This window comes from Embleya hyalina (assembly GCF_003967355.1).
Lineage (GTDB): Bacteria > Actinomycetota > Actinomycetes > Streptomycetales > Streptomycetaceae > Embleya > Embleya hyalina.
The window spans coordinates 230,687-338,491 of sequence record NZ_BIFH01000022.1 but is presented as its reverse complement, the minus strand read 5'-3'; the positions used below and the strand labels follow the sequence as shown (position 1 = coordinate 338,491).

General features: G+C 70.0%; 88 protein-coding genes and 3 pseudogenes (1 of these 91 running past the window's edge). 43 read left to right on the top strand and 48 right to left on the bottom strand.

Annotated elements, in window-relative coordinates; all coding sequences use genetic code 11:
* From EMA17_RS23580 to EMA17_RS23540, 9 genes are all read right to left on the bottom strand, one after another.
* The coding region (locus EMA17_RS23580; protein WP_371863031.1) for a site-specific integrase at positions 1-922 on the bottom strand (922 nt) is incomplete at its 3' end.
* 428 nt (positions 923-1,350) lie between these two features.
* Positions 1,351-1,647 (bottom strand): helix-turn-helix domain-containing protein, encoded by a 297-nt coding sequence (locus EMA17_RS23575; protein WP_246126843.1) that lies wholly within the window; start codon positions 1,645-1,647, stop codon positions 1,351-1,353.
* A 94-nt stretch (positions 1,648-1,741) separates the two neighbouring features.
* A complete protein-coding gene (locus EMA17_RS23570; protein WP_126639102.1) occupies positions 1,742-2,803 on the bottom strand; it encodes a tyrosine-type recombinase/integrase in 1,062 nt (353 codons plus the stop codon).
* Between the two features lie 105 nt (positions 2,804-2,908).
* Complete coding sequence (locus EMA17_RS23565; RefSeq protein ID WP_246126842.1) at positions 2,909-3,403, bottom strand: AAA family ATPase; 495 nt, start codon at positions 3,401-3,403, stop codon at positions 2,909-2,911.
* Positions 3,400-4,980: a Mu transposase C-terminal domain-containing protein gene (locus EMA17_RS23560; RefSeq protein ID WP_246126841.1), complete on the bottom strand. Its 1,581-nt coding sequence runs from the start codon at positions 4,978-4,980 to the stop codon at positions 3,400-3,402. Before EMA17_RS23560 ends, EMA17_RS23565 begins: the two co-directional genes overlap by 4 nt.
* A 439-nt stretch (positions 4,981-5,419) precedes the next feature.
* A complete protein-coding gene (locus EMA17_RS23555; RefSeq protein WP_126639101.1) occupies positions 5,420-6,577 on the bottom strand; it encodes a hypothetical protein in 1,158 nt (385 codons plus the stop codon).
* Between the two features lie 1,041 nt (positions 6,578-7,618).
* Entirely contained in the window at positions 7,619-8,302 is a 684-nt protein-coding gene (locus EMA17_RS51930; RefSeq protein ID WP_160161529.1) for a hypothetical protein, read from the bottom strand.
* 345 nt (positions 8,303-8,647) lie between these two features.
* On the bottom strand, positions 8,648-9,019 hold the full coding sequence (locus EMA17_RS23545) for a toxin Doc (protein ID WP_126639099.1): 372 nt from the start codon (positions 9,017-9,019) through the stop codon (positions 8,648-8,650).
* 4 nt (positions 9,020-9,023) lie between these two features.
* On the bottom strand, positions 9,024-9,269 hold the full coding sequence (locus EMA17_RS23540; protein ID WP_126639098.1) for a hypothetical protein: 246 nt from the start codon (positions 9,267-9,269) through the stop codon (positions 9,024-9,026).
* Between the two features lie 1,492 nt (positions 9,270-10,761).
* Here EMA17_RS23540 and EMA17_RS23535 point away from each other — a divergent pair.
* Positions 10,762-11,811: a terpene synthase family protein gene (locus EMA17_RS23535; RefSeq protein ID WP_126639097.1), complete on the top strand. Its 1,050-nt coding sequence runs from the start codon at positions 10,762-10,764 to the stop codon at positions 11,809-11,811.
* Between the two features lie 1,088 nt (positions 11,812-12,899).
* Here EMA17_RS23535 and EMA17_RS23530 read toward each other — a convergent pair.
* From EMA17_RS23530 to EMA17_RS23520, 3 genes are all read right to left on the bottom strand, one after another.
* Positions 12,900-13,415: a hypothetical protein gene (locus EMA17_RS23530; RefSeq protein ID WP_126639096.1), complete on the bottom strand. Its 516-nt coding sequence runs from the start codon at positions 13,413-13,415 to the stop codon at positions 12,900-12,902.
* A gap of 288 nt (positions 13,416-13,703) precedes the next feature.
* Complete coding sequence (locus EMA17_RS23525) at positions 13,704-13,970, bottom strand: hypothetical protein (protein WP_126639095.1); 267 nt, start codon at positions 13,968-13,970, stop codon at positions 13,704-13,706.
* Positions 13,971-14,080: 110 nt separating this feature from the next.
* Entirely contained in the window at positions 14,081-14,707 is a 627-nt protein-coding gene (locus EMA17_RS23520; protein WP_126639094.1) for a hypothetical protein, read from the bottom strand.
* Between EMA17_RS23520 and EMA17_RS56040 the strand changes: the two are divergent.
* Together EMA17_RS56040 and EMA17_RS54245 are read left to right on the top strand one after the other, a co-directional pair.
* Positions 14,643-14,876, top strand: a pseudogene (locus EMA17_RS56040) (transposase family protein); the annotation flags it as partial. The gene EMA17_RS23520 and the pseudogene EMA17_RS56040 sit on opposite strands and share 65 nt — an antisense overlap.
* 112 nt (positions 14,877-14,988) lie before the next feature.
* The gene (locus tag EMA17_RS54245; protein WP_371863035.1) at positions 14,989-16,263 is read left to right on the top strand and encodes an ISL3 family transposase; all 1,275 of its coding nucleotides are present in this window, start codon (positions 14,989-14,991) and stop codon (positions 16,261-16,263) included.
* Between the two features lie 455 nt (positions 16,264-16,718).
* Here EMA17_RS54245 and EMA17_RS23505 read toward each other — a convergent pair whose 3' ends face one another.
* The 3 genes from EMA17_RS23505 to EMA17_RS23495 form a co-directional block, all read right to left on the bottom strand.
* A complete protein-coding gene (locus EMA17_RS23505; RefSeq protein ID WP_126639092.1) occupies positions 16,719-17,336 on the bottom strand; it encodes a hypothetical protein in 618 nt (205 codons plus the stop codon).
* Between the two features lie 520 nt (positions 17,337-17,856).
* Positions 17,857-18,426, bottom strand: coding sequence for a hypothetical protein (locus tag EMA17_RS23500; protein ID WP_126639091.1), 570 nt, complete (start codon positions 18,424-18,426; stop codon positions 17,857-17,859).
* Between the two features lie 308 nt (positions 18,427-18,734).
* Complete coding sequence (locus tag EMA17_RS23495) at positions 18,735-19,382, bottom strand: TMEM175 family protein (protein WP_126639090.1); 648 nt, start codon at positions 19,380-19,382, stop codon at positions 18,735-18,737.
* Positions 19,383-20,237: 855 nt separating this feature from the next.
* Here EMA17_RS23495 and EMA17_RS23490 point away from each other — a divergent pair.
* Positions 20,238-20,450, top strand: a complete 213-nt coding sequence (locus EMA17_RS23490) for a type II toxin-antitoxin system CcdA family antitoxin (RefSeq protein WP_126639089.1) — start codon at positions 20,238-20,240, stop codon at positions 20,448-20,450.
* The gene (locus EMA17_RS23485; RefSeq protein ID WP_126639088.1) at positions 20,447-20,767 is read left to right on the top strand and encodes a type II toxin-antitoxin system PemK/MazF family toxin; all 321 of its coding nucleotides are present in this window, start codon (positions 20,447-20,449) and stop codon (positions 20,765-20,767) included. Before EMA17_RS23490 ends, EMA17_RS23485 begins: the two co-directional genes overlap by 4 nt.
* An 889-nt stretch (positions 20,768-21,656) precedes the next feature.
* Here the strand turns inward: EMA17_RS23485 and EMA17_RS23480 are convergent.
* Together EMA17_RS23480 and EMA17_RS23470 are read right to left on the bottom strand one after the other, a co-directional pair.
* Positions 21,657-22,631 carry a hypothetical protein gene (locus tag EMA17_RS23480; RefSeq protein ID WP_126639087.1) on the bottom strand — a complete coding sequence of 325 codons (975 nt, stop codon included), beginning with the start codon at positions 22,629-22,631 and terminating at the stop codon, positions 21,657-21,659.
* Positions 22,632-24,050: 1,419 nt separating this feature from the next.
* Positions 24,051-24,800 carry a helix-turn-helix transcriptional regulator gene (locus EMA17_RS23470; protein WP_126639086.1) on the bottom strand — a complete coding sequence of 250 codons (750 nt, stop codon included), beginning with the start codon at positions 24,798-24,800 and terminating at the stop codon, positions 24,051-24,053.
* 62 nt (positions 24,801-24,862) lie between these two features.
* Here EMA17_RS23470 and EMA17_RS23465 point away from each other — a divergent pair, with 62 nt between their 5' ends.
* Positions 24,863-26,197, top strand: coding sequence for an MFS transporter (locus EMA17_RS23465; RefSeq protein WP_218042995.1), 1,335 nt, complete (start codon positions 24,863-24,865; stop codon positions 26,195-26,197).
* A 239-nt stretch (positions 26,198-26,436) separates the two neighbouring features.
* Here the strand turns inward: EMA17_RS23465 and EMA17_RS54240 are convergent, their stop codons facing one another.
* The 4 genes and pseudogenes from EMA17_RS54240 to EMA17_RS56035 form a co-directional block, all read right to left on the bottom strand.
* On the bottom strand, positions 26,437-26,775 hold the full coding sequence (locus EMA17_RS54240; protein ID WP_246126840.1) for a transposase: 339 nt from the start codon (positions 26,773-26,775) through the stop codon (positions 26,437-26,439).
* The gene (locus EMA17_RS54235; protein WP_246126848.1) at positions 26,768-27,427 is read right to left on the bottom strand and encodes a hypothetical protein; all 660 of its coding nucleotides are present in this window, start codon (positions 27,425-27,427) and stop codon (positions 26,768-26,770) included. Before EMA17_RS54235 ends, EMA17_RS54240 begins: the two co-directional genes overlap by 8 nt.
* Positions 27,428-27,750: 323 nt before the next feature.
* Positions 27,751-28,023: pseudogene (locus EMA17_RS54230) on the bottom strand (transposase family protein); the annotation flags it as partial.
* A 109-nt stretch (positions 28,024-28,132) separates the two neighbouring features.
* Positions 28,133-28,258 (bottom strand): IS3 family transposase, encoded by a 126-nt coding sequence (locus EMA17_RS56035; RefSeq protein ID WP_160161528.1) that lies wholly within the window; start codon positions 28,256-28,258, stop codon positions 28,133-28,135.
* Positions 28,259-28,803: 545 nt separating this feature from the next.
* Here EMA17_RS56035 and EMA17_RS23450 point away from each other — a divergent pair.
* From EMA17_RS23450 to lanM, 6 genes are all read left to right on the top strand, one after another.
* Positions 28,804-29,607: an AfsR/SARP family transcriptional regulator gene (locus EMA17_RS23450; protein ID WP_126639084.1), complete on the top strand. Its 804-nt coding sequence runs from the start codon at positions 28,804-28,806 to the stop codon at positions 29,605-29,607.
* 163 nt (positions 29,608-29,770) lie between these two features.
* Positions 29,771-29,962 (top strand): plantaricin C family lantibiotic, encoded by a 192-nt coding sequence (locus tag EMA17_RS23445; protein ID WP_126639118.1) that lies wholly within the window; start codon positions 29,771-29,773, stop codon positions 29,960-29,962.
* Positions 29,963-29,990: 28 nt separating this feature from the next.
* Positions 29,991-30,158 carry a class II lanthipeptide, LchA2/BrtA2 family gene (locus tag EMA17_RS52585; RefSeq protein ID WP_170222218.1) on the top strand — a complete coding sequence of 56 codons (168 nt, stop codon included), beginning with the start codon at positions 29,991-29,993 and terminating at the stop codon, positions 30,156-30,158.
* 114 nt (positions 30,159-30,272) lie between these two features.
* Positions 30,273-33,305, top strand: a complete 3,033-nt coding sequence (locus EMA17_RS23440) for a type 2 lanthipeptide synthetase LanM family protein (RefSeq protein ID WP_126639083.1) — start codon at positions 30,273-30,275, stop codon at positions 33,303-33,305.
* Position 33,306: 1 nt separating this feature from the next.
* Entirely contained in the window at positions 33,307-35,499 is a 2,193-nt protein-coding gene (locus tag EMA17_RS23435) for a peptidase domain-containing ABC transporter (RefSeq protein WP_126639082.1), read from the top strand.
* The gene (gene lanM, locus EMA17_RS23430) at positions 35,496-38,312 is read left to right on the top strand and encodes a type 2 lanthipeptide synthetase LanM (RefSeq protein WP_126639081.1); all 2,817 of its coding nucleotides are present in this window, start codon (positions 35,496-35,498) and stop codon (positions 38,310-38,312) included. The genes EMA17_RS23435 and lanM overlap by 4 nt, the downstream gene beginning before the upstream one ends.
* Before the next feature lie 274 nt (positions 38,313-38,586).
* Here lanM and EMA17_RS23425 read toward each other — a convergent pair whose 3' ends face one another.
* Both EMA17_RS23425 and EMA17_RS51920 read right to left on the bottom strand, forming a co-directional pair.
* The gene (locus EMA17_RS23425) at positions 38,587-39,117 is read right to left on the bottom strand and encodes a hypothetical protein (RefSeq protein WP_126639080.1); all 531 of its coding nucleotides are present in this window, start codon (positions 39,115-39,117) and stop codon (positions 38,587-38,589) included.
* Positions 39,118-39,164: 47 nt separating this feature from the next.
* Positions 39,165-39,323, bottom strand: a complete 159-nt coding sequence (locus EMA17_RS51920) for a hypothetical protein (RefSeq protein ID WP_160161527.1) — start codon at positions 39,321-39,323, stop codon at positions 39,165-39,167.
* 896 nt (positions 39,324-40,219) lie between these two features.
* On the opposite strand from EMA17_RS51920, the gene EMA17_RS23420 reads away from it, so the two are divergent.
* Together EMA17_RS23420 and EMA17_RS23415 are read left to right on the top strand one after the other, a co-directional pair.
* Entirely contained in the window at positions 40,220-40,570 is a 351-nt protein-coding gene (locus EMA17_RS23420) for a hypothetical protein (RefSeq protein ID WP_126639079.1), read from the top strand.
* The gene (locus EMA17_RS23415; RefSeq protein WP_126639078.1) at positions 40,567-40,827 is read left to right on the top strand and encodes a hypothetical protein; all 261 of its coding nucleotides are present in this window, start codon (positions 40,567-40,569) and stop codon (positions 40,825-40,827) included. The genes EMA17_RS23420 and EMA17_RS23415 overlap by 4 nt, the downstream gene beginning before the upstream one ends.
* 5 nt (positions 40,828-40,832) lie before the next feature.
* Here EMA17_RS23415 and EMA17_RS23410 read toward each other — a convergent pair whose 3' ends face one another.
* The 3 genes and pseudogenes from EMA17_RS23410 to EMA17_RS23400 all read right to left on the bottom strand — a co-directional run bounded on the left by EMA17_RS23410 (position 40,833) and on the right by EMA17_RS23400 (position 42,202).
* Complete coding sequence (locus EMA17_RS23410) at positions 40,833-41,084, bottom strand: hypothetical protein (RefSeq protein WP_126639077.1); 252 nt, start codon at positions 41,082-41,084, stop codon at positions 40,833-40,835.
* A 278-nt stretch (positions 41,085-41,362) separates the two neighbouring features.
* Positions 41,363-41,593, bottom strand: a pseudogene (locus EMA17_RS55405) (LysR family transcriptional regulator substrate-binding protein); the annotation flags it as partial.
* Between the two features lie 135 nt (positions 41,594-41,728).
* Entirely contained in the window at positions 41,729-42,202 is a 474-nt protein-coding gene (locus EMA17_RS23400) for a hypothetical protein (RefSeq protein ID WP_126639076.1), read from the bottom strand.
* 541 nt (positions 42,203-42,743) lie between these two features.
* On the opposite strand from EMA17_RS23400, the gene EMA17_RS23395 reads away from it, so the two are divergent.
* Complete coding sequence (locus EMA17_RS23395; RefSeq protein ID WP_126639117.1) at positions 42,744-43,196, top strand: cupin domain-containing protein; 453 nt, start codon at positions 42,744-42,746, stop codon at positions 43,194-43,196.
* A 580-nt stretch (positions 43,197-43,776) separates the two neighbouring features.
* Here EMA17_RS23395 and EMA17_RS53365 read toward each other — a convergent pair.
* A complete protein-coding gene (locus tag EMA17_RS53365) occupies positions 43,777-44,124 on the bottom strand; it encodes a hypothetical protein (protein WP_126639075.1) in 348 nt (115 codons plus the stop codon).
* Positions 44,125-44,442: 318 nt separating this feature from the next.
* Here EMA17_RS53365 and EMA17_RS23385 point away from each other — a divergent pair, with 318 nt between their 5' ends.
* Entirely contained in the window at positions 44,443-44,814 is a 372-nt protein-coding gene (locus tag EMA17_RS23385; protein ID WP_126639074.1) for a hypothetical protein, read from the top strand.
* A 494-nt stretch (positions 44,815-45,308) separates the two neighbouring features.
* On the opposite strand, the gene EMA17_RS23380 is transcribed toward EMA17_RS23385, so the two are convergent.
* Positions 45,309-46,592, bottom strand: a complete 1,284-nt coding sequence (locus EMA17_RS23380) for a WD40 repeat domain-containing protein (protein ID WP_126639073.1) — start codon at positions 46,590-46,592, stop codon at positions 45,309-45,311.
* A gap of 213 nt (positions 46,593-46,805) precedes the next feature.
* Here EMA17_RS23380 and EMA17_RS51915 point away from each other — a divergent pair, with 213 nt between their 5' ends.
* The 3 genes from EMA17_RS51915 to argJ all read left to right on the top strand — a co-directional run bounded on the left by EMA17_RS51915 (position 46,806) and on the right by argJ (position 49,633).
* Positions 46,806-46,964 carry a hypothetical protein gene (locus EMA17_RS51915; protein WP_160161526.1) on the top strand — a complete coding sequence of 53 codons (159 nt, stop codon included), beginning with the start codon at positions 46,806-46,808 and terminating at the stop codon, positions 46,962-46,964.
* Between the two features lie 1,128 nt (positions 46,965-48,092).
* Positions 48,093-48,440 (top strand): hypothetical protein, encoded by a 348-nt coding sequence (locus EMA17_RS52975; RefSeq protein ID WP_174861420.1) that lies wholly within the window; start codon positions 48,093-48,095, stop codon positions 48,438-48,440.
* Positions 48,437-49,633, top strand: coding sequence for a bifunctional glutamate N-acetyltransferase/amino-acid acetyltransferase ArgJ (gene argJ / locus EMA17_RS23370; RefSeq protein WP_126639072.1), 1,197 nt, complete (start codon positions 48,437-48,439; stop codon positions 49,631-49,633). The genes EMA17_RS52975 and argJ overlap by 4 nt, the downstream gene beginning before the upstream one ends.
* On the opposite strand, the gene EMA17_RS23365 is transcribed toward argJ, so the two are convergent.
* The 6 genes from EMA17_RS23365 to EMA17_RS23340 form a co-directional block, all read right to left on the bottom strand.
* Entirely contained in the window at positions 49,611-50,570 is a 960-nt protein-coding gene (locus tag EMA17_RS23365) for a HEAT repeat domain-containing protein (RefSeq protein ID WP_126639071.1), read from the bottom strand. The genes argJ and EMA17_RS23365 overlap by 23 nt on opposite strands.
* A 213-nt stretch (positions 50,571-50,783) precedes the next feature.
* Positions 50,784-51,575 (bottom strand): hypothetical protein, encoded by a 792-nt coding sequence (locus EMA17_RS23360; protein WP_126639070.1) that lies wholly within the window; start codon positions 51,573-51,575, stop codon positions 50,784-50,786.
* A 126-nt stretch (positions 51,576-51,701) separates the two neighbouring features.
* Positions 51,702-52,157, bottom strand: coding sequence for a hypothetical protein (locus EMA17_RS23355; RefSeq protein WP_126639069.1), 456 nt, complete (start codon positions 52,155-52,157; stop codon positions 51,702-51,704).
* Between the two features lie 473 nt (positions 52,158-52,630).
* Complete coding sequence (locus EMA17_RS23350) at positions 52,631-52,900, bottom strand: SEL1-like repeat protein (protein ID WP_126639068.1); 270 nt, start codon at positions 52,898-52,900, stop codon at positions 52,631-52,633.
* A 349-nt stretch (positions 52,901-53,249) separates the two neighbouring features.
* Positions 53,250-54,830 carry a pre-peptidase C-terminal domain-containing protein gene (locus EMA17_RS23345; protein ID WP_160161525.1) on the bottom strand — a complete coding sequence of 527 codons (1,581 nt, stop codon included), beginning with the start codon at positions 54,828-54,830 and terminating at the stop codon, positions 53,250-53,252.
* 639 nt (positions 54,831-55,469) lie between these two features.
* On the bottom strand, positions 55,470-55,697 hold the full coding sequence (locus EMA17_RS23340) for a hypothetical protein (protein ID WP_126639066.1): 228 nt from the start codon (positions 55,695-55,697) through the stop codon (positions 55,470-55,472).
* A gap of 4 nt (positions 55,698-55,701) precedes the next feature.
* On the opposite strand from EMA17_RS23340, the gene EMA17_RS23335 reads away from it, so the two are divergent.
* Positions 55,702-55,968: a hypothetical protein gene (locus tag EMA17_RS23335; protein WP_126639065.1), complete on the top strand. Its 267-nt coding sequence runs from the start codon at positions 55,702-55,704 to the stop codon at positions 55,966-55,968.
* A 2-nt stretch (positions 55,969-55,970) separates the two neighbouring features.
* Here the strand turns inward: EMA17_RS23335 and EMA17_RS23330 are convergent, their stop codons facing one another.
* Positions 55,971-58,844: an ATP-binding protein gene (locus tag EMA17_RS23330; protein ID WP_126639064.1), complete on the bottom strand. Its 2,874-nt coding sequence runs from the start codon at positions 58,842-58,844 to the stop codon at positions 55,971-55,973.
* Positions 58,845-59,098: 254 nt separating this feature from the next.
* On the opposite strand from EMA17_RS23330, the gene EMA17_RS23325 reads away from it, so the two are divergent.
* Both EMA17_RS23325 and EMA17_RS23320 read left to right on the top strand, forming a co-directional pair.
* Positions 59,099-60,670: a S8 family peptidase gene (locus tag EMA17_RS23325; RefSeq protein WP_126639063.1), complete on the top strand. Its 1,572-nt coding sequence runs from the start codon at positions 59,099-59,101 to the stop codon at positions 60,668-60,670.
* Positions 60,671-60,867: 197 nt separating this feature from the next.
* Positions 60,868-62,334, top strand: a complete 1,467-nt coding sequence (locus tag EMA17_RS23320) for a trypsin-like serine protease (RefSeq protein ID WP_126639062.1) — start codon at positions 60,868-60,870, stop codon at positions 62,332-62,334.
* Positions 62,335-62,555: 221 nt separating this feature from the next.
* Here the strand turns inward: EMA17_RS23320 and EMA17_RS23315 are convergent, their stop codons facing one another.
* The 3 genes from EMA17_RS23315 to EMA17_RS23305 form a co-directional block, all read right to left on the bottom strand.
* A complete protein-coding gene (locus EMA17_RS23315; RefSeq protein WP_126639061.1) occupies positions 62,556-63,692 on the bottom strand; it encodes a S1 RNA-binding domain-containing protein in 1,137 nt (378 codons plus the stop codon).
* 1,006 nt (positions 63,693-64,698) lie between these two features.
* Positions 64,699-65,184 carry a carboxymuconolactone decarboxylase family protein gene (locus EMA17_RS23310; RefSeq protein ID WP_126639060.1) on the bottom strand — a complete coding sequence of 162 codons (486 nt, stop codon included), beginning with the start codon at positions 65,182-65,184 and terminating at the stop codon, positions 64,699-64,701.
* Between the two features lie 82 nt (positions 65,185-65,266).
* Positions 65,267-65,749 (bottom strand): carboxymuconolactone decarboxylase family protein, encoded by a 483-nt coding sequence (locus EMA17_RS23305; protein WP_126639059.1) that lies wholly within the window; start codon positions 65,747-65,749, stop codon positions 65,267-65,269.
* A gap of 169 nt (positions 65,750-65,918) precedes the next feature.
* On the opposite strand from EMA17_RS23305, the gene EMA17_RS23300 reads away from it, so the two are divergent.
* A complete protein-coding gene (locus tag EMA17_RS23300) occupies positions 65,919-66,857 on the top strand; it encodes an RNA polymerase sigma-70 factor (protein WP_126639058.1) in 939 nt (312 codons plus the stop codon).
* Between the two features lie 249 nt (positions 66,858-67,106).
* On the opposite strand, the gene EMA17_RS23295 is transcribed toward EMA17_RS23300, so the two are convergent.
* The 3 genes from EMA17_RS23295 to EMA17_RS23285 all read right to left on the bottom strand — a co-directional run bounded on the left by EMA17_RS23295 (position 67,107) and on the right by EMA17_RS23285 (position 70,187).
* Positions 67,107-67,613, bottom strand: coding sequence for a hypothetical protein (locus EMA17_RS23295; protein WP_126639057.1), 507 nt, complete (start codon positions 67,611-67,613; stop codon positions 67,107-67,109).
* Positions 67,614-68,268: 655 nt separating this feature from the next.
* Entirely contained in the window at positions 68,269-68,916 is a 648-nt protein-coding gene (locus EMA17_RS23290; protein ID WP_126639056.1) for a response regulator transcription factor, read from the bottom strand.
* Positions 68,904-70,187 (bottom strand): sensor histidine kinase, encoded by a 1,284-nt coding sequence (locus EMA17_RS23285; RefSeq protein WP_126639055.1) that lies wholly within the window; start codon positions 70,185-70,187, stop codon positions 68,904-68,906. Before EMA17_RS23285 ends, EMA17_RS23290 begins: the two co-directional genes overlap by 13 nt.
* Before the next feature lie 163 nt (positions 70,188-70,350).
* Between EMA17_RS23285 and EMA17_RS23280 the strand changes: the two genes are divergently transcribed.
* Complete coding sequence (locus EMA17_RS23280; protein WP_246126837.1) at positions 70,351-71,118, top strand: ABC transporter ATP-binding protein; 768 nt, start codon at positions 70,351-70,353, stop codon at positions 71,116-71,118.
* Positions 71,115-73,637: an ABC transporter permease gene (locus tag EMA17_RS23275; protein ID WP_126639053.1), complete on the top strand. Its 2,523-nt coding sequence runs from the start codon at positions 71,115-71,117 to the stop codon at positions 73,635-73,637. Before EMA17_RS23280 ends, EMA17_RS23275 begins: the two co-directional genes overlap by 4 nt.
* A 168-nt stretch (positions 73,638-73,805) precedes the next feature.
* Here the strand turns inward: EMA17_RS23275 and EMA17_RS23270 are convergent, their stop codons facing one another.
* On the bottom strand, positions 73,806-75,842 hold the full coding sequence (locus EMA17_RS23270) for a serine/threonine-protein kinase (protein ID WP_126639052.1): 2,037 nt from the start codon (positions 75,840-75,842) through the stop codon (positions 73,806-73,808).
* Positions 75,843-76,252: 410 nt separating this feature from the next.
* Between EMA17_RS23270 and EMA17_RS23265 the strand changes: the two genes are divergently transcribed.
* Entirely contained in the window at positions 76,253-76,570 is a 318-nt protein-coding gene (locus EMA17_RS23265) for a hypothetical protein (RefSeq protein WP_126639051.1), read from the top strand.
* A 390-nt stretch (positions 76,571-76,960) separates the two neighbouring features.
* Here EMA17_RS23265 and EMA17_RS23260 read toward each other — a convergent pair whose 3' ends face one another.
* Positions 76,961-78,910, bottom strand: coding sequence for an outer membrane protein assembly factor BamB family protein (locus tag EMA17_RS23260; protein ID WP_126639050.1), 1,950 nt, complete (start codon positions 78,908-78,910; stop codon positions 76,961-76,963).
* Between the two features lie 252 nt (positions 78,911-79,162).
* A complete protein-coding gene (locus EMA17_RS23255) occupies positions 79,163-79,864 on the bottom strand; it encodes an NADH-quinone oxidoreductase subunit E (RefSeq protein ID WP_126639049.1) in 702 nt (233 codons plus the stop codon).
* A gap of 94 nt (positions 79,865-79,958) precedes the next feature.
* On the opposite strand from EMA17_RS23255, the gene EMA17_RS23250 reads away from it, so the two are divergent.
* Positions 79,959-81,065 (top strand): WD40 repeat domain-containing protein, encoded by a 1,107-nt coding sequence (locus EMA17_RS23250; protein WP_126639048.1) that lies wholly within the window; start codon positions 79,959-79,961, stop codon positions 81,063-81,065.
* A 27-nt stretch (positions 81,066-81,092) separates the two neighbouring features.
* Here the strand turns inward: EMA17_RS23250 and EMA17_RS23245 are convergent, their stop codons facing one another.
* On the bottom strand, positions 81,093-82,823 hold the full coding sequence (locus EMA17_RS23245) for an ADP-ribosylation family protein (RefSeq protein ID WP_126639047.1): 1,731 nt from the start codon (positions 82,821-82,823) through the stop codon (positions 81,093-81,095).
* A gap of 254 nt (positions 82,824-83,077) precedes the next feature.
* Here EMA17_RS23245 and EMA17_RS23240 point away from each other — a divergent pair, with 254 nt between their 5' ends.
* The 3 genes from EMA17_RS23240 to wrbA all read left to right on the top strand — a co-directional run bounded on the left by EMA17_RS23240 (position 83,078) and on the right by wrbA (position 86,038).
* Entirely contained in the window at positions 83,078-83,884 is an 807-nt protein-coding gene (locus EMA17_RS23240; protein ID WP_126639046.1) for a hypothetical protein, read from the top strand.
* A 734-nt stretch (positions 83,885-84,618) separates the two neighbouring features.
* Positions 84,619-85,320, top strand: coding sequence for a DsbA family oxidoreductase (locus EMA17_RS23235; protein WP_126639045.1), 702 nt, complete (start codon positions 84,619-84,621; stop codon positions 85,318-85,320).
* 109 nt (positions 85,321-85,429) lie between these two features.
* Complete coding sequence (gene wrbA, locus EMA17_RS23230; protein WP_126639044.1) at positions 85,430-86,038, top strand: NAD(P)H:quinone oxidoreductase; 609 nt, start codon at positions 85,430-85,432, stop codon at positions 86,036-86,038.
* Positions 86,039-86,129: 91 nt separating this feature from the next.
* Here the strand turns inward: wrbA and EMA17_RS23225 are convergent, their stop codons facing one another.
* Positions 86,130-87,533, bottom strand: coding sequence for an FAD-binding oxidoreductase (locus EMA17_RS23225; protein ID WP_246126836.1), 1,404 nt, complete (start codon positions 87,531-87,533; stop codon positions 86,130-86,132).
* 359 nt (positions 87,534-87,892) lie between these two features.
* Between EMA17_RS23225 and EMA17_RS23220 the strand changes: the two genes are divergently transcribed.
* The 3 genes from EMA17_RS23220 (at position 87,893) to EMA17_RS23210 (ending at position 89,774) form a co-directional block, all read left to right on the top strand.
* Positions 87,893-88,474, top strand: a complete 582-nt coding sequence (locus EMA17_RS23220) for a TetR/AcrR family transcriptional regulator (protein ID WP_126639043.1) — start codon at positions 87,893-87,895, stop codon at positions 88,472-88,474.
* A 344-nt stretch (positions 88,475-88,818) separates the two neighbouring features.
* Entirely contained in the window at positions 88,819-89,250 is a 432-nt protein-coding gene (locus tag EMA17_RS23215; protein WP_246126835.1) for a PadR family transcriptional regulator, read from the top strand.
* 20 nt (positions 89,251-89,270) lie between these two features.
* Positions 89,271-89,774, top strand: coding sequence for a hypothetical protein (locus tag EMA17_RS23210; RefSeq protein ID WP_126639041.1), 504 nt, complete (start codon positions 89,271-89,273; stop codon positions 89,772-89,774).
* A 45-nt stretch (positions 89,775-89,819) separates the two neighbouring features.
* Here the strand turns inward: EMA17_RS23210 and EMA17_RS23205 are convergent, their stop codons facing one another.
* Positions 89,820-91,223: a hypothetical protein gene (locus EMA17_RS23205; RefSeq protein ID WP_126639040.1), complete on the bottom strand. Its 1,404-nt coding sequence runs from the start codon at positions 91,221-91,223 to the stop codon at positions 89,820-89,822.
* A 199-nt stretch (positions 91,224-91,422) separates the two neighbouring features.
* Between EMA17_RS23205 and EMA17_RS23200 the strand changes: the two genes are divergently transcribed.
* The 5 genes from EMA17_RS23200 to EMA17_RS23180 all read left to right on the top strand — a co-directional run bounded on the left by EMA17_RS23200 (position 91,423) and on the right by EMA17_RS23180 (position 98,646).
* On the top strand, positions 91,423-92,136 hold the full coding sequence (locus tag EMA17_RS23200; RefSeq protein WP_126639039.1) for a GNAT family N-acetyltransferase: 714 nt from the start codon (positions 91,423-91,425) through the stop codon (positions 92,134-92,136).
* A 72-nt stretch (positions 92,137-92,208) separates the two neighbouring features.
* Positions 92,209-94,965, top strand: a complete 2,757-nt coding sequence (locus EMA17_RS23195) for a helix-turn-helix transcriptional regulator (RefSeq protein ID WP_126639038.1) — start codon at positions 92,209-92,211, stop codon at positions 94,963-94,965.
* Between the two features lie 398 nt (positions 94,966-95,363).
* The gene (locus tag EMA17_RS23190) at positions 95,364-96,470 is read left to right on the top strand and encodes a hypothetical protein (protein WP_126639037.1); all 1,107 of its coding nucleotides are present in this window, start codon (positions 95,364-95,366) and stop codon (positions 96,468-96,470) included.
* Positions 96,471-96,647: 177 nt separating this feature from the next.
* Positions 96,648-97,433, top strand: a complete 786-nt coding sequence (locus tag EMA17_RS23185) for a metallophosphoesterase (protein ID WP_126639036.1) — start codon at positions 96,648-96,650, stop codon at positions 97,431-97,433.
* 247 nt (positions 97,434-97,680) lie between these two features.
* Positions 97,681-98,646, top strand: coding sequence for an NADP-dependent oxidoreductase (locus tag EMA17_RS23180; RefSeq protein WP_126639035.1), 966 nt, complete (start codon positions 97,681-97,683; stop codon positions 98,644-98,646).
* Between the two features lie 47 nt (positions 98,647-98,693).
* Here EMA17_RS23180 and EMA17_RS23175 read toward each other — a convergent pair whose 3' ends face one another.
* Complete coding sequence (locus EMA17_RS23175) at positions 98,694-99,992, bottom strand: MFS transporter (RefSeq protein WP_218042993.1); 1,299 nt, start codon at positions 99,990-99,992, stop codon at positions 98,694-98,696.
* Between the two features lie 382 nt (positions 99,993-100,374).
* Here EMA17_RS23175 and EMA17_RS23170 point away from each other — a divergent pair, with 382 nt between their 5' ends.
* From EMA17_RS23170 to EMA17_RS23145, 5 genes are all read left to right on the top strand, one after another.
* Complete coding sequence (locus EMA17_RS23170) at positions 100,375-101,280, top strand: PaaX family transcriptional regulator (RefSeq protein ID WP_160161524.1); 906 nt, start codon at positions 100,375-100,377, stop codon at positions 101,278-101,280.
* A gap of 148 nt (positions 101,281-101,428) precedes the next feature.
* Positions 101,429-103,084, top strand: coding sequence for a (2,3-dihydroxybenzoyl)adenylate synthase (locus EMA17_RS23165; protein ID WP_126639032.1), 1,656 nt, complete (start codon positions 101,429-101,431; stop codon positions 103,082-103,084).
* A gap of 12 nt (positions 103,085-103,096) precedes the next feature.
* On the top strand, positions 103,097-104,164 hold the full coding sequence (locus EMA17_RS23160) for a cupin domain-containing protein (protein WP_246126834.1): 1,068 nt from the start codon (positions 103,097-103,099) through the stop codon (positions 104,162-104,164).
* A gap of 6 nt (positions 104,165-104,170) precedes the next feature.
* The gene (locus EMA17_RS56330) at positions 104,171-106,630 is read left to right on the top strand and encodes a fumarylacetoacetate hydrolase family protein (RefSeq protein WP_246126833.1); all 2,460 of its coding nucleotides are present in this window, start codon (positions 104,171-104,173) and stop codon (positions 106,628-106,630) included.
* A protein-coding gene (locus EMA17_RS23145; RefSeq protein ID WP_126639029.1) for an acetate--CoA ligase family protein crosses the window boundary here: on the top strand, positions 106,627-107,805 show its 5' portion. 930 nt of this gene lie beyond the right edge of the window; only the first 1,179 of its 2,109 coding nucleotides appear in the window; it begins with the start codon at positions 106,627-106,629; the stop codon falls past the right edge of the window. The genes EMA17_RS56330 and EMA17_RS23145 overlap by 4 nt, the downstream gene beginning before the upstream one ends.

Here is a 107,805-nt window from a genome sequence, read left to right as displayed (position 1 = left end):
CGATTTCACACGACGCCGACAGCAGGTGAGGATTCTCCGTGCCGAGTCGGTATCGGTGGTCTCGACAGCGTTGCAGTGCCGTCCAGGTCGCCTCGTCGAGTGGGAGAGCCACCGATCTGCCGGGGAACCGGACGCTCCGGCAGGAGGGATCGATTCCCGTGTCGGCGAGCAGGCGCAATTCGGTGATGCTTGCCGCGTGGAGCAGGGCGGCAAGTCCGATGAAAGCCTCGTGAGGGTGAATGTCGTGGCGGGTGGTCCACCTCCGGTACAGGGTGCGCTGCCGGGACGGAGTGAGGGTCGGGCCGTGGAATCCCCTCTGCTGTGCGGCGGATATCGGGTCGGTGGGGTTGTGAAGGATGGCCCTGGAGCGGTGGGCGTACGCGAAGAACTGACGCAGTCCCGCCAGTCGAGAGGCGCGGAGGGCGGAGTCGACGGCCAGGAAGGACTCCAGGTCGGCGGTGGTGACGCTCGCCCAGCTCGTGTGGCCTGATGCGTGGAGGTGACGAGCCAGGTCACGGACCCCGGCCAGGCGAATCTCGATGGTCTTCGGCTGGTTGGGCCGTAGTCCCAGGTGCTCGGCTTGCTCGCGCTGGAGCAGGAGAAACTCGGCGAACTCCGCGACGTGGGGGCGCAGCGGGGCGGGTGTGGCCTGGATCCGGCGGGCGCGGCGGGCTGCCGCCTGCTGGTCGGCGAGGGCCGGTGGTGGGTCGAGGTGGCCGTGGGTGTGGAAGAAGTCGGTGATTGCTCCGACGAGTTCGGGGGCGTCGTGGGTGGCGTGGGCGAGGAGGCGGTGGGGGTTGTGGGTCGAGGTGTCGAGGATCAACCGTGCCGTGGTGGCGACGATGTCGGCCGCGTATATCGGGTGACGATGCCCCGCGAGATGGGCGGCGAGGTCGTTCCACCAGGAGGGCATGGTGGGCATGCGCTCGGCCCAACCGGCCGCGCGGGACAAGACCGTGTGTGGTGAGTGCTCGTAGCAGCGCTTGCAAAGACTCTTGGCCCACTGACCGCTGGTTCCGCACCGTTCACAGGGTGCCGGAGGTGGTGCGATGGCGGGATCGACGCAGGCTCGGCAGCGCTGGGTCGCCGCGTCGAGGACGCGTCGGCGTCCGCAGTGCTGGCAGGGCCCTCGGGCCCGTTGTCCGGCGGATCGGCGTCGGCATGCCGCGCACGCTTGTTCGGTGGATCTGCGTGGGGCGCCACAGAGGGTGCAGGGCCGCGAACACCAGGGGCAGCGGCCGGTATCGGGGCGCAGCCGGCGCAGCCGGTGACAGGTTGGGCAGGTGTCCTTCACCGGAGGTGGCGCGGCATCGGTGGTCGCGGAAGGGTTCGTGGCGGAATCGGGTGCGGTCACAACGGTGGCAGGGATCGGTGGAGCGGCGCAAACGTTTGCCGCGGGGGTGGTGGGGATGGGGTGGTGCTTGGGATGGGGGGTGGGGGCGCGGCGGGATCGCCGACGGCCAGCAGGTCGCCCGGGGTGCAGTCGAGGGCGGCGCACAGCGCGGCCAGGGTGGACAGTTTCACCTGGGAGGGCTGCTTGGTGAACAGGGCGGACACCGATGCCGCGGACAGTTCGAGGCCTGCCCGCTCGGCGAGGAGTCGGCGCAGTTGTGTGCCGGTCCAGATGCCGCGCTGTGCCGCGGCCATCCGCAGTCTCCACTCCACCTGTGGCGACGGAGCCGAGGACTCGACGGCGCGCAGAGGCGGTGGTGTGGTCATGAGCATTCTGCCTGCCTGTGGGTCAGCCGGTCAGGCCGGTGACGGCGACCTGCGTCGCACGGCGCCAGGCGTCCTCGACGAAGGTGAGTGATGGGCGGACGTAGGCCATGGTCGAGGCGATGTGCCGATGTCCGAGCAGCTGCTGGACTACGAGCAGGTTCATGCCCTGCTCGTAGTGGTGGGTCGCGCACGCGCGGCGCAGGTCGTGCGGGGTGAACCGGTCGCTCTCGGGTCGGCCCTCGGCCTTCAGGAGGTGGGTCAGGCGGTCGCGTGCGGTCTCCGGTTTCAGCGGTCTTCCGTGGGCGTCGCAGAACAGTGCGGCGGTGTCGGGGAACAGAGGGCGGATATCGCTTTGGTACCAGGCGAGGATCCGGTCCAGGCCGTCGAGCATGGGTGCCCATCTCGGGCGCGGCCCCGAGGCGTTGGCCGCTTTGCCGAACCGTACGTGGAGCTTGCCGGTGGGGCCGAGTTCGGGGTGGACGTCGTATAGGTCGAGGTGGAGTGCTTCACTCAGCCGCGGCGCGGAGTGGTACAGGGTGCGCAGCAGCGCGTAGTCCCGTGCCGCGGCCGGGTAGTCGGACACGGCGGCCAGGCGGGTGCGGGCGAACGCGAAGAACGCGGTGAGACGCTCTCCCGAGGGCGGCAGCGGGTGGGGTGTGTCGTCCCAGACGTGGCGCAGCCGGTTGAACCGGTCCAGCGGGTCGTGGACCGGGACTCGGTACAGGGCGCGGATCCGGGCGGCGTAGCGCAGGCGCACGAAGGTGTGGAACGCGCGCAGCATGTCCAGGTAGCCGCGCCTGGTTCCCGCGGCCCGGCCCGCGAGCAGCAGATCGTGGAGCATCGCGTCCACGTGGGCGGGTTCGATCCGCCACACGGGGCGGTCGAAGTGATCCAGTACCCGCTGGAGCAGGGAGGTGTAGGAGGTGATCGTCGTTGCGGCGAAGCCCCTCACCACCCAGGTGTCGGCGAACGCCCGCGCGCAGTCGGCCTGGAAGGCCCACACGTCCGGGACCCGCCCGGGATCGACAGCCGGAGCCGCGGGCCCGCCGCCCTCGACCAGCCGCAGAATCGGCCTCTCCCCCATACCCCACCCGCCATCTCGCCACGACTCGTGGTTAAGGCGGCACCTGAACGAAACGCGCGCCACCTAAGTCGTCAACGAGACACCGCAAGAAAAGCAACTCCCGCCTTACGAACAACCCCCCGACCCACACTTCTCCCGCCGGTACTGCTGGGCCTCGTCGCAGACGATCACGTACGGGCGTCTGGGCAGGGTCTCGCGCAGCAGTTTGTCGAACGCGGTGGGGGTGCCGGGCATCTTGCAGCTGAGGTTCATCTGGTGGAACAGTTCCTCGCGCAGGTCCTTGGGGCCGGGGCGGGAACGGGCGAAGTCCAGCGGGAGGATCAGATCCGGGTTCATCTCCTGGATCGTGGCGCGGGTGCTGAAACTCTTGCCGAGCCCGGGATCGCCGTAGATCACCGACATGGCCCGCGACTCGACGGTGTCGACGACGGTGTCCTTGATCTGCAGCAGGGTGTCGGTGGGAACGAGCGTGGAATCCTCGAGGCCGAGGAAGAACTGGGGGCGCAGATCCGGGCGGCGGCGCGATGCCGTGCCGGGGTGGCTCGCCGGCGTGACCGGGCGGCGCTGGGGCAGGTGCCGGCGCTTGGGAGCGGTCGTCATGAGGAGTCGTCCTTGGGTGTGGTGGAAGCTTGGCCGGAGCGTGTCCAGCCGGGTGGGACGGGGGTCAGGGGCGAGTAGGACTGGGCGCGGCGACGGGGCGTGGCGGGCTTTCTCCCGCCGGCGCCGGCGAGTTCGTTCAGCGCCTGGTGCTCCGTCATGCGGATTGCCCGCACGGGCGGTTCGGACTCGGTGGAGGGCAGGTAGCGTTCCCGCTTGCGCTCGCCGGAGCGCTTCAGGGCCCGGCGCAGCGTTGCGCTGTGCTCGGTGCGGCCGGTCAGGACCTTGGCGCGCAATTCCTCCGTGGCCTCGTCGCTGAGCAGGGCCCGGCCGAGGTAGCGGTTCCCGCGGAAGGTGTAGAGGTCGATCTCGTGATGGTGGTGGGGCATCCATCGGACGCGTACTTGGACGCCGATGCGGCCGACGCCGTTCTCGGGCATGTAGCAGCGGCCCGCGAACTCCACTCCGTGGCTGGTGATCTTGCGGGGCCGGTGGTCGCTTTCGAGCATGAGGGCGCGCAGTTCGGTCGGGCCGGGCTCGGGGCGGATCTCGGTGGGGTCGGACAGCCATGCCTGCAGTGGTGTCAGCCCGGTGCGTGCGAGCACGTGTTCGGTGTTGTGGTGGTGTACCCACTCGCGCAGGAGGTCGACGAACGCCTCGAAGGTCAGCGGTGGGTCCTGGTCGCCGGCGCGGTGGCGGTGGTCGAGTCGGGGTGCTTGGGTGTAGCGGGGCAGGTCGGCGAAGAAGCGGGTCGTGCCGGTGCGGTTCAGCCGCTCGATGCCGCCCTTGTGGCGGGCGCTGCGCACACGGTGGACCGGTACGCCGAGGAGGCCGAAGGCCCGTTGGACGGTCTTGGACATGAAGTCGGCGCCGCCGTCGATGCGCACGAGGTGCGGCAGTCCGCCGGCCGGTCCGTAGGGGGCCTGGCGCAGCACCGATGCGCGTACGGCGGCCAGGACGGATCCGCGGTGCGCGGAGCCGGCGGTGACTGCCCAGCCCATCACGTAGCCGGTGCCGCGGTCCTCGAACCACGTCACCCACACCCTGGAGGTGGTGTTGTCGGGCATGGTCACGACGAGAGGGGCCTGTTTGTGGTCTGCCTCCCACACCTGGTTGCGGGCCACCGCAGGTCGTTTGAACGCGGGGTCGAAGCCGCGGGCGGCGGGAATGCCGGTGCGTAGGCCCGCCATGAAGCCGGGATCGAGGTCGCGGGCGATGGCGTCGTGCAGGGTGGTCAGCCCCGGTGGGTCCTTACCCGCGGCCAGGGCGGTGCGTGCCAGGTGCTCGTGGGCGCGTTTGACGTTGCCCTGGTAGTCGGCCAGCACATCGATGATCTCGTCGGTGATCCGTAGACGCTTTCGGATGGGCTTCTCCGGTGTGCCGCTCTCTTCGGCCTGCGCGAGCCAGCGCCATACCGTGCGTGTGCTCACCTCCACCGCGTCGGCGACCAGCCGCACGTGAGCGGTGGTCAACTCTCCCGCTCGGCGCAGCCGCAGGAGTTGACCGATCGCGGCGGGCCGCAACTCGTCCCGGTGCCGGCCCAGGCCGCCCTGGACCGGAGTGTCTCCCGGAGTGGTCACCGGGGACGCCCCTCGAGTGGGCGGGCGGGTGACGGCAGGGTGATCACGCGCGGTCTCCGACGTCGAACGATGTTGGTGTGCAGGGCAGTTCGGCCGAGGGCCCGTTCCCGAGGGCAGGCGGGCCGGAGGCGAGACTACGAGCCGGGAGCGAACTCCCGGCCCGACCGATCACCCGAACGGGTGACGGCCTGCCGTTCCCGTCACTCCGAACGACACACGTGCTAGGTGATCCACGGTGCGGCGGAACTCCCCGAACCAGGCGGGGACATCACGCCCCGACGATCGACAGGCAGAGAAAACGGCCAAGGCGACATCGACCGATGGCTTCGCATCACCACGATCGACCTGCCCAGCCACCCATGAACAGTGCTGATACACCTGCGTACCGGTGACGCACGAAGCCGAACCTCCCCCCCGCGCATGTTGACCGAACAGTGGATCAGCGGTGGTGGGATGCCGACCAAGCTGCGGAGACGCGCGCGTACATGCCCCAGGGGTCGTCCAGTGCCGGGTGCATGGCGAGGCATGCCTGTTCGAGGTCATGCCATCCGGAAGGGGTACTGAAGGTGCCGATGACCAGGCGCGTCAAAGACTTCCATGCGTCGGTGGCAGGTCTGCGACCCATCGCGGCCGTGGCGTGCAGGACGAGAGCGACGAGAGGTTCCTGCGCGCACGCCCGGTCCAAGTGCCGTACGTCCGGGTCGTCGGGGATCACACGACGGGCTGCCTGGTAGATCGGGGCGGCTTCTCCCAAGTAGCTGAAGACATCGCGTGCGCGACAGAGCGTGGTGAAGTCGATGCGCGGTAGGACACGCAGGAGGGTTTCGGTACCCGGATACCAGGTCAGGAGTGGCGCGTAGGTCGGTGACTCGCCCCGGAGTTCTCGCCGACGATCCTCATCTCGGCATTTTTCCAGGTCGTCGATGAGGCTTCGGTCGAGACGAGGTCCGTTCAACGTCCGTACGGGATTTCGCAGATGGGCGTCGTAAAGCGCGTCCAAGCCGATCTCCTCGGTTCCCAGCGCCGTCGCCGCGATCCAAAGCGTCCAGGCCTGCACATCGTTCGCGTCGTGGAGTCGGATGGGGTCGAAGAGATCCAGGTCTCGCCGTCGGAGGCGGCGTTGCCGGCGCAGGGCACGGTCGAAGTACCGACGCGCCGCCTCCAGGACGGCGTCTGCGGCTTCCTGACTGGTGCGGGCCCCGTGGGCCGCTTGCCGTAGGCGCCGCATCAGTGGGTCGTCGTGACGACGTACGTACCACTGCAGGGCGGCCCGTATCGCGGCCTCGGGTAGAGGGAGCCTGTCGGTGGCTCGGAAATCGTCTCCGGCTCCCGGATGCACGGTGAAAACACGGAGAACGGCCTCGTGAAGTGGCCTGCCCTGTCGTACCGCCATCGCGAGCGCCTCGGCGATCTGAAGGGTCTCCCGGGGGGTGCGCGATGTCGATCCGTTTCCGCGGCCGAGCGCCTCGCGTTCGTTCGCGGGCAGGATGCCAGCGGCTCTCCAACGCTCCAACTGGGGCGCCGTCACCGAGTGTCCTCGATCTCGCAATCGTTTGAGCAGTTCCTCGTCGGCTCTGCTCGGCGCGGTACGTGGCATGCCGGACAGGCTAGTTAGAACCCCATGATCTCTCGCCCGTTCCCGCGAAGTGCCGTGTGGCTGACTGGAGTCGTCCGGCGGTGGATGCCTCGCCGGCCCTCGTCGAAGCCCGTGCCGGGCAACCGATCGACAAAGGAGATGGTCTCGTGTCTCTCGTTTCCCGTCCCAGGGAACGTACGCGGCTCAGGTTGGCCTGTGCCGTGCTCGGTGGATTCGCGGCCGGCGTGGGTCGCGCCATCGCTGCCTGGCTCCTGGGGCGCTGGCACTGATGCCCACGACGAAAGACGACGGAGACAAAGGAGATACGGCGAAGGTGACATCGGCCGATACGGCTTCCTGTCACCGCACATTCGGGAAAACGTCACCATGATCGGCCACAAACAACCCCACCGACCAGCGGAAAACACCCCCACACACGGTGACACACGAAACCGAACAACCCACTGACACTCCCACCGAACCTCACAGTGCGACGTCGAGGAGGAAGTACTCGCACGGGCGTTGCCCTCCTGGGGCAGGCAGGAGGACAAGATCGCCGGGAGGGACACGGCGGGGAAGCCGCGGGGGATGTGGCGGGTGGGCGGCGCCGTGGTGGGGCCGGTGGCGTTCGGATGCCGCCTGTGTACGGCACGGCGCACCGGCAGGCCAGTGCGGGTGGTTCGGTACGCGGCGCGGTGGGAGCGGGCGTGCGCGCGGCACGCGCGGTGGAGTCCGGACGCGGACGCCGACGGTGTGCCGGAATATCTCGAGTTGCACGAAGTACCGGAGGTGGTCCGGGCGCAGCGGCGGTGGGCAGGTGTGGCGCGGCGGGCGGCGCGGGGCGGGGTCGATCCCGAGGCGGTGTTCGGTGTCGCGCGGGCGGTGGTGTGCCGAAGGTGGGAGTCGGCGCCCAGGGAGTTCCCGACCCGGACCCGATCGACCAGGCCCCGCTCGGACAGCCCTGAAGCGCTTTCATCCACAGCACCCCAGCTCGCACCACCGTCTACACACCAACGACCGCCCCCGGAACCACAACCGAGTACGGGAACAGAGCAGTTCGATTCACAGACCCACGTCAGCTGCGTACGAACGCCTGTACCATTCCCATTTCGGAAGTTTCCCGGAGACTACGTCTCCCGCATTGGGTGCCCATTCCCGCCTCACGAATATCGGTCGGGTCCGAAGCACGTCCCCGGATCGTTGAGCGCGCAGCACCAAACCCAGTGCCTCGATCGCGGGATCCCCCTCGTGGGTAATACGACCCTCCATGTCGTTGCGCACCGCATAGTCCACGAGCAGATCCGCAACCATCGACGGCGGCCGGCCCACGACGGGGAAATCCGCGATGCGAACCTGCGGTCCCCGCTTCGCGTCCAGAGCAACGGCACACAATCCCAAGTCCTCTTCGAAGTATGTCGACAGACCGGGATTCTCGAACTCCAGCCTCCACGGGTGGGTACTCGGTCGAGGAACGGCATCGACCAATGCGGCCCTCACCTCTTCGGGTGTCATCCCGAATCGCAAAGGCCCTACCCGTACACACGGTACAAAATCCCAATCCGCCCTCTCCGCTGCAACCGAGTCGTCGTCCATTCCCGGGCTTCTCTTCCTTGTCCATAGGTCGTCACGGCGCAACCCCAGGCGGAGAGCAGGCTCTTCGGGCGGCCCGCCGACGGCAAAGACCACGGCGGCTGGGTCACCGAGCCGCCACAGATCGACGTGGTCGACGAGGGCCCCGAAGGCCAAGGTGTTCCTGGTCGGCTCACCCGGCCATCGTGCCCACCACGTACGGCTGCGCGCACGGCAACTTCCCGGTGATGTGTCCTTTTCGATGTCGGCGATTTCCTCCGCGACCTCTGCTCTCCGGAGACGGGTGTCGGGGCGTTTGGGCCGGCGACGGTGGCAGCGGTGACGGGTGTGACGGATCACCCCTCGCCCCCGGGGGTCGTGCCGGTCGGGAGCCGGTTCGAGCTCTCCCACGCCGGTACGCCGGGGCTGTCGGGAGGGACGACGGGGGTCCGGGCCTGCGCGGCCTCCGCAGGCCGGGACCGGTCGGCCCCGAGGTCGACGTCCGCCCTGGTCTCGGTCGGGTCAGATCCGCCAGGACCGCAGGTGCTCGGCGACGGTGTACACGTCGGCCTTGCCGGTGTCGACGGCGCGGGCGAGGTCGACGAGCGCGCCGTACGGCGGATCCACGCCCTGGTCGGAGGCGGCCATGTAGGCGACGGCGACACCACACGCGAACAGGGCGTTTCGCGCGGGCAGCGGCCGCAGCCGGATCAGGGTGTGCAGCAGGGACGCGGCCCGCCAGGCGGGGTCGGCGTCCTCGCCCAGGCGGGGGGTGTTGACGCGGTGGCGGGCGACGGCCGCGACCAGACCGGAGTAGTCGTGGACGTCGGGTCCCTCGGGCAGGACGTCGGTCTGGCGCTCGAGGAGCCAGCGCAGGTCGATGTGGAGGATCACCGGGTCAGGCCGCCCCGCGTCGACGGGCCCCGGTGGGGGCGTCGTCGGGGAACGCGTCGTCGAACGCGGTCGTGTGTTCGGCGGTGAAAGCGCGCAGGACCGCGGTCATCGCGGCCAGGGCGCGGCGCTGCGCCAGGTCCTCGGTGACGGCCTCGCGGACCAGGCTCTTGAGGGTGACGCCGCGGGCCTTGGCCGTCTCGCGGAGTTCGGCGAGTTCCTCGTCGCTGAAATCGATGTTCAATGCGGGCATGGCCTCAGCATACGTTCGAGGTACCGGGAAGGGAAGAAACCCAGGTGGGTGGGCATGATTATGGGTACCCGGCATCGACGCCGCGGATGCGGTCGACCGAGGCCCGGGACTACGGATCGCGACCGAAGGCGAGCCGCCCCGGGCAGGCCTCGCCGCACAGGCGTGCACGACGAACGGTGCCCCGGTCGCATCGAGTCGTGGGCGACCGCCGGGGAACGCGGACGCGGCGGTGGAGGGTGACTCGTCGGGACGCCTCCGAACGGGCGGCCCCGCGACAGCAGTGCCGTCTGCCCCTTTCCCCGACCCACAACAGCGGCCCGGTCGGCCCGTGTCAGCCGGTGACACACACCCACACACCATCGAACAGGCACAACGGTGCCTCCCACCGCCGCCCAACCGCTGTCACCACGCCGACCATTCACAGCCCCCCACCGAACCTCACATGTCCGGCGCAGCGGCGGTTCGAAATGGCGGAGTCGGAGGTGCGGCGGCGGGTGTGGCCGGGCCGAGTGTCGCGAGGCCGGGACGTGGGACGGCGGCGTTCGGGGCGCGGCGGCGGGTGTGGCAGCGCGGGGTCGGGGCGGGTGGCGTGGGGGCCCGTGAGGGCGTAGGGGTCGACGGCGGCGGCGCGGTGGCGGTGGCGGTGCAGGAGATCGTCGTTCCCGGGCCCGGGACGGTGTTCGCCGGGTCGCGATCGGGCGCTGGGACGAAGGTCAGGTCGCGACCCGGCGCAGCGGAAGGCGCTGCTCGCCGTCGGCGTCGCGGCGCCGGCCGTCGGGGTGGCGGCGGAGCGGGGTGGGGTGTCGGGTGGGCCGAGGGCGGGGCGACCGTCGTGGACTCCCTCCCGGACGAGTCCACGAAGAACGACCACCTTGCCGAAACCGCGAAAGAGACCCTCGCCGGGCTCGACAAGCCGCCGAACGGACGCCGCGTACACGGCACGACGCGCCCGGTCCCGACCACCCCCAAGAGCGCCCGGAAGCAGGCGGCCATCGACAAGCAAAACAATCGACCCGAAAAGTCGTCAGGAAAACAAGACCGGAAAACCCGGCAGGAAACCGAGGCGCGCCGCAGGAACGACCGCGCCCGACAAGCCCTCATTCCGTGCGGTCCGCGACGGGTCATCGGGGGCCCTGTCGGGATCGCCCGCCCTCACGAACTGCTCGTCGTCGCTGCTCGTAGAGCCCCACGGCGTCGTCCGGACGGTCCTCGCGGCCTGCGGCGGCCTCGAGCTCGTCGACGAGCCGACGCGAACCACCCTGCGACGCGGTCACGGGCCCGCTCGGCCGCGTGGCCCACCTGCCCGCGCGGGATGCCTGCAGGGACGGGCGTGACGACGATCGCGCGGTCTTCTCGTCGGCAAATGCGCTACATGAAGCCGGAGTTCGGATGAACGGTCGCGTTCCTCCTATTGACACCGATGGCGGCGGTTCAAGGTTGCCCCAGCGTGACGCGGCGCGTTGCCTTCCCTTTCGCCCTTGAGGAGTCAGCCATGAGCGCACCGACCGTGACCGACTTGCCGATCGCTTTTCGCCTGCCGGAACTCGCCAACACGTTGCCGAAGGCGTTCCATCCCGAAACCGACCGACTCATGGACGAGTCCCGGTGGTGGGCCCGTCGTCACCTCGGTTTCGCCTATGCCGGCAACACGGGCCGCGTCGACAAGAACGTGGACGGCACCCTCCTGGTCTCGCTGTCCATGCCGCATGCCGACTACGAACTCGCCCTCTGCGCTGCGAAAGTGATGAACTACCTGATCGGCATCGAGAACAGTCTCGTCGACAAGGCCGGCCTGGGCGGGAGTTCGTTCGCCACCCGCAACGTGTTCGGCCGCTTCATGGCCGACCTGATCGGCTGGGGCGACGGACACACCCCGCTCTCCGAGGACTTCGGTTGGCTGCGCAATCGCATGCCCCGCGACCGCTGGACACGATTCGTGTCCTACCTGGAAGACTTCGCGCACGGCTTCACGACCGAGTTGGAGGACTGGCGGGACGCCGGCGTCTCGGACTACGACACCTACATGCGCGATCGTCGGCACAGCCTGGGGGTGCGTTGGTTGTTCGGCTTCGCCGAGGAGGCGATCCGCGACCTCCGGATACCGCCGCAAGCGTTCGAACACCCGGACGTCGTGGAGATCCACGACACCGCGATAGACGGTTACACGCTCATCAACGACCTCGTCTCCTATCGCAAGGAACTGGTCATGGGCGACCACGTGAACCTCGTGTACCACCTCGGCGAATCCGAAGGGCTCGACCTCGAAGGCGCGATGAACAGGATCTGCGCCCTGATCGACGAAACCGAAGGCAAGTTCCTCGATCTGCGCGACCGGATCTCGAACGGCCCCCACGGCGACGCGCCCGGGATGCGCGGCTACCTGAACGAGGTGGGACACATCATGACGTCCAACCTGTGGTGGGCCACCGTCAGCGAACGCTACCAACCCGGCGGATTCCCCTGGGACGGATCCATCGCCGGAACAATGACCTTCCACCGCGACCGCGTCGACTTCCTCGCCGACCCGCCCGCCGACGACTGACAACCCCGCGCCGAACCTTCCGAAGCGGGCCGCGTGAGTGCGTTCACCACAGACGACGGCGGGCAGCCACCGACCCACCCGGAGGACCCCGCCCTGTCAAGCGCGCACCACGACGCCACGACCGGGCGATCAGGGGATCGAAGGCTCGTTCATCAACGCACCTGCCACCACTGCGGTGACCGGCTCCCGTCCGGAACGCGGCCGGACGCGGCCTACTGCTCATCGGCCTGCCGCGCCCGGCAATGGCGCCGCGACCGCCGACGACGTGCCCACGCGGCAGCGGGGAACTCTCAAGGGCTCGGTGTACACCCTGAGCAAAGGGAGTATCCGATGACCGATGTGGCGATTACGACGACCGGGTCGACTGCGGTGGAGGCCGTTTCGGGGACGTCCGGGCCGGCTGCCGGGCAGGGTGTGGACACTACGTTGACGGCGGCCGTGGCCGAGCTCGCGGAGAAGGCGGCCGAGCAGGCCAGGGCGGGTGGGGTGCGTCTGCTCGGCGAGGGCGGCCTGCTGCAGGCGCTCGCGAAGCGTCGCTGCCGAGGTAGAGGGTGGTCTTGCCGGCCTCGCGGCGGATGATGCGATTGCCCTCGGCGTCGTGGACGTAAGCGTCATGCGGGCCAGGAAAAACACGTCGCGGCGTCCCGGAACTGTCGCCACCGATTGGGCAACACCCGCTCCCCGTGCCTCCGACACGACTGCTGCGGCGAAGGGCCGGGAGTCGCGGTGGAACTCGCGGAGCGTGCGACAGGTTGGCCGTCCGCAGGCCGGTTCGGCCACCGGCCGAACAGCGGAGGAACGGCGCCCGCTCCGGCAGCGAATCGTGCGACGGCCAGAAGAACCCGCTGTGTTCCACGACGCTCCATCGGGGGTGCATCCAACCCGGGGTACACCGCGTCGCACGGCGGCGACGTCCTGCCGTGGACCAGCCCCGCGCGGCCACCACCCGCGCCACCCGAAGCGGACGATGGTCCACGCTGCGGCGCACATCGCGATCGACACGGATCGTCGGATCGTGCGACCACGGCATGTCCGTCACGGTCACGCCCGGCCTCCACCGCCGCAACCCCTCACGCACAGGCGTCAGGTCACCAGCGTCCCGGGTCTTGGACGAGGGCATATAGAGCCACAGCGTCGCGCAACTGTTCGAGGAAGTCGCGTAGGCCGGTCGCGATGGGCGTGAAGCCGCCGTTCAGGGCGGCGGTGTGTGAGCGGTACACCTTGTTGTCGGAGCCCATGGCGTAGAGGATTCCTCCGCCGTTGCCGGCGAAGATCGTGCCGAGGTTTCCATCGGCAAGGACTACGGGCTCCTCGGAGAACTGCCTGATGACGTGGCTGGGCGGGTTGATGAAGAACGCGTTGGCGAAGGCACTCATGACCACCTCGTTGGTCACACTGTAGAAGGTGATCAGGTCCTGCGGGATTGCCGAGTGGACGCGCATCGCCTCGAAGTCACGTTGGTCGGAGCCTGTCAGGACGATCTCGTTCCTCCCGGGCGGGTAGGGGTCGTCGCCGTCGAACACGGACAGGACGGACCGGAGGTGCGCGGTGATGTCCACAGTCCAGTTGCGGACCCAGTGCGGATCGAGGGAATCAGAGTTCACGGGGTTGTCCTGCCGCTCGAAGTGTGACGCTTCCGCTCCTTCGGCACACCGGCGAACGTGTCGATCACTCGGCGCGGACGTCCAATATGTTCCTCGTCACCGGATACCTCGAGACCCACGCCGGACTCGGCGATCGTTTCCGAGACCTTCCCTGCCGGAAGCCGGCCGGCCGGCGGCGAAAGCGCGGCGCCTGGGAGGTGACAAGAGCGGCTTGCTTGTCGGAGGCGTCCAAGTCCAATCGCTGCCGCCCATTGTCACTTGGAAAAAGACGTCACTCCCGCCGATCGTTCACGTCGGAGTCGAGTCGGACAGCACGGCGTGCTTCAAGTCGTCGCCGCCGAACAGCTTCGGCGGAAGGTGGATCCTGCCCTGGTCATCCTTGACGTGCGAGGCGTACCGCTCGCACGCGTGGGCGATCTGACGACACGCCGCGGCGAGGTTCGCGATCAACGGCGCGCCCTCGGTCGGCTCGCGCGGCGCGCCCTGGTAGCCGACGAACAGCTTGAAGTAGGTGTCGAATCCGTCCATGGCCACGCCGCGACATTCGGCGAGCATGGTCCGGGCACCCTGCTGTGCCTGGGCGAGGACCTCGTCGAGGAGGGATGTGGCGGAGTTCCAGCTGCCGCGGGCAGAGGAGACTTTCCCGCGGCTGCCCCGGGAGGGGTTCAGGACGTGCTCGAAGGTGCCTTGTTTGTCGACGATGTGGGGAGTTCACGGCCGCGCCCGGTCGAATCGCAGGGATCGGCGGCCGGGCCGCGCAGGGCGTTGATGGCCGGGTCGATCGGCTGTGCGCGCATCATCGCGGCGGTGATCGCGTCCTCCGTGGCCAGGTAGTCGGTCGCGGTGCGCATCACGGTGGCGGAGGTGGCACCCATCACGGAGGCGGCGAACGCGATCTGGTCGAGCGTCTCCGCAGCGGCCGGCCGGTAGACCTTCGCGAACGCGTTGCCCGCGCCGTCGTCACCGGCCATCCCGGCCGAGCCGCCCAGGTCGTGCGCCGGGCCGTTCGCGATCGTGTTCACCTGTTCCCGCAGGGTGTTGAACCCCTGCGCGGTGACCACCAGCCGATCGAAACTCACGTCGAAATCCACCGTCATGCGAGCCCCCGGACGTGAACCGAACGTTGATGGCGATCTTTGAAAAAAAGAGGCTGTGACGCGTATTTCGGGACGATCACTTCCGAACAACCGGTTCTCCGGTTGAGGTTGGGCGTTCAGCGTCGTCGGCATGGAGAACGTGCGGGGGTTCTGGGGGTTGGTGTGGCCGGAGGTCGAGGGCCTGGTCGTGGACAAGGCCCGGATTGTCGGCGACATGCATCGGATCGATGCGCACGGAGGGACCGCGCGTTGTCCGGCCTGCGGGTGCGAGGCGACGAGGGTGCACGACGTCTACACGCGGCGCCTCGCAGACCGGCCGATCGGCGGTCGTCGCGTGGTCGTGTTCCTGCGGGTCCGCCGATTCCGCTGCGACGAAGACTCATGCGGGAAAAGGACTTTCGCCGAACAGATCGCACGTCCGACGACGCGCCACGGTCGCTCGACGGACGCATCGGCCCGGATGGTGCGGGCGACCGGTGTGGCCGTCGGCAGCCGGGCCGGTGCCCGACTCGCCACGCACCTGGACGTACGTGCCGAACGCGACTCGAATCGTGCGCCGGCCGAGGACACTGCCCGATCCGCCGAGATCAAGCGTGCGCATCCCCGGCGTCGACGAGTTTGCGTTCCACAGAGGTCGTACCCACGGCACGATCCTGATCGACGTCGAGACGCGCCGCCCGATCGACCTGCTGCCCGATCGCTCCGCGGACACGTCCGCGGCCTGGCTCGCCGAGCACCCCGAGGTCGAGATCATCCGCCGCGACCGACGCCGAGTCTTCGGCGAGGGCGACCGACGCGGCGCACCCCAGGCACGGCACGTGGCCGATCGCCGGCACCTGCTTCACAGCCTCACCTCGGCAGTCGAACGCACCGCCCACGCCCACCGGGCCTGCCTGCGCGAGAACGTCGAACATACGGTCCCCGAGGTTCGGGACGACGCGGTCGACCTCGCGAACGCGCGTGCCCTCATCGAATCCCCACCACCGATGGACCCACCGGGAAACCAACTCCGGCCCGCACCCGACAACGGCACGCCGACGTCCACGACCTGCGTGAACGCCGCTACACCATCAGTGCGATCGCCCGAGTCCTCGGTCTGGACCGCAAGACCGTGCGCCGCTTCGCGACGACCGACCTCGACGAACTCCTCGCCTCCGCGCGCGAGCGCCGGAGCGGGGAGATCGACCGCTTCCGGGCCTATCTCCAACGCCGCCTCCACGCGGGCGCGACGAACGCCGCCGAGTTGTACCGGGAGATCCACGAACCGGGATATCGCGGCAGCCGCGTCGTCGTCACCAAGTATGTCGCGACCATGCGCTCGGGTACCGCCCGTCCCCGAAGCGCGGCGAGTGATCCCCAGCCCACGGCGGAACACCTCCTGGATCATGCGCCGTCCGGAGAACCTCGGCGACAACGAACGCTCCGATCCGGACCGCGTCCTGGCCGCCTGCCCCGACCCGGCCACCGCCCACGCCCCGGCCGACGACTTCTCCGCGATCACCCGCGAACGACGCGGGAACGACCTGCCCGGCCGGGTGACCCACGTTCTCGCCGACGGACCACCGCCGTTGCAGTCCTACACGATCTCCCTCCAGACGGATTCGGAAGCCGTCGTCAACGGCCATACGTTGCAGTGGAGTTCGGGTGCAGTCGAAGGTCAGGTCAACCGCATCAAGTTCCTCAAACGGCGGTCATACGGCCGAGCGTCCTTCGATCTGCTGCGGACCCTCGTCCTGGCCCAGCCATTGTGATCGTCCCGAAACACGCGTCACAGCCAATTTCGAAGGTCCTCATCACCACGTGCGCGCGGGAGACACCACCCGCTTCCGCCACCGCGAGCAGACGACCCACCACCAACGGCCGCAACACTGCCGTATCCGAGGAACCAGCAGCAGGACGTACCGAAACCGAAGAACGACTCCTCGCCATGCCCGCCAGCACATACCGCGCCTCGGATCCCGGACACGGGAACGGGGCAACTCCATGACAAAACAACCCGCTTGTGTTAGGCACCCGACGTCAGTCGATGGTCACTCCCGTGACAGTCGAAACGATCACGGTCAACCACACCCCGACCAGCACACAAACACCCACACGACACCCGCACCCCACTGACGACCAACCACCGCCACCACAACGCACACTCACACGCCCGGCTCCTTCAGCGCGTCGACGAGCACGCGGTCGGCCGCGTCGGTGCGGTTCGTCAGGTGGGTGGCCGGCAGGCCGAACGCGGTGAGCAGCGCGGCGCGCAGTTGGGGCAGCGCGGGTTTGACTGCAACCTGTGCTCGATGGGCCGGGACCCGCCTGGGCGGCAACGCAGCGCCTGGTCGACGGCGACCGTCTTGCCGTGGCCGGTGTCGCCGTACACGCACACGATCCCGCGGGCGGCGACCGTGTGGGCGAGGGCTTCGGCCACCGCGCCGAGTTGGCGGGTCGACACCACGTGCGCGCCGGGCACGTGGAGCCGCGCGCCATTTGCGAACGGCGACGGTTGTGTCGTGGCGGGGCCGGTCTCGGTCACGGCCGGGGTGTGCTCGGCCGGGGACGGCAAGGTGATCCGGCCGGCTTCGTCGACCGTGCCCGGGAGCGCCAGTTCGGCCAGTACGCGGTCGTAGCTCGCCGATCGCATGTCCTTTCCGGATCGACGGGAGACCTCCGGAGTCCGGCCCGCGCGCACGTCACGGCGGATCACCCGTTGCAACGTGCTCAGCGAGGGCTCCGAGGTGTCCCAGTCGGCGAGCGTGCCCGTCGTCTGTCGTTCGAGCATCACCCGACGGAAGGCGGACATGTTGCCGCCCGGGCGGGTGAGTTCGGCCCACACCGGGTCCGAGAGCGTGAGGCCGTTCTTCCGGGGCGTGCCTCGAGACGCCCTCCGCGTGCTTCACGCAGCCACCGCCACATCGTACGCTCGGACACCCGGCCGTCTCGGCGACGATCCGCACATGCGTGCAGGTGACCGTCCCCGACGCGTCGATGTCGAGCAGGCAACGCACCGCCCACCCACGCGGCACCCCAACGTCCCGGGATCCGGGCGTCGGAAACGGCGAAGAGTTCCCACGCGGGCCTGCCACACCCCGCAGCACACACCCACCAACGGGCAGCGCACACGGGAACGGTCAACCAGCCGACAACGCCGGAGGTGTGTGGTGGAAGCCCTGTGACACTGCCCTGATCAACACATGACAGCCCACGACAACCCCACCACCACACCCGAAACGCTCTTCGACCGGCCCGGACGCCCCCACCGAGCGACACCCACCAACACACCACCACCACACCAACCGGCCACACTGTGATCGACGCAGAAACCCTGTCGCCACCGGGTGAACGGACCGGTGCATTCACTCCCGGGCCAAGTAGTCCTCGATCAGTTCAGCCGGGTTGGCGGCCGTGGTGGCCTCCTCCTCCCAGCCTGGGGATTCCATGTCGAACACGACCACGGGCAGTGGGCGGCCAAAGATCCTCTCGATGGTGCCGCTCGCGTGCAGGTAACGGGCGAGATCGATGACGGCATCGCAGAAGTGGCTTAGGAGAAGGGACTCGTCCTCCAGATCCCTATCGGGATCGAACTCGCCGTCGTACCAGATGCCGAGATTCCTGGCCTCCTCCTCGAAGAGCGGGCCGCCGAGCGGATCCTCGGGAACGTTGCCGAGCCTGTTGAAGCCGTCAAGAATCCAGTAGGCATAGTGCCAGCGCACCTCTCCCGGATCGAATTCCGGGCGCATCTCCTTCTGATACTGGGTCTCCGTGTTGTAACCGATGTCCACGCACGGGCGGCGCTGGTCGGTGTCGATGCGCCAGATGCCGAAGCCCAGGACGTATATCTCACGCCTCACATGCCCGGGGATGTCCTCCAGGATACTGGTGGTGGTCTGCCGCAGATGCGTCTGGAAAGTCGTTCGTTCCGTCATGGTGGGCTTTCCCGGTGCGAAGGAGGGTGTTGATCGGCTGGTCAGGGCGGGTTGCGGGGTTTTGATGATTGCCTGATTGGCCGCCGCTTGTCGGCGTAGTGCTTCTCCTCGTATTCGCCCGGGTGGAGCCGTCCAGGACGCTTTGGATGCGTTCGGGGTCGTACCGGCCGTCGATGTGGGCGAAGAGCGCGAGGTTGCCCTCGGCACAGGTCTCGACGACCCTGCCGCGGATGTACTCGGTCCTGGGCTCAAACTGGTCCGACGGCAACGGTTCGGGCCAGGAAAAATGCGCCAGACGTCGGCATCGTTCAGCGGCCGTCGGTTTCCGGGGTTTTCAGGGAGGATGCGGTGCGTGAGCGGCCGGTCGCGCCCTTGAGCGGGATCAATACCAGCCAGATCCACATGGCGTCTGCGCCGAGGGGCCACGCGAGTGGGATCGTCACCAGGAAGACCACGACCGTGATGGCGAGGTCGAGGATCCAGGCCCTGGCGAGAGTGGGAGGAAGCGGCGTGCGGTCGCGTTCGGGGTGGCGGGCCCGGAGCAGGACCAGGGGCGATCTGGGTGAGGTCCATGGCCGCGATGGTGGCGGCGTGGATGGCGATCGATGCCGGCACGGAGCCGTATTCGGACAGCAGTGAGGTCGGGAGGGTACGAACGCGGTCACACCGAGCCCGGCCAGGGTGAGGGTGGTGAAGCGGAGGTCGACCGAGCACATGCCCAGCAGGACGCGGCGGTGGTCGAGCCAGAAGGCCCCGATGATGAGGAAGCTGAGGGCGTACGCGGCGACCTTGGGTGGTAGTTCGCCCAGTGCGTGGCGGAATCCCGCGGTCCCCAGGTCGGGTGGGATCGAGATGTCGAGGACGAGCAGCGTCATCGCGATCGCGAAGACGCCGTCGGACAACGCGACAAGCCGCTCGGGGCCGTGCTCGTCGCCGAAACCACCGGCCTGTGCCATGCACTCGACCCTACGGTTCCCCGACCGGGCGACCCCACGGCGCACGCGCCGCGGGGTCGCCCGGTCGGCGGCGCGGTGGCTGTGACGTCTTTGGCTCAGCCCCACCGAGACGGCTCGTCCCGGCGCCGGCAGGTGTTCGTTGACAGCCCCAACCGGGTTCCCCGGCAATGTCCGCCCGGGTCGAGCGGTGGGGCCATTTCAGATTCGGGCCGTCCGAGTGGGGCCGCCGGGTAACCGTCACAGCCGGCGCGGTGGCGCCGGTGGGCGGGCCGGGTGTCGTGGCCCTCAGGCTCGTCGACGATCCACACGAGCGCGCGACGGCCCGCCCCGCCGGCGGCTTCGGAGGACACGGTCCGCACACGGGCACGTGCTGCTCCTGCACGGGGCTTTCGATTTCACCGACGGCGGGTCTCCGCGACGGCGGGTCCCGCACCGGACCCGGAGGGCGGGGACGAAGAGCGGGGGCCGAGCCGACACGGGTATCCGAGCCGGGGAGATCGTCGCGGTACGGCTGGGCAACTGGGTCAACAACCAACGCACCCGGCGGCGTTCCCTGTCCGAAGAGCCGGACGGCTTCCGACCGAACTCGGCATGCGCTGGTGAAGGGCGGTATCGGGTGGGGGTTCGTGTTCGGTGGAAGTGAGATTCGCAACGAGATCGAGGCGGGGTCGGGCTCGAGGGCGAAGCCCGTCGAGGACATAGGGCCGTCCGACCCGCCGGTTCCGGCAGCCGGTGACCCGGTATCCGTGGGGATCTCTCGCCGGGGTGTCAATTTCCTCGCTCGGGCTTCGTGGCAGACCGCTGTCGCGGCGTCGAACGCCGAAGAGTCGTCATACGTTGCGTATGATTTCCGGTATGGCGAATAGGGAACGGGTCACGGTGACGATTCCCGCGGACCTGTTGGCCACGGCCAAGGCCGCGTCGGCGGGGAATCTGTCGGCGTATGTCGAGCGGGCGTTGCGGGCCGAGGTGTTGCGTGAGGCGGGCGAGGCGATCGAGGCGTGGCGCGGTCGGCACGGCGAGGACGCGGAGGAGCTCGCGGACGTGTTCGGCGAGGACGTCGCGTGAACCTCGCTCGTGGGCAGGTCTGGGAGGTGGCGCTGGCCACCAAGGTGCGGGCCGTGATGATCGTCGAGTCGGACGCGGCCATCCGCGCGCTGCCGGGGACGTTGGTGTGCGTGACGATCGACCGGACCGGAGGCGCCCCGGACACGGTGGTGACGGTGCCGATCCCCGAGCCGGTCGCGGGAGCGGTCGTCGCGGTCGACCTGGTCGCCCTCACCGACAAACGCATCCGCTCCGGCACCTACCTGGGAACCGTCGACCCGGCCGTGATGACACGGGTGTCCGCCGCGCTGCGCGTCGTCCTCGAACTCACCGACTGATCCGAGTGGCCCTGCCCCATGCCGGTACACACAGGCATGGGCGAGGGAACGCTGCGGGTCCGGCCGGGGCTCGGGAGCCGCCCCGACGACACGACAGGCAGCAAACGCGCTGCCGGCGGTGGCATTCGGAGCCCGCATCCGGTGACGACGTTCCAGGTCCTGTCGGGACGGTGGCGGGCCCGGATCGTAGTGATCGTCGACCGCGGGCGGCACGTATCCTCGGGGTCGAACGCGATACGTGGGCGGTTGGTGATGCGGCCCGTGATTCGCGGGTGGTGGTGGGCTTGACGGGACTGCTGCTGTGGCGCGACGCGGTGGACGGGCGGACACGCTCGTGAGTACCGCATCTCTTCGCCCGCCACGGGGACGGCCCGCTCGGCCGGCCGACTGCCCGGGCTCGCCCGGCGCGGGCGGGCTGCGAGCGCTGCAGGCCGCGGCGGTGATGGCCGGGGCGTGTACGCGGGTCGGCTGGGTCCATCGGCAGTTGGGGCGGCCGGATCGGGTGTCGGCGGCGAACCCGCGGTGGCTGGCCGGGTATCGACATCCCCGGTATCGGGGGTCGCCCGGGGCTGACGGACTTGGTGCTCGCCCGCGCGGTCGGAGCGCGTTCGTCGTTCGGCGAACCGGGCGTTCGGGGAATCGAGCGGGGTGTGGCGGCGGAGCGGTCGGCCGGTGGGTCCGTCCCGGGTGGCGGGCTTCGTGTGGATGGCGCGGGGTCAAACCCATAGCGTTCCCGTCCAGAACGCACCGCTGCACGTGGCTCGGTTTCTCGGACGCTGCGGATCGTGGGTCGACCGCTGTTATGCAGGGGGCATACCGTAGGCCGCGCACGGGATCGGCTCCGGCTTTGCCGCCGTGTTCGGTGTTCGGGCGGCTCACCGTTGCGGGTTCAGGGGTTGTGGGAGATTTCCGTGTAGGGGAAGTCGGTCGTGGGTGCCTGCGTGCCGTCGTCCCAGATGCGTGGGATCCAGACGGTCGGGTGCGGAGCGTTCGGGGACTTCACGAAGAAGCCGGTGACACACAACGCCACGAAACGTTTGTAGGAGCTGTTGCCGTTGCGTGCGACGGTGAGCGGTGGAAGCGGGTAGTAGGCTCCGCCCGATTGATGGGCCGAGCCGACGTCCACGAAGACGAACCCGTCGTAGACACCGCCCGCGCCATAGATGTCGATGCGGCCCCACTTGGCCGCCTCGACGGTCAGTTCGGAGCTTTCGTCGGTGCCTTGGGTCCACGACGTACTCTCGGTCTCGCTGTGGCTCACGGAAAAGTTGAAATCACTCGACCCTTGCACCGTGCTCTGCTGCCCCACCTGGACGCCGACCGTGCCGCCGACCGACCAGCCCGAGGTTTCACTGTCGGTCCGGCTCACCGACTCCGAGACGGAATACGTGCAGCTCATCGCCCCCTTGACGGTGTGGGTACTCACCTGGTGCAGGTAATGCCGGGTGAGTTTGCCGGCGAAGGCGAGGGGATACGGGTTGGAGATCGTCTCGACGTCCCCGTAGTGCCCGATCAGCGCGTAGGGCAGCCTGCGCCGCGCCAGGATCCAGTCGGCGAAGACGCGGTCCACCCTGGAGTGGTCGGGGCGGCTTCCCGGGCCGATCTCGATCTCGTCGGACCCCGTGTAAGGCGCCATGCAAGCCACGTTGTCCCGGGTGATCTCCCTGAATCCGCTGTCCTTCGTGACTGCCTCGCGCAGCGCGTCGAGATAGGGAGGAAGAGCCAGTTCGCTGCCGATGGCGCCTCCGTCGGAAACCGCCTCGATCTCCGCGCCCTTCGGTGCGCCTTCTCCCGCGACGAAGGTGGGGATCTCGTACCCGGGGTTGTCGTAGAAGACGGACCGGCCGCCGTTCTCAGCCACCATTTCGAACACCTTCGCGTGAGGACGTTGCCGCTGCACGGTTCGGCGCGCCACACAGGCACGGGCGGCCCCGCCCTGCCGTGCGGGGCACGTCCGCGCACGCGGGCCGGGCATCGCAGAGCGACACCCGACACCACGACGGACCGGCAGGCCGTGACGCACACGCCGACCCCGTCCGGGAGTCGTACCCCGCCGTCGTCGGTGGACGGGGCGAGTACCGGACCACGAGGCGCACGCGCATGGTTCTCCTCCGGACGGGATGGGACGCATCAACCCAACCATCCATCCGCCCGACAGGGCGCCGGACACGGGCCTCCATCACCCGGACGGCCCCACGAGCACTCGGCCGCGGGAACCCCACGGCAGCCGAGAGGGCATGCGGGAGCTCGCACCGCATGGACGCCGGCTGCCGATCCTCGGAGGTCTCGACGGCGGTCCGGGAAGGCCGAGGTCGGGGTGTCGACGAAGGCCGGGCCCGCCCGGACGCCTGCCACGGCGTGCCGCCCCCATCGGCGCGACGTGGCGGGTCGCCCGGCGGCACGCGCGCGGGCACACCGAACCGTGGTGGCGTTCGATGTCACGCACCGGGACCCCCGGACGGGCGACGCGGACCCGGACACCGCCCGACCGGCATTGATCGCCGGCGGCCCCGCCGCAGCCGGGAAGACCACCGCACTGCACCCGCGTCGGACGCGCCTGCCACCTCGCGGAGACCGCCCAACGCGGCGCAGGAATGGAGGGGTGGAAGGGTGGGGCCGGTGGCGTACGTCCTCGTGCCACCGGGCGCGACCGCGAAGGCCCCGGCCGCCGAATTCGCCCGCCACCTCGGCGTCCCCGTCACCGCCCGGGCGACGCAGGCCCGGATCGCCGAGGCCGTCTGCCACACGTACGACCGGGCCGGTGTCCCTCCGTCCTCGTCGACGAGAACCCGCCGTCCTCGACCCGCGCACCACCACCGGTGCGAAGACCGCGGACCTGCCGAAAAGACCTCACCGAACGCATCGGCGCGACGTTCGTGTACGCGGGCATCGACGTGGTGGCGACCGCGTTGTTCGCGGGTGTACGCGGGGCCGGGCTCGCCGGACGGGCCTCGCTGGTCGAGTGCGGGGCGTTCCCCGCGCCGCTCGGCACACGCGAACCGTTCACCGAGTTGATCACCGGCGTGGAAACCGCCCTCGACCCGAAACACACACCGAGCGCGCCGGAACACCACCATCGCCTCCCCGCGTACCACCCGCCAACGCACCACCGGACGGATCGGCAGCCCCCTCCCACCTCATCCGCCAAGCCGCCGTCACCGCGATCTTCGACGGCACCGAACGCATCACCAAACCGGACTTGACGCGTTTCGCCTGGACCACCTCGCCGAAACCCGGCGCCACCCCGTCACCACCGGGACCCGCGCACCCGGGAGGGAACAGTTCAACGGCTGTGCAGGTAGCGCCTGGGCGTGGTGCCGACCGTGCGGCGGAATGCCGCCAGGAACGCGCTCGCCGTGGCGTACCCCACAGCGTGCGCCACCCGTGAAACCGGCTGCCCCTCGGCCAACAGCGGCAGCGCGGCCCGCAGGCGCACCTGGGTTCGCCAATGCTCGAAGCTCATGCCTGTGTCCTGTACGAACAGCCGCGTCAACGTCCGCCGGCTCACCCCCGCGGCGCGGGCGTGAGCCTCCAGGCTGCGGGGGTCGGCCGGATCCGCCAGTAGCGCGGCGGCCACTGCGCGGACGCGTTCATCGGTAGGTTGCGGTACGTCGATGGGCCGGGTGGGCAGCGGGTGCAGCAAATCGGGCACCAGAGCCTCGGCACGCCGTCGCGCTTCGTCGGCGAGGTCGGTGCGGGCGAGGTACCCGATCAGCTCGGCCAGCAGGCCGTCGACGCCGACGGCGGTGGGTTCGGGCCAGTCCAGGGCGCAGTGTTCCGGCGGCAGGTACAGGCTGCACAGCACCGCGCCGCGGGTCGCGCCGGTCGTGTGGGTGACGCCCGCGGGCAGCCACAGCGCCCTGGTGGGCGGCAGGACCCAGTACACCTCGCCCACACCGACGCTCAGTACTCCGCTCCGGGTCCACGCGAGCTGGTGGTGAGTGTGACGGTGCGCGGGGATCCGGTCTCCCGAGGCCAGTGGGAAACGGCCGACGAGGATCGCGCCCACGTCCTGCATACGGCTGTCCTCCATGCGACACAGTCTGGCCCCATCGCGGATTGTGGCCAAAATGCGGCGGATCCTAGTGTGACCGCATGCCGATGATCATGCTGTGCCTGGTCCAGTTCATGCTCGTGCTCGACGACACCGTCGTCAGTGTGGCCCTGCCCAGCATCCGCGACGAACTCGGCTTCAGTGCCTCCGAGTTGCCCTGGGTGGTCAACGCCTACTTCCTTGCCTTCGGTGGACTGCTGCTCCTGTGCGGCCGGATGGCGGACCTGCTGGGCCGACGCCGGGTGTTCCTCACCGGCGTGGCGCTGTTCGGGGCAGCCAGCCTGGCGTGCGGGCTCGCCGAGGAACCCTGGCAACTCGTCATCGGGCGGTTCGTGCAGGGCGCGGGCGCCGCGATGGCCAGCCCGGCGGCAATGTCGATGATCGTGCTCATGTACCCGGAACCGAGGGAGCGGGCCAAAGTCCTGGGCATCTGGGGCGGCATCGCGGCCCTGGGCGGGACCTCCGGCCTGATCCTGTCCGGAGCGCTCACCGACCTGGTGTCCTGGCGCGGGATCTTTCTGATCAACCTGCCCGTCGTCGCCGTGGCCCTGGCACTGCTGCCCCGTCTGGTCCCCGAGTCCCGCGCCTCCGGCCCGCGCCACCTCGATGTTCCCGGCGCCGTCCTGCTCACCGGCGCCGCGGTGTCGCTGGTGTACGGCCTGCTGCGGTCGGGTGAAACCGGCTGGAACGATCCGATCGTCATCGCTGCCCTCGCCCTTGCGGCCGTGCTCGCAGTTGCGTTCCGGTTGGCGGAGTCGCGGGCGGCGGCGCCGCTGGTGCCGAGGTCGTTCCTGCTCTCGCGGACGCGCGCAGTCGCCAACGGCGCGACCTTGTTGTTCTCCATGGCGATGTACGCGATGGCGTTCCTCCTGATGATCCGGGTGCAGACCGCCCTGGGGTACACCCCCCTCCTGGCCGGCATCGCCTATCTGCCCTACGGCGCCGGCATCCTGACGGGCATGTGGATGTCCTCGCGCATCCGGCTCCGAATCGGGACGCGCTGGGCACTCCTGCTCGCGTTCGCGATCAACGTCGCCGGCCTGCTCCTGCTCTCCGGCGTGGCAGCCGGCGACTCCTACGCGGCCCACGTCCTGCCCGGCATGCTCATCCTGAGCGTCGGCAACGGCCTGAGCCTGCCCGTCCTGGCCGCAGCCGCGGTCGCCGACACCACCGAGGACGACGCCGGCCTCGGCTCGGCCCTGTTCACCTCGGTCCAACAGATCGGCGGCGCCGTCGGGGTGGCCACGCTGGCCATCATGGGCTACCCACGCGGCCTCACGGTGGGCGCGATCTGCGTGGCGCTCGGCGCCCTGCTCATCACCGCGCTGCTGCCACCCCCGGGAAGTATCCTCCATCCGGCTCGGGTTGAGGGATGATCTCGGGTGTGATTCGGCGTCATGAGGCGAGCGACGCGGAGTGGGAGGCGTTGCGGCCGCAACTTCCGCCGGGTGTGAGGGGCCCGCGTTTTCCGGACGCCTTGTTCGCTGACTTTTTATGCGGCGAGTCCGAGCTCGTGGTGGTTTTGCAGGGCTTCGAGGGGTGTGCGGTATCCCAGGGCGGAGTGGAGTCGTCGGCGATTGTAGAAGCCCTCGATGACCCTGTTGCCCAATTGGGTTCACGTTGCGAGGTCGAGAGTGGCCGGCCGGGAAGCACGCGTGCGGGCGAGCGGGACTTCGTTCCACCAGGCGTCCAGGCGAATGAGGTTGACGGCGGTCGCGGTGGGAACGTGTGCGAGGTGCGTCTTGGCCCGCCCGATGTAGCGGGCCCTGCGGATCCCGGCGACCGCGAGGGCCTGATGGATGGTGCCTTCGACTCCTGCGCGGGCCGCGTGGCGTTCCTTCCACGCGTCTGTGGACTGTTCGGCCCGGACGCACTCCAATACGGCATCCTGTTCCCGGGGCCGGACGGTCGATTGTCGTCCGTATCCGGTGGATCGAGTGCATCGGTCACGCACCGGGCAGGGGGTTGTCCAACCCGGCTGTCCGGTATCGGCTCTTGGCCCCGGTCGGGCAAACGGCGTGCTCGGCCTGCCGGTCGATGGTGAAGGCGGTCCTGCCGAAGCCGTCCGCCTCGCGAGACTGGCGGGTGTTGTTCGACCGCACCGGGCCGACGACGTCGACACCGCGGAGAGACGGTGCCGTCGGCAGGAGTTCGGCAGAGGTGTAGCCCGCATCCAGGAGGTGCTCCGGGGGCAACAGGTTCCTGCCGGTGAGACGGTCGTGAACATCCTTGACGACCATCGCGTCGTTGACCGTGGCGTCAGTCGTGACGACGTGGGTGATCAAGTGCGGGCGCCGAGACCGTCCGGGATCGTCGTAGCTTTCACTGAGGTGGACCTTGTAACCGACCCAGGCGGATGCGCGCTTCTTCGCGTACTGGGCCTGTGGATCACGAGGCGAGGCGATCAGTACCCTGCTCGGCGGGAGATCGTCCTTCCCCCGCCAGGTCACCTCCTGTTCGCCGTCACCGACGGTGCGGGTGAACTGCTGCACCCACACCGTGCGCAGAACGGTGACGGCGGGAATCTCCCGCAACCATGGAGGCGCTGCCGGCGCGAAGACCGCTTCGAGCAGCCGATGTCCATCCTCGGCGATCCGCCGAGCCATATCGAGTCGTTCCCGTTCGTCGACCGGGAGCCGGTATGCATCGATACGTGCTCCGTAGCGTTCCTGCTACGCCGGTTCCATCCACACACGCAGCCGGTCCGGGGCCGCCGCCGCAAGCGCATCCAGCGCAACCCGCGGTGTTTCGCCGACGAACTCCAGGCAAAGTCGGTGCGCTGCCGCCCGCCGGGGGCGACCAACCCCATTCCGGCCAACCGTTCCAGGAGCAGGTCCAGGATCCTCTCCTCCAGGCCATGAGTCAGCAGCCGTTCCCGAAACCCGGTCAACACGGTGTGATCGAAGCCCGGATCGGTCAGTTCCAGACCGAGCAGATACTTCACATCGATTCTGGCCCGCACCGCGTGCGCGGCCTGACGGTCGGTGAGCTTCTCGGCGAACTGCAAGACGCTCACCAAGGCCAATCGGCCGGGTGAGACACCCGGACGTCCACGGACTCCGAACGCGTCCTTGAACTCCGTGTCCCGAAACAGCGGCCCGAGGCCGTCACGGATCCTCAACGCCAGGCAGCCCTTGGGAAACGCCGCCCGCGCCACCTCCCGCGTCCCCGCGGGAACCTCCACTCCCGAGCCGGCCCACATGGACACACGCCACCCCCGTTCCCTGATTGGACGCCTCGTCCGCGTCCATGAGTCAGCACTCACCACCCTCGGGTCTCAGGAGAGCACGCACCCGTTGATCACCGGGGCTTCATTTAATTGGGCAACAGGGTCCCTCGATGTATCTGACAACCTCGCGGCGTGCCTTCGCGTGATTCGTGAAGACGTACCGGTTCAGGCATTCGTTCTTCAGCGCGCCGAAGAAGGACTCGGCCATCGTTGCTGCCGCGATCGGAATGGAAGATCGCGTTTTTCTCGATCCGCATGCGTCCCCGGGCCATGTCGAGAGCCGAGGCGACGAGCGAGGTTTTGAAATGGTCGGCCATCGCCCAGCCGACGACCGCCTTGCTGTGGCACCGGCCGCGACGGACTTCTCCTTCAACCTCACCCTGCTCGGGAACCATCGCCATTCGGCCATCGAACCCGCGGGTGGCAGCCTCGACGGGTGCCCCGGATGGTGTATGCCCGACGACCGTTCATCACCCTGTAGTCAAGCTCCTTATACGGACAGTGCTGCCTGTGGGGTTCGCGGGTGTTCGGGACGGATCGGGACAGGGCTGTGAGCAGGGCGGACGCGCACGAGGTGTTCGGAACAAGCGCTCGCCGTTGTTCCGCCCGCCGGCTCCGGCAAGACTTGCGGCCGATCGGCCGGCGGCGTCCCGGACGGGTCGCCCGGTGTACGACAAGCACGGCCCCTGCGCGGGCCCGAACCGCACAGCTTCACAGTTGCCACGCGATCCGAACGTGAGGTTGGAAACACCGATGCTCTTCAGCATTCTTGGTCCACTGCACGTACGTGGTGGTGTCGACTCGGCCTCGCCCGTCCGCCAGGCGATGCTCACCGCCTTCCTGCTTCGAGCGGGACAGTGCATCACCGTCGGTGAATTCGCCGATCTGTTGTGGGACGAACCCCCGGCCTCGGCCACGGCGAACATCCGCAGCCATTTGGCGGGTCTCAGACGCGACCTGGACGAGGTCGAACCCGGGCTCAGCTGCCGGGTCAAGACCTACCGGGGCGGTCAGAGCGGGTACGCGCTCGAGGTCGCCCCCGAGGAGTTCGACATCCCCATGTTCATGCTGGCCGCACGGCACGGCCGAAGCCTGCTCCTGCACGGCGAACCCGAACGGGCGGTCGCCGCGCTGGAAGAGGCCATCGGCCTGTGGCGTGGCCCGTTCGGGCAGAATCTGCCGTCGACGCGGTGGTTCAACGCCCACGCCGCCGGCCTCAACGGCGCGCGCTTCGACGCCTATCAGGATCTGTTCACCGCCTGCGTCATCGCCAACCGCACCGACATGCTCACCTACCGCATCGAAAGCACCCTCGCCGAGGCGCCCTATCGGCAGCGCTTTTGGGAACTGCTGGCCGCGGTGCACTGCATCAACGGCGATGCCGCCGCCGCCCTCGACGCGATCAACCGGTGTCAGGCGCTGTTCGCCGACGACCTGGGTCTCGATCTGCCGCCCCACGCCGCGGCGATGCGTACCGCCGCCCTCAACTGGGACCGGGGCGAGGCGCTGCGTCTGGTCGCCGACCACGCCCCCCTCGCCGGCGGGTACCGCGCCTGAGACGGCGCATGCAGGCCGTATGCACGGCTCATGCGGAACGCGTGCGTATTCCGTTTTCGGACCATGCTGCCGGTGCATTTCGGCAGGCAAAGATGTCACCCGGGTCGCCGATCGATCGACCTGGTCGGCACCCCCATCGAAGACGGGAAAGGGGGTGACACACATGAACCCGATGTACGAGGGCGACATTTCGCTGCTGGAGGAGATCGCGGACCAGGATCTCCAGCACGACGCGGCGTACTACGCCGGCACCGGTTCCATCACCATCACGACGATCACCATCTTCAGCAATGATCTCGGGAACCACGGCAACTGGTGCACGCTGACCAAGGAATGCCAGCGAAGCTGCAACTGATGGGAATCGACCGGGAAGGGAGCGTGCCATGGAAAAGGACACCGACAGCCTCGGCCGCTACGACGAGGCCGAACTCATCGAGTTGAGCGAGGCGGATGTCTACGGCGGTTTCACCACGTCGGCACTGTGCGTCGCCACGATCACGCTGATCACCGCGACCATGTGTCCCACGACCGCGTGCTCCAGCAAGTGCTGAGGGCGACCGAACGCGGTTCGGTGAGCCGGTAGTTCATCGAGGCGGAATGGGGGCCGGCGACGGCCTCCATTCCGCCCCCGCGCACAACACCACGCGAAGATGGAGCAAATCGACGTGAATTCATCGGCCACGTACTATCCGGAGCTGGACGACGCCGAATTCGACGAGGTGATCGCACCGCTGGCCCGATTCGACGAACAGATTGTCGGCCCGCTTCGCGCGCACGAAACCGATGCGGCATCCGAAACGCCGAGCGACGGTACGCGGGCGACGGTGGAGGAGTGGATCGGCCGGCCGGAAGAGTATCCGTTTCAACGCATCGTCAAAGGGGTCGCCGCCGCCGTGGCGCGGGCGGATCCGGTCGGCCCCTTCCGGGAGTTGTTCGGCGATCCCCGGGTGATCCTGGAACAACTCCTCGAACGCACCGAGGCGCGCTTGCGCGAGGTGTACATCCGGCCGCTGGTGGTCGCCGTCAACCACGCGCGTCGAGGCGGCCTGCTCCGGGGCGCGGACCCTGCGGAGCGGTACGCGTACTTCGTCGAGCAGGCCGGCCGAGGTCGCCTGGAGGACTGGACCGGACTCGAGTTCCCGGTGCTGCGTGCCGTCACGCGCACCCTGCTGCGCACCGAGGCGGACAGCTTCCGCGAACTCTGCGGCCGACTGCGCGCCGACCGGGAGGCGATCGGGAGCACGTTCGGCATCGACCCCACCGATGTGATCGTCTCCTGCGGGTTCTCCGCGGGAGACACCCACCATCACGGTCGCAGTGTCTGCCTCCTCGCGTTCGGCTCCGGCAGGCGGCTGGCATACAAGCCCCGAGATGTCTCCTGCGAGGCCGCGTACGCGGTCCTCGTCGACGCGCTCAACGATCGGCTGGGGACGTCCCTGGTCGCCGCGCGGGTTCTGGACCGGGACGGCTACGGCTACGTGGCCTACGTCGAGGCGGCGGACGTCTCCGATCGGGCTGCGGAATTCATGTACGAGAGCGGCGAGTTGGCCGCTGTGATGTATCTGCTCAACGCCCGGGACATGCACCTCGAAAACATCGTGGCGACCCGCCGCGGTCCGGTACCCATCGACCTCGAGACCATCCTGCATCCGGAGCGGAACCATGTCGGCCCGACGGCCCAGATCCGGGGAAACGCGCACGAGACGATCGGGCAGTCGGTATACGGAATCGGCATCCTGCCGCTGGTCCTGTCCGGGAAGGGGGAGGACGGCGGCCATGTCGACCTCGGCTTTCTCGGCGACCAGGGCCGCGGCGACATGCCGTTGAAGACGATGCGGTTCGAGGACGCGTTCACCGATCGGGTGCGGCTGAGCCTGGAGACGCAGGCGGTGGGGGAGCGGCCGACGGTCGTCGGCGATCTGAGCGAGCGGGAGACCCATGCGTTGGGCGAGCGGATGGCGTCCGGATTCACGAGGGTGTGCCGGGCGGTGATGGCGGACCGGGAGGGGTGGAACGATCTGCTCCACCGGACGATGTCCGGTGTCCGCATCCGCTACATCCACAATCCGACCATGCTCTACGGGCAGCTGTTGCGGATGGCATCCGGGGCCGGTGCCATGGACGACGAGTCCGCGTATCTCGCCGTGTTGAAGCGCATCGCGATCCCCAGCACGACCTCGGCGCCGGAGATCGTACGGTCCGAGTTGCGGCAGCTCGCGGAGCGCGACGTTCCCTACTTCATCGTCGCCGCCACGGATGTGATCCTTCGGGACGGGGACGGCGCCGCGGTGGTGGCCGCGTTTCCCGAGCCGCCGATCGACCTGGCCCGGGCCAAGGCGACGAACCTGACGGAGTTCGTCCTGAGCGAGCAACTCCGGCTCGTCCACTCCGCCTTCTCGTGCCGCTTTCCCGACAACCACCTGGCCGCGGCCGACAACGACCCGGACGAGGGCTGGCCGCACACTGCGTCGGCGCGGCGGTCGCCCGGGTACTCCGGGGATGCGTTGGCCTCGCTGGTGACTCGGCTGTGCGACCACCTGGTCGCCACGGCGATGCCCGATCGGTTCGACGATCTCCCCCCGACCTGGATCGGCCCCCTGGCGTCGGCCCGGGCCGATCGGCCGTGGCCGCCGGGGGTGCTCGGGTTCGACCTGTACACCGGACGGGTCGGCCCCGCGCTGGCCCTGGCCGCCGCCGGGCGGGCCCTGGACAACCCGAACCATCGCGACCTGGCCACCCGGGTCTTCTCCGCCACCGCCGATCTCCTGGCCGGCGACACGTACGATGTGCGCGCCGTGCGACAGGCCGGGCTCTCGGCCTACACCGGCCTGCCCGGCACGCTGTTCGCCCTGGCGGCGGCGGGTCGGATCCTGGGCCGGGACGAGTGGACGACCGTCGCGCAGCGGGCGGTGCCGGCGGTGCTGGACCACGTGCGCGACCAGTCGCCGGCCGAGGCGTCCCTGGATGTCATCGGCGGTCTGGCCGGGGTGTTGTCGTGCGTGGCGGCGATCGGCGGACCGGACCGGGACGCCTCGATCACGACGGTGGCCTGCGCGCTCGCGGAGGCGTTGCCGGGCGATGACGGCCATCGGCCGGTCCTGGACCAGTCCGGCTGCGGGCACGGGGTCGGCGGAGTCGTCGAGGCACTGAGCCGGGCGTATCCCCGGGTCGCGCCCGACCGGCGCCACGTCGTCGAGGCGGCGCTGTCCCGACTGATCGACCGGTTGCGGGTGTTCCACGACCCGAAGGAGGACGACTGGTTCTCCAACGTGGCCACACCGTCGACGTTCTCGACCGGGTGGTGCCACGGCGCGGCCGGCATCGCCCTCGCGTTGTCCGCCTACCACACCGTCTCCGGTGACGACTCCGTCGCGCGCCTGCGCGACACCGCCGTCGCCACCATGAAGCGTCGCGGCTTCGGCCGCAACCTGACCTGGTGCCACGGCGATCTCGGCAACCACGACATCCTGTCCACCCTCGCCGCCGGTGACGCGTCGCTGCGCGACGACGTGGCGAGGATCGAACGCACCTGGTTGCGACCCGACGTCGTCGTCCGCAAGATCGAGGACCGCACGAGCCGGTACGCGCACACGAACAGCCTGATGGTCGGCAGCGCCGGCATCGTGGTGCATCTCGTCAATCGTCTCGATCGGGGCATGCGCATCTCCCCGATCACGGTGACGGTCGAGGGCCGATGACATGGGAATCGCCATCGGCGACCGCGGGTCGAAGCAGGCGCGTCGGGTGCCGACCGTCACCCAGGTGACGCAGACGGAATGCGGATTGTGCTGCGTCGTCGCGCTGTTGCGCCATCACGGCCGGGCGGAGGACCTGTCGAGCGCGCGGCAGGACATCGAGGCGGGTCGGGACGGCCTGAGCGCCGGCCAACTGGCGCGATTCCTGCGCTCACGCGGCATGGACGCGAGGCTCTTTCGGGTCAAGGGCATCGCCGCGCTGGAGAAGTTCACCTCGCCCACGATCCTGTACTGGGAGGGCTACCACTTCGTCGTCCTCGAACGCTTCGACGGTCGCAGCGCGATCGTCATGGATCCGGCCGTGGGACGACGGCGGCTGAGCCGGGAGGAACTCCAGGCCGGTTTCAGCGGCATCGCGGTGTCCGCCGAGGCCGGCCCCGACTTCGAGCGCACTCGGCGGCCGATCCTCGCCGACTGGCGCGGTATCCCGCTCTTCGCGGACGGATCCCGCGAACGCATCGCCCTGGTGGCGCTGTTGTCGTTGAGCGGATACGCGGCGGTCCTCGGGGTACCGATGCTGACCGAATGGGCGGTCGACCGGTTCGCGCGTTGGCAGGGCCTCGCCGACCTGGGCACGGTGATCGCGGTCATCCTGGCCGTGGCGGCCGGGTACTTCGTCCTGTACCTGGTCCGCGTCCTCGTCCTGTCCTCGGTGGTCGCGCTGCTGGGCAGGCACCTGATGACCCACACCTTCACCAAGCTGCTGTCCCTGCCGTACAAGTTCTTCACCACCCGACAACCGGGCGAACTCCTGTTCCGGCTGAGCAGCGTCAACGTGATCAGGGACCTGCTGTCCTCGCGGGTGGCCCAGGGAATCATGGACGTCGGGACCCTGGCGTGCGTGACCGGATACCTGTTCGTCGCCGAGTGGCGACTGGGCCTGATCGCGGCGTTCCTGTCCCTGCTCAACGCGGCCTACCTGGTCAAGACGCGCGTCCGCGTCCTCGAAGCGGTCGACGCGGAGATCAGCCTGTTGAGCAAGAGCCAGTCGGCGCAGCTGGATGCGATCGTCTCGGTCCCGACGATCAAGATGGGCGGCTACGCCCGCGAGTTCGTCGATGCCTGGGGCGAGGTCTACGCCGCGTCGCTGGACGCGATGAAGACCCGGATGCGCCTGCAACAGGGACGGATCTCGGGCCTGACGACCACGACCCAGATGTTCGGGCCGCTGATCGTGCTGCTGTCCAGCCTGTACTTCGTCAGCCACGGACAGATGTCGCTGGGCGGGGCGATCGCGGTGCAGACGGTGTCGGGAACCTATTTCGCCCTGTCCACCTCGGTGTTCCAGACCTACACGGAGTTCGCCGAGGCGTCCCGGTACATGGGCAGGCTGGCCGACATCGTCAGGACGCCGTCGGAGACACCCGGCGGCACCGTGACGGAACTCGCCTCGACGTCGATCCGGCTGGAGAACGTCAGCTTCCGATACACCAGGCACAGTGAATTGACTGTGCAGGACGTCTCGATGGACATCGAGGCCGGCGCCAAGGTGGCGCTCGTCGGGGCGTCGGGCTCGGGCAAGAGCACCCTCGGACGGATCATCTGCGGTCTCTACGATCCGACCGGCGGCACCGTGCGATTCGGCGGCCGGGACGCGGGCGAGTACGACCGGGAAGCGCTGCGCCGAAACATCGGATACATCCCGCAGGAGGTGCACCTGCACAATCGCACCATCCTGGAGAATCTGACGATGGGTCAGGACATTTCCCGGGAGAAGGTCCACGAATACTGCGCCGGCGTCGGGATTCTCGACTTCCTGGAAGACCTGCCCATGGGGCTCGACACACTGGTGTCGGAAATGGGGGCGAACTTCTCCGGCGGTCAGCGTCAGCGCCTGGCCATCGTGCGCGCGCTTCTCCAGCGCCCCTCGATTCTCCTGCTCGACGAGGCGACGGCCTCGCTGGACACGGTGAACGAGCGCCGGGTCGCGAACATCATCCGAGAGATGGGCGCGACCCAAATCATCATTGCCCACCGCCTGGCGACGATCAAATCGGCCGATCACATCTATGTGCTCGACCGCGGGCGGGTGGTGGAACAGGGCAGCCACGCACAGCTGTTGGCAGCCGGCTCGGTGTACCCGGACCTGTACTCGGAGAATTCACTCGACGCCCTGCTGAGAGGCGAGTCCGCATGACGAATCCGAATGTGGCGATCGACGCCTTCGTACCGTTCTACACGCACCTGGTGCCGAGAAGCGTCGTGGCCGACGGTCTGCGCGAGGTGATGGTCGCGGTCGTCGATCCGGAACACCTCGACGAGGTGTCGCACCAGGTCTGGTCGGCACTGTCGGCGAACGTCGAGGCGCACGCGTTCCGCATGCTGATCGGCGAGTTCCACTCCTTCCGTGCGGATCACGGGTTGCCCAGGACCGTGGACGGTGATCGGGCACTGCGGCGCTTTCGGCGACATCTCGACGAACCCGGTACCTGCTCGCGGATCATCGGCCGATATCCCGTCCTGGAGCGCCGTCTGGAGACCGTCCTGCGCAATGCGCTGGACGCGTACACCGACCTGTTCGTCGCCTACGCCGAGGATCGGCCCGCCCTGCGGGCCGCCGGTCTGATCGGTGCCACCTCGGCGGACGACGAACTCGTCACCGGCATCTTCCTCACCGGAGCGGACCCGCACAACGACAATCGCCAGGTGATCGGGGTCCGGCTCGGCGACGATACGCGGGTGGTCTTCAAGCCGCGTACCCTGACCACGGATCGCTTCGTGCGGGACCTGTATGCCGCGGCAGATCCGCACCTGTCCTTCTCGTTGCGGGAGTGTCTACCGCTCTCCCTGACCGTGGGATCGCACGGTTGGCAGCAGTTCATCCCGGCGCAGGCCATGGACACGCCGGAGCAACCCGCCCGGTACTTCTACCGGTTCGGCTCCATCTGCGCGATCCTCGGTGCCATCGGAGCGTCCGATCTGCATGACGAGAACCTGTTGGCGCGCGGTGAGCACCCCTGCCTGATCGACACCGAAACGATCCTGCGGCCCGACTCCGGCGTGGACAACGACACCCTGGCGCACACGTTGATCAACCAGATGAAGCTCTCGGTCGTCTCCACGATGCTCGTCCCCATGGTGCACCCGGGCTCCCCGGTCGACTTCTTCATGGCGGGCGTGGGGGTCGCCGGCGACCAGAGCTCGAAGTTGACCAGCACCGTCGTTCGTGACAACGGCACGGACAACATCTCCGTGCGCCGCGAACCCATCGTCTACCGGCATCGGGGCAACGTGCCGCGCCTGGGGGAATCGCCGGTATCCGCGACGGATTACTTCGCCGACTTGCTGGCGGGGTACTTCGACGCCCTCGCGTTCGTCCGCGGCGACGGCATCACGACGATCCTCGACGCCTATCCGGACATGCGCATCCGGTACGTGGTGCGCGCGACGCTGGTGTACGGCCGCTTCATCGACGCGTCCACGCATCCGGACTACCTGGCTCGTGCGGAGGAGGCCGTACGACTGCTCGGGCTGCTTCGGGACTTCTCCGACGGACTTTCGGCCGAGGCGGCGCGCCGGATCGGCGCCGAGGAGCGGGCCTGTCTGAGTACCGGCAACGTGCCCTATTTCAGCTCACGGGCCGACTCGTCGGAACTGGCGACGTCGAGGGTCCGGATACCGGGGGTGTTCCGCACGTCGGCACTCGACCACGCGAGGCGGGGCGTCGCGCTCAACTCGGCCCGTACGGATCGTTACCACCACTTCCTGCTGGAGGAGTGCTTCGGCGAGCTGTTCGACGACGAGAACCCCGCCGGGCTGTCGGCGGTGGGCGTGTTCGCCCCCACCCTGTCGAACGGCACGCGCCCGGGGACGTGGTGGCCGAAGATCGCGCGCACGATCGCGGACATCGGCGTGACCTTCGAAACCGCTGACGGTGCGCAGGTCGGCTGGTTGTGCGGGATCGGCCCCGGACGCCGGGCCATGACCATCACCCCGGGCAACTGCATCTCGTTCCACGACGTCGGCGGCATCGTCTCGTTCCTGACGCGGGCCGCAGAGCAGGGCGGTGTTCCGGCGGGCGTCGGTCTCGACGCGGATCGTGGTCTTGACGCGCTGGCGGCGGAATACGCCGAGGTGTTGATGGAGACTCCGGAGTCGGTGTTCTCCGGTGCCTCCTCGATGCTGCTCACGAGACCCGCCGCGGTGGACCCCGACTGGCTGGAGCGGGTACTGGTCGGGGTCGACGAACGGTCGGCGGCGCAGCTGCTGGAAACCGATCTGGCGAACGGTCCGGCCGGCCTGTTGATGGTCCTGCTGTCCCGTCTCGAAGCGGGCAACGGCGGTGTTCCGTGCGGCGAATCGTGGTTGGGACGGCTGCGCGACCCGGTCCTGGGCCACATCGGGGCGGCGCGGACGGTGGCGTGGTTCGACGTGGCGCACGGCGAGCTCGGATTGCGCTGGGCCGCCGCCCGCATGGGGCGCGTCCTCGGTGACGATGCCCTGGCCAAGGAAGCGGCCGACTGGCTGATCGGGCGGTGGGAATCCGGCGAGGAGTCCCAGTCGACGGGATGGTGCAATGGTGCCGCCGGCATGTTGTTGACGTCGGCGGAGATACTGTGCTCGGCCGGTCGGCGGGAGTGGTTGACCGATGGGCGGTTGACCACGCTGGTGGACAAGGCGACGCGGCTTCCCGTCGATCGGCCGGTCGACCTGTCGGTCTGCCACGGCAGCAGCGGCGTGGTCCAGTCGCTGCTCGCTGCCGGTGGCATCCTCGGCGACGAGGCGTTGTCGACGCGGGCGCACGAGTATCAGGAAGCCGTCTTGCAGAGGGTGCGTGCGAACGGCTTCCACACAGGGGCGGCCGGACGGACCTCGCTGCTCGGCTACATGCTCGGGTGGGCGGGCATCGGGGACACCGACCTGATGCTGCACACCACCGGGGTCGACGGGGGATCGGCGGCGGGGCATCGCTCCGTGCCGGTCGCGCTCATCGGGAGCCGCCACGGTTGACGCGGCGGAGGCCTCGCCGGCGCGGGTCCGCCCCGGGAGGGACGGGCCCGCGTGCGTGTCGGGGGTCAGTCGGTGCCGAACTCCATGGCGGCGCGGTCGGCCGCCCTCGGGCCGGGTCGGGTCGGCCGTGGACGGCCCGGGTTCCTTGCCCTTGCCGCCGAAGCGCCGCCCGACCGACGGTCGGCGTGGGCGGGCCCGAGTCGGATGGTCCCGTATCGGACGGGCGTTGACGAGGCCGACCGATGTGGCGGCGTGCCCGGGCGGCCGGCGTGTACTACTCCCGGATCAGTGGGCGCAGGAACCCGAGCCACTCCCGGTACAACTGGTCGAGGTGTCGTCGGCGCGTGCTCGCGGAGCGGCCGTAGAACGCCTCGAGGTCGCGGAGCCACCCGCTGACGGCGAACAGGAGCATGTGCGCGGCGCACGCGTACAACGCCGGGTCCTCCATGGGGGTGTTGCGGCCGGCGGCCTGGTGGCCGAGCATCCAGGTTCTGCTGTGCACGATCCCGGAGGCCATCGCGTAGATGTGGAAGGAATCGGTGTGTGGGCCGTTGGGCAGACCGGCCTTGATCGGTCGGTCGACTTCGGGCTCGACCGGCCACTTGATCTGTTGCGTGCCGTCCTCGAAGGAGACGGAGGTGGGGAACGACGCGTTGCCGTTCTTGCCGTTTAGGACCTCCATGCCCGCCAGACGCACGCTGTCGACGAGTTGCGCGAGCGCGTCGTCGAACGCGGTCGCCATCGCGGTGGACGCGTCGAAGGCGTACACCGCCCGGACTTCCTCCGGCGCCTCCGACACCCGCACCGCCGCGATCCTGGCCGGGGGACGCGCGGGGTCGAGTCCGTCCTGGATCAGATAGCGCTGCGGGCGAGGCCTTCGACCGCGACCCGGGACAGCGACAGCGACAGCGACAGCGGCGCCCACGGGCTTCCGGGTCTTTCGAGTTCGTGGCGCAACGCCACGAGGTGGTCGCGGGCGTTGAGCCGGGTGACCCTCGTGTGCTCGTGCACGAGAGCGTGTATCGGGGCCGGTTGGTCCTCGCGTCCCGATGTCGCGATCTCCTCGAGTTCGCGACCGGCGATCGCTCCGACGCTCGGCCCCGCGGACACCAGTGCCCACTGTTCGTCGGCGTGGCGCAGGCCCTGGCCCAGCAGCCGGCGGGTGTGTCGGCGGGCCTTCTCTCGGGGTGTGGCGTGCGTTGTTCGGCGCGCCCGCGCGGGCGGGCCGGTGGCGTCCGGGTGCGCAGCGGCGGTTATGCGTCGGGGCGCCGTCGGGGGGACGGCGAGGACGGCAACCTCCGCCGGTGTGCGTTCGACGCGGGCCCAGCGCGGTTGTTCCCCAGCAGGCGCAAGACCTTGGCGTTCGCGTCGTAGGGGATGTGGCGGCCGGGGGCCTGGCGGGCGTCGGTGACGTCGAGGCTGTCGAAGGTGCGGGCGACCAGGGCCTTGCCGTCACCGAGTTGCAGGATCGGCAGCGCGGGGCCGATGGTCGGGCTGACGTAGCGGGTCGAGGTGATCGGGCCGAGTTCCCGGGCGCTTTCCGCCGCAAGGCCGGTCGGGTCGCCGTCGTGGTGGCGGGCCGGTTCACGGTCGGCGTCGTGGGCGGTGACGGCGTCCAGGCGGTGGGCGTCGGCGGGAAGCGTGGCGGGGGCGAAGCGGTCCCGGCGGGGCTGTTCGGCGGCTTTGGCCTCGGTGCGCAGGCGGCGGGCGCGGGTCGCCCGGGCGCGGCGCAGTGCGGCGCGTTGTCCGTCGGTGGCCCGGTCGGCGAGGTGGGCTGTGCCCAGGCGGCGGCCGTGGAGGGTGGTGTGCGTTGGCGGATCCGGGCGGCCGGTCCGTCGGGTGCCCTGTCGGTGGGACGTCGGCGATTAGAGTGGGGCGGTCGGTTCGTCGTGAGGGAGGGGTGTGAGGTGACTGCCGAGCCCGAGTATTCGACTCCGGTGATCGCGCGGCCGGAGTGCACGATCGAGGGCGTGCGTGCGGCGATCGCGTTGTTGGCGCCGCACTGGCTTCCCGAGATGGACCGGTCCCAGCGCGAGGCGACCGCGAAGGCGTTGGAGGTCAACCGGCTCGACCCGTTGCGGGGCTGGTTGCGGCACTGGGCGGCGATCGCGGAGATCGAGCGTCATCCGGACCTGGCGTTCCGGTATCACCATGCCGAGCAGGTCGACACCGTCAGCGACGACCCTCGGGTGCGGGCCCGCGGTGTTCGGGTCGCCGGCGAGTTGTTGCGGGCCGCCTACGCCGCGGTGGGCGTGTGAGCTGGGGCTGGGAGTACGAGCCCGACCAGGCGAGCGTGGTGGGCGGGGCGCCGGAGGCGTTCGTCGCCCTGGTCGAGACCGCGGTCGCGGAGATCGTCCGCGCGGCCGAGGCCCTGTATCTCGACGGGACGCTGTACGAGGGCCCCAATCCGCGTGCGGCAACCGCCTACGTCGACGACGGCATGTTCGTGTACCTGATCGTGGTACGCAGCGAACGCGTCTACGTCCTGCAGACGACGTATCTTCCCGCCCACTGACACCTTTACGTCCGTTTTCTCGCATGCTTTGGGTGGCCTGTGTGGTCGAGCTGAGCGGCGAACGGCATCCGTTCCCCGCAGAGGTTGGGGTCCTCGATGCCGCCTTTCGGGTGGGGGCTGTGGGGCGGCAGCACGGTGATGTCGGCGTCCGGGGCGGTGAGCGCGGTGGGCACGGCGCGGGAGAGGAAGTTGCTGCCGCGGTCGAACCGCACGTGCTCGGGCAGGCCGCCGAACGGCCCGTAGGGGGCGGTGCGCACGATCGCGGAACGCAACGCGAACGCGGCCGGGACCGAGGCAGGGGTGGGGTGGCCGGGTGTGACGGCGACGCCTGTGATCGCCCTTGGTCGCGCAGTCGATGAACCAGGTGACGTACGAGTGGACGAGGTCGCCGTCGGCGGTCACCCGCAGCGTCGCCTGGACGTGGTCGGCTTCCGACGTGTGGTTGCGCCGGGTCCGGGGGCACTTGGCGAACACCTCCAGCGCCCGGGCGGCCTCCGGACCGTCGCGGTAGCCGGCCCACTCCGGCGACGGCCACCCGCTCTCGTCCCGCCGGGGGAAGAGTCGCCGGAACCGCGAGCAGCACCTCCTCGCGCACGAGTTCGACCGAGACCGGTGCCGGCCCGACAAGCGGACGCGAGGCGAAGCACGCGTCAACCCCCCGCTCCCCGAGGCGACGCACCATCGCGTCCGCGTTCGCCCGGAACAGCCGCACGTCGACACCCGGACGCTCAGCGCGAAAGCGCGCGAGGACCTCGGTGACCGACACGTCCACGAGTCGACCTGACGAGCCCTTCGGCCCCTGCTCGGCACTGAGAATGGCGGCAAGGTGGGTGCGGCCCGGTAAGCGATCGCGAGCTTGTCCGTCCGCACGGCGAGGGCGCGTCGACGGGAGCGCCGGACGCTACGGCCACACGACCCGGCCCTCTCGAACCATCAGGGGCTCGAACCGGTCCGACTCGTAGAACCTGGTCCACCCCAGGCGGATCGTCCCGGCGTCGGTGCGGTGTCGGTCATCCGCCTCGGTCGCCAGCCAGCCGAGCAGTTCACCGATCAGCTCGAACTCGTCGGGGTGGATCTCCTGACGAATGGTCAAAGCCCACGCTCCGTTCCGGGAATGCTCGGGTCTCACCAGCGTCGACACGAGCGCACCTCCCACATGCCGGGCCGCGCCGTGCAGGCCCAGAAGTGGCTCGGGGTGATCCTCCACGGCGAGTTCCCCGTCGTCCTGCTCCACCACGATCGGAAACCGGGGCACGATGCGGAGAGTCTGCGGTCGGGGGCCCAGCCCGAGATGCCACCGCAGTTCCGCGACCTCCTCGTCGGACAGGTCCTTGCGCAGATTCAACGCGATCGAGAGCTCGTAGACGTCGGCCATCGCGTCACGCTATCGCCCCGGTACGACGACACGATCGGCAACGGCGCGCCCGTCCCTCGGACCGGGGCCGAACACCGCACCGGCTGCCGAGCTCGTGCGAGATCGGCACGCACCGGATGCTGCCGTCCTATTCCTGGCCCTGGTCGCGCGCGTGATGTGGTCGGAGAAGGAGTTCAGGCTGCTGTGTGGCGCTCCGGCTACCGAAGCACCCGCCGGAACCCGGACTTGAGGCCGGTCGGTTGCGCGAGACCGAGTCGGGCGTCCTCGTCGTCGGGTTCCGGGGGGTGAGCGCTGGAGCACACAGCCGGCGACGATCCGCCGAATCGCGATCATCTCCTCGTGGAAGGAACGCAGTTCGTAGGCGAGCCAGTCGTCCGGGTTCGGGCCGAACCGGCAGTCGAGCCGACGGTCCCGGATCGGCGGGGTCGGCGCGACTCGCATTTTTGCCAATTCAGCAAATATATTTGCCATATTCGTGGGTTCGAACGCAGCCTGGAGGTACGGCCGCCTTCGGCCGTTGCAGACCATCAGGAGGGCAACGATGAGCGACCCCGTAAGCGTCGAAGCCGCAGGCGGAGACAAGCCCGAAACCCCGAGAGGCGACCGCCTCCGCCTCATCCGGGCAGGTGAGTCGAACCTCCCCGGAGTCGGCGCCGTCATCAGCGGCGGCACGGTCGGTTCGAGGAAGCTTTGGATGGGGCTGATCGTGAACCCGCCGTCGAGTGCGACGGACAACCACCATCACGGCGATTCGGAGGCGGGTGTCTTCGTGGTCAGCGGACACCCTCTGTACTTCTTCCACGACGGCACCAAGGAGGTACGCATCGAGGCGGGGCCGGGCGACTTCCTCCACGTGCCCCCGTTCGTTCCCCACCGTGAGGAGAATCCCGACCCGAACGAGCCCGTGGTCGTCGTGATCGCCCGAACCACCCAGGAACCGATCAAAATCTCCGTGCCGGAGCTGTACCGACTCGAAGAGGCATCCCCGCTGTAGCACGAGAGCGGGAAACGGCCGGCGGGCGCCGGGTTCGCCGGCCTCGAAGCGGGTTTCGCGGACCCGTCCCCCGGACGACAAGCCTTGGGAACGCACGGCGCAGGGCGCCGAGTTCGCGCTCCTCATGAGAGGCATGCCGTAGGCGGCCGCCGACGAGGTTCGGCCGCGGCGGGTTCTTCCGACCGGTGGGCGGCGTTCGGGCATCGGTCGGTCGGCACGGTCGTCCCCGGAATGAAATGCCTTCGACGGCCTTGCCGCGAAATCCGACCGTACGCCCGACGCCGACGCGCGAACGCGACAACAGACGCGTCGGCGTCTGCCCACACCGACGGCCGCACCCGCGTCGGCGCGGTCGTAACCCCCGTCGCGCTGCCCGTGACGGCCCCGCCACCCGACCCGGTGCGCGGCTCGACCTCCGCACCAGGAGAGCGCTGCGGCTGTGGATCGTCGCGGGGTGAGCGTTATTGGGCTTGATGACCACGACCGAGGATTTACGCTCGCTCCGCCCGGGCCGAATGGGCGCGACCTCGTGGTGCGACCGCTGTCGCGCCCGACGACGGCGAGGTGATCGTCGACGGTCTCAGTAACGAGACGTGGGGTGGAGTCTCGAGCAGGAACCCATGCCCGGATAGAACGAATTCGGCTCCATGTAGCCGAAGCCCACGTAGGGAACATATACGGCAACCATTCGATAGGCGTGAACGCCCACTTGCATCTCCACGACGCGTCCTCGGCCGAGTCTCACCGAGGTCCACTGCCGGAAGGCGTTCTTGGGCGGGACATGGAGCAGCGGGCCGTTCTCGCCGACCGTCTTCTTGCACCAGGTCGACGGCGGGTTGACCGCGTGGGCCGTGGCCGCCGGAATGGCAACCAGTGACGCTGTCCCCAGCGTCACGGCAACGAGGGCTCGAATCCCCGACTTCCTCATCACAATCCTTCACGTGGCGCGTTCACGACTTCCGCCACCGGAACCCGAGTTCTCGACCGCCCCCACACGGGTCTGCGATCCGCCGAGCCCTCGGCCGGCGGCTCCGCCCGAACGTCCATCCTGGATCGGATCGGAACCGGACGACGAGCAAAAAGGCGCCACATTGCCCTTCGCGTGGGCCTTCGCCGTGTGGCGAGGCCGGCCTCCGGCCGCGGGCGTCGTCACGGAGAATCGGCGCAGAATTACGTGCCGTCGTGACGCGATGCGCGTGACCGTGAACCTTCGATCGCATCTTCGAGTCGAGCGAGGCACATTCATATGCGAAACAAAGTGGCGGGTCTGTTCGCGACCGCTGCCACCCTGGTGTCCGTCGTCGCGTTCGGCGCGCCGCCGGCCGCCGCGAATCCGGCCCGCGCCACGGTGGATTGGCCCTGCCTGACCACGTCGAACGTCTGCGTGTACGAGCATGCGAACGGTGGTGGACGCAGGATCAACCACCACGCCTGTGGAACGTTCCCCCTCCCGGACGCGTATCGCAACGCCGTGTCGTCGGTGTTCACCGCGCAGGGCGCGCGGGTCACACTGATCGATGTGGACGCCAATCAAAGGTGGTACTTCGGCGGCCCCGGCGGCGGGAACGTGCCGGCCTGGATGAACGATCGCGCCGACGCCATCGAGATCTTCTGCTGAACCGCGCGACACCGATGAGGAACCCGAATCCGGCCGTGACGCAACATTCGGATGTCGTTGGTGATCTTCGACGGCGGCGCGGGCGTTCGCCATGGTGACGTACGGCCCACCGCTCGGTTCCCCGGGATGGGGTGCGGGTCGAGGGGACGCGGGGCGACGAACGGGCCTCCGGCCGGGACCCGGAGCCGGGTGAGCGGCCGGCGTACGGCGTCGCGGAGTCCCTCCGGAATCGGATCAATTCCCGTCTCGCACCGGGTGCGTACCCGGGCGGCACTTGGTCGAACAGCCGGGCGGCGGTGTCCTCCCGCCCCGCGGCACCGGGCGAACGCGCAACCCTCGGTCACCCCGGCGGTGCGACACCGCCCGGTCTTGCCGGTCGGGCATCGGGTCGTCGCCGGCGTGGCGCACATGCCGATCATGTGTCGGAATCCGGCAAGGTTTCGCCGGAGGTGGTCGGGTGGCGTCGTGGATCGGTTGCCGCCGGCAGGGAGACGTCAGGTCTTCGGGTGCAGAGTGTGGACGCGGATCCCGGCCGCCTCGGCGACGGCGAACCGGCTGCCGTCGGGGGAGAACGCGAAGCGCAGGACGGTATCGGGGTCGTGGGCCAGGCGGTCGGCGAGCGGAAGGCCGGTGGCCGGGTCCCACAGGCGCACGCCGCCGTGGACGCCGCTGGTCGCCAGGAGTGTGCCGTCCGGGGAGAAACGCATGAGCCGGACCTCGCCGGTGTGGCCGTCGAGCGGCCGGCCGCTCCGGTCGCGCAGGCCGTAGGGGTCGAACAGGTGCACGGCACCGCCCGAGGCCACGGCGAGCACCGTCCCGTCCGGGGACAGTTCCACCGCCTCGACCCGGCCGGGGACCCCGAAGGGCTTGCCGACCACGCGCAGGGAGGCCGGGTCCCACAGGTCCACACCGGATACCTCCGAGACGGTCACGATCAGGTCGCCGTCCGGCGCCACGATAACGTGTGAGATCTGCTCCGGCCGCGAGGACGGATAGCTGTCGCGTGGATTCGGCACACTTTGTGCGTACGGGCTCCGGGCCTCTCCGAGAGCGTGCCCGCGGTACACGAACAGGGTGCCGCCGATCGCGAAGGCCCGGCACTCCCGATCCGACGAATACGCGATCGGGGTGAGCGTGTCGCCGGGCTGCACCACCGCGGTGCAGGTGATCGTCTCGTAGTCCCGCTCGTCGACCCAGGGGCTGCGGACCTCCACTCTCCCGTTCCCGTCGGGCAGCGTCACCCACACGGCGACGGAGCCGTCACGGTCGACCTGGACGTACCCGCGCTCGCCGACCTGGCGTTGCGCCGCTGCGCGCCGGTCCGCCCACGAGGTGTCCGCGAGCCGGTCCCCGGTCTCCAGGTCCACGACGACCTCCTCTCCCGCCGCCGTGCCGACGTACAGACGGAAGGGGGCCCGACCGAAGACCGCGATCCACGCCGGGGGGCCGGCGAAGCCCGCAAGCAGGTGGTTGCCTCCCAGCCGGCCGCGACCGTGCGGCGCGTCGGTACGGCGGGCGTTGCGGACTCGCGCGGCACGGGTGCGCGCCTGCTGCCAGAGCCTGGCCCGCTCCGTCGAAACCCGGCACGAGGACAGCAGTTCGTCCAACGGGCCGGCCTGCGGAATCGCGCCGGCCCGCCAGTTCGCGATGCTGTTCTCGGCGATGCCCGCGGCCCTCGCCAACGAAGCCGCCGATTGCGTGCACAGCGCCTCGTCCAGCAGCGCCACCAACACCGCGGTGAAACCCTCCGGCGTGCCCACGTCCTCCAGATCCGCCACAGCGCACCCCTCCCCCGGTGTTGCGCCGCAACTTGCGCCCCAACCCCGCCCACGAGCCTAGGGCTACATCTGCGCCCTCACCTGCGGTTTCCCCAACTTGCTCAGGTGCGAGGCGACTTCGCGCAGGATGCATGGTCCTGCGGCGGCACCCGCCTATCAAGGAGACACCGGAGGCACCCGCCACCGGGAACCGCCCGCACCCCGGGGGACGCCATGACCTTCATCCGACTGCTCCTCGCACAGGCCACCGTCGGTCTCGCGGCCGGCCTGCCCTCCGCACTCGCCGCCGCCTTCGCCCCCTCGGCCGTCCGCCGTCTCGTGCGACGCCGCGCCCGCCGACACACCCGCCCGGAAGGCGAACAGGCCGAGTGACCCACTGCGGGGCGACACGCCGACCCCGACGCCCCACCGGCTGAAGTTCCCGCCCGCCGGACCGCCCCCGCACGAAATCCCCTACCGGTCGGCCGCCTTCGCGATGGCGCGGGGGCGCCGGCCTGCGGCGGTGCCTGCCGAGAGTCGAGCGATCCACATCGGCTCCCCGAACGGCGGAGCGAACGGCTGGGCGGGGTCCTGCTCCGGCGCGCGCATCGCGTGCGGGGCTGGGCGCGGCCGGGCGATCGATGCGGCGGCGCAGCACGCTCGGGTCGGCGCCGGTGGTCACCTTCCACGGTGGCGCGCGTGTGGCCGGGGTATTGCTCGCGCCGTGCGGCGTGGGTGGGGTCGTCGCGGTGGTGGGGCCTTCGTGGAGGCGGTTTTCGGCCCGGCGGGTCCGGGTGTCGATCTCGGCGGTGTGGCGGTGCAACGGCGTGGTGGCGCGATCGGGTTCGATCAACCGCGCCCGGGCCGGCGCGCGGCGCGGCCTCGCCGGTTCCGGCGCGCGGGCGCGGTGATCGCGACCCGGCCGCCTCGGACGACCGTGGGCCGGTCGGTCATTGGTACTCGAGCGCCCGGGTCGTCGACGTGCCGCTCATGAGGCGGTTGTCGGTGTCGACCGTGACCCGGAAATACAACCTGCGCGGTGGGAAGGTTCTCCTTGGCGGTGCCGGTGACGGGCCCGCCGGGCCGATGCCGCGGGTGGCCCGGTTTCATGGTCGTCTCGCGTGCGGCGGGGCGGGGCGGGTTCGCCGCAGCCGCTGGGGAGCACCCGTCGGCAGCACCACCGCGACCACACCACACCGGATTCCGAACGGGTCGCGAACACGCGCATGCGCCGCGAGCCTGGTGCGCAAAGGTGGTCCTCCGCCGGGGAGTTCGCCGCCGGTTCGGACGCGGAGGCTCGGCGCACGGAGCCGGGTGTCGTCCTCGACGAGACCACCGTGCGACGCCGGTTGTCGGGGCACGGCCGGTACAGCCGGTGACCCCAACGCGCCCAACGCCTGGCGCCGGAGCGCATCTTCGGACTCCCGGGCACCGAGCTCGGGTTCATTTCGCCGAACCTCCTGTAGCCGCACGCGAACGGACGCCGGACTCATCGCCGCCGTGCTCCCTTCGGCCCACGACGTGACCGTGCGCCCCTGGGCCGAACGGAACCACGACATCGTGCGCCGGACCGAACTCGACACCGGCGGTCACTTCCTGGCGATGGAAGTGCCGGATCGATCCGTCGGCGACGTTGGTGACTTCCTCCGCGCGCCGAGGTGGAGTGACCCGCGTATCGCGGACAGCGAGGGCATCCGGCGCCGGCCACACGGTCGCGGAACGGACGCGCGTGTGCCTCTGATCGCCTTGGCCGATCCTCCGGGCCGCGGAGCGGCGAGGGCAATCGAACGCGGGCTCACGGGCGGCCGCGCGGCATGGCGAAAAGTGCTGGACGCGCCGACGATCACGATGCGACTGTATGCCGCATGACACATATTCATGCAGACAGTGAAGGGTGTGCGTCGCTGACGTGGCCCAACGGCTTCCGGGCCTACACCGGCCATGGTGGGATGCGCGACCGGGGGGACGACATCTCGATCGTGGCGTCGGACCGGCCGTCCGTCAGCGCGGCGATGTTCACTCGGAGCCGCTTCGCGGGGCCGGCCGTGGTGCTCAGCCGCGCACACGCCGCCGGACAACACCTCCGGGCTCTTTGTACGTTGGCGAAGAATGCCAACGTTGCCACCGGGCGGCAGGGCGAGGAGAACGCCGCCGAGGTCGTCCGCCGGGTCGCCGGGATCCTGGACATCCCCGAGGGCGAGGTGCTCATCGGCTCCACCGGGGTCATCGGGCGTCCACTGCCGATGGACACCATCCGCGCCCACCTCGACGAGACCGCGCAGCGCGGTCCGGCGGCCTTCGAGGCGGGACCGCTGGACGTGGCTCGCGCGATGATGACCACCGATACGCGGCCGAAGACTGCCGAACGGACCGTCGGTCCGGCCCGCATCGTCGGCGTCGCCAAGGGTGTCGGCATGCTGGAACCGGACATGGCCACCATGCTCGCCTACGTGTTCACCGACGCCGCCCTCGCCCCGGGCGACCTGGACGCCGCGCTTCGCGGCGCCGTGGACAAGACGTTCAACTGTCTGAGCGTGGACACCGACACATCCACCTCCGACACCGTGGCGTTGATCGCCAACGGCGCGGCCGGCCCCGTCGACCTTGCGGCGTTCTCCCTCGCGCTCGCCGACCTGTGTCTGGACCTGACCACACAACTGGCCGGTGACGGCGAAGGCGCGACCAAGCTTCTGCGTGTGACCGTCGGCCGGGCCCGGGACTACCGGCAGGCCAAACGCGTCGCGAAAACCGTGGTGAACTCGCCCCTGGTGAAGACCGCCGTCCACGGAGCCGACCCGAACTGGGGCAGGGTCGTCATGGCCATCGGCAAGAACAGCGACGACACGGACATCGAACCGAACAAGGTGACCGTGCGGTTCGGCCCGATCGAGGTCTACCCCCGAGAACCCGAACCGGACACCCTCGACCAACTCGTCGACATCATGCGGCGGGACGAGGTCGACATCACCATCACCCTCGGCCTCGGCGACGCCACCGCCACCGTCTACGGCTGCGACCTCTCCGAGGGATACATCCGCGTCAACGCGGACTACACCTCGTGAGACAGGAGGACGCGGCGGTCGGGCACGGGCCCGACACGCGGGCCGTGGGGCCACCGTCCGACCATCGAGCCTCCCGTGTTTCCACCCTGGGCTGCGTCAGGTTGCCTCGGCGACGCCGCCGGGGCGCGGCCCCCTCGTCGCCCGTGTCGTTCATTTGCCGCCAAGCGGCGGTCAGTCGCGCACGGTCGGGCGGATCGTCGACGTCCGGATCGATCGACAGACCGATCAGACGCCCCACCAGGACCGCACAGTTCTCGGCCAGATCGGGGTCCGGGTCGTCGGCGAGGGGCAGTACGAGTTCGATGGCCTCGGGGGTGCCGACTTCGACGAGTGCCCACATCGCGGAGAATCGGACATGATTGTCGGGATCACCCAGGGCCTGCGCCCACAACCGAACCGCTCCCGGCGGGCGGATCAGATCCAGAGCCCGCACGGCGAGTTCCCTGACCAGGGGCGACTCGTCGTGCAGAGCGGTGATGGACAGGCTCGATCCGGATGTGTCACCCAGCTTGGCCAGAGCCATCGCCGCTTCCAGCGCCAAGGCCCGCAGTTCCCCGTCATCCGAGTCGGCGTACACCAGTGCGGCCCGCAGACCCTCGACCGCGGCCGGATCACCGTGGACGCCCAGTGCCGCCGCGGCCGCACGACGAAGGTCCGGCGTTCGACCGGCGTCGGACAACACGCCCGACAGCGCGACCGGTACCCCGGGTTCGTCGAGGGAGGCCACGGTATCCACGACCAGATACGGCAGGCAGCGCGCACAATCGGGGGGCATGTCGGGGACAGCGGCGAGCAACGTGACCCACAACGGCATCAGAGCCGGCTCGCGGCTCTGTCGAATGACCCGCTCCATGGCCACGGCGGATTCGGTCAAGGGCCAGTGGTCCATCACCATCACGAGTTCGCCGATCGCGCCGCTCTCCACGTCGGGCGGCACGCTCGCGCTCGCTGCCGCAACCGCCTCCGTACGCGCTCGAGCCAGCAACTCGGTTGCGGAGAAAGCGATCGCGGACCCATTGGAGCACGCGGACGCACGGCCCGCGGCCGTGAAGCATGGTCGTCCCGAACCGCGGTGCGGTGACCCGGGACGGACCCGCGCGATGTCACGGTGGAGTGGGCGTTGGCGTACCGAATCCGGGGGCGGCCGCGGTCACCCGACGTCGGCGGCGCCCAACGCGGCTTGCAGCAGCGCGTCGGCCCCTCGATCGTTGTGGTCCAGCGCTTGATCCACGATGCCCATCGCCGCCCCGAGTTCGATCCCTTGGTCGAATCCGAACGCTTCCAGTAGGTGACGGATGAGCCACATCCGCCCTGCGCGGACGTGTTCGGTGCGGAGTATGGGGGCGATGCTGTAGCCGGAACGATGAGCATCGCGAATTCGGTCCGGCAGGTTCCAGTGATGCTCGGTTTGGGAAAGGCGGCGGCCGAGGACGTCGTCGAGTTCATCGTCCGCCATACGGCCTGTCCGCCAAGCGCCGATCTCGAGGCACTCCGACAAGGCGAGGCCGAACGCTTGATGCATCGTCCACATCAAAGCCATCGCGGTCGGCGCCGCACCGGCTCGCTCGGCAGGCGAGCCCTGGGGCGAACGGAGTGTTCGCGCATGCAGGATTCGCAGGATTGCGGTCGGATCCCGGCCGGCTCCTCGCAGGGCCCGCAGTTCCTGGGCCGCGGCGACGATGTGGCGACGCGGGAGGCATGTGTGGTGTCGCGGCGGCGGTAACGACTCCGATCGGTCCAAGTCTCCGTGCGGCGCGGGAATCGAGAGACTCACGGTCACCGGGCCGTCATCCGAGCCGAGGCGGGCAGGCAGAGCCTCCGTCACCCGGGCATACGCATCCGCACCGCAGCGTGCGCGGACCTTCTCCACGCCGCGCGCCGTACGAGGCACGCCCTCGTCGAGCCAGTAGTCGGCGTCCCAGTGCACTTCGATGTCGATCATCAGCAACACCTCCGATGCGCCGATCGGCTCGCAGATGTCGTGCAGCTCGAACTGCCGGGCGTAGAAGTCGGCATGGAAATCGGGCGTCTACGACCGGGTACCAATTTCGCGCGGACGCGGGAGATGTCATTCTCCCCGAAGAATATCAAGGTAGAACTGCTCCATGAATGAATTCAGGGGGTGCGGCCCGGCGGAGACAGTGAAGCCCGATGCCTCCGCATCGAGTATGTATTGGCCGGAAGTGGCAGCATTCAGGACGGTTTCACGGTCGGCATGACGCTCCAGGGCGACAGCCTGGTCGAGTTCGCAGCGCAGTCGACGACGTTGATCGGATGTTCGCCAAAGATGGAAGATGAAATCCCCCAGAATTCCCCCTACTTGCCCGAGCGGGGGTAGTTGCAGGCCACGATGACCAACCGCATACAAGCGCCGAATCAAGGCGATATCGCGGAGCACTTCGTCGGGTCCCGCAAAGTGAGCCATGTGGGAATTGAACGGAAGGAACTCTCCGGCGTCGGTGTACACCTTGAAGGCCACTGGCCTCAGCTCTTCTACGGCCGTGCGCAACAGCAGCTTGAACAAGTTCACATTCCGCCGAACATCGACGGGCGTCGAAACGATCTCTCGGCTGCCGATCGGAAGAACGTAGGGCGCGGCAGTCGCGATGGAAAGGCGAGTATCTCCATCGATCCACCACTCTCCTGCGCGTCCGACGCAACTTCCACCGAGGCATTCGAGCGTCAAGGGAACGCATGTCGTCCTTATGAATCCACTCCCTCGGTCCACCTCATGTCGGGCCATCGTCGTTCGGATGGAGAATGAATACGTGGAAGAATCCCATACCTCAAGAGCAGCGAGGAGACCGCGTGAATCCATATGCCCCTGCCGGTGAAATATGGGGCGCAGGCTGTTCTCTGAAAAAACGCGGAACCCGTGGAAAACGGGGTCTGAAGCCTCCACTGTTCCGAGGGATTCGATCAGGACGGGGAGCGCCGACAGGGGGCGGCGGAAAGCAGACGGGTCGGTCCAGAAACGCGCTTCGAGATCAGTTGACATCACAGGCCTCGCGGCAGCGGGTTTCGGGTTTCGTCGGCCGCCTTGCGGTACCACCCTGCGGACTGGCCGGTATCGCCCGACACATAGGCAATCACACCGAGTTCGTTGGCCGAATCGGCATGTCCCGCTGCGGCCGCACGACGGAACCAGCGCTTGCCCTCCGCGACGTCGCCTCCCTGGTAGCCTCGCCGGCCGATCCGGAACATCGTGCCGTTGTGGCCGTCTTCCGCTGCCTGGCGATACCGGTCGCACTTGCGGATTCCTCGCATCGTGGAATCAGGCGGACCATGCCGGCCGCTCGTACCCGCGCCGAAGCTCGCTCGCGCAACATCCGCACACTCGCCAACGCTGCACGAGATCACCGCCCGGGGATAGGAGATTCCCGACGGTGTTCGTGCGTGCCCGCTGCATTACCGTCGCTCGGAACGGCGTTCCCCTCGCGGAGTTGCCGGGGCGGGCCGACGACGTGGCCTGGGCGACCTCTCGTAAGGTGCGGCGGCGGCAGGCGGTGCTCGCGCGGGCGCGGGCTCGAGCGGCGAAGGCCCGAAGTCGTCGCCCTCGCGCGTCCGTAGCGACGAGTGGCCCCTGCGGCGGGCGGGCATCGATCGGTACGACGTCTCAATGTGACAGGCCGAAGGCGGTTCGCGTGAGAGTGTCCTCGGTTCCGGACAGGCCGTCCGCCGGGGAGAAGGTGTCGACCCCGAAGTGTTGGGGCGCGGGGTCGTCGAATGTTCCTCCGATGCCGTCCGGGCCGGGGTCCATGAACGACTTGTCGTGGTCCATCAGGCCGAAGACGCCGTCGTCCGAAGTGGTGTGCCAATTGCCCACGCTGTGTCCGATCTCGTGCGAGACGAGATTCGCGATCACTCGGGATATGTAGGCGATCCTGTTGCTTTGTGGGGTCATGTAGTGGTTCAGCGAGGAGGTGTTGTCGGCGGATCCGCTCAGCACGTCCAACATGATGATCGAGGTGTCCTGTGTGTCGAAGTTTCCGGTGTCGATCGACGTGCTCACTCCCAGCGTCGGCAGCCCGGTCTCGGCGACGGTGCCGCCGACGATCACGTGATCGACGTCGCTCGGGTCGGCTGGTTCGGGATCACGCGCACCGTTGAGAACGCGGACGGCGAACCGGTGGTTCACGTTGCTCGCGTCGACGTCGGCTTGCACGCTTCGACGAACAGCCGCAGTGATCGCGTCGCTCAGGGGGAGTTCGTCGGAGGCGTCCAGACCCCACCCGTCGAGAAACGAGCGCATGGGGCTGGTCGCCCGCGGCCCGGCTGCCACCGGGGGCAGTCCCGCGCCGGCGAAGATCGAGGGGTCGAGTCGGGCGCCGGCGAAGTCCAGGACGATCGTCTGGACGCGGCCGGTCCGTTCGAGGTTCGGCCTGGTCGTCAGCACCGTGAGTGTGTACGACCCCGTGACGTCGCCGGAGACCCGGACCCGATACACGCCGGTGCGGTCGGCGATGTCGTCGGCGGACAGCTTTCCGGAGGGCAGGGGGCTCTTGGCCGGATGGTTGTGGGCCACGTTGCCGGTCGACCCCTCGGCTTCCGTTCCGCCCGGTCTGTAGATCGCCACCTTGTCGGGAACCCCGTCCACGGCGGCTCCTATCACGTCGCCCTTGCGCAGGCACACGGTGTAGTCGGTTGCCGCGACGACCCCCGCGCTGATGTCGAGTGTGTACGGCCCTTCACTGGTGACGCCGTTGCCACCGGCGGAATCGAAGGGGTCGGCCGGCCGTGATCCGGAGGCGGAGATCATGACGTGGTAGATCCCGCCGATGCCCACGGTTTCGATCAGGGTGGTGTTCGTACCACCCGGGACGTCGTCGGCGGTGGCCACCACGTTTCCCGAGGCGTCGTAGAGCGTCACCGCGGAGTCGAGGGTTCCGGACCGACTGCGGACCTTCACGGAGATCGTTTGCCCGGCGTCCGCGTCGACGCGATAGAAGTCGAAGTCGCCCCTGCCGTCACCACGGCTGCCGTGCGGCCCGTCGCCGATCACCCCATCGGTGGTGACCGCGTTGCCGACTTCCTTGATGCCGGTGGGTGTGGCGGTTGTCACGGATCCGTCGTCCTCGTGTCCGGGCGACATCGCGACCGGGACGAACGAGGTGGCCAGATGGCCGTCGACCGTGACGGAACGACGATCGTCACGGCCCTTTTCCAGGGGGTCGAGCGTTTTCGTCACGGGAGTCATCGGCCGATCCCCGCCATCGTCCCAGGACGACGCCGATCCACACGAGGGGAACAGATTCCGAAGGAACGGTCTCTCGGTGGTGCCGAGGCGTGGGCTCGACATGTCCGTCGTCGACGGAGCCAGTGTGATCACCATGCCCAATGCCACGAGGACGGCAACGGGCAGATGTTTCTTCATGGGACTCCTTGTCGGCCACGTCGGCCGGTGACCCGCGCCGTCGGTTCTTCCCGACGACGTCGCGGTCGGTCACACCCCACATGCGCCCGCGACTGGGACACCACGCGCGACCAGCCGATCACGCACGCCTCGGACAGCCTGCCGACGCCCTCCGGCGGCGCCTAGGAAGAACGCGACCCCTCCCGGTGTCGCACCCCTCGTGACGACCCGGCGGGAGAGCCTTCTCGGGAAGCGACGTGGTGTCGTTGGCCAACTGTCGGCGGCCACAGGTGTGTTCGCGCCCCGCACGACGAGTACGACGCGGCGTTCGTCGGCGTGGTGGCCCGATGCGATCGGGCGTTCGTCACGGTCCGAGCCGGTCTTCGAGGTCGCCCATCCGGCGTCAATCAGGGGCCCCTCCCCCGCCATCCGGGTGAACCCGTGGGTGCGCGCCGCCGGTTCGCCCGGCCCTGTCCTCTCGCGTCATGGTGGCGTGGTGACCCTTCCCGATGGCTTGAGCCCGTCCTCGCCGACGCGGTCGGCTGCTCCGGGCAGGGCACGCTCGAACAGAGCGAACGAGCCATCGGGGCCGGTCTGATGCGGCGACACCCGATCGTCGTCCCTCGGAAAGGCCGCCACGACAGCCCGGGCACCACCGCGCAGCGTCAGGAGATCGCCGACGCGCTCCAGGCCATGCCCCAGGTCCAGCACGTCTATGACCGCGGACGACGTCGGCCCCGGATGGAGCGGCGGCACCCTCACCGACACCGGCTCCGAACCGTATTTGGGCAACAGCGGCGACGCGGGATGCGATCGCGCCCTGGCGGGCGTACCGGCGGGTTCGATCACCATCGCCCTGGGTACGCGACGCGAGTTCGAAAGCTGCGACGGGCTGCCGCCGGCCGCCTCCGTGCAGGTGTACGACGGCGACGGCTCGGCGCTCCGGTTGGCCGAGACGCGTGGTGGATGGAGGGCGGGGTGAGGTCACAGGCGGAGTTCGTGGCGTGACTTGACTCCGAGTTTGCGCAGGACCTTGGCGACATGCTCCTCGACGGTGCGTCGGGACAGGAACATCGCCTGGGCGATCTCGCGGTTGGTGTGGCCGTTGGCCAGGAGGCGGGTCACTTCCCTTTCGCGGGGCGAGAGTTCGTTGCCGTATCCGCGTCGCCCGCGCCGTGAGGGGGTGGTCGCGCCCGCGTCGCGGATCAGGTGGCGGCAGCGGGCCGCATCGCTGGTGGCGCCCAACTCCTCGTACATGTCGACGAGTTCGGTGAGCCCCGCGACGTCGGCGGAGCGCGCCGCGACGGACTCGGTGAGCCGGGCCGTCCGGTAGGGGAGGCCGAGGTCGCGGAAGCGGTCGATCGCCTCGTCGAAGAGGCGGGCGGTGCCGGCGCCGTCTCCGGCGGCCTGGGCGAGTCGGGCCCGGCAGGCGATCAGGGAGGCCTGCGCGATCGGCGTGTCGAACCCGTGGAGCCCGGTGGCCAGATCGGCGACGAAGGCGTGCGCGTCGTCGTGGCGCCCGACGGCCAAGTACGCCTCCACCACGGGGCCGGCCGGTTCGCTCGCCCACGCCCACAGGCCCTTGCGGCGCAACAGTGCCGCGACCCGGTCGGCGTACGCGCAGGCCGCGGCGGTGTCGTCGCGGTTCAGCAGCAGCGTGACCGTCCCGCCGATCGCGGCGGCGGCGACCGGAATCAGGGTCGAGTCGGGCCGGTCCATCCCGGTGGCCCGGAAGGCCGCCCGGGCCCGGTCCCAGTCGCCACGCGCGGTCGCCAGCCACCCCTTCACCAGGTTCAACTCACTGGTCACCCACAGCATGTCGGCGTAGATCCGGTCGAGCCGTTCGACACGTTCGGCCAAGCCCTCCCAGTCTCCGACATACCAATCCAAGCGGGCGCGGGTGGCCTCGGCCGTGCCGAGGATGTAGGACGCGCCGACGCGCCTGGCCAGGTCCATGCCGCTGTGCAGGAACTCCCGGGCCCGCGCGTAGTGCCCGTTCCACACGCATCCGTCGGCCAGGTTGCAATGCGCGCGGGCGAGCGCGAGCAGCGATTCGGCGCCGACCGGCTCGGAGACGGTGGGCAGCATGCCGATCCGATCCCAGGCTCCGGGGTCGCCGGCGAGCATCCGGGACCCGAGCGTGGCGCCCAACAGTTCGGTGCGTAGATCGCTCGGCTCCAGGGCGTCCTGGCCCGCCTGCACCCGTTCCAGCCAGACGAGGTCGTCGGCGTACGGACCGGTGTTGATATACGGCAAGCACAACACGGCCATGCCGCGCAGGCGATGTTCGGGGCGACCGCGCAGCGCGTCGACGGCCGACTCGACCTCGGCCCGCCCCCGACCCATCGCGCCTGCCGCACGGATCAGCAGCCGCCCCAGACACAGCCGGACCTCGCCGCGCGCCTCGTCCGAGAGCCGGGGATCGGACAACAGTTGTTCGATCTGTGCGGTGACCTCTCGATGGTGCAGGCCGATCAACGCGCAATCGCACAGGCTGATCGCGAGTCGATCCACGTCGCCGGCCGGGATGCCGGGTTCGGCCACCGCGGCGCGCAGCAGTTCCATCGCGGTGAAGGCGTCGCCGGCCCGCATCGCGACGTCGGCCGCCGCCTCGCTGTGGCGCAGCCACTGCGCCGTCAGCCCGGCACGCCTGCTGTGCGCGGCCAGTCGGATCAGCGGTGGCGGGTCGAGTCGGGTCAACTCCCGAACCGCGCGCAGGTGCAGTTCCTGGCGGTGGGGCCCGGAGAGGGAGTCGTACACCGCCCGTTGGGCGAGTGGGTGTCGGAAGCCGTACAGATTTTCCGTCACTTCCACCAGAACCGCCCGCTCCAGCAGGCGAGTGACGTGCGCCCGACTTCGGTCCACGCCCGCGACCGCGCTCAGCAGTGCCACGGAGGCGGGTACCTCGAGTACGGCCGAGGCCTGCGCGACGGCCCGCGTGTCGTCCGGTAACGCGTGCATGCGCTCGACCATCGCCTCGCGCAGCAGTACGGGTACCTCCACGATGTCCAGAAGTCGTCGCGCCGTCGGTTCGTCGGCGCACAGGCGCTCCTCCGAGGCGCGCAGCGCGCACGTGGCCTCCTCCACCACGAACGGGATGCCGGCCGTGCGTTCGCGCATGATGTCGGCGAAGCCGGGCGTCACCGGGGCGTCGAGGATCGCCTCGACCAACGTCCGTACGCCCTCCGCGTCCAGCGGTTCCAGGCGCAGGTGCGTTCCGGTGATGCCCGGAGGTGGTCGGAACGCTCGGCCCAGGGGAGCGTTGTCCGGCAGGTCCTCGCGGCGGTAGGTCATGACGAGGGACAGGCCGGGTGGGGGGTCGGTCAGCACGAACCGCAGGAGTTGCCGGGTGCCCTCGTCCGCCCAGTGCATGTCCTCGATCACCAGCACGATGCGGCCGAGCGCGGTCAGCAGGTCGCGGACCGCGCGAAAGAGTCGGTGTCGTTCGGCGGCACGATCCTCCAGCGGCGGCAGCGCGGGCGGCAGGGAGTCGGCCAGTTCGGGCAGGAAGGGACGAAGCGCGCCCACCACCGGGCTCAGCTTTTCGCGTACCCGCTCCAGTCGCTCCGCGCACGGGCGCAGGCACTCGAAGACCACGCCGTAGGGGAAGGGGTCACGCAGCGGTTGGCAGTACCGGACCAGGGACCACGGGGAGCGCTCGCGCGGACCGGCGAGCAGTTCGGTGATCATCCGGGTCTTGCCGACTCCCGCCTCTCCCTCGACGAAGGTCATGGAGGGGAAGGCGGCCACCGCGTCGACCAGCGCGCGCAGTTCCCGGTCGCGGCCGATCAGCTCCCGTGAGCCGGTCCGCAGCACCGCCGGGGACGGGGGTCTCGCGGGTCGCGCACCGTTCGTCATCGTCCTGCTCCCGCCAAAACTCGCCGGCTCGACCGTTGATCGATGGTGGGGGCTCCAGAGGATAACCAAGGCGGTGCCGTCGCGGTAGCCCGTGTCCGGATGCCTGAAACCCGTATCCCTACGGGTACTTGCCACGGTTGTTCGCACGGCGCACCGGATGGATCGTGATCGCCGGGTGGCCCACCGTTCCCTGACCCCGGCAGCCACTCCTCGGGTCCCGCCCATCGGGCCGCGAGCGGGGAGACGGAGTTCTCATGCGAGACATACCCCTGCGCCGAACACGGCGCGTCGCCACGGTGGCCGGGCTGGCCCTGGCCACGCTGGCCGCGGCCGGCATGGCGGGCGCCGCGGAGTCCCGGACCGCGGCCGTCCAGGCCGAGGCCACCGTCCGGCCGGCCCACCAACCGGTGCCGGGACAGTACATCGTCGCCCTGAGGGACGACGCGCCCAAGGCCGTGAGCGGCAAGGCCCACAGCCTGGCGCAGAGTTACGGCGCGGAGGTCACCAGGACCTTCTCCGCCACCTTCAACGGGTTCACGGTTCGCGACACCAGCCCCCAGGCGGCCCGAAAGCTCGCGGCGGACCCGTCCGTCAAGGCGGTATACGAGGACGGCACCGCCCACGCCGCGGGCGGGGAACAGCCGGACCCGCCGTCGTGGGGTTTGGACCAGAGCGACCAGAAGACCACCAATCTGGATCGCAAGTACACATATCCGAATACCGCCGACAATGTCACCGCCTACGTCATCGACTCGGGTGTCAACAAGAACCACGCCGAGTTCGAGGGCCGGGCATCGTTCGGCTACGACTTCGTCGACAACGACGCGGATGCCAGTGACTGCTTCTGGCACGGAACGCACGTGGCGGGCACCATCGCCGGCAAGACCGTCGGCATCGCCAAGAAGGCCAAGGTCGTCGCGGTGCGAGCGCTCGGCTGCAACGGCAGCGCGCCCGACTCGGCCACCGTCGCCGCGCTGGAGTGGGTCGCCACCAACGGCCGGGGTCCGGCCGTGGTCAACATGAGCCTGGGCACCGACGTGGTCGGGGTCGGCGACGAACAGGTCAAGGCGCTGGTGGCGAAGGGCTTCACCGTCGTGGTCTCGGCCGGCAACGCCGGTGCGGACGCCTGCGGGGTCAGCCCCGCACGAGTGCCCGAGGCGATCACCGTCGGCTGGATCGAGCAGGGCGGCCGTCGCAACGGCAACTACGGCACCTGTGTCGACCTGTTCGCTCCCGGAGGCAACATCCACTCCAGCGACAACACCGGCGGCTACCGCAACGGCAGTGGTACGTCGATGGCTTCCCCGCACGTCGCGGGAGCGGCGGCGTTGTACCTGGAGGCGAACCGGAGCGCGACCCCGCGGCAGGTGCGCGACGCGCTCGTCGACAACGCCACGCCGAACCTGGTCACCAACGCCGGTGCGGGTTCGCCGAACAAGCTGTTGTACACCGGCTTCATCGGCGGCGGCCCCGGCCCGGTCTGCGGTGTAAAGGCCAACACCGAGGCCGTGCCCATTCCCGACTCGGGAGAGGGCGCCGGCACGATCACCGTGGCAGGCTGCGACGGCCGCGCATCGGCGACGCTGCCGGTGAAGGTCGACATCGACCACACCTACAGCGCCGACCTGGCCGTCGATCTCGTCGGGCCGAGCGGTGCCGGCTACTCGCTCAAGCGTGCGGGCGGCGTCGGTTCGGCGGACGGCGTGCACCAGACCTTCACGGTCGACGCCTCGGCCGAGAACGCCAACGGGGTCTGGACGTTGCGGGTCAAGGACACGTACCGCTACGACACCGGTGTGCTCACCGGCTGGTCCATCACCTTCTGAGGCCGCAAGAGAGCCGGGCCGCTCCCCCGGGAGCCGACCCCCGGTGCCTCGTGCCCGAGTCGCCGCGCGCATCGAACACAGCCGCGTACATCGAACAGCCGCGCGCGTCGAACAGCCCTCCGAGGCCGAACGCCGGCCTCTGTCGGTCTCCATGTCCGATCCCCAGCCCACCCATCCCATCGGCAAGGGAATCCTCCATGAGAGCACGTCATCTGATAGCGCCACTGATCCTCGCGGTGTCCGCAGCCGTCCTGCCGACCGCCCTACCGGCGTCCGCGCAGACGACACCACCCCCCGCCATCGCCGCCATCCCCACCGATCAACTCCACCCGGACGGTGGCGTCAGCCCCCACGTGGTCAACGGCGAGCGCACCACGGTCCGGGAGAACCCGTCCCTGATCACCGGGCTGCGGGTGGGCGGCGGCGGCCCGCAGGGCGCCTCGTGTACCGCCTCGGTGGTCGGCCGCAACAAGATCCTCACGGCCGCGCACTGCATGATCGACGTAACCGGTGACAAGAGCTACCTGTACGGCGACGACGACCTGAACACCGCAGGCGACGAGAGCTTCCGCACCAAGGTCGCCTCCTACAAGGTGCACCCGAAGTACACCGGGCCCAACAGTTGGCAAAACGGCTACGACGTCGCCGTGGTCACCACGGTGGACGACATTCCGGTGCCCGCGAGCCAGTGGGCCAAGGTGGCCGGGTCGGCCGACAGCGCGCTCACCCAGCCCGGCAGGTCGGGGGTGGCGGCCGGTTGGGGCAAGATTTCCAGCGGTGGCTCCTCCGGCGTGCTCAACAAGACCACGATGCCGGTCAACGACGCGGCCGACTGCCAGGTGTTCGACGTTCGGGTCAACCCCGAACTGATGGTCTGTGTCGGCTACAACGACGGCCGCACCGGCACGTGTTCGGGTGACAGCGGTGGTCCGTTCACCGTGGACGGCGTCGTGGTCGGCGTCGTGTCATGGGGTTCGAGCAAGTGCGACCGCTACAGCATCATGGCCCGCCTCACCAATGTGATGGGCGACTGGGCCAAGGGCGAGATCGGTGGGGGGCAGCCCGGTGACGGGAAGTTCTCGGTCGGTCTCAGTCCCTCCTCCGGGCGCGTGGCGCCCGGCAAGTACGTGTCCACCACGTTGACCAGTCAGGCCGGTGACACGGGGCCCGAGCAGATCGAGTTGTCGGCGACCGGACTGCCGGCCGGTACGACCGCGACATTCCAGCCCACCACCATCGGCACCGGCGGCACCGCGAAGGTCACGTTCGAGACCTCGGCGCAGACCCCGAAGGGCGCCCACACCATCACGGTGCAGGGCAAGGGCTCATCCGGCGCCAAGACCGCGACCTACACCCTCACGGTCGACGACGGCACCACCACCGAAGGCCCCAGGCCGGTGCTGTCACCCGATTCCGCCACCACCACCCCCGGTGGCTTCGTCCGCACGCAGATCACCGTGACCGGGGGCCAGGGCACCAGCAGGCTCACCGCCACGGGTCTGCCGACGGCGCCCTCGTTCTTCCCCCAGTCGGTGCCCGCAGGCGGCACCTCGCGGATGGGCGCCTTCGCCCCGTGGCAGGCGGGTGTCTACAAGATCACCGTCACCGCCACGGACCAGGCGGGCAAATCCGGCAGCGCGGTCTACACCCTGACCGTCCGCTGACGGATTCGACCCGGCGAAACGCGAGGACCCGCGAGCGACACTCGCGGGTCCTTCGCGTGTCGTAACTCGTGGGCCGGCGTGGTAACGCGGTTCGCTCCCGTTGACATTTCGCCGCTCGCCGAGGGACGCGACCCGTCAGGCCGACCCCAGCCGCGTCGGGGCCTCCTCGATGTCCTCGGACCAGAGCCCGGGCCCTACCCACGAAGCGAACTCAAGGAGTGTCACTCGTCAATGGGCCGCAAGAGCGTGGGGCCTGTGGGCGGGCTCTTCAAGGACAGGCTCACGCGTTCTCGCACAAGGTCGACATCGAGGATCCGGACCGTGACCGCCCGACCGGGAGCGATCATGTCGAACGGGGCACGAACCGGGCGCCGGGACAGCTCCGGAAGTTCGATCGCGGCGGTGAACCCGCCGATGTCGACAGACGCCTTCCCGGAGTCGGCGATCCCCGTCACGGTCCCGGTGACGGTATCGCCGACATGCAGTGTCGAGAGGAAGGCCCAGGTGTGGTCGCTTGGCGCCGGGTCCGTCCTCCATCGGGCCCGCAGTACGCCGTCGGCGTCCGGCAGCACGCCGGTGAACAGCGGATGGCGCCGGGAGACGTACCCGGATCGGACGGCCGCGGCGCGTGCTCCGCCGATCCGTGCCACGACTTCGGCGAACTGCTCTCGGTCGGCGATGGTGCCGCGGATCTGCCGCTCGTGGTCCTCCCAGACGAATTCGGCGATGTCGTCGGGAAGATCCGCCAGTACCGCGGTGACGTCGGCGGACAGCTCCGGCCACACGTACAGTCGGGCGCGCGGAGTGAGCCGGGTGCGCACCGAATCCAGATTGTCCGTGGTGAGCCGGTACCGGCGGGAGACGTTGAAGGCCGGCTGCTCCTCCAGGATCGCCGCCTCGCCTGTGCTCAGGCACCAGGCCGGCCGCGCCCAGAACACGTCGTCGGCAGGGCGCTGTACGCCCGGCTCCTCCTCGTACACGGCATCGAGCGGAGACAACTCCAGCCGAACGGGCCCGAACCCGAGCGCGTTCGCCAACGTGAGCGCCGTATCGCAGCGGATATTGCTGCCGATGTACACGTCGCCGTCCTCGCCGAGGTGGACGGCGAGGACGCCGGGGACTTCCAGGCGGCACCAGGCCCCCGCATCGCGCAGCATGACCCGAACCAACTCCAGCGCGACAGGCAGGGCCACCTGTGCGCCGTCGTGGAAGCCGGACAAGTCGTCGGGGAACAATCCGCTCAGTCCGTGGCCGGCGACCTTCGGCCTGCGGGTGAAGGCGTGTGGGCCGGGGGCGAGTCCCGGTTCGCGGACGAACACGTGGCGCACCCCCGTTTCCTCGGCGAACGCGGCAACCACCCGGAGGTACGCCTCCTCGGCCGGGCCTCGGCTTTCGAACGTTTCCTCGGCCCCGGCGTAGACGCCCCGCTCATCGCAATCGGCGGGGCTGATGGGGTGATCGCGTAGACGTGGTGCAGCACGGCCACCATCCTCGCCGAGCCGCGACCATGCCGCGCTCCTCGGTAGTCCCCGTCACCCGCCGGACGACTCCTACCGCACCCCGACCTGTCCGAAGGTGTGTCCGGTCGAGCGGCGTTCCATGTGCCGGCAATCCCGCTGACAACCGAGCCTGCCCTTGTGCCGACCAGCGTGCCTCGGCACAGCCAACGGCCCCGGCCCCAACCGGAAACCAGGCCCGAAAGTCGTACGAGACTCCCGTGTGTATCCGCGTCGTGCGGAAGAACGGCTTTGGCGAGCCTCGGTTCCGCGAACACCCCCGAGGCGTGTGAGTTGTGCGCCTCGGTCGCCTCACTGTGCGGCTGCGGCGCGGTAGCAGCGGGCCTGCTCCTTCACCACGTGGTTCGCGGCGGCGGACCACGAACTGCTGTACCTCGGCGCCTGGTTGAACGAACCCGTCCGCCGCGCTCGGACACGCTCCTGGCGATCTCCTCGTCCGCTGGTGCCGCGCACTCCGCAGACCTGCCCGGCCGGCCGTGGGCCGCGTTGCTGCGCGCCGCCGACGTCGCGATGTACCGCGTGAAATCCGGCGAGGCCGCGTTTCCGTATCCGGGTACGGAGGCCGACGCGGCCGCGGCCGCCGTCAACGGTCGCCGGTCCGGGCGAGCAGGCACGCACCTGGTGGCCGGTTCCGGTTCACACCCCGCGCAGCCCCGACCCACCCACGCCGGGGACGACGGCCCGTGCCCGACGTCGGATTCCTCGAGTCCCGGCCGGTCGATCGACGTTTCGAGCCGGCGCCCCGCATCCGGCGCCGGCCGGACGGCCTGTGCCTGTTCGGGGCCACGGGCTCGCCCACCGCCGGCGGCGGCCCCGTGCGGGCGCCGGGCGGCGGTGGGTGCGTCGGTCAGTCGGCCATGTCGGCGAACTGACCGGGCTGGTAGGAGCCTCCGGGGTTGCGGATGATCACGTTGAGCCGGTTGTTTGCGTTGATCATGGCGATCAGGGAGACGAGTGCGGCGATCTGGTCGTCGGTGTAGTGCTCGCGTACGCGGCTCCAGGTCTCGTCCGACACGCCGGGGTGGGCGTCGGCGATCCGGGTGCCCTGCTCGGTGAGTTCCAGGGCCGCGCGTTCGGCGTCGGTGAAGACCGTGGACTCGCGCCAGGCGGCGACCAGGTTCACGCGGACCGCGGTCTCCCCGGCGGCCGCGGCGTCCTTGGTGTGGTAGTCGACGCAGAAGCCGCAGCCGTTGATCTGGCTCGCGCGCAGCATCACCAGGTCCTGGGTGACCCGGGGAAGCGGCGAGTCGACGATCGCCAGGGCGACGTTGTAGATCCGCTTGGCGATCTTGGCGCCGAGGTCGTTGGCCATCAGGTCGAAACGGGGTTCCATCGTGGTGTCCTCACTCGTGGGTTCGGGTCCGGCGCGGGGTCCGCGCGCGGGGTATTGCGGATCGGGGGACGCCGACCGTCGGCTATCCGAGGCCGGCGGGCTCGTGGTCCCCGCCGGGCTGGCGAACGATGACCGACATGCGATTGGTCGCGTTCATGAGGGCGACGAGCATCACCAGATCGGCCGATTGATCGTCGTCGTAGTGCTCGCGTACGCGGTTCCAGGCCTCGTCGTCGACGCCGCCGGCGGCGTCGGCGATCCGGGTGCCCTGCTCGGTGAGTTCCAGCGCCGCGCGTTCGGCGTCGGTGAAGACCGTGGACTCGCGCCAGGCGGCGACCAGGTTCACGCGGACCGCGGTCTCCCCGGCGGCCGCGGCGTTCTTGGTCCACACGTCGGTCGCGTAGGCGTCACCGTTGATCTGGCTCGCGCGCAGCAGGACCAGCGTCCGGGTCGCGGCGGGCAGACTCGAATCCTGCAGGATCGTCCTGCTGGCCGCACCGAAGTGGGCGGCGGCCCTGGCCGCGGTCGCGGTCGGGTTGCCGAACAGATTCAGACGAGCGGTCATGATGTGCTCCTTGCACGTCGTCGGGCGAAGTCGTACAGGAGATGCCGGCCACCCGCGCCGCGTGACGCCGCGGCGATGTGGCGTACATCACCGAGATCGGATGTCACGCCGAGGGCACGGCCGGCATCTCGTGCGTGGCATCACGAAGAGGAACGGACAGGAGCCGGTGATGAGCGAGCGCAGTGACCGAACCGAAGAGACCACCCGGCCGCGCGCCGAAGGGGACCGCGTGGATCACGCCACCGACACCTTCGTCACCCACCGCAACCTCCTTTTCACCGTGGCCTACGAGATGCTCGGCTCGGCCGCCGACGCCGAGGACGTCCTGCAGGAGACCTGGATGCGGTGGGTGGACGTCGACCCGGAGATCGTGCGGGAGCCCCGCGCGTACCTGGTCCGGATCGCCACCCGCCAGGCGCTGGGCCGGCTGCGTTCGCTGCGCCGGCGCAGGGAGACCTACGTCGGGCCCTGGCTGCCGGAGCCGCTGCTGACCGCGCCCGACGTCGCCGAGGACGTCGAACTGGCCGAGGGCGTCTCGATGGCGATGCTGCTGGTGCTGGAGACGCTGACGCCGACCGAGCGCGCGGTGTTCGTGCTGCGGGAGGTGTTCGACCTGGACTACGACGAGATCGCCGAGGCAGTCGGCAAGAACCGGGTCACCGTCCGGCAGATCGCCCACCGGGCACGGAACCACGTCGCCGCGCGCCGACCGCGTGCGGCCGTTTCCCCGGCCGAGAACCGCGTGGCTCTGCTCGCTTTCCAACAGGCCGTCGAAACAGGAAATCTGCAGAGCCTGCTCGACCTGCTCGCCCCCGACGTCGTCTTCCTGAGCGACGGCGGCGGGGTCGTCCCGGCCGCGCTGTCACCCATCGTGGGCTTCGACCCGGTCGCCGAACTGCTCACGGTGGGGCTGGGACGGATCGCAGGCTCCGCGTCGGCGCAGTCGGCCCAGGTCAACGGCCACCCGGCGCTGATCATCCGGACCGGCGAGGCGATGGACGGTGTCCTGACGGTGCGGACCGAGGACGGCCTGATCACCGGCCTGTACTTCGTGCGAAACCCCGAAAAGCTGTCGCGCGTCGGGCAGGAGACCACCCTGCGCCGCTGAACGCAGTCGTGCTCGCCGGACTCGGCGGACGGAGTCCGGTGGCGATGGGAACAGAGATCGAATCCCCGCCGCCGGACCGGGCCGTCCCGGGCATGAAGTTCGGTGGATACGGCGAGGCGGACTGCTCGCGCACGGCAGCGGATGGTTCGAAGAAGCCGTATCCACCGCCCGGTCCTCCGGACGGGCGCCCTCGGAGGTCCACCTCATCGAGATCGTCCGGAATCCGCGAGCGCATTCGCGACGCCCGCGTCAGCGCCGGAGCGCGTTGAACGCGTCAACCAGATTTCCCAGGTCGCCCTGCCCGCGGGGAACGTCCATCCGCACGCCCGAATCGTCGGAGAACACCAGGAACAGCTTCTTCGTCGCCGTCCCGCCGCCGATCCGGAGCGTCACAAGCTGGTCGGGCGCGTAGGCGGAGGCGAGTTCGAGATTCGGCGACATGATCCCGAACGTTTGGCGAAACACCAGGGTTCGACGGTCGGTGACCGCCATGATCACGTCCTCCGCCGCTGGGAACCGCCCCGCATGGCTGCCTGCCGGAGCGCTCACCGACGTCTTGCCCGCACGTTCTGCCGCAGCCTCCGCCGCGGCCGACACAGCGCCGGCCGGGACAACGTCGCCCACGCCGCTCAACAGGCCGGACAAGAACGCCTTCCCGACGACTCCACGCGGTTTGACCAGCACCGCAAACACGGCCGCCTCGCCCGGCTGCAGCACGGCCACGGCCTTCTTGTTGACAAGCCCGGTGTACTTCACGACTGCCATATCCCCGCCCCCACAGGTCAGTTCCCCACCTGCGCGGAGGATACGCCCGTCCGCGAACCAGCCGCAGTCAAACCCGCCTCGGCACCACACTCCACCAAGGAGCCCACTGTGGACCGGCGTCCCGAACCCGTGACCCCGGGCGCCTTGCCCGGCGACCACATCGGCGAGGACACCCGCCGCGAGATCGAATTCGCCCCCGCCCTCGAGAAAACCGTCACCCATAGGAACCTCCGCCCGATGGGCCGCAGCATCCGCAGTACGCCCGAACCGAAACTGGCGACGCCGGTGTTCGCCGAGGAGTTCACCTCGGCGATGCGCCCGGCGGAGGCGGGGGAAGTGGTGGACACGGCTTCGTTCTACCTCGATGGTCGGACACCCTCCGCAGGCAACTCGTCGGCCTGCTCCTGTCATTGCCGCAGCCCGCCTGCGGCACCCACCGACCGGGCACGCGGGCGCGCAGGTCCACGCGGGCGGTGGAGTGGCCGGTACGCGCCGCCGCGAGCGCCGCGCCCACGTGTTGGCGGGGCGTCCGGGGGCACGATCAGCGGGAACGTCCGTGGCACCACATGGTCGTCGACCCACGGCCCACGGCCCACGGTTCACGGCCCACGCCTCACGGCCCGGATCCCGTTCCGCTCGTGGCCCGTCACTGCTCGCGCAGGTAGGTGAGGACCGCCAGTACTCGGCGGTGCCCCGCGTCGTCGGCGAGCAGGCCGAGCTTGTTGAAGATGCTTCGGATGTGTTTGTGGATCGCGGCCTCGGAGACCTGGAGTTCGGCCGCGATGTCGCCGTTGCGGTGGCCCTGGGCCATCAGTTGCAACACGTCGCGTTCGCGTGCGGTGAGGGCGGAGAGCGGGCTGCGGTTGCCGCCTCGGCGCATCAGCGTCGTCACGACCTCGGAGTCGAGGACGGTCTCGCCTCCGACCACGCGGTCCATGGTGCGCAGGAAGTCCTCGACGGCGCCCACCCGTTCCTTGAGCAGGTAGCCGACCGCGCCGGCGCCGTCGGCCAGCAGGTCGCCGGCGTACTTGGTCTCCACATGGGCCGACAACACGAGCATCGGGAAGCCGGGACGCGCGGTGCGGACCCGCATCGCGGCGCGCAGGCCCTCGTCGGTGTACGTGGGCGGCATCCGTACGTCGACGATGGCCAGTCCCGCGTCGAACTCCTCGATGGTCTCGTACAGTCGATCGGCGTGGGCGTGCGCCGCGACCACCTCGATGCCCTCGGCGGACAACAGCGCCGCGAGACCTTCGCGCAGCAGCGTGTCGTCCTCGGCGATCACGACTCGCATGGCAGCTCCATTCGCACCGACGTCGGCCCGCGGGGTGGGCTGGCGACGGCGACCGTGCCGCCGAGTGCCCCGATCCGGCTCTCGATTCCGGCCAGGCCACTGCCTTTCGACCGCTCGGCGCCTCCGTGTCCGTCGTCGGTCACGGTGGTGATCACGCGCATCTCGCCGTCGTCCTCCGTCCAGGTCAAGTGAATGTCGCACGCGGTCGCGTTGCTGTGCTTGGCCACGTTGGTCAGCGCCTCGGCGACGGAGAAGTACAGGGCCGCGTCGACGGACGCCGGGGTCGGCGCCGGGGCGTCGACGCGCAGCCGGGTGGGGATCTGCATGCGGTCGGCCAGCAGCCCCAACGCGGGCACCAGACCTTCTTCGGCGAGCATCGGCGGATACACGCCCCGGATGATGCGACGCATCTCGGCCAGCGCGTCGCGGCTGGCGTCCTGTGCTTTCGCCAGCGCCGTCGCGACGTCTCCGGTTCCGGTGCTCAGCTGCCGTTGCGCCGTGCCGATGAACATGGAGACGGCCACCAGCCGATTCTGCGCCGCGTCGTGCAGGTCCCGTTCGATCCGCCGCAGTTCGGCGCTGTGCAGGTCGACGGCCGAACGTCGGCGCTGTTCCTCCATGCGCACCCGGAGCCGGAGCTCCTGGTCGCGGGTCGGTGCGAGCAGCAGCTCGAGGAGCTTCGCGTCGGCGGAACGCACGGCGGGCGCGCCGATCGACCACGCGGCCAGTCCGGCGAGCCCGATCAGGCCCGATGCCAGTGCGAGCCACCACGACGTGATCTCGAAGAGTTGCTCGGCGGGCTTGCCGTCCGGCATCGCCCACCAGTACGTCGGCAGTGCCAGCGCCTGCAGGGACACCAACGGCAGCAGGATGGTGACGACTCCGAGGGGGATCCCGACGACGATCCGTTGGAGGACGGCAGCCAGGTCGCGGAGGACCGGTGTGCCGTCGGCGATGCGCCGGCGGGCGCCGTCCGGCCCGGCGGCGGGGCCGGGGTATGGGGAACCCACGTGTCGCCCGAGCGCGCGTCCGACCCTGATGCGTTCACGGTCGCACCAGTGGCGCAGCACCTTGGACGCGGTGCCGGTGAGCAGCAGCCCGACACCGACCGCCGACAGCGCGGCCACCGCCACGAGGACCGCGAGAACCAGCAGGCCGTACAGCCCGGAGAAGGTGCCGCCCGCCAGATAACGAACCGAAAGAGCCGATCGCCGGACGGACGTCGCGTCGCGTGATCGTTGCCTGGTGTCGACGCCTTCGATGAAGCTCACCCGGTGAGCCTACTTGCGCCCCCGAGTCCCCGGCGGAGCCGGTCGAGCCGCCCGCCGGGGAGGGGGTAGAGCGGGCGCTACCATGCGGGCGGGCGCAGGTGTCACCGCAGGTCGGGTACGCGGGGGACTGTGTCGCGGGCACCGCGAACCTACGGTCGATGACGTGAAAGCGCACAGGGGCGAACACCCCGGAAACCATGCCGACCAGGCCGTGACGGTCAGCGGGTTGAGCAAGAGCTTCGGCACCGATACCACGCGGTTCTGGGCCTTGACGGACATCGAACTCACCGTCGCGCCGCGGAGTTTCACCGCGATCATGGGACCGTCGGGCTCCGGCAAGACCACATTGCTGAACTGCCTGTTGGGCCTGGAGAAGCCCGACACCGGCTCGATCCGCATCGGCGGTACCGACATCACCGGCCTGGACGAGACCCAACTGGCGGAGATGCGACGTTCGCATGTCGGGGTGGTGTTCCAGTCCTACAACCTGATCCCGTCCCTGACCGTCGCCGACAACATCTCGCTGCCGCTCCGACTGGCCGGCCGACGGATCGACCGGGGCCGCGTACGCGATCTGGCCGAGACCGTCGGTGTCGGTGCCACGCTCGAACGCCGACCGGCGCAACTGTCCGGGGGGCAGCAGCAGCGCGTCGCGTTCGCGCGGGCGCTCGTGACGGACCCGGAGTTGATCGTCGCCGACGAGCCGACCGGCGCGCTGGACACCGCGTCGAGCGACGTCGTACTCGGCCTGCTCCGATCCATCGTCACCGACCTCGGACAGCGGGTGTTGCTCGTGACGCACGACCCGCGGGCCGCGGCGGTCGCGGACCGCGTGGTGTTCCTGCGCGACGGACGCCGGCACGGCGAACTTCGGGGGGCCGACGAGGGGCGGATCGCGGCGACCCTGACCGATCTCGGGCAGCGGTCGTGAACAGGCTCGCCCGACTGACCCTGCGGGCGCGTGCCGGCCAAGTCCTCGCACTGGCCGTGACCGTGTTCTTCTCGGCCGTTCTCATGGGGGCGTTCGGGGTACTCCTGGAGACCGGCGTCCGCGGCCGGGTCTCCACCGGCGAGTACGACAACGCGCCGTTGTTGGTCGCGTCCGGGCAGTCGGTGCCGGTCCGCGACGACGTCGACCTGACGGTCCCGGACCGGGCGTTGCTGCCCGCCTCCTTGGTCGACGAGATCGCGGCGGCGCTGCCGACGTCCCGCGTCGTCGCCGACCGGATCGTGCCCGCCGTCCTCGCAACCCGGGCCGGCGACGCCGAACCGGTGGATGCGCATCCCTGGTCGGCGTTCGCCCTGGGGAACCGCGAACTGGCCTCGGGACGCGCACCCGTCGGGCCGGACGAGATCGTGTTGCCCGGCCGCGTCGCCCGCTCCCACGGCCTGGCGATCGGGGGAAAGGTCTCGCTGGGGTTCGGCGACCGGTCCGTCGAGTACACGCTCGCGGGCACCACCACGGCCGACGACACGGGAGTCGACGCCCCGGACGTGTATCTGAGCGACGAGCAGATCGCGACGCGCGGCGCCCCCGACCGCGGCGTGGCGGTCATCGGCGTCTGGCCGCGGGCGACGCCCGACGAGCGGGCACTCGCCCGCCTGGTCCCCCGGGCCGGCGCCCGGCTGTGGGATCGCGGCGCCCGGGGGCCGGTCGAGGCGGTCTCCCAGGGTCGGGCGACGGCGGCGCTCGTCTCCGTCTCGGGCGCGCTCGGCGCTGTCGCGTTCATCGTCGCCGTGTTCACCGTCATCGCTCTCACCTCGCTCCAGATCCGCGAGCGATCAAGCGAGTTGGCCATGCTCCGCATCGTCGGCGCCACGCCACGGCAGGTGAAGCGGCTGCTTCGCGCGGAGATCCGCGTCGTCGCCGCGTCGGCGGCCGGCCTCGGCGGACTCGTCGGACCCCTGGTGGGAGCGGCCATGATCGGTGCCATCCGGTCGTGGGGGGTGCTGCCTCGCACCCTGGAGCCGGTCTTCGGCCCGTTCCCCTTCATCGTGGCGATGCTGACGGGTTTCGTCGCCGCGGAAATCGCCGTGCGCGTCGCGGTGCGTCGCGTCGTACGCGACAGTCCCCTGGCGCAACTCGAGGGCGGCGACACGGGTTCGTCCGGATCGCCGCGGAGCGCGGGGCGCGTCGTCGTCGGGGTGCTGCTCCTCGCGGTGGGCATCGTGATGGCCCTGGCGCCGACCTACACGTCCAACGTGGATGTGGCCGGCGGGCTTCCCGGGATCTCGGGGCTGGTGATGGCCTTGTCGATCGGCCCGCTGAGTCCGCAGACGGTACGCGCGGCGACCGCGGTCGTGCGCCGACCGGCGGTGCGGAGCGCCGCGGCGTACATGGCGCTGGGCAGCATTCGTCACCGGGCCGCCCGCGTCGGCGGCGCGTTGACCCCGATCGTCCTGGGAGTCGCGCTGGCCGCGGTCCAGCTCTCCGGTGCCGCGACCGCCGGCGCCGTGTCCGAGGCACAGGCGCACGCGGGAGCGCGTACCGACCTCACGGTCACCGTGTCGAGAGTCGGCGTCGGCGACCGGACGACCGAACTGGTGCGAGGTGTGCCCGGGGTCGGCTCCGTCACCCCGTTCGTGTCCACCGGCGTCATCGTGCGGCCGCCCGCCGGCAGCGACAACAGCCCCCAGGCCCTGAAGGCACTCGGCATCGCCGCCGACCAGGTGGAGCGTTACGCCGATCTGAGGCCCACGGGCGGCGGTGCGATCCGGCTCCGGGAGGGCGACGTGGTGCTCGGCGTTCTCGGTGCCGCGCAACTGGGTGCCCACGTCGGAGACGAGGTCACCGTCGTGCTGGCGGACGGGCGGTCGATCAGGCGGCACGTGAGCGCACTGTACGAACGCGGCCTCGGTTTCGGTGAGGTCCTGCTCCCCCTCGGCGACCTGCGGCCCGCCACCGCTTCGGGACTCGTGTCGGGCCTGGCCGTCACGGTCGTCCCCGCGTCCGCATCGGTGGCGCAGGTCGAACGCCGTATCCGCGACGGCCTGGCGGACGTGCCCGGAGCCGAGGTCACCCGGTCCGGCTCCGTCGACGACGGCGCCTCGGGCGCCTCGGGCGCCTCGGGCGGCGAGGACAGGTTCGGGTTGCTGATATTGGTGGTCCTCTTCGGCTATATCGCCATCGCGGTGACGAACTCCCTCGTGACGGCGACGCTCTCTCGCCGATCGGAGTTCGCGCTCCTGGCGGTCGTCGGCGCCACACCCCGCCAGCGACGCTCGGTCCTGCGCTGGGAGGCCGCCATTCTGGGCGTCACCGCCTGCGTGGTCGGGACCGGGTTCGCGCTGCCCGGTCTGTTCGCCATGACGTACGCCCTGAGCAACGGCGACCGCATCATGCCCGCGATCGATCCGTTCTCGTGGGCCGGGATCGTCGCGTTCACCTTCGTACTCGTCTTCTCCGCCACCGCCCTCGCCGGTCGAGCCGTCATGCGCGACCGGCGATGATCTCCCTCGGCCCTCGAGATCGAAGGTGATCCCGAGGGCCGGCGCGATCCACCGACGGCACGAAACTCGCGGACCGGTCCGATCTCCCGCGCGGGCCGGACTTCGGCCGCCGAACACGGACCGGCGTGCTCGACTCGGGGTACGCGGCCGGTGCTCGATCGCATCGGCTCACGGGTGGGGGAGTTTCGCGGCCACGGCGGTTCCGAGTTCGTCGGCGATCGCGCACAGACGGTCCTGGGATTGCGCCGCCCAGACCTCGATCAGTACGAGTTCCACGATCGGATGGGCGGGGCCGTTCGGGTACGTGCGATGCACGACCCGGATCGTGCATTCGTCATGGTCCAATTCGGAGGGTGTGAGGAACGCCTGACGGCCGGCCGATTGTCGGGGGGCGCCGATGTCGGGGGGCAGCGGCTCGCGTTGGTAGAACCGCACGATGATCGCGGCCTTGTCGACGGTGCTGTGCCATCGGCATTTCCAGTCGCCGAAACCGGGGTTCGGATGCTGCGCGTCGATCGCGGGCACGCGTGCGAGGGCGGACGCGTCCAACAGCGAGCAGGCGTCGAGCCGGATCAGCGACGCATCCCTGGCGGGGGACGAGCGTCGTGGGATCCGGCCGCGGCTCAGGACGTCGATCGCGTGATCGGTGACGGCGTCGGCCATGGCGCACACATCGATCGGGTCGGCGCCTAGGTTCTTGAGCGTCACCTTGACCACGTAGCCATCCGGAAGCCGCAGGATCCTGGGGCATTCCTTGCCCACGGGGGTTCCCTCGATCACCGTGATGTCGCCGATGCGCCGGGCGCGCGATTGTGGCCCCAGTTCCTGGCCGCCTTCGGTGAACGAGAGTTCCGCGTCGGCCGTGCGCCGGCCTTCGGTGTCGTGGACGAGCAGGTCGCATCGTCGGAAGCCGCCCAGTGTCGCGTCGAGCGTGCTCTTCCCGAAACGCGCCAAGGACGCGGGTTCGAGCAGGGCGCACGGGTCGGCGGTGCGTTCGTCACCGACGAGGATCGCTCGGGAGTCGGCCGCGGTGGGCGCGGTTCGACCGTCCAGGACCGGCGACCACGCCATGATCCCCGCCGTGGCCACGATCGTTGCCGCGACGCCGATCGGCCACAGGCGCCCCGGACGCCGCAGGTCCGGGCGCGGGAGGACGAGCCGGCGCGGCGGTCGGCTGTCGGAGGCGGTGTCGGGGGCGGTGTCGGCGACTCGGGTCGGCGTGCCGGTGCCGGTCGTCGTCGGGCGCCGGTCGGGTCGGGTCGCCGCGGATGCGCGCGCGGCCTCGAACTCGGCGGGGAAGGCGAAAGCGGGCCCGCACCGCGTCGCGGCCTCGGATCCGATCGGCTCCTCGACTCCCCGTCCGGGAAGCGTCCACGGTACGACGGCGCGGTCCGGTGACGACAGCGCGCGCAGCCTGCGTGACACCTCGGCGGGTTCGGGGCGGTGTCCGGGTCGTGTGTGCAGCAACTCTGCGATCAGTCGGGCCGGTTCCCCGGACGCGGTCGGTCGGTCGACGTTGCCGCTGCGGGCACGGCGCAGGAGCACGTGCGGATCGTCGCTGTCGCCGTACGGGGTGTGTCCTTCCAGCGCCGCGTAGAGCGAGGCGCCGAGCGAGAACACGTCCGACGCTCGACCCGCCCCCCGCCCTCGGGCCACTTCGGGGGCGAGGTAGCGGGGCTTTCCCCACACCGACCCGTCGCGGGTGCGGGTGCCGTCGGCGCCCAGTGCCCGCGAGATGCCGAAGTCGACCAGCTTGCCGGTCCCGTCGGCGGTCACCAGGATGTTCTCCGGGGTCACGTCGCCGTGGACCACGCGATGCGCGTGCACCACCCGCAGCGCTTCCGCGATCTGCCACCCGACGGACGCCACCTGCGCGGGTGTCGGGCGCTGTTCCGATCGGGCGATGAGCTGTCCGAGACTGTGTGAATCCACGTACTCCATCACCAGCCACCAGGTATCGCCCTCGACCACCAAGTCGTGAACCCTGACGACGTGCGGACTGTCGAATCTCGCCGCGATGGCGGCCTCTTCCTTGAGTCGTCCCATGCTTCGCGGATCGTTGACCCGCGCGCACTTGATCGCGACGCGACGTTGCAACAACTCGTCCCAGGCCTGCCAGACGACGCCCATGCCGCCGGCGCCGATCCGCGCCAGGAGGCGATAGCGACCCGCTCCCACGAATTCATCGATTACCACGAGCGGCACCCATCCACTGTGTGCGGACTCATCGACACGGAGCGTACTCACGCGTGTGCGCCTCGATGTCCGACTCCGTGGACATCGACCCCGGTGGGCACCGTCCGATCACCCTTGGCCGCAACGCGCCCCCGCCATCCGCCGAAGCGCCGCCGCGCGGCCGGAGTGCGCCGACTGTTCCGGACGGGCGTGTCCGCGAACGTCCGTTCGGCCGGGGCTCGATTGTGGCGGTTCGGGGAGGCCGCGACGTGTTTTTCCTGGCTCGGGTGACGCTTGCCGGCAATCATGGACGCGTGGCTCGACGGGGCAAGGCGTCGTCGACGAGGTCGGCGTGTCCCGGGATGTGCCGTAGCGATGGGCCCCGCATTCACGCGTTCCCACACCGCACCGCGCACGAGGTCGAAGACGTGGAGTCCGTGATGAACGAGGTCGAGCACGTGGCGCTCGCGATGCCGGAGCCGGAGGGTCCACATCACGCCGCCGGGACTCCGTTGACCGTCGGGATGCTTCGCGAATCCCTGACCGATGTGCCCGACGACTGGGAAATAGTGGTGCAGAGTGTGGGCGCCCTGCTGGACAGGGACATCTTCGCCTGCATGGTCGGAATCGAGCGATTGAGCGTCGTCGAAGCCTGGGAAGGCGTGCCACAGACAAGGTACTTCGACGCCCTTGCCATCGACATCGACCACCTGCCCGACCGGCCGATCGACAAGGCCGAGGACGATCCCCCGTACTGACAGGGCCTGGTGGCAGCGGATGACCATGTCGGAGCGGACGTGGAAGCCGGCCCATCCGAGCCGGCGCGTGGACCGTTCACCGCGTGCGGCACGCCGTCGCGGACGACCCGCACATCCATCGGGCGTTCGTCACCGCGCGGGCGATGACGAACGCCTCGGGGCCATCGAACCGTCGACCCGCGACATACGCCGCGCATCGCGAGCGGGTGTCAACGACCGGGGTGGGTGCGAGGGCGGGCCGGGATGGGGCACTCGCACGTACTGTGCACCCACGGGTAGCTCGTGGTCGTGTTCGACCGCCATGCGGACGCGAGTTCGGGCGACTTCGCGGTGGGGATGCGGCTCCGACCGTGTGCGCCGCCATCGCCGCCTCGGGTGGAAGGATCGGTGTCAGCGGCCGGATCGGCCGCGCACCGCCAGCAGTGTTCCGTCGGCGGTCGAGACGTACGCCGTTCCCTCGGATGCCGCCGGTAGGCAGGTGGAGCGGCCCAGCGGATACTGCCAACGCAGAGTCCCGGTGGAGAGGTCGACGGCGTAGAGCGTGGCGTCGCGATCGTCGTAGCCCACCGAGTACGCCATCCGACCGTCGACGACTACGCCGCGTGAGGCGAGGCGGTCGGGTATCGCGAGTGTCCAGGCGAGTTCTCGGCGACGCCGGTCGACACCCACCATGGTGTAGCGCCACTCGGGACCGGCCGATCGTGTCGGAGACGCGAGATGACAGGTGGTGCCGAGGATCCAATCGGCGGTCACCGCGATCGATCCGGTCCACCGCCGCTCGGTCGCCACCGACCATCGCCTGGTCCCGGACGCCGCATCGAAGACGGTCAACGCGGCGGCCGGCACGAACAGTTCGCCGCCGTGCGCCACCAGATCCTGCGCGGCGCCGGCCACCTCGAGGTCCGCGTCCGTGGGCGAAACGCCGTCCATGGAATCGCCGACCCCGCGCACGTGCTCGCCGGTCGCGACGTCGAAGACATGCACGGCGCTCGTGTCTCGATGGTCGTCATCGACGTTGACGACCGCGACGAACACGCGGCCGGCGACCACTACGGGGCGGCTGCGTGGCGTGGCGGCTCCCGGAAGGTATCCCTCCCAGTCGGGCCGCGGCCCGGAGGGTGTCAACCGCCACGCACGCAGCCTGTCCTCCGCGACGAACAGGCGCCCGTCGGCGATCACCGGTGTGGTGTCGGCCCAACCGGCATACGCTCCTCCGATCCACACCCCTCCGTCGTCGGGACACGTCCACACCGGTCTCGCCTCGCCCGAGGCGTGTTCGTCGAATGCCATCAGGCTCGGGTGATCCCCGCCGTAGTGGACCTTGCCCGCGTCGACGGTCACCGTGCTGCGGCCGAGCCCCCGCGTCCCGACGCCGGCCTGCCAACACTGCCGGCCGGTCACCGCTTCGAGTGCCCGCAGCTTCGCGTCCGCCGAGGTGAAGCAGTACACGCGGTCTCCGGCCACGGTGACCATGGGCCCGACCGGGCCTTCCGCGTCGAAGCGCCACCGCACTGTAGCGGCGGGCCGCTCCTCGTCCGAGTGACGCTCCGTCGTCGGAACGGCGTTGGGGGCGTCGTCGTTGTCGAGGCTGTCCAGGAAGCGACGGATCCCCGCGAACGTGGCCGCTCGACCGGCGCCCGCTTCGCGGTAGCTGTGCCGGCCGTTGTTGGTCCAGCCGTACACCGGGTCGGGTCGCCATACGACCTCCGGGGCGTATGTCACCAACCGCGCGGCGAGGGAAGCCGCGTGTCCAGGGTCGATCATGCCGGTGGCGGTCCACGCGCGAGCCAGGGCACGTTCCGCTTCCGCGGCCTCGTCCGGCGACGTGGCCCAGGTCAGGGGTGCCAGGAGCGGAAGTACGAAAGCCGGCGGGAACGGTGTCGGTTCGCCGGTCGGATGCCGGTCGAAGTGGGCGGCGATCCGCCACGCCTCGGTCCAGCGCAGGATCGGCAACGCGAAGTGCCCATCGGTGTGCCCCAGTTCGATGACGTCCTCGCAGTCCGGGCCGTCCAACGTGTGATGGATCCCCGGCGAGGAGCTGAACCGGATCATCCAGGTGTGCCCCGAGATGAACGGCAACCTGAGCACGGCACCGCTGTCCATGGCCGCGTCCATGGCCCGGACCTGCTCTTCGTCGTCCATCTCGTCCGTGATGACGTCGTACGGGTCGGGGCCCAGAAGCCACGCGAAGTCGAAGTCCGGATCGCTACCCAGTACGCGGGTGAGAAACGCCGTCTCGTCCTCGTCGTCGCCGTCGCCGTAGTTGAGCAGCGAGTCGTAGTAGGCGTACCAGAATCCCGGTCGTCCGAGAGTGGCGGCGGGATCGGTGATGATCGGCATGACGAAGGAAACTAGCCCGCGTCGTGCTGTGGGGCTTGTACGGATCCGCCACCCGCGAGGGGCTCGGCTTCCTCGGATGACACAGCGGGCGCCCGCGTCGGCGAAGCCGGCCGCCTGGCGACGCCCGCGCCGAAGTTCGATCCTCGGACGGTCGGGCGTCGTCGCGCACCGGGGGGGTTGTTGCGCGATTGCGAATGGGGTATCCGATGTCGAAGCCGTCGGGACGCCGTCGTGGTTCTCGTTCGAGCGGGGTCAGCGGCTCCACTCGATGGGTGGGGAAGTGAAGTCCGGCATGCGGAAGTCGACGGCGTCGAGGGATCCGGCGGCGGGCAGCAGGAATACCGCGCAGTCCTCACGGGTGACGCCCTTCGTGAACGACGCGAAGGTGGAGGACGAGCACTTGTCGAGCTTCCCGTAGAGAATGGCCGGCTGCATCCGCTGCCTGCGATCGTCCACACCCCCGAGCGGGATATTGGGCATGGTGTAGGACAGGTCGGTGTCCGAAAGGTTGGTGTAGGCGACCCGGACGTAGAAGGGGACGATGTTCTTCTGATCCTCTTTCAAGGCGAAGCCCGCCTTTTCGAGGTCCCGGGTCGATCCTTTCTCGATCGCGAGTGGTCTGACCTGCACAAGACCCTTCTTGGAGCCCGACGTGTACTCGGACACGGCGGATTCGCCCAGCTTCAATCGGGTTCCCGCCTTGGTGACGGTGCCGGGCGGGGCGGTTTCCGGAGACGCGGGCACCGCCGCGCTCGGCGCACCGGTTTCCGAGGCCGGCGGGGAACTCGGTGGCGCGACGACCGCCTCACTCCGCTCTGCCGGGGACGCGCCCGATGTTTCGGCGCTTTGCCCGATACCTTGGCCGATCGACTTCCGACCGTCTCCGTCGCTCCCGCAACCGGCGAGCAGCAGACACAGCGCGGCGACGGCGATCACACCCGTTCGCATGTTCATGTCCGACAATCTCAGCCACCTCCATGATCGGGGCTAGGAATTTCACGCCTCCCACGACGGACCGCCGGGTCGCGCCCGATGCGACAATGCCCGGATGCGACAGACGCGTTGGGCTGCTCCCGGCGGGCCGACGTACACGTTCGAATACCACTCGGGTGCGCTGCGGGTCGTCGTCGTCGCGGGCCGGACCCTGTTGGTCGGGATGTACTGCTCGGGGGAGGGTTTCCAGCGCGTGGACCTGCGGGACGCCTCCACCGGTGAGGTGGTCGACGTCCACGGCTTCGGCGACAAGGAGTGGTGGCACGACCCGGCCGGGCACTTCACGTGCTTCACCGCGCGGGGTGGCACGTTCGTCCTGCATATCACGGGCCGCCCGCGCGGCTATCGCGTCCTGCGGGTGACCCGGGACGGCTTCGAGGTCGTCGGGCACGTCGTCCCGGGCCTCCTGGGTGACGACATGTTCGTCGAGGCCGTGGCGCCCGCCGTCTTCTGCGGGAGATCGGCCATTCTCGCTCTCGGGTTCGACGGCTCCTCGCGCACCGTGGCGTCGTTCCGCGCGGCGTGGGACGGCGATCGGGTACTCGGGTGTTGGAACATCCCTCGGGGATGGAAGTGTTCGCGCCTGGTCGCGGCCGGCGAACGGACGTACGCGTGGCTGCGGCCGCGCCCGCCGGACGCGACATCCCCGGAGGAGCCGTGGCGGGTGACCGTCGAGCACGGCTGCCTGCTCTGGGACGTCACCTCGGATCGCCCGGTGGGCCGGCCACTGCCGGTCCCCGGCCCCGATCACGGCATCTGGGACCTGAACGGGCGGCCCGTGGCCCTGTTCGGGGCCGATCGTCAGGTGTGGGATCCGGCACGGCGGGAGCCCCTGGGCCCCGGACTGGGCGACGTGGATCTCGCGAACCCCCGGGTCGGGACGATGCGCGGACGACCCGTCATCGCGGGCACGACGCAACAGTCGTTGCGAGTCTGGGACATCGGCACCGCACGGCTGCTCGGGAGCACCGACCTGCCGGACGCACCGATCGCCACCGCGATCGACCCCGACGGCACCGCCTGGGCCATCACCCGCACCGGATACGTCGGCACTCTCACCCTCGGGTTCGCCGAAGTCCATCCATCGACGGCTCGACGGTCGCTCCGACGAGGGGGTGGTGCCCGTGGTGCGCGGGAAGCGTGGGGCGGAAATCGGCAGTAGCTCGATCCGGGCGATCTCGCTGTCCGTTCAGTTCGGTGTGGCCCAGGGAATCTTCCGTTCGCGCAGGTCGAGTTCGGCGAGGTCGGCGAGGTTGTCGCGGCCCAGGGCCCGGTAGGCCATCGCGAGGAGCTCGGCGGCGGCACGTTCGCGTTCCGGGATGCGGACACGGCGAGGGAGGCTGTCGTCGTCGCTGATGAAGTGCAGGTCGCGGCCCAGGGCCAACGCCTCGGCCGGGTCACCCGCGCGGCAGCGGTCCTTCGCATCCGCGACCAAGCGGTGCAGGGCCGACGGGTCGGCGGCGAGCGCCTCACGGATGTGATCGGTCAACGTACGGTTCTCGCCCCTGCGTTGGTGCCCCCGATCGAGAATCGTCGCCCCGGTGACGAGTGCTCCTGCTCCATCGAGCGTGGTGACGCGGGTCGGATCCACGGTGCGATACCAGTCGTCACCGCGTGAGCACCGCAGGTCGTAATCGTGGCCATGCTCGGGACGGTCGCCCGTCTCGTAGCGCATCAGCGTCTCCCGCAGCAGCCGAACCCGGTATCGGGCGGGTACGGGGTCCGCATCGCAGTCGTCCTCGTCGCCGTGGTGCAGGAAGAAGTTCTCGATCGCCGCCCGGACCGCCTCGAGGGGTGTGCCCCCCTCGGGAAACCCGAAGTCGGAGTTGTCCTTGGGGCTGTGGCGGAGCACACCGGTGCACGTGTGTCCGTCGTCGAACCACAGTCCGTGGTGCTCGCCGGGGTACGGGCCGTTGAGGAAGGTGACGAACTCCGGTGGGTCCCAGTAGTAGCGCCAGTGCATGCGCGGGTCCGACCCGTCGGCCGGCCGCCAGGCCGGGTCGTCGAACACGGCCATGATCCCGCACGTGTACAGGCCCAGGTCCTCGCCGAACGCCGTGCGTTCGACCGGGCCGAGCGCGAGGAGGAATTCCTGGAACCGGAAGATCGAGTCCGGCAGGACCACACCCCACACTTCGCGGCAACGCCGTTCGATCGCCGGGCGATCCCGCCGCACGCGATTCGCGGCGGCACGGCGAAGACCAGGATGGTCCTCGATTTGGGCCGTATCGGCTTTCCACCGCAGGTATGCGCGGTCGGCTGCGGCCCGCTCCACGAGGTACGAGCGCTCACGGGCCCGGTCCCAGATCGAGCTTTCCGGTTCACCGGTGCCGAAAATGGCCGCGAGCAGGCGGTCTTCCGGAGTGAGCTCGACATCAGCCGGGCCGCCGTGGGCCCGACGAACCACGTCGGGCAGCCACCGCGCCACATCCCGTTGCACCACCCGTGCCAGGTCCGCGGGCGCGAGCCCCGCCAACTCACGGTCGAACGCGTCCAGTACGTCCTTGCGTCGGGCCTGGCAACGGGCACGCACACCCGCCTCGTGGGCGACGTACGCGTCCCACTCGGCGGCCGGGTCCGTGTCGGGAAGGTGCAATCGCTCGACGAAGAACGTCAGGTCCTCGGCCCTGGCCGCGGCCGCGTGGTCACCGGCCACCCATGCGCGGAACGCGGCGGTCGTGTCCACGACCGGGCGGAGATCCCCTCGCGCGACGGACACCACCTCGGGCCGCCCGACCGGCACGCCGATGACACGGACCGATATCGGTTCCTCCTCCCATTCGTCGTCGTACTCCCCCTCGTCCCAGATCCCCGGGGTGCCGTCGCTCTCGACGCCGACGTCGACAACCACGTCGGCGTCGAGCGCCTCACCGATGTACCCCCGGTACCTGCCCCGAATGATCTCGACCCACCGTGTCATCGGCACCAACTCCTACAGGGACCCGGAAACGACCACCCCGCATCCCATCATCTCGGGACGACAACTCCATGCCACGGCAGCCGCACCTCGGTGACCGGATCGGGTCGTGGGCGCGGACCTCGCCGGCGGTGGGAGATCCCGCGAAGCGAAGCCGGCGTGCTGCGGGTTCCCGCCGTCGGGGGAGACTGCGAACACGCGCTCGCCGATGCCCACCACGACATCGCGCGACCAGGCCATCGATCCGGGCAGGCAGGATGATCGTCGATTCCGGTATATACCTCTTCGACTACCGGCGATTCCACGAAGAAGTCGTACCAGCCATCCGACGGCTGCACGCCGAAGGAGTGGCCGAGCCGTGGTTGGAGGCGGTGTGGAACAGGGGACGGCCGCGGCCCACTCCGGTCCCGCGGTTCACGCCCCACCTCAGGGAGTTGACCTTCGATCTGATGGCCGGGCACGACCTCGCCGGGGCGTTGCCCACCGAGTTGTTCCCCCGACCCGCGTCACGTCCCAAGCGCCGAGGTGAGCCGCGCCGGGTGCCACGCTCGGACGTGGACGACCACACGTTGCCGCCGGATCACGGCGACTGGCTGCGAGTGTGCGACCTTTTCCGGGTGGCGGTCGAGGAGACCTGCCTCGGCGACGGCGCCTTCATGGGCAACGTCACGCTGCCGGGATCCCTCGGTGTCTGCGTCGACCTCCGAGGCCTTCTCGAGTACGACCAAGACCTTCGGACCCTGCTCGAATGGTTGGAGAGCCGGGGCGACGCCTGGAGACAGGCCGGTGTCGACTGCTTCGCGGGCATATACGGTTGGCTCGACCCCGATGAGACCCTGCTGTTGGCCGACGCGCTCGACGGCCATCCCCTGCCACTCGTCGATGCGGCCTTCTCCGCCGTCGAGGCCGCCCGCGGCGCCGGAGTGGGAGCGTGCACCGACGGGAACAGTTGCCCGCTGTCGGCGGCGGTGCTCCGTGCCGTCGCGCGACTCGCGACACGGGAGGGACGAGGCCTGCTGTGGGGCCTGGACGCAACGCCTCCCGAGGGCGCGCGGCTCGTATAGGCCGTCTCCTCGGGCGGCCACAGCGGTGGCGCGCACCCCGCGGACGTCATCGAACGTGGTGAGGAACAGGCCACCGAACTCGCCTGGAACGACCGGCGGAAGACACGCCGTCGGGCAGCCGAGCCGCCCCGCCGACGGTTCGGGCAGTCCTGTCGGTTGCGTGGTCCGATGGAGTCTTCGCCTTGACCTTGATCGACTCGGCGCCCCCGGCGGTACACCACAGCACCCGCTCCGCCCTGCCGTCGCCCTGCGGAGGTCGCCCGAAACGGGTGCGGCCCAGCCCGTCTCCCTGCACCGAGAAAGGCTTGTCCTCCGCCAGGTGGGCCTCCACGATCACCGGACCGGGCGGCAACGGAGGCAATTCGACGGTGTGTTTCCGCGGGCCACCCCTGACCTCGTGAAGCAGTGCTTCGCTGCGTATGGGCCGCAGGGCGGCGTCCGGGGTGGGGCCGGCAACAGGGTCCGGGATGACGCTCCTCGTCGGCGAGCCGGGCGAACGGAAGGGGCAGCCGTGGCCGGTCGCGCACACCGTGAGGTCGTCGCAGCGCCCGTGCCAGCCGGCGCCTCGCACGCCGTTGCCCCGTCTCGCCCGCCCGTCCGGACGGGTGTGAGGGGGTCGTGGCCCGATTGCATCCGGAACGGGTTCCGGTTAGCCTGACGGGGTAATCGGAACGCATTCCGCTTTGGGCTCGGGCACCGGCCGGGCCGGGCGGGACGGCGATGTGGAGCAGGACATGGACACCCCGATACTCACCCCCGCCATCGAGGTCCCCCCGGGGACGATCGTCTGTTTCGCCGACATCGGCTGCCCCTGGGCACACGTGGCCGTGCACCGGCTGCACACCACTCGCGCGCGGCTGGGCCTGCGCGAGCGGGTGCGCTTCGACATCCGGGCGTTCCCGCTCGAACTGATCAACGACATGGCCACGCCCAAGCTGATCCTGGACGCGGAGATCCCCGTCGCCGGCGCCCTCGCGCCCGAGGCGGGGTGGCAGGTGTGGCAGGCGCCCGCGCACGAGTACCCGGTCACCACGCTGATGGCCATGGAGGCCGTGGAGATCGCCAAACGCCAGGGATCGGCCGCGAGCGAGGCACTCGACCGCGCCCTGCGGGTCGCGCTGTTCGGCCACAGCCGCAACATCTCGATGCGACACGAGGTGCTCCGCGTCGCGGCCGACTGCGAGGACGTGGACGCCGACGCGATCAGGGCGGGCCTGGTCGAGGGATCGGCGCGCGCGGAGATCGAACGACAGATCCCGCTGTGCGCGGGCGACACCGTGCAGGGCAGCCCGACCCTGTTCCTCCCCGACGGCTCCGCCCACCACAACCCCGGCATCGACCTGCGCTGGGAAGGCGCGTGGGGCGTCGGATTCCCGGTCGTCGAACGGGACGAGCCGCACGTCTACGAGGACCTGCTGCACCGGGCCGCCGACTGACGGGACGGGCGGAACGCGCCGAACAGGCGACGACGGGCAACGGCAGGCAACGAAGCGACCCGAAGCACTCCCGGGCACGCGAAACAACCCCCGATCAAAGGAATCGATCATGAGCGTCAACGTCGCGGTCATCCACTACAGCTCCACCGGACACGTGTACCAACTGGCCAAGGCCATCGCCGAGGGCGCGGAGGCCACCGGTGCGGAGGTCCGCCTGCGCAAGGTGCGCGAACTGGCCCCCGAGGAGGCCATCCGCAGCAACCCCGACTGGGCCGAGCACGCCCGGCTGACCGCTGACGTGCCGGAGGCCACGCTCGACGACCTGCTGTGGGCGGACGCGTACCTCTTCGGCTCTCCGACCCGGTTCGGCAACGTCTCCGCGCAACTGAAGCAGTTCTTCGACACCACCGGCGGGCTCTGGTTCGAGCGCAGGCTGGTCGACAAGCTCGTCAGCGGGTTCACCAGCTCCGACGACGTACACGGCGGCCAGGAGTCGACCATCATCAGCATGTACAACGTGTTCATGCACTGGGGTGCCATCATCGTCCCGCCCGGCTACGCCGACGACGTGGTGTCCGCGGGAGGCGGGAACCCCTACGGGGCCAGCAGCGTGCACGTCGCCAAGGACCCCTCGCCGGAGGAACTGGCCGCGGCGACCTTCCAGGGCCGGCGTGTGGCGGAGAAGGCGGCGCAGTTCCTGCGGGGCCGGGCCGCCTGAACCGGTGGTGCGCGCGGGCTCCACGACGAAGTGTCGTGGAGCCCGCGGCCGTTGCCGGGGTCCCACCGCGCGGTCCGCGGGCATGTCGCCCTCACGCGGGCGGGATGTTGTGGTTGAGGCGGAAGAGGTTCGTCGGGTCGTATCGCCGTTTCACTTCGGCGAGTCGCCGATGGATCGACGGTTCCCAGGCGGCGCGCACGGTGGCCTCGTCCACCTCGTGGCCGCCGATGAAACACACATAGGGGCCGCCCGTCGACCACGGGCTCATCGCGGCCATCAGCCGGGTCTGGTACGCGACGGCCTCGGCCACCCGGTCCGGGGCGGGGACGCTCGCGGCGAACAGGCTGAACGCCGCGTCACGGAAGCCGATCGCGGAGGGGACGGACGGCGTGCGCGAGAGGGCGCCGCCGAGGTGGCGGATCTCGACCGCCAGGAGCGGGCTGTCCGCCCGCGCGCCGATCAGCTCGATCAGGGTGTCGACGGCGTCGTCGTCCAACGAGCGCAACAGGGTCGAACGTTCGTGGTACGGGCCGGGTTCGGTGGGGTCGCCGTTGATCGTTCCGATATCGGTGTAGGGCATGCGCCCGACGGTGTCGATCAGGGCGGTTCCGATGGCCCGCAGCGGGGCCACCAGGCGTCGGCCGCTCTCCTCCGGACCGAAGTGGCAGACGCGGATGTGGGCCACGTACCTGCCGCGCAATGGTTCCGGGACGTCGTCCAGGTCGGGGTATCGGATGAACGCGATGGAGGAGGCCGTCCGCTCGGGCACGGTCGTGGTCCAGTCCCGGTAGGCCCGCAGGATGTCGGCGGCGGATTCGCCGGGGAGGAACAGGCCGCCGCCGTACAGCTCGGAGACCGGGAACAGGCCGATCTCCATGGCCGTGACCACGCCGAAGTTGCCCTTGCCGCCGCGCAGCGCCCAGAACAGGTCGGGTTCGGAGTCGGCGGAGACGGTGCGGGCCGCGCCGTCGGCGGTCACCACGTCGAACGAGCGCACGTGGTCGGCCGCGTATCCATATGTGCGGCCCAGGGGGCCCACGCCGCCGCCGAGCACGTATCCGATCGCGCCGACCAGCGGCGACGACCCGTTGGGCGGTGCCAGCCCCCGGGAGGCGGCCTCGGTGACGACCCTGCCCCATCGCACGCCGGCCTCGACGCGGGCGATCCGGGCCTCGACGTCGATGGTGACGCCGTCGAGTCGGCGGGTGACGACGAGCAGGCCGTCGTCGGCGGTGACGGACGGGCCGTGGCCGGTGGCCTGGACGGCCACGGGCAGCGCGTACGTCGCGGCGAACGCCACGGCTTCGCGGACGTCGTCGGCGTCCTCGGGCAGCACGACGATCGCGACCCGGTGCGGCACGGTGCGGTTGTGCGCGGCGACGGCCTCGGCGTAGCCGGGGTCGTCCGGGAGGAGCACGTCCCCGCGCAGTCGGGAATCGAGATCCGACGCGGCCTTGCGCGGCACGGGCGGATCCGTCGCCGATGAGTCGTGCACTTCGTCTCCTTCGCGGGCGGAGGGGTGTCCACGTTTCGACCGCGCGGGCGGGGGCCTCGTCGCGTCGGTTCTCGTGTCCCGATGCCGCGCCGGGGGTCGTCCTCGTCGCGTCGCCCGGCTCCGCGTGCGTGACGCGGTGGAGGTGGGGCGGAGGGCATCGGCTAAGCGGAACGCAATCCGCTTATGCCGAGGGTATCCGGACGTCGACGGCCGCGCAACGCTAAACGGAAGAGGTTCCGGTAACCTCCGCAGCGGGTAGTCCACGGCGGGTAAACACCTTCACCCCGGCCGCACGACCGGGAAACCGGGCACCATCGACGAGGGAGTGGAACGTGGCGAACGAGTCGACGGACCTACCGATGCTTCACCCGACGGAACCGATCGAACGGGCGGACGCGGCCCGCAACCGCCGAAAGATCCTGGACGCGGCGTCGCACATCGTGGCCACCAAGGGCGTGGAAGCGCTGTCGATGGAGGAGGTCGCCCAGAGCGCGGGCGTGGGCGTGGGCACGCTGTACCGCCGCTTCGGCGACCGCGCGGGCCTGGCCTACGCCCTCCTGGACGAAAAGGAGCGCGAACTCCAGGCGGCGTTCATGTCGGGGCCACCGCCGCTGGGCCCGGGTGCCCCTCCCCTGGAGCGCATCCGGGCCTTCCTGCACGCCCTGCACGATCGAGTGGAGGCGCAGCCCACCCTGCTGATGGTCGCCGAGATGAACTCCGCACACGCCCGATACGGCGGGGCGTACGGGGTGCACCACGCGCACCTGGCCGCCCTCGTCGCCGAGGCCCGACCCGGATCCGACGCCTCCTACCTCGCCGACGCGCTCCTGGCCCCGCTCAGCGCGAGCATGATCACCTACCAGCGACAACGCGGCATGAGCCCCGAACGCATCGGCGCCGGCCTCGACGAGGTCCTGGACGGGTTCACGTCCGACGCGTGAGGAAGCCCCACATCGTCGGACCCGAACACGGGCCGGGGGAACAAGAGCCGAAGGCCCGGACGTCCACCGCGGTCGCCACAACGATCCGATACCCGTACTCCCGGGCCGCGACGGGGACTTCGTGGCCGGCGGCGGGTTTCTACAAGCGGGTCCCGCAGTCCGCGGGACACGGTACCGGGCGTGGAACACAATGCGGGGAAACGCGGGAGGCGGGTCGAATCGTGTGCCGCTCGCGCGGTTCGCGGGAGCACCGGTCCGGTCGGGGTTCGAGGCCGGTCGGCTCCGTGCGACGAGCCTGGTCGCGGAGCGTCGTGATGGGGACGGGCAGGCCGACACGGGCGGCGTTGCGATCACACGTCCTGCGGCTGACCGCCGCGGGCGGTTCGGCTCACGGGGCGAGTCTGCTGCGGAGTCTGACGGGGCTCGGGTACGAGGTGACCGGCGGGGTGCTGTACCCCACGCTGCGCCGTATGGAGGCGGAGGAACTGCTGGTGTCGGAGCAGCGGGTGGTCGAGGGCACGATCCGTCGGGTGTACCGGGTCACGGCGAGAGCGGAACAGGTGTTGGCGGAGGAGCGTCGGCTCGTGATGGAGTCGGTGCGTGAGGCACTGGCCGCCGAGCCTCCCTCGCGCGCGACCGGGTCACGGGCAGCGGGGGCGGTCGACGACGGCGCCGGCGCGCCGGCGCCGTCGAGCGAGGTGGCCCGCGGGGAGCTCGACCCGCCGGGTGGGAAGGGTGGTACGTCGGTGTCTCGCGTGTACACCCCACGGTCGTGACGGCTCCGGGATTGGTCCAGGTGATTCATTCCCTGGCCACCGGTCCCGCCGGCGAGATCGCGCACGACGGTTGGCCGGGGATCGCGAACCGTCTCGTGCGTCTGGGCTGCGACTGGTCGGTGGTCGTCGATCTCGCCGCGATGGGCGCGCCCTCGGAGGCGGGTGTGGACGCCATGGTCGTCCGCCTCGCCGAGCGAAGCCGGCGGGCCCTCGCGGGCTCGCCGGCGCCGTTGTTCTGGGACACCGTCTGCGGCATGGTGGCCCGGGCGTGGCGTCTGGGCGCGTTCGACGAGGTCGACGCGATGTATGTGATGGACGGCCTCTGGTGGCTCACCCGGGGCCTCGACGGGTCGACCGGTCGGGGTGTCGGGATCATCCGGACCGGGATGGGGCTCAAGGAGGTCGTCGAGTTCTACGACATCCGCCCCGAGGCGACGATCCTGCTGCTCGAGGCCGATCTGCTCGTCCCTGTCGACGCCGTGGACGTCGCGCTGTGCGAGGCCGTGTTGGAGGCCGTGCGCTGACGCACCGACCGTCTGTTGGACGTGTGTCGAGGTCCGTCCGGTCGATCACGCGCGGGCGTCGATGGTGACGATGCCTACGTTTTCGGGGCCGACCAGGACCAGGACGCCGAAGTCCTGCCGGTCCTCGGTGTACTCGCCGTCGAACCAGTGGAAGGGCAGTCCCGCGGCGTAGGCGAGTCGTGGTGCCTCGGGCACGGCGCCGAAGACCCGGTAGGTCACCTCGGCGAAGAGATCGCGGACGAGCCATGGGAGGAGGTGTCCGGTCGGATCGGCCGACGTCCTCGCCTCGTCGTGGCCGGACGACATCATGTGGCTGCCCACGAGTTCCTCCCGAACGGCGTCCACGAGCGCGGTCAGGCCCGAGGCGTCCACCCGGAACAGCCCGTCGTCGTGGTGGTTGTGATCGAACTCCCATGATTCATAAGGGAGTTCAGTACCTTCCCGGATCTCGCTCCACAGCGGTGAGGCGCGGAACCGGGTCCACACCTCCCGGTCGTCGGCCCGCGGATCGTCGGGCAAGTCGAGACCGTGGGGTTCGACCGCGACCGTGCAGGTCATCGGCTCGTTGTTGTTCAGGTTCAGGAATTCGGCGAGGAGCGCGGTGGTACAGGCGGTTCGCGTACGGAAGGCGGCGCGGCGATGGTCCTCCTCGCCCAGCGAGCCGCATCCGCGATGGCCGGCCAGGACACAGGCCGGATCCGGCCGTGCGCGGCCCTCGGCGTGTGTGCGTACGGGCGCCACCGCCAGCCGGGTGATCGGGCCGTCGCGGTGACGAAACAGCAGGTGCAGCTCGCCGTCGATCGGGTCGCCGCCGGGCTCGTGGGCGACGTCCACCCACAGCACTTCGTGACCCCCGTCGCGGACGAGCACACCGGCGAGATGCGCGACGAGCAGCCGGACCCGGACGTCGTTTGTCGCCTCTCCGCCGGGGTCGAGTGTCGCCACGAGCGATCGCGTGACCCCGGCGACGATGGGCCGCTCGTCCCCGTGCGTCGGGACCGTCGGGGCCGCTCCGACGGCGGAGGGAAGCGGTCGTACCGCGACGGGGTGTCGTCGTCCGGCCGCTCCGGCGTCGACGAACACCCCCGGGTACCCGGCGACGCCCGTGACCTCCGCCAGGGCGTCGATCGGCGCGCGGTCACGATCGCTCGCCCGGCTCGCCCCACCGGATGTCGTACGGAACACGGACACCCGCCACGTCGACCCGTCGGCCCCCGACGGCGCCGGCAGCCAGTGTTCGAGCAGGCCCGCCGCGGCGGACACCTCGTCCATCCGCCGCGACCAGCCCCGCACGATCACCCGACCCGGGTCGTCGCACACGTGGCCGGCGCGCCCGCAGGATGCGCCGCATCCGGAATCCGGTGCCGGATCGCCGTGTTCGCGCAGGAACGCCTCGTAGGTGGGCCACGGGGGAACGGGACCGGCGCCGGCGCTGCCCTTTTCACGCATCGCGGGAGCCTATACAGGACCGTTTTCGGCCCCTCGTCGCGGGGGCACCGACCGGACCCGCCGGCGCGACCCACCGATCTCCCACCGCGCGGCGTACGATGTCGGCCCGGCGACCCGACGGGCATCGGGTCGCCGCGGACCGGGTCGTGCCCCACACGAGGGACGACCACCGTTCGCCCCGCACGAAACGGTGACAGACATGCAGGACGTCGAGCCCGGGCCCGCGCCGGCCCACTTCCGATTTCGCCGGGTGCTCCGCGCCGATTTTCCTCTCCTCGCCTCCTGGTTGTCGCGGCCGCACGTGCGCCGCTGGTGGAACCACGAGACGGAACCCGAAGCGGTGGCCCGCGACTTCGGCGACGCCGCGGACGGCCTGGAGCCGTCGGAGGACCTGCTCGCGCTGCGCGACGGGACGCCGGTGGGCCTGGTCCAGCGCTCGCGCCTGGCGGACTATCCCGAGTACCTCGCGGAGTTCGAGGAGTTCATCGAGGTACCCGCCGAATCCGTGACCATCGACTATCTGGTCGGCGACCCGGGCCTGGTGGGACGCGGCGTCGGCACGGCGATGATCCGGGCCGTCGTGGCGGACACCTGGGCCGCCCGAGCCCGGACGCCCGCGATCGTGGTCGCCGTCGCGGCCGGCAACATCGCCTCGTGGCGCGTGCTCGAACGTGTCGGCTTCACCCGGGTCGGCGAAGGCGCCATGGAGCCGGACAACCCCGTCGATCCCCCGTTGCACTACCTGTACCGCCTGGATCGACCGGTCGACGCGCAACCGTCACCGACCGCCGCCCACGACACCACGCCGCGTCCGCGCCCCGACCGGCACACGGGCGATGGCTCGATTTCCCCCGAGCGCGACACGCACGACGTGTACCCGGCGGCTTGCCCACCGCCGGTCGGACACGTATAAATCACCCATGGAACGCCGGGCGAGGGTGGCCGAAAGGCGATCGTCGGCTCGTCCCGAGCCGGGGCGAACGCCATGGTGAACCCACGCTCTCGGCCGACCCTGCTGACGAACTTCGTCGGTCGGGCCTCGGAACTGGATGCCTTGCGTCCGCTCCTGCGCGACGGCCGGCGCCTGTTGACGCTCGTGGGCCCCGGTGGGATCGGCAAGACCCGCCTGGCCCTGGCGTTGGCCACCGAGGATCCCGACGCGGACGTGGTCTTCGTGGATCTGGGCGCGCTCGCCGACGAACGCCTGGTCGACGCGGCCGTGCTCGAGGCCGTGTCCCCGGGCGTCAAACCCGGGCGGACACCCTTGCGCGCCGCGCTCCACGACCTGCGGGAGAGGTCGGCGGTGATCGTGCTGGACACCTGCGAACACCTGCCGGCCGCCGCGGCGAGAGTGGCCGACACGTTCCTGACGGCGTGCCCCCGCGCCCGCGTGCTGGCCACCAGCCGGGTTCCCCTGCACACTCGCGACGAGCGCGTATGGCGCGTTCCACCACTGACGGTGGGCGCCGGGGACGCACACGACCCCTCCGACGCGACACGCCTGTTCGTCGATCGGGTCGAACTCGTACGCGGCGACCTCGTACGGACCCCGGAGACCCGGGCGGACGTCGAGCGCATCGTGCGCGCGCTGGACGGATTCCCCCTCGCGATCGAACTGGCCGCGGCACGCACGCGCATGATGACACTCCGCGAGATCGCCGACGGATTGGATCTGCGCCTGCTGGCGGGCGGCCCCACCCGGGGCGAGGCCCGTCACCGGACGATGCGCCGTTGCCTGGACTGGAGCCACGCCCTGCTCTCCGACCGGGAAAAGCTGCTGTTCGCGCGCGTGTCGGTGTTCACCGACGGATGGACGGCGGACGCGGCTGAGGCGGTGTGCGGCGACGAGGAACCCACCGCGAGGTGGGTACGCGACACGCTGGCCGCACTGGTCGACAAGTCCCTGATCGTCGCGGACGGCAAATCCCGCGACACGCGCTATCGGATGCTGCTCCCGATGCGGCAGTACGCCACCGGGCTGCTCGGCGCCGACGAGACCTCGCGGGACTTCGTCCGCGTGAACGAGCGACACGTCGCCTACTTCGCGGCTCTCGCGGAACGGGCGGATCTGGAGCTGTGGGCCCTGAGCGTGGACAGGCGCCGGCTGATCGACGTGGAGATGCCGAACCTGCGGGCCGCGCTGGAGAGCGCCTGCGCCGCCGGCTCCGTCGACGCGTTGCGCATCACCGCCGCTCTGGGCTCCTACTGGCGCATGTGCGGCTCGCTAACCGAAGGAGTGGAGGCCACGGGCCGGGCGTTGGCGGCGGTCCCGGACACCGCCCACCCCGCACGGGCGATGACGCTGGCCGTCCGCTCGACGTTGACCTTTTGGACGGGCGACCTTCCCGGCACCGAGGCGGCGGCCACCGAGGCGATCGAGATCGCGAAGCGCTCCGGGGACCGAAGAGCCCTTTCGCACGCCCTCCTTCGGCTGGCCAACTTCATCTGCATCACCGATCCGCCCCTGGCACAACCGATGTTCCGTGCGGCGGTCGACCTGGCCAAGGGCGCGCACGACAACCTCGCCCTCGCGGACGCGCTGGGCTGCTACACGTTGAGCCTGCTCTGGCAGGGCGACTTCCCGCTGCTGTCCGACATCGCGCGTCAGGCACTCGACGCGGCGGCGGCCATCGACTTCGACGGCGTGCGCTCGCTCACGCTGTGGTGCCTGGCGGTCGGCGCCCGCTCGACGGGCGACGTCGCCGAGACGCTGCGACTGGCGGACGCCATGGTGCCCGCGGTGGCCGGCAACGCGGGCGAGGCCGCCGCGTTCGCGCTGACCTGCCGCGTGCAGGTGCTCTCGACGACGGCGGCCCTTCGGGGGGATCCGCACCGGGCCCGGGAACTGGCTCTCGCCGAGTTCGAGCGCGTCACGCGCGAACCGATGCGCTGGGCGTGCGGACTGCTGATCAAGGCACTCGCCTACGCCGAACTGGCCGCCGGCGACCTCGACGCCGCCCGCGCGTGGGCCGAGCGCGTGTACGCCGACGAACGGGAGGGCGCCGGCTTCCTGGCCTGGCAGGCCCAGTCGATCCTGATGCTCGCCGCGCTCGCCTCGGCCGATCCCGCGGGCGCCCGCGAGCACGCCGCCCACGTGACCCGCATCGCCGATCGGCTGGGGAATCGATACGCCGCCACGGTGGCCACCCTGGGCACCGCACGCGCCGCACTGTGGGAACACGACCCGGGGACGGCCGAGATCACCGCCCTGGACGCGCTGACCACGAGTTGTGGGGAAGGATGGTGGCTCGAGGCCGTCACCGCCGCCGAACTCGTCGCGAGCGCGGCCGTCGAGCGGGCCGAATACCGGCGCGCCGTCACGCTGTTCGCGGCCGTCGACGCGGCCCGCGACGCGTCGGGCGTCGTTCGCGTCCCGCTGGAGGACACCTATTGGAGCGGCAGGCGCGCCGTCGCGACCGACGCCCTCGACGAGCCCGCGCTCTCCCGGGCCCTCGCCGACGGCGCCGCGATGTCGCTCCCGGACGCCGCCGTGTACGCCCGCGACACGCACAACCCCCGGTCCCGCGCGTCCCGCGGCTGGGAGAGCCTGACGCCCACCGAATCCAGGGTGGCCCTGCTCGCCGCCGACGGACTGCTCAACCCCGAGATCGCCGAGCAACTCTTCGTCTCACGCAGCACGGTCAAGGTCCACATGTCCCACATCCTCGCCAAGCTCGGCGTCGCCAACCGCACCGAACTCGCCGTCCTGGTCCACTCCCGCGCACGCGACCCCCACAACTGACCGACCACGCGCCACGCGCCCCCGGCGAGTCCACCGCCGATCGTCCGTGTCGTGTCGTGATTCTCCTGGCAGCCACCCCGCCGAGCACGAAGTACCTGTCTGCGAACCTGGCATGGTCTCGGCAACGGCCCGCGGTGTGGACGATTCGATTTACTCGCCTTGGAGTTTGAAGTCCTACGGCACAGCAGTCGGGTGAGGCACAAGCCCGGTACCGAAATGATCGGTACCCACATCACGAGTGGCACCGGCGATCGACCGAGCGTTACGCTCGGTCGCGTCACCACGCCGGACGATCTTCGCTCGTCATCGCGATGGTCGGCGTGGCCGTCCCTGCCCGTCGCCATCACGTAGTCCCGCTCCGACCAAAGCCAAGGGTGCCCGGAATGCATGCTGACCCGATGGCGTCGACAACTCCCATCGAGGTCGAGCTGATCGGTGAATCGGCCGAGCCGGTCCTCGACGTGCCGCATCGGATCGGCGGGGGCGGGTGGGCGGCACGGTCGGCCGCCGGTGAGTTGCTGTTGATGGATGGCCGGCTCGCCGTGACGGGAAGCTTCCCGCTCCCGGCGGCGATCCTCCGGGAGAAGCCCGCTTCCGGTGTCGGCGGCCAAACGTGCCGGGTTGACGTCAGTCCGGACCTGAGGTTCGCGGCATTCGCCGTAACCGACCGTATTGTGGTGATTGATCGCAGCGGTGAGGTGCAGTGGCAGGTGACCCACACCGTGCCCTCCATCGAGGGAACGAACGATGTGGCGGGATGCGCTGTGTTCACCCCCGACGGCACCTCGTTGTGGGCATTCGTGCCGAGGCCCACGGACACCGACGCATTGCCGCGAGACGCATATCCGTTCCGCCCGCCGTTCGGCGTCGATCGTCATGTGCTCGATGTGAGCGACTGGCGTACAACGGCCCGTACAGCAACCGAATACCGGTGCCACAGCCGCGTGTTCCTTCACCCTGACGGCGAGCACGCCAGCTACGGGTCATTCGACGGGCACGACGGCTGGTCCTGCCGGTGGGTCCGCTGGGACAACGGCTCCGAGACGGTCGTCGTGACAGGCTGGATGAAGCCCGTCGACATCCATCCCAGCGGCGAACGCTGGCTCGCCCACAACGCGTGCGAGTTGGTCGCGGGCGACTTCCGCAGCGGCACTGTGTCGACCATCGCGGTGGAGGCCGACGTCGAGGAAGCACCGGAAGCGGACTGGGACGACCATCCGTACCACGGCTATGACCTGGACATCTCGACCGCCTGCCTGCTCACTCCGAACCTCGCTCTCGCCGGCTGCGACAGCCTCTCGGAAGCTTGCCACCGTCCACATCTGCTGTTCCGGGTGGACCCGCCTCACGTCTACGGACCGGTGTCCTACCCGCCGACAAGCATCTTCGGCGCAAGCACATACCAGGGGTGCGACGTAGGCATCGCCGGCGCCGGTGACGGCACCTGGGTGACCTGCGTCCCGGGCGGTCGACTGCAACGGTGGCGACTGCGCGCCGTGTCGTGATTCTCCTGGCAGCCGGCCGCCGAGCGCGATCAGACTGTCCGGCGTCGCCACGGATGTCCTTCCGTCAACGGTGAAACCTCCGCACGCGACCGTCTTCGCCACACCCCGCAGTCCGGTGGTCCGGCAGTCCCGACACGGACACGGAACCCGTTCTCCCGATCCGAGGGAATCGACAGCATGATCGTGTTCGCTCATCTCAGCGACACCCACTTCGACGGCGGCGCACGCAGCGTCGAGCGCGCCCGAGCGGCGATGGACCACCTCGACGCGCTTCCGCACGACCTCGACGCGATCCTGGTCACCGGGGACATCGCGGACAACGGCACCGCCGCCGAGTACGACACGGCCCGGACCGTGCTCGCTTCGCGACACCCGGTCCTGATCGGTCCCGGCAATCACGATGTGCGGGGCCCGTACCGCGCCGGCCTGCTGGGCGGATCCGCCGACGACGACACCCCCGTCAACCAGGTGCTGCGCACCGAGTCCGCGGTGTACGCGATGTGCGACTCGTCGATCCCGGGGCGACACGACGGTCTGCTCGCGCCCGAGACACTGGCGTGGTTGTCGGGCGTTCTCGACGAAACGCCTTCCGACGTACCGGTGTTCATCGCCTTCCACCATCCTCCGGTGGAGTTGCGGATCCCCACGCTCGACGTCATCCGCCAATTCGGCGAGGCCGACCTGGCGGACCTGGTCGAGCGTCATCCGAACGTCGCCGCGCTGCTGTGCGGGCACGTGCACAGTCCGGCCGCCACGACGTTCGCCGGCAGGCCCCTCCTGCTCGCTCCCGGGATCGTCTCCACGGTGCGGTTGCCGTGGGAACGTGACGAGCACGCGGGTCACATCGACCCGTTGCTGCCACCGATGTTGACGTTCAACGTCTGGGACTCGGGCCGGTTGACGACGCACTACCGCGTGGTGGGCGCGAACGACGCCCGTGTGGGTGGCGACCGACACGCATAGGTGCGGAACGCGACGGGCGGGTTCCCCACGTCTTGGCGCTCTTTTCCTATGGGTGCGCGAGTGTGAAGAACGATCGTCGTCACGTCCGGGAAGTCCCGGACGGGCATGTCCTCGTGCGCGAACCCTTCTTCCCGGCCGCCGTGTTCGATGTCGATCGAACACGGTGCGGTCGTCGTCCGGCCCCTTCGGTGTCGGTGTCCATGGAGCGTGCGGGGACGGTCCATGGCCGGTTGCGATGAGAATGAGGATGAGCATGACCACCACCCCGGTTCTGATGCGTGCGATCCGCCACGACGTGGCCGGGGGTTCCGACGTGCTTCGGCTGGTCGAGGTCGAACGTCCCGAGCCGGGCCCCACCGAGGTCCTGGTGCGCGTGCACGCCGCGGGTGTGAACCCGATCGACTGGAAGACCCGCACCAGGGGCGGGTTCGTGCACCAGGATCCGCCGTACACGGTCGGCTACGACGTGGCGGGCGTCGTCGAGGCCGTGGGCCTGGGCGTGACCTCCCTCGCCCCCGGGGACGACGTGTACGGCATGGCCCGCTTCCCGCATCCCGCGGGCGCGTACGCGGAGTACGTCACGGCCCCCTCGCGCCACTTCGCGCGCCTGCCGCGCGGGCTCGACCACGTGCACGCCGCCGCGCTGCCCCTCGCCGCGTTGACCGCGTGGCAGGCGCTGGTCGTCACGGCCGACGTCGCCCCGGGGCAACGCGTCCTGATCCACGGCGCGGCGGGCGGCGTCGGCCACCTGGCGGCGCAGATCGCGGCGGCGCGCGGCGCGCACGTGATCGGCACCGCGAGCCCCGCCAAGCACGAGTTCCTGCGCGGACTGGGCGTGGCCGAGGTGGTGGACTACACCGATGTCGACTTCGCCGAGGTGGTGCGCGACGTGGACGTGGTCCTGGACACGATCGGCGGCGACTATCCGCTCCGGTCGCTGCGGACGTTGCGCGAGGGCGGGACGCTGGTGACGATCATCCCTCCGGCGGACGACTTCCCCTACGAACAGGCCCGTGCGGCCGGTGTGCGCGCGGTGTTCGTACTCGTCGAACCCGACGCCGCCGACCTGCGCGAGATCACCGAACTCGTCGAGCGGGACGACCTGCGCGTCCACGTTTCGACGGTGCTCCCTCTCGCGGACGCGGCGAAGGCCCACGACCTCGGCGAACTCGGCCGCACCACGGGCAAGATCGTGCTCTCCGTACACGACTGAGCGAACCCGGGCGTGGGCCGGCCGCCCCCGCCCGGTCGCACGCGCGATCAGTGTCGGTTCTCGTGTCGATGCGGCTCGATGTCCGCGATGTCGTCGTGCGGTTCGGGTGCCTCGGCGGGTTCGGGCGCCGTGGTCGTGCGGGGGACCAGGGCGACGGCGGCCGCGGCGATGAGGGCGATCGCGGCGAAGAAATGGAAGTTCCATTCGGGCGCGAGTTCGGCCGCGACCAGGTGCCCTCCGATCGTGGGCCCGAGGATGGCCCCCAGGCGCCCGACACCCAGCGACCATCCCAGGGCCGTCGCACGTGCCTTCACCGGATACGACATGCCGATGTAGGAGTTGAGGAGGATCTGCGTGCCGACGCCGAAGCCGGCGCCGATCACCAGCAGGTAGGCGATCGCCTCGGGCGGTCGGGTGCTCAGCCCGGCGATGCAGGCCGCGGCTGTCACGAACATCGCCACGATCGCCGGTTTGGCGCTCCACCTGTCGGCGGCCCGGGCCATCACGAGCGCGCCGAGGATGGTCCCAGCGTTGAGGGCGAGCAGGAAGCTCAACGAGGCTCCCAGCGAGAAGCCGGCCTTGAGCATGATCTGGGGCAGCCACGTGTTCAACCCGTAGACGAGCAGGAGCCCGAGGAAGCAGGTGACCCAGAAGACGACGGTGGTCGCACGGTAGCGCGCGACGAACAGCGAGCCGACCGACTGCCCGCGCGACGCGCGAGCCTCGACGGTCGGCCGCACGGGTGGGCGGATCGGTGCCGGCAGCCCCATGCGGTACGCGAGTTCGTCGGCTTCGGCGAACCGACCTCGGGTGCGCAGGAAGTGGACGGACTCGGGGAGGGCCTTGAGCATGACGGGGAGTACGAGCAGGGGTGCCGCTCCGAGCGCGAACATTCCCCGCCATCCGAAGTCCGGCAGCAACGAACGGGCGGCGACGGCGGCCAGGGCGCCGCCGACCGCCCATCCCGAGAACATCAGGGCGTACGTGAAGCTGCGTCGATGGGCGGGGGCGTACTCCAGGGTCAACGCCGTGGCGGTCGGAATCACGCCGCCGAGACCCAGTCCCGCGACGAACCGCAGGGCGCCGAGCCACTCGGGCGAGGGCGCGAACGCGCACGCGCCCATCGCCACCGAGAACCAGCCCAGGCACAGCAGGATCGTCGGCCTTCGGCCGATGATGTCGGTGATCGTCCCCGCGACCAGGGCCCCGATGAGCATCCCGGTCAGTCCGTAGCTGCCGATCGTGCCCGCCTCGGCCACGCTCAGGGACCAGCCGGGCTCCTTGAGGAGTACGGGGATGACGGCTCCGTAGACGATCAGGTCGTATCCGTCGAACACGACCGTCACGAAACAGAGGAAGACCACGAGAAGGCCGGATCTCGGCCAGGCTTGTGATTGCCGCGTTTCACTCATCACAGTCTCCGATGACGTGAGTGGACTCGCCCGGATGTGCCGGCCCGGCCGTCGTCCGCACCTCGGGTGGGCGTGCGGATCGTCTGCGGATCGCGGCACGCGGGTGTGGCGACGGCGGGGCCGGTTGCGTGGACCCCCGGCACGCAAGCGGTGGAATATGTGTAACGCCCGATGAGACGATCGTCAATGAACTTGTCACATATAGTTCATCGTGGAAGCCGCTTCACGGATGCCCGGCACAGGGTGGGTGTCCACGCCGGCCCACGACCGCACGACGAGGCGATCGCCTGTACGGCGACGAGCGAGGGGTGTTCCGATGCGCGATACCGCGACGGTGACGGCGGCGGGAGGCGGGGCGGGCGAGAACTCGCCTCGTTCGCTGGTGTTCGACGTGTTCGGCGAGTACGTGCGCACCGACACCGGCTACATCACCCTGCAGGCGCTCTCGCGCCTGCTCGAGCCGTTCGACGTGCCCCCGGACTCACTGCGCGTGCTCATGTCGCGACTGCGGCGCGAAGGCTGGTTCGAGACCGTCAAGTCCGGCCGCATGAGCCTCTACCTGCCCTCGGAGCGTGGTTGGTCGCTCCTCGACGAGGGGTACGCGCGCATCATGGGCGGCCCGCACGACCGATGGTCCGGTGATTGGCACATGGTGATCTTCTCGGTCCCGGAGACCGAGCGGGCAACGCGCGCCCGGCTTCGCAAGCGCCTCACCTGGTTGGGCTTCGGGCCGCTCGCGCCGTCGACGTGGATTTCGCCCCGGGACCGCCTGGCGGAGGCGACCGAGATCCTCGCGGCCGAGCCGGACGTGCAGTACGACCGACTGGTCGCCCGATCGTTGAGCCCCCGGGAGGATCGGGATCGGGCCGCACGCTGTTGGGATCTCGACACGCTCGCGGCCGGCTATCGCGACTACATCGATCGGTGGGAGTCGGCGCTCGAGCGCCTGCGGACCGATCCCCCGCCGCCGCCTCGGGCGTTCGTGGTGCGCACGCGGGTGATCCACGAGTATCGCAAGTTCTTGTTCCTGGACCCCGACCTGCCCGCGCGGTTGTTGCCGCGGGACTGGCCGGCCTCCCGTGCGCACGGCCTCATGTTGGAGGTGTTCGCGACACTGCGTGACGCGGCGAGGCGGCACTACCGACAGGTCACCTCCGACATGCCGGCTCCGGGCCACGGCGGTCCGGCGACCCCCGTTCGCCCCCTGCCGCGCCTGCCGTGAACCCGGCCACAGCGCCCCACCTCCGCGACATGTAACAAGACAATTGACGAACGTTCTTCTTCGTGTTTCAGTTTACGTATGCGGGTCCCGCCGAGGACGCCGGTGACCGGGCTCGAGACTTCGGCGACGACGGAAATCCGAGGACGACATGGACGTACGAACCGGTTTCACCCCTTGGCCGGACGAGGTCGCCCGCCGGTACCGCGAGCGCGGACTCTGGCGTGGCCGCACGCTGGGCACCGAGTTCCGGGAACGCGCCGAACGCACCCCCGACCGCGTCGCACTGATCGACGGGGACGAGCGCCGGACCTACCGGAACCTCGACGACACCGCCGACCTCCTGGCCGCCCGACTCCTCGGGCGCGGCCTCGGACGCGGTGACGTCGTCGTCGTGCAACTGCCGAACACGGCCGAGTTCGTCATCCTGACGCTCGCCTGCCTGCGCATCGGTGTCGTCCCCGTGATGGCCCTGACCCAGCACCGACAGGCCGACATCCGCCACCTGTTCGACATCACCGACGCCCGTGCCTACGCGGTACCGACGCGCTACCGGGACTTCGACCACCTCGCGATGGCCGACGAGATCGCGGCACGGACGCCGTCGCTACGGCATGTGCTGGTCGCGGGCGAAGCGACACCCCCGGACCGGTTCCGCCTCGCCATCCGCGAAGACGGCGATCCCACGACGGCGCGTTCGAGCATCCGCCCGCACACCCCCGCGCCCGACGACCCCGCGCTGCTCCTGCTCTCGGGCGGGACGACCGGCCGACCCAAGCTCATCGCGCGCACCCACGACGACTACGCCCTCAACGCCCGAGCCACCGCCGACGTGTGCGGCATCACCGAGAACACCGTGTATCTGATCGCCCTCCCCGCGGCGCACAACTTCGCGCTCGCGTGTCCCGGCATCCTGGGCGTGCTCTTCGCGGGCGGAACCGTGGTGATGTCCGACAGCCCGGCTCCCGACCGGGCCTTCGCGTTGATCGAACGGCACGCGGTCACCGACACCGCCGTGGTGCCCGCGGTCGCGCACCGCTGGGCCGAAGCGGCCCGGACCACCGGATACGACCTGTCCAGCCTGCGTGCCCTGGCCGTCGGCGGATCACGGCTGGCCCCGGAACTGGCCCGCCGGGTGGAACCCGCGCTCGGGGTCCGCGTGCAACAGGGCTTCGGGATGGCGGAGGGCCTGATCAACTACACCCGCCTCGACGACCCCGACACCGTGCGGCACGGGACCCAGGGCCGGCCGGTGTGCCCCGACGACGAGATCCGCATCGTGGACCCGAGCGACCGGGACGTACCCGACGGACACACCGGCGAGCTGCTGACCCGGGGTCCCTACACGATTCGCGGCTACTACCGCGCGCCCGAGCACAACGCCCGCGCGTTCACGGCGGACGGCTGGTACCGCACCGGCGACATCGTGCGCCTTCACCCGTCCGGCAACCTCGTGGTCGAGGGCCGCGTCAAGGACATCATCAACCGCGGCGGCGAGAAGATCTCGGCCGAGGAGATCGAGAACTTCGCCTACGGACACCCCGCCGTCTCCGACGCGGCCGCGGTGCCGTCCCCCGACCCGGTCCTGGGCGAGGTGATCTGCCTCTACATCGTGGCCAAACCCGACACCGAACCGTCCCCCGAGGCTCTTCGGGAACACATGACGCGCGCGGGCATGGCCGTGCACAAGCTTCCCGACGTGATCCACGTGATCACGCGCATGCCCACGACCAACGTCGGCAAGATCGACAAGGCGGCGCTGCGGACCGACGCGGCCCGACGACAGGGCCATGCGATCCACCCCTGACACGACAGCGTGGTGACAAAGACCATGACGACACCCCCGCACACCGCGAACGAACGCTCCTACGCCGACCTCGGTCGACTCGGAGTAGAACCCCTCTGGCGTTACTACCGAAACCTGTTTCCGGCCGAACCGCACAGCCTCGCCGTGCCGTTCCTCTGGCGGTATCACGAACTACGCCCCCACCTGCTGCACTTCGCGCAGGCGCTGTCCCTGGAAGAGGCCGAACGGCGCGTACTGATGCTCGTCAACCCCGGCATGCAGGACCCGCCCGCCACCGTGAATTCGCTGTACGCCGGCATCCAGGTCGTCACTCCGGGCGAGACCGCCCAGGCCCACCGACACAGCGCGGGCGCGTTCCGTTTCGTCATCGAAGGGGAAGGCGCGTACACCACCGTCGACGGCGCGCGCCTCCGGATGCGACCGGGCGACCTGCTGCTCACCCCGGGGTGGAGCTGGCACGACCACCGGCACGAGGGAACCGGCCCCATGATGTGGCTCGACGCCCTCGACTACCCCCTCGTGAACGCTCTCGAAGCCGGTTTCTTCGAGACGTACGACCAACGTTCCCAGGACATCCGCGCGCCCCGCGACCTGCCCGCCTCCCAATACGTACACGGACGGCTCGTACCGGCGTGGGACACCGAGCGCGCGACGGCGTCCCTCGTGGGCAACCACACCTGGGAGGAAACCCGGCGGGCCTTCGACGCCATCGCCCACGACGCGGTCGGCAGCGACGTCGACGGCATCGTGCTCGAGTACACCGATCCGTGGAGCGGCGGCCCGGTCATGCCCACGCTCTCCTGCCGAATACAGCGGCTCCCACCGGGCTTCCGCGGTGCCGCGCGCCGGCGCACGCCGGGCACGATCCACCACGTCGTCAGCGGACGCGGAACCGCGCTCGTGGACGGACGAACACTGGACTGGCGGGACAAGGACGTGTTCGCCGTCCCCGGGTGGGCCTGGTGCGAACTGACCAACACCAGCCGCACCGAGGACGCGTTCGTCTTCTCCTACAGCAACGAGCCGGTACTGCGCGCCCTGGGCCTCTACCGGGAAACCCTGACCGAAAGAATGGGGTGAGGACGAATGCGCCTCGCGGTTTTCGACTCCCACCGGCTCGGCGTCGTCGACGAGGACCACATCGTCGACGTCACCGACACGATCGCCGGACCCCCGGACGCGGCGGGCCCCCTGCACCGCCTGATCGAGAGCCGGGGACCACTGCCCGCCCCGGGCACCCGGACCGCTCCCATTCCGCTGCACGAGGTGCGGACACGAGCGCCCCTGCCCCGACCGCCCAAGATCATCGGCGCGCCGGTCAACTACGCCGACCATCAGGCCGAGATGGCGGTGAGCCGAAGCATCACCGAGCTCGGGATCTTCCTCAAGGCCGCCTCCTCGGTGATCGGCCCCCGGGAGCGGGTGCGCCTGCCGTACAGCGACGTGCGCACCGATCAGGAGGGCGAACTGGCCGTCGTCATCGGCCGGACCGCCCGAAACGTCGCCGCCGACGACGCACTGGAGTACGTCTTCGGCTACACCTGCGCGCTCGACATCACCGTGCGGTCCACGGAGGACCGCTCCACCCGCAAGTCCTTCGACACCTTCACCCCCCTGGGCCCCTGGGTCGTCACCGCCGACGAGGTACCCGACCCCGGCAATTTGACGATGCGCTGCCGCGTGGACGGCGAACTGCGACAGGAGACCAACACCGGCGACCTGATCTTCGGCGTGGCCGACCTGATCCGCGTACACCAGTTCCGTCATGACGCTCTGGCCCGGGGACGTGATCCTCACCGGGACACCGGCCGGCGTCGGCCCCATCAACGACGCGGGGACGATCTCCGTGGAGATCGAACGGATCGGCCGGCTCGACGTCACCGTCGACGCGAGCGGCGCCGTCCCGTACGCCGGTCGTCCGGGGCCGCGATCCCGTCGCACGGGTGTGATCGCGCCATGACCCGGATCGCGGTCGTCGGCGGCGGCCCCGGCGGCCTGCTCGCGGCGGCGCTGATCCGCGAGCGCCGCCCCGACACGTCGGTGGACCTGTTCGAACGCAACGGCCCCGACGAGAGCTTCGGCTTCGGCGTCGTCTTCTCCGCGGCCAAGCTCTCCCGTCTACACGGAGCCGATCTCCGCCTCGGCAGCGCCCTTCGCGAGAACGGCGTGCACTGGGACGACATCGAGATCCGCCTCGAGGGCGAGCGGATGCGCTGCGCCGGGCAGGGATTCTCCGCCATCTCCCGCAGAAACCTGCTCGCGCTCCTGCGCGACCGGGCACACACCGCCGGCGTCGGGCTCCGCTATCACACCGAGGTGGACGCCCTCGACCTCGAAGACACCCACGACCTGGTCGTCGGCGCCGACGGCCTCAACAGCCGCACCCGCCAGGCGCACGCCGAGTCCTTCCGACCCACGATCGAGATGGCCACCGCCCGCTACATCTGGTTCGGCGCCGACCGTGCGTTCGACTCCATGACCTTCCTCTTCGAGCGCGCCGAAGCCGGCTGGTTCGCCGCGCACGCCTACCCCTACGACGACTTCAGCAGCACGTTCGTCGTCGAGTGCGACGAGTCCACCTGGCGACGCTCGGGCCTCGACAGCGTCGGCGAACTGCCCCCGGGCCACAGCGACGAGCCCAGCCGCATCGCGATGCAACGACTGTTCGCGGACGGACTGGACGGGGCACGGCTGCTGACGAACAACTCCCGTTGGGCACGCTTCAGCACCGTTCGGGCCGGGTCCTGGTGCCACGACCGCACGGTCCTGATCGGCGACGCGGCACACACGGCCCACTTCTCCGTGGGATCGGGCACCACCATGGCCATCGAAGACGCTCTGGCTCTCGCCGACGCGGTCGCGACCGCGTCCGACGCGGAACTCCCCGACGCCATCCGCACCTTCGAACACACCCGCAGGCCGGGCGTGGCGAGAATTCAGGACGCCGCCCTGCCCAGCCTCACCTGGTGGGAGCACTTCGGCAGCTACACCGGACTCGACCCGCGGCAGTTCGCCGTGCACTTCCTCACCCGCAGCGGCCGGGTGACCTTCGATCGACTCGCCGCGGGCGACGCCCGATTCGGCGCGGAGGCCCTGCGCCGGCACAACGTGCCGGACTCGGCGGCCGTGCTGCGCCTGCCCCTTCGACTGGGCGGGCACACGCTGCCCGACCGCACCCCGACCGAGACCGCGTTGGTCGACGCCTGCCCGCAGGCGCTGTGGATCACCGCGCCCTCGCACACCGGATCCGTCCCGGACGTCCTCGACGACCTGGAAAAACGATCCCCCGCACCCCCGCTGATCGTCGTACGCGCCGCCGGCACCGATCCGGTCGCCCACACCGCGGCACTGCTGCTCGCCGAGTTGACCAGGATCCGGGCACACGTGCCGGTGGCCCTGGTGGTGGACACGACCGACGTCGAACACCTCGCGACACTGCTCCTGGCCGGGCGCGCCGATCTGCTCGTGGTGCCCGACGACACCGAGGACACGTCCCGAACCGGCGCCGTCCCCGGAGCACACGTTCGCGGAAAGGCCGGCCGATGAGCACTTCACCGATCCCCGCGGCGGATCCGCCCCCCGGGCGGGATCTCGCGCGACTGTTCGCACCCCGATCGATCGCCGTGATCGGCGCGTCGGCCTCCCCGGACAAGGCGGGGCACGCCATGACGGTCGCGCTCGACGACTTTCCGAACCTTCATCCCGTCAACCCGCGAGCGGGTCGCATCAACGGACGACGGGCGTACCGCACCGTGGGCGAGATCCCCGAGCGCGTCGACCTGGCGATCCTCGCGGTCCCGCCCGCGGCCGTCGCCCGGACGGTCGCGGAGTGCGCGAGGGCCGGTGTCGGGGCCGTGCTCGTGTGCTCCGGCGGATTCGCCGAGAGCGGTCCGGCGGGTACGGCGCTCCAGGACGAACTCCGCGCGGTCGTCGCCTCCTCGGGCATCCGACTGCTCGGACCCAATACGTCGGGATTCGTCCACCCGGCCGCCCGGGCGCGGGCCAACTTCATGCCCTCCGTCGGCGAGTTGCGACCCGGCCCGGTCGGCATCATCGCGCAGAGCGGCGGCATGAACCTCGCGCTGTCCTTCCTCCTGCACGCCGACGACATCGGGATCAGCCTCGCGGTCGGCCTGGGCAACGCCGTCGACGTGGACTTCGTCGACGTCTTGGACCATCTCGCCCACGACGAGGACACCACCGTCATCGCCCTGCACATCGAGGGCGTCCGCGACGGCCGCGCACTCGCCGATGCCGTACGACGGGCGACCGCCGTCAAACCGGTGGTCGCCCTGAAGGTCGGCCGCGCCGACGTCGGCGACTTCGCCCGTTCGCACACGGGCGCGTTGACCGGCGACTGGACGCTGGCCCGCGCCGCGTTGCGACAGGCGGGAGCGGTGGTCGTGGACACCCTGGGCGAACTCGTGGACGCGGTCGCCGCGCTGGCGCACCGGCGCCTGCCCGCCCTGTTCGACCCGGGCGTCGCGGTCGTCACCGGCCAGGCCGGCCCCGGTCTGCTCGTCGCCGACCGGCTGCGCGCCACGGGAACCCGGCTGCCGCCGCTGACCGAGTCCACCACCGCACGATTGGCCGAGTTGCTGCCGCCGCTGACCTATCAGCGCAACCCCGTGGACACCGGTCGCCCCGACACGACGTTCCCGCAGGTGGTCGAAGCCGTCGGCGCGGACCCGCGCATCGACGCGACCCTCGTCTACACCCTC

What these genes read in the sequence shown, in the direction of transcription:
- EMA17_RS23190 (WP_126639037.1), top strand. Translation starts at nt 95,364, where the DNA reads ATGGCGTCGACAACTCCCATCGAGGTCGAGCTGATCGGTGAATCGGCC.
- EMA17_RS23235 (WP_126639045.1), top strand. Translation starts at nt 84,619, where the DNA reads ATGGACACCCCGATACTCACCCCCGCCATCGAGGTCCCCCCGGGGACG.
- EMA17_RS23500 (WP_126639091.1), bottom strand. Translation starts at nt 18,426, where the DNA reads ATGACGGAACGAACGACTTTCCAGACGCATCTGCGGCAGACCACCACC.
- EMA17_RS23345 (WP_160161525.1), bottom strand. Translation starts at nt 54,830, where the DNA reads ATGACTCCCGTGACGAAAACGCTCGACCCCCTGGAAAAGGGCCGTGAC.
- EMA17_RS23555 (WP_126639101.1), bottom strand. Translation starts at nt 6,577, where the DNA reads ATGCCACGTACCGCGCCGAGCAGAGCCGACGAGGAACTGCTCAAACGA.
- EMA17_RS23395 (WP_126639117.1), top strand. Translation starts at nt 42,744, where the DNA reads ATGAGCGACCCCGTAAGCGTCGAAGCCGCAGGCGGAGACAAGCCCGAA.
- EMA17_RS23255 (WP_126639049.1), bottom strand. Translation starts at nt 79,864, where the DNA reads ATGAACATGCGAACGGGTGTGATCGCCGTCGCCGCGCTGTGTCTGCTG.
- EMA17_RS23240 (WP_126639046.1), top strand. Translation starts at nt 83,078, where the DNA reads ATGATCGTCGATTCCGGTATATACCTCTTCGACTACCGGCGATTCCAC.
- EMA17_RS23470 (WP_126639086.1), bottom strand. Translation starts at nt 24,800, where the DNA reads ATGGAGGACAGCCGTATGCAGGACGTGGGCGCGATCCTCGTCGGCCGT.
- EMA17_RS52585 (WP_170222218.1), top strand. Translation starts at nt 29,991, where the DNA reads ATGGAAAAGGACACCGACAGCCTCGGCCGCTACGACGAGGCCGAACTC.
- EMA17_RS23540 (WP_126639098.1), bottom strand. Translation starts at nt 9,269, where the DNA reads ATGCCCGCATTGAACATCGATTTCAGCGACGAGGAACTCGCCGAACTC.
- EMA17_RS23360 (WP_126639070.1), bottom strand. Translation starts at nt 51,575, where the DNA reads ATGATCGACATCGAAGTGCACTGGGACGCCGACTACTGGCTCGACGAG.
- EMA17_RS23300 (WP_126639058.1), top strand. Translation starts at nt 65,919, where the DNA reads ATGAGCGAGCGCAGTGACCGAACCGAAGAGACCACCCGGCCGCGCGCC.
- EMA17_RS56035 (WP_160161528.1), bottom strand. Translation starts at nt 28,258, where the DNA reads ATGGCCGAGTCCTTCTTCGGCGCGCTGAAGAACGAATGCCTGAACCGG.
- EMA17_RS54235 (WP_246126848.1), bottom strand. Translation starts at nt 27,427, where the DNA reads ATGGCTCGGCGGATCGCCGAGGATGGACATCGGCTGCTCGAAGCGGTC.
- EMA17_RS23290 (WP_126639056.1), bottom strand. Translation starts at nt 68,916, where the DNA reads ATGCGAGTCGTGATCGCCGAGGACGACACGCTGCTGCGCGAAGGTCTC.
- EMA17_RS23260 (WP_126639050.1), bottom strand. Translation starts at nt 78,910, where the DNA reads ATGCCGATCATCACCGATCCCGCCGCCACTCTCGGACGACCGGGATTC.
- EMA17_RS23320 (WP_126639062.1), top strand. Translation starts at nt 60,868, where the DNA reads ATGAGAGCACGTCATCTGATAGCGCCACTGATCCTCGCGGTGTCCGCA.
- EMA17_RS23445 (WP_126639118.1), top strand. Translation starts at nt 29,771, where the DNA reads ATGAACCCGATGTACGAGGGCGACATTTCGCTGCTGGAGGAGATCGCG.
- EMA17_RS23570 (WP_126639102.1), bottom strand. Translation starts at nt 2,803, where the DNA reads ATGGGGGAGAGGCCGATTCTGCGGCTGGTCGAGGGCGGCGGGCCCGCG.
- EMA17_RS23385 (WP_126639074.1), top strand. Translation starts at nt 44,443, where the DNA reads ATGCGAAACAAAGTGGCGGGTCTGTTCGCGACCGCTGCCACCCTGGTG.
- EMA17_RS23535 (WP_126639097.1), top strand. Translation starts at nt 10,762, where the DNA reads ATGAGCGCACCGACCGTGACCGACTTGCCGATCGCTTTTCGCCTGCCG.
- EMA17_RS23450 (WP_126639084.1), top strand. Translation starts at nt 28,804, where the DNA reads ATGCTCTTCAGCATTCTTGGTCCACTGCACGTACGTGGTGGTGTCGAC.
- lanM (WP_126639081.1), top strand. Translation starts at nt 35,496, where the DNA reads ATGACGAATCCGAATGTGGCGATCGACGCCTTCGTACCGTTCTACACG.
- EMA17_RS23310 (WP_126639060.1), bottom strand. Translation starts at nt 65,184, where the DNA reads ATGGAACCCCGTTTCGACCTGATGGCCAACGACCTCGGCGCCAAGATC.
- EMA17_RS23495 (WP_126639090.1), bottom strand. Translation starts at nt 19,382, where the DNA reads ATGGCACAGGCCGGTGGTTTCGGCGACGAGCACGGCCCCGAGCGGCTT.
- EMA17_RS23205 (WP_126639040.1), bottom strand. Translation starts at nt 91,223, where the DNA reads ATGCGTGAAAAGGGCAGCGCCGGCGCCGGTCCCGTTCCCCCGTGGCCC.
- EMA17_RS23480 (WP_126639087.1), bottom strand. Translation starts at nt 22,631, where the DNA reads ATGGTGGCTGAGAACGGCGGCCGGTCCGTCTTCTACGACAACCCCGGG.
- EMA17_RS23565 (WP_246126842.1), bottom strand. Translation starts at nt 3,403, where the DNA reads ATGACGACCGCTCCCAAGCGCCGGCACCTGCCCCAGCGCCGCCCGGTC.
- EMA17_RS23525 (WP_126639095.1), bottom strand. Translation starts at nt 13,970, where the DNA reads ATGCTCGCCGAATGTCGCGGCGTGGCCATGGACGGATTCGACACCTAC.
- EMA17_RS23325 (WP_126639063.1), top strand. Translation starts at nt 59,099, where the DNA reads ATGCGAGACATACCCCTGCGCCGAACACGGCGCGTCGCCACGGTGGCC.
- EMA17_RS23200 (WP_126639039.1), top strand. Translation starts at nt 91,423, where the DNA reads ATGCAGGACGTCGAGCCCGGGCCCGCGCCGGCCCACTTCCGATTTCGC.
- EMA17_RS51915 (WP_160161526.1), top strand. Translation starts at nt 46,806, where the DNA reads ATGACCTTCATCCGACTGCTCCTCGCACAGGCCACCGTCGGTCTCGCG.
- EMA17_RS23170 (WP_160161524.1), top strand. Translation starts at nt 100,375, where the DNA reads ATGCGCGATACCGCGACGGTGACGGCGGCGGGAGGCGGGGCGGGCGAG.
- EMA17_RS23220 (WP_126639043.1), top strand. Translation starts at nt 87,893, where the DNA reads ATGCTTCACCCGACGGAACCGATCGAACGGGCGGACGCGGCCCGCAAC.
- EMA17_RS23250 (WP_126639048.1), top strand. Translation starts at nt 79,959, where the DNA reads ATGCGACAGACGCGTTGGGCTGCTCCCGGCGGGCCGACGTACACGTTC.
- EMA17_RS23490 (WP_126639089.1), top strand. Translation starts at nt 20,238, where the DNA reads ATGGCGAATAGGGAACGGGTCACGGTGACGATTCCCGCGGACCTGTTG.
- EMA17_RS23245 (WP_126639047.1), bottom strand. Translation starts at nt 82,823, where the DNA reads ATGACACGGTGGGTCGAGATCATTCGGGGCAGGTACCGGGGGTACATC.
- EMA17_RS23185 (WP_126639036.1), top strand. Translation starts at nt 96,648, where the DNA reads ATGATCGTGTTCGCTCATCTCAGCGACACCCACTTCGACGGCGGCGCA.
- EMA17_RS23330 (WP_126639064.1), bottom strand. Translation starts at nt 58,844, where the DNA reads ATGACGAACGGTGCGCGACCCGCGAGACCCCCGTCCCCGGCGGTGCTG.
- EMA17_RS23400 (WP_126639076.1), bottom strand. Translation starts at nt 42,202, where the DNA reads ATGGCCGACGTCTACGAGCTCTCGATCGCGTTGAATCTGCGCAAGGAC.
- EMA17_RS23465 (WP_218042995.1), top strand. Translation starts at nt 24,863, where the DNA reads ATGCCGATGATCATGCTGTGCCTGGTCCAGTTCATGCTCGTGCTCGAC.
- EMA17_RS23350 (WP_126639068.1), bottom strand. Translation starts at nt 52,900, where the DNA reads ATGCGAGGAATCCGCAAGTGCGACCGGTATCGCCAGGCAGCGGAAGAC.
- wrbA (WP_126639044.1), top strand. Translation starts at nt 85,430, where the DNA reads ATGAGCGTCAACGTCGCGGTCATCCACTACAGCTCCACCGGACACGTG.
- argJ (WP_126639072.1), top strand. Translation starts at nt 48,437, where the DNA reads ATGACACATATTCATGCAGACAGTGAAGGGTGTGCGTCGCTGACGTGG.
- EMA17_RS23265 (WP_126639051.1), top strand. Translation starts at nt 76,253, where the DNA reads ATGAACGAGGTCGAGCACGTGGCGCTCGCGATGCCGGAGCCGGAGGGT.
- EMA17_RS23180 (WP_126639035.1), top strand. Translation starts at nt 97,681, where the DNA reads ATGAGCATGACCACCACCCCGGTTCTGATGCGTGCGATCCGCCACGAC.
- EMA17_RS23305 (WP_126639059.1), bottom strand. Translation starts at nt 65,749, where the DNA reads ATGACCGCTCGTCTGAATCTGTTCGGCAACCCGACCGCGACCGCGGCC.
- EMA17_RS23575 (WP_246126843.1), bottom strand. Translation starts at nt 1,647, where the DNA reads ATGGCCGCGGCACAGCGCGGCATCTGGACCGGCACACAACTGCGCCGA.
- EMA17_RS56330 (WP_246126833.1), top strand. Translation starts at nt 104,171, where the DNA reads ATGCGCCTCGCGGTTTTCGACTCCCACCGGCTCGGCGTCGTCGACGAG.
- EMA17_RS53365 (WP_126639075.1), bottom strand. Translation starts at nt 44,124, where the DNA reads ATGAGGAAGTCGGGGATTCGAGCCCTCGTTGCCGTGACGCTGGGGACA.
- EMA17_RS23165 (WP_126639032.1), top strand. Translation starts at nt 101,429, where the DNA reads ATGGACGTACGAACCGGTTTCACCCCTTGGCCGGACGAGGTCGCCCGC.
- EMA17_RS23435 (WP_126639082.1), top strand. Translation starts at nt 33,307, where the DNA reads ATGGGAATCGCCATCGGCGACCGCGGGTCGAAGCAGGCGCGTCGGGTG.
- EMA17_RS23335 (WP_126639065.1), top strand. Translation starts at nt 55,702, where the DNA reads ATGACCGCGGACGACGTCGGCCCCGGATGGAGCGGCGGCACCCTCACC.
- EMA17_RS23195 (WP_126639038.1), top strand. Translation starts at nt 92,209, where the DNA reads ATGGTGAACCCACGCTCTCGGCCGACCCTGCTGACGAACTTCGTCGGT.